The following is a 112146-nucleotide window of genomic DNA, read 5'->3' on the forward strand; positions in this document are numbered from 1 at the left end:
CCCCAGGTCCGAGAAATCAGAACAGCCAGCGTACGCAGCAAATGAGTACCGTTCCGTGAAGGATGAGTACCTGATTCTGGTCGGTCTTTGCACCCACCTCGGGTGTTCACCCAAATACATGCCTGAAGTTAAACCGATGGAATTTGACCCTGAATGGAAAGGTGGTTACCACTGCCCATGTCATGGTTCGAAGTTCGATCTGGCTGGTCGTGTATTCAAGGGAGTGCCTGCGCCCACCAATCTGGAAGTGCCTCCTTATACCTTTGAGAGCGACACAGTCATCATTGTCGGCCAAGATGAGGAGAATGCGTAATGGGCAACTTCATGGATTGGCTTAATGCCAGGCTACCTGTCACCCAGGTCTGGGAAGATCATCTCAGTAAATACTACGCACCAAAGAATTTTAACTTCTGGTATTTCTTCGGCTCTCTGGCGCTGCTGGTTCTGGTTAACCAGTTGCTGACCGGTATCTGGCTGACCATGAGTTACGTGCCCAGTGCAGAGCAGGCTTTTGCTTCTGTTGAATACATCATGCGTGATGTGGAATACGGCTGGCTGATTCGCTACATGCACTCTACCGGCGCATCTTTCTTCTTTATCGTTGTCTACCTCCACATGTTCCGTGGTCTGATCTACGGCTCTTACCGAGCTCCAAGGGAGTTGGTGTGGATCTTTGGTATGGCCATTTATCTGGCGCTGATGGCTGAAGCCTTTATGGGCTACCTGCTGCCATGGGGTCAGATGTCATACTGGGGTGCCCAGGTTATCATTTCCCTGTTCGGTGCTATCCCTGTTATTGGTCCAGACCTGCAGCAGTGGATCCGGGGTGACTTCCTGATCTCGGGTATTACTCTGAACCGTTTCTTTGCTCTGCACGTTGTGGCTCTGCCTATCGTTATTCTGGGTTTGGTGGTCTTGCATATCATTGCCCTGCACGAAGTGGGTTCCAACAACCCTGACGGTGTTGATATCAAGAAGCTGAAAGACAAGGACGGCGTACCTCTGGATGGTATTCCATTTCACCCATACTACACCGTGAAAGACCTGGTAGGGGTTGCAGTCTTCCTGTTTGTGTTCTGTAGTGTCATGTTCTTCTTCCCTGAAATGGGTGGCTTCTTCCTTGAGTACGCTAACTTTGAGCAGGCCGATGCACTGAAGACTCCAGCGCATATTGCACCGGTATGGTACTTCGGAGCCTTCTACTCCATCCTGCGTGCGATCACCTTTGACATAGGTCCGATCGACTCCAAGCTCGGTGGTGTTATCATGATGGGGGCAGCGATTGCTATTTTGTTTGTCCTGCCATGGCTGGATCGCAGCCGGGTCAGATCCTGGCGCTACAAGGGTATTATCAGCAAGGTTGGGATCTTCCTGTTTGCCATTGTCTTTGCGGTGCTGACCTGGTTAGGAACTCAGCCGGCGACAGTAACCTACACACTGATTGCACAGCTTTGCACCCTGTATTACTTCGCATTCTTCCTGTTGATGCCGTTTTATACACGATGGGAAAAAACCAAACCTGTACCGGAGAGGGTGACCGGATAATGAAAAAAACAATAATTACCCTGTTGTTTTCGCTGGTCCCAGTGCTTGGATTTGCGGCGGGTGGTTCAGGTTATCCTCTGGATCCGATTGAGACTGATCACTCTGACAAGGCATCGCTGCAGCGTGGTGCCATGTATTATCAGAACTTTTGTGCGGGCTGTCATGCGACTCAGTTCCAGCGCTACGAGCGTGTAGCCGACGATATCGGTATTCCACACGATCTGATGATGGAAAATCTGGTACCAAAGTCTGCCAAGATCGGTGATCTTATGAAGAACGGTATGCGCAAGGATGAAGCCAAGGTATGGTTTGGTGCTGCGCCACCGGATCTGACCATGGTGACCCGGGTACGTGGTGAAGACTGGGTCTATACCTATCTGCGTACTTTTTATGAAGATCCAAAGCGTCCGTGGGGTGTGAATAACAAGGTATTCCCTGACGTGGGTATGCCTCATGTGCTGATGGAGCTTCAAGGTGTTCAGATTGACAGCTGTCAGGGTGCAAGCCCGACCGAGCGTGATCCTCTGACCGGTGAGAAGATTTGTGGTCTGGTTGTGGATCCTGAGCGCAAAGGCTCCCTGACTCCGGCTGAATACGATCAGGCGATGTATGACTTGACCAACTTCCTGTCATACTCTGCTGAGCCTGTGAAGCAGAAGCGTCAGCAGCTGGGTATCTATGTCTTGTTGTTCCTGGTTCTGCTCTTCATCGTAGCTCTGCTGCTCAAGCGCGAATACTGGAAAGATATTCACTGATTGACAGTCTGTTAGCGTAAAAAAGCCCATGTCGGAATATCTGTCATGGGCTTTTTGTTATCTGCTGTTTTTCCCCGGGTAGTTGCGATCACTCAATCTGTTTGAAGAAGTGGTTTAACCTGCTCAATGATTTCCAGTGCCAGCGAGTCCTGACAGAGGGTTCGGCAATCGATAGTTACATCTGCGTATTTCTTGTAAAGCATCACCCGTTCTTCAAACAGATCCTCAATGGTTTGATCTTCTGCACGAGCGATACCCCGTGTATCAAAGTTATGAATGCGCTGACGAATCTGCTCAAGGTCCAGATCCAGAAAGACGATGACCGATTCTTTAGCAAGATGTTTCATGGCGGCTTCGCTGTAAACGGCTGAGCCCCCGGTGGCAATGATGTGCCGTTTAAGATTAACTTTGAGCAGTTCTGCTTCTTCAATGTCTCGAAGAGACATATAGCCTGATCCGTCAACAATATCCTGCAGGGTTTTCTGTTGGCTGATCTGGATCAGTACATCGGTATCCAGAAAGCCAAAGGCCAGATCTTTGGCCAGAATAATACCAATAGTACTTTTTCCAGCGCCTGGCATACCGATCAGTGTGATGTTGTTTTTCATTGTTAGCGTCACCCGTGACTGCTTTCCAGAGTTTAGTGGCCTATTTTCAAACACCTGAATGCTCAACTGCAAGCCCTCTGTTGAAGGCATGTGTCTTATCTACCAGAGTTCGGCTGGCTCCGAAATCACGCGGCTGCTAAGATATCACTCCTGAGATTTTATCCATCTTCGATCCATCTATTTTGAGCAATCCATGAGTAAATCATTAAGAGACCAGCTGATGGGCGCTGGTCTGGCAACCAAACAACAGGCATTGAAAGCCAAATCCAGTAATAAGAAAAAGAAGAAGCAGGCTGCCAAGACTGGTGAGCTGACCGATCAGGAAAAACGCCGTATTGAACTGGAAAAGCAGAAAGCCGACCAGATAGAACGTGATCGTGAGCTCAATCGCAAACTGGAGGAAGAACGTCAGAAAAAGGCGTTTGCTGCACAGGTTTGTCAGCTCATTGAGATGAACACTATTCCCCGGGAAGTCGGTGATGTGGGTTATAACTTTGTGGTGGATGGCAAGGTTAAAAAGATCTATGTCTCTGAAGACATGCAAAACAGACTGAGTCGGGGGCTTTATGCGATCGGTATTCTGAGTCAGGCAGACGAAGAAGAATATCGGGTGATTCCCGCAACAGTGGCCAGAAAGATTGAAGAGCGTCAACCTGCCGCTGTGGTTGTTCAGTCTGAAAGTCAGAGCGAGCTGACCCAAGAAGAGCAGGAGTGGTACGCGGATTATGAAATTCCGGACGATTTGATGTGGTGAAGTATTGGGGGCGTTCAGGCCCCCTTACTGACGCAACTGACTACTCAGTGGTGGCAATGACTTCAATTTCTACCTTCACATCTTTGGGCAGGCGAGCCACTTCTACCAAACTGCGAGCAGGGAAAGGGAAGGTAAAGTACTGCTTGTAAACTTCATTGATATCAGTGAAGTCATTCATATCTTTTACGAACACCGTCGCTTTCTTGACCTTATTCAGGCTGCTGCCTGCGGCTTCCAGAACAGACTTTAGATTTTTCAGACACTGATGAGCCTGTTCTTTGGTGTCTTCAGACATTACTCCGGTCTCAGGCTCAATGGGCAGCTGGCCGGAGGTGAAAATCAGGTTGCCAAACTGAATCCCCTGGGAGTATGGGCCAATGGCAGGTGGTGCATCCGGGGTTTCAATGACTTTGTGCATAATACTTAAGTTATCTGGGGCGGTTTACCAATTTTAGTTTGCGGATTCTAATCACCTGTCAGGGCTTTGTCATCGTAGTGAGGGGGGGTAACTGGCCGATTCAGGTACAATTACTTAACAGTAATATCCAGACCACCTTCTTTAAGGTACTTGATCACTTCTTTGTAACGCTTTTCGACGGAAGCATCTTTCAAACTTCCGAACCAGAATCTCCAGACAGTACTGCCAGCAGCATCCGCCGCCTGAGTACCATTAGTGCTAAAGAAGAGCGTGTTTCCTCGTTTAGTGGTCAGTAAGTAGGAGGCGCCTACTATTTCATCAGGCATTTCAGTGCAGGTCATCTCTTTGTCACGGAGACTGGAATTGGCAGTGTTATTAACCTCTTTTTTATAAATCTGCTGTTCCTCGGGCGAGCGTTTATCCAGACCGCCTTTGGTGTACGCCACATAAAGCTCCACAGGTGAACCTTTCTGCGCCATTCTGCGCAGGGTGAAAGTCCTGTCCTGAATGGTTTTAACCCGGTGCGGGTCATCCTGCATGGAAGCTGACATGGTTTGTCTGAGTGCTTTGCCCACAGGATTGCATAGCGGGGTGGTCGGTTTGCGGGTGTGGATAATCGCTATTGCATGACTGAGGAGGGCTTCATCAAGCATATTCATCAAGCTCTGCTCAAAGGTTTTCTGAAAACTGACAGCTATTGGGCGTGTGAACTCATCACTGCCGACAACCTGAACTTCAGGTGTGAGCATGAGGGGGCTGATGACCAGGCTTGCGATGTTGGTCTTGATACTGCTGGCAAGCTCTTCGTCACTGATTATTGTGCTGGAGATGTCCGTAAGCACAGTCATTTTCAGTTCATTGACATCCAGCTTTTCCAGCTCTGCATTGCTTATTTTCGATGCAGGCTCGGTCTCTTCAGACTCGGAGGCATTAGCTTTGGCCAACCAGAATGCCAGAATCAGAAAAACAATATTCCAGATGGTCTTGCTGGTAAAAAGCGGTTTTGAGTGTGAAGGCTTTGCCGTGAGCTGCAAAATAATATCCCTGTACGCTGTTCATCAGTAGCTCACTTAAAATAGTCAATATTCCGGTTTCTGTCAGCGAAGAGCTTTCAGTATCAGTTGAATGATCTGGCTCTGATACTTTTTCCTGTGAAGCAACAGAGAGAGGGTTCTTTTCATGGTGATTCCGGAGATTTTGACAGCAACCAGTTCGCCCAGCTCCAGTTCATGGCTGACGCAAAGCCGGGACAGGCAGCCGATGCCCTGACCGTACTGTACCAGCTTTTTGATGGCTTCTGACTGGTTTAGTTCCATCTTGATAGGCAGGTCAGTCAGCTTTTGGCTCAGATGTTGATCAAAAATATTTCGGGTGCCAGAGCCCGGTTCCCTGAGAATCCACTGCTGGTGATTGAGTTCTTCCAGTGAGATTTCCCCCCGTTTAGCTATAGGGTTGTCAGGGCTGCAGATGACCAGCAGTTCATCTTCTTTCCAGGGGATGACGTCAATATCTTCATGCTGGCAGGGACCCTCTACACAGCCAATATCCAGGTCAAAACTGGTTACCCGCTTGATGATGGTCTCGGTATTACGGATATCCATGTTAAAGCTGATCCTGGGAAAGTCTGCACTGAACCGGGCCAGAATATCGGGTAACAAATAGTTGCCAATTGTGGTACTTGCACCGATTCGAAGATGACCCGATTCGGTGTTTTGCAGATCTCTAAACAGAGTTTCTATTTCAGACGTCCGATCCAGTAACTCGGAGGCCAGAGGCATGAGTAGCTCGCCCTGGTGATTGATCAGGAGCTTGTTGCCAGTGCGGTCAAAAAGCTGGCAGCCCAGCTGATTCTCCAGCTCGGCAAGGGCCATGCTGGTAGCGGGTTGAGAAAGGTTAAGCTGTTGGGCAGCCAGGCGAACCTGTCCGAGACTTGCGACAGCCCGGAATGTCTTGAGCTGTTTCAGTGTGATGTGCATGTTGAGGTTCTGATTAGGGTAACGCTTGTATTTTAAACTGGTTGAGCACAATACTGAATTTTAAGATGTCTGATTGTCTTCACCTTTACGTCTTTGTAACCTATGGAGTTAACGGCTGATGTAAGCTCTGCACCAGTCTCCTGGTTGAGCTGTCAATTCCTCTGTGGGATGCTATTTTTCCTTGGTACCTCAGGCGCAATTGTTCTTCCTGGTCTACCCGAATCGACATAATCCTGATGTCTCATTGAATCGTTTTCAGAGGTTTTGATATGCATGAAACCGGCCTTGCTACACAGGTCCTGATACTGGCTGCTCTGCTGCTGCTTGCCACCAGCTCAGCCATATTACTAAAAAAATTGCGGTTTCCTTATACCATTGGTCTGGTAGTAATCGGCATGGCTCTGGGAATTCTGGCGCAATACACTGACGTATTGGGGCCCTTATTAAAGGTCGAACTGTCCCATGATCTGATCATGTATATCCTGCTTCCGGTGTTGATATTTGATGCGGCTATCAACATAAAGCCTCCATATCTGTTTCGTGAGATGACTTCGGTGTTGAATCTGGCCATATTTGGCGTAATCCTTTCTATGCTGGTGGTTGGGGTCATCATGAATGTGCTGACTCCTCTCAGTCTCGCTGGAGCTATGCTGTTCGGGGCGCTGATTTCTGCAACGGACCCCGTTGCCGTTATTGCCCTGTTCAAGGAAGTTGGAGCGCCGGCTCGAATGTCTATGCTGATGGATGCAGAGAGTCTGTTTAATGATGCCACAGCAATTGTTATCTTCGGGATTGTCCTGGCGGTTATTCAGGCCGGTGGCGGCCTCGGCGTCGGTGTTCTGTTCGACGGAGTCTGGTCATTTATCGAAATCTTCTTTGGCGGAATACTGGTTGGTTTGGTCATGGGTATCGGTATGGACTGGCTATTGAAGCTGGGCAGAAACGAGCCCTTTGTGCAGATTGCTCATACCACTATCCTGGCGTATAGCAGCTTTATCGTTGCTGACCACGTTCTGGGAGTATCCGGTGTTATGTCAACTATTGCTGCGGGTATCGTTACTCGATCCAATTCAGGAAAAGTATTGTCTCAACAGGTGCGCAGCTTTATTACGCCTTTTTGGGAGTTTGTGGCCTTTATTGCTAACAGCCTGATTTTCCTGCTTTTGGGGATGAAAGAAAACCTGTTATTCAGAAATCTGGACCACTTACAGTACTATTACCCTTACCTGTTGATCGCCATTGCTTCTGTTTTGATTGGTCGTTTGGTCGTCGTCTATCTGCTCCTGCCCATATCTAACCGCCTGCCGGTGGGGCGTCCGGTGGATAACAAAATCAAAGCCATTATGTTTTGGGGTGGTTTGAGAGGTGTAGTGCCTGTTGCACTGATGCTGTCGATTCCTGACAGTATTCCCGAGAAAAAACTGATTATGGACATGACTCTGGCTGTGATTTTGTTCTCTCTTCTGGTTCAGGGCACTACAGTAAACTGGCTGATGAGAAAGCTGGGTGTCAATCAACACTACATCATAGTTAGAGAAGCTATGAAAAAGCTGGGGGGATAACCCTTTTAATGATTCATCGTGAAAGCAATAATAAGCAGCAACGCTAATGAACGGATTGTTGGCCTCAAGTATTAACCGGTCGTTGATTCGTTGTCGATGCGGCCCTGCAGGGTGTAGACTAGCGGCCACTTAAAACTTTACTCATTAGTAGATCATGACTGTTCGTACTCGCGTAGCTCCCTCACCTACCGGCGATCCCCATGTGGGAACGGCCTATATTGCCCTGTTTAATATGGCTTTCGCCAAAAGTCAGGGTGGGCAGTTTCTGCTTCGCATAGAAGACACTGATCAGGCGCGAAGTACCGCTGAATCTGAACAGCAGATTCTCGACTCTTTGCGCTGGCTGGGGCTGAACTGGGATGAAGGCCCTGATGTGGGCGGTCCTCATGGCCCTTATCGTCAAAGTGAAAGACGTGAAATTTACGACGAGCACGCGCAAGCGCTGCTTGATAAAGGGCATGCTTTTCGTTGCTTCTGCAGCGCTGAGCGTCTGGATGCCCTGAGAGCAGAGCAGGCTGAAACCAAACAGGGCTCAGGTTATGATGGTCACTGTCTGCATTTGTCTGAAGAAGAAGTGCAGAGCAAGATGGCTGCAGGCGAGCCCCATGTTATTCGCATGAAGGTACCTTCTCAAGGCAGTAGCAAAGTAGAAGATATGTTGCGTGGCACCATCGAAATTGAATGGTCTCAGGTGGATATGCAGGTTCTGGTTAAAGCAGACGGTATGCCTACTTACCATCTGGCTAATGTGGTCGACGATCACCTGATGGGTATTACTCATGTCATCAGGGGTGAAGAGTGGATCAGTTCTGCACCCAAGCACCAGCTGCTTTATCAATACTTTGAGTGGGAAATGCCAAAGCTCTGCCACATGCCACTGCTGCGAAATCCGGACAAGAGCAAGCTATCCAAACGCAAGAATCCAACCAGTATTACCTATTATCGGGATGCCGGCTACCTGCCAGAAGCGCTGCTGAATTACCTGGCTCGTATGGGTTGGTCGATGCCGGATGAGCGCGAGAAGTTTAACCTGGAAGAGATGGTTGAAAACTTTGACATCCAGCGTATTTCCCTGGGTGGTCCGATTTTTGACCAGGAAAAACTGTCGTGGCTGAACGCCAGTTGGATTCGTGAGGATCTGAGCACCGAGCAGTTTGCCGATCGCCTTCATAAATGGTTGCTCAACAGCGACTACATTATGAAGTTCCTGCCTTTCGCCCAGGGGCGTGTCGAAACTCTGGCTGACTTTGCTCCCATGGCCAGCTTTATGTTCTCTGGCATGTTAGAGCTGTCAGAAGAAGACTTTATACATAAAAAGCTTGCGTTGGCTGAGGTAAAGAAAGTGCTGCAGTTCACCCTTTGGAGACTGGAGCAGCTCAGGCAGTGGAACAAAGAAAATATCTTTGCTGAAGTGAAAACCCTTGCCGGGGAGATGGGATTGAAGCTGGGAGATTTTAATCCTTCAATCTTTATCGCCATTGCCGGGACACCGAACTCCTGGTCGGTAATGGATTCTATGGCCATTCTCGGTGCCGACATGACTCGTGCCCGTCTGCGCCATGCGGTCAATGTTCTGGGTGGATTGTCCAAGAAAGAAACCAAGCGTTTTGAAAAAGAGTTCAGGGCACTGGGCGCTGGGTCTAAGTAAACCTGACTCATCCCTCCCTATAGAAAAGGCTGGATTTTTCCGGCTTTTTCTTTATCAGGGGCAGAAGCTTTGTTTAAAGCCTGAGCGGTAAAGCGTCCAGCGATAAAAAACTATATAACTATCTGCTTCAATTAAACATTTTTTCATAAGTGAGCTTGACAGGTCAGGGGGGCATCCATATCATTCGCCCTGCGTTTCGGGGCAGCCAAACATCTTTTCAGGAAGGGTAGGGTGAGCCGGAGTGTTAAGGAGTATTTTGGGGCTATAGCTCAGCTGGGAGAGCGCAACACTGGCAGTGTTGAGGTCAGCGGTTCGATCCCGCTTAGCTCCACCAAATTTTCAAAGCCAGACGTTTTGTTCGTCATAGGCGTTTGAATAAAAAATTGTGTCCCGTTCGTCTAGTGGCCTAGGACACTGCCCTTTCACGGCAGTAACAGGGGTTCGAGTCCCCTACGGGATGCCATTTTCAAAGTCGGTGAATAGTATTTTTACTGATTGTTCTGACCGGCTAAGTCATTAGACTGCGTCGCTCAGTTCATTGTTGAATGCACTGATTAAGCGGGAATAGCTCAGTTGGTAGAGCACAACCTTGCCAAGGTTGGGGTCGCCTCAGAGTTAAAGAGTGAGTCTCGTTTCCTGCTCCGGACTTTGAAGAAGTCCTAAATTATCTTCATTGCGGGAATAGCTCAGTTGGTAGAGCACAACCTTGCCAAGGTTGGGGTCGCCTCAGAGTTAAAGAGTGAGTCTCGTTTCCTGCTCCGGACTTTGAAGAAGTCCTAAATTATCTTCATTGCGGGAATAGCTCAGTTGGTAGAGCACAACCTTGCCAAGGTTGGGGTCGCGAGTTCGAGTCTCGTTTCCCGCTCCAGATTAAAGGCTGTATGCACAAGCATACAGACACAAAAGATTGTGTCCCGTTCGTCTAGTGGCCTAGGACACTGCCCTTTCACGGCAGTAACAGGGGTTCGAGTCCCCTACGGGATGCCATTTAAAATGCGGGAATAGCTCAGTTGGTAGAGCACAACCTTGCCAAGGTTGGGGTCGCGAGTTCGAGTCTCGTTTCCCGCTCCAAATTAAAGGCTGTATGTGCAAGCATATAGACATAAGAGATTGTGTCCCGTTCGTCTAGTGGCCTAGGACACTGCCCTTTCACGGCAGTAACAGGGGTTCGAGTCCCCTACGGGATGCCATTTAAAATGCGGGAATAGCTCAGTTGGTAGAGCACAACCTTGCCAAGGTTGGGGTCGCGAGTTCGAGTCTCGTTTCCCGCTCCAAATTAAAGGCTGTATGCACAAGCATATAGACACAAAAGATTATGTCCCGTTCGTCTAGTGGCCTAGGACACTGCCCTTTCACGGCAGTAACAGGGGTTCGAGTCCCCTACGGGATGCCAATTGGGGCTATAGCTCAGCTGGGAGAGCGCAACACTGGCAGTGTTGAGGTCAGCGGTTCGATCCCGCTTAGCTCCACCATAATAATGCTTCATAAAAAAACAGTCATTTGACTGTTTTTTTTTATGTCTTTATAAAGTTCGATTGAGCTCTTAATGAATTTGCTTTTTGACAAAATCGCCGTAAACCCTCCGCACGGCGGGGAGTGTCACAGACCTCGGTAGTATCTACTACTTGATCATTGAGAAAATAACTGCATAATACTCATCAGATTTTGGGGCTATAGCTCAGCTGGGAGAGCGCAACACTGGCAGTGTTGAGGTCAGCGGTTCGATCCCGCTTAGCTCCACCAATTTAACACTTTCCTGGTGTTAGCTAAATATTGTGTCCCGTTCGTCTAGTGGCCTAGGACACTGCCCTTTCACGGCAGTAACAGGGGTTCGAGTCCCCTACGGGATGCCATTTATCTTTGAAGTGATGAATAAATTGAGATGATCGAAAAGATAATTCAATCATTCGTTGCTGCAATACAATTCCTTTCCCTGGCACCGATTCCCTTCTTAATTATTAAATGTGCAGAATGCTTTTCATCAGTCTGTTTGTCCAGGTCGGTCAGCCAGAAAGTGAATTGTCTGGCTGATGCAGGCTGAATCAACCAGACAGAAATGTCAGAGCATATAAAGGCCAATTACAAAGAGAATACCGGGTACGAAGAAGCCTACCAAAGCACCAGATTCCCTGTCGCCCCAATGTTTGTCGGAAATCTCTCCCATCAGGTAGGTAGCGGCAATCCATGCCACCAGGCAGAAAGCCACGATGATCCATCCGGTGGTCGACATTTCTTCAAGAATTCGATGTAAATTGAACATTACAGCCTCTCTGTTAATTGTGCTTTTGAACACACACCCCCTTCTTAACACTAGTCCAGCTTAGACGGGCTTCGGGAAAGTGCACGGTTAGCCTTATAATTAGTTAGAGTGACTTTAGAGACATAAGTTCCCCTTGGAGTCTCTGAACTTGTATATAAACTGGCTCTGATGGTGATAATAACGGCAGTGGCTACGTACTCTGCTGCGAACTGCTACTAACTTAGGGCTGTATCAAGCTGTATCTAAATGAGTGCAAGTATGTTTAAAGTTGTTGAGATGCCGGAGGATAAAGCCAGCTTTTATCGAATATTGGTGGCTCAGGCAAAGGCATTGACTGAGGGTGAAATGGATGCACTAGCCAATCTCGCCAATGTTGCCAGCCTGCTGTTTACGACCATGGCAGAGGTAAATTGGGCCGGGTTTTATATCGTCCGGGGCAATGAGCTGGTACTGGGGCCGTTTATGGGTAATCCTGCTTGTGTTCGCATCCCGTTTGGCCGGGGCGTCTGTGGTACTGCTGCCCGGGACCAAACCACCCAGCTAGTGGCTGATGTGACTGCATTTCCTGGTCATATTGCCTGTGATTCAGCCAGTCAGAGCGAGATCGTGATTCCGTTGTCTAAAGGGGGTGAGGTGAAAGCGGTTCTGGACATCGACAGTCCGATCACTTCCCGTTTTGATGAAGAAGACCAAAAAGGTCTGGAGGCCTTGGCAGAATTGCTGGAAGAAAGGGTTCAATTCGACCAGCTTTGCTACTGAGGTCTATCCTCTTGATTAAAACCGCAACGAGCGCAACACTCGCTGTTATGGCTAAGGTTCAAGCTACCTTGTCAAACACTTAAGAAAGACATTTCTGGCACCGTTGATATCACGATCAACGGTGAAGCCCTCACCCTTAATAATTTTGGAAGAACCTAATTTTTCGTCAATGGTCCCGTTCCATGATTGAGTCTTGGATGTATAGGCTTCGTTGCAATCAACTACATGCTTCCATACTTTTTGGCGTACCACTTAAGCCGCTTTTTGAATTGGTAGTGATTGAGGTCAAGCATCTGGCGGCAGGTGTTACGGCGAATGGTGCGAACCTTCTTATCTTTGCGTGTGACCATACCTCTTGTCTCAAAGGTTGGCAAAAATACAACGTCGTAGTTCGACACCAACTCGAACGCCAGCCGGTTATGCAGATCAAGAACAATGTCATCCTTTTTGCATTTCAGCCGGTCAATTTCCCTGTTGAAATGAATAATCCGATCTCTTGCCCATTGGGGCATATCGGGGAACTCAACGCCCTTCTGAGTGTTCAGGATTTTTTGCTTTTGACTGATCAAGCTGTCCACTTGCTTCATCAGTGGGAACAGCTTTGTTTTTGCAACGTTATTACCCGCTATCAACGCCTCTTTTTCGCTGTAGCAAGTGGCAAAGGTGCGAACTCCGGGGTCAACTCCAACGCATCTAACCTTCCCTTGGATTTCGGGATTTAGCTCAATATGTTGTTGAACCTGAATGAACCAGCGACCTTTGTCGTAGGTTATGACACAAGACTTGCCAATCGCTTCTGTTGGCAGATCTTCTGTCAGGTGAATCTTGCCAAGAGCCTCTACGCAGGGATTTAATCCCTTTGGCAAACGGTCAATAGAGAATGAGTGCCTGCTACCTTTGCGGCTTTTGAAACTGATTTCTGCAAAGCCCTCTTTAGCTCCCTTGAGCTTCTTGTTGTGCTTGCAGACCGCTTTGAATGTGGTCGCTGCCGCCAGTGTTCCATTATCAGAAACAATCGAGTTATAAGCCCTGCCACTTTCTTTTTGCTCCTGCTCCACTTGAGCTTTAATGGCGGGTCGCATGTTGATGAATTTTCCGCTGGCATCTTTATAGTCATCATTGCGGAAACGCTCAACAGCAAGGTTGTACGACCTGCGATAGAGTATCAGGGCATCGTGATAGGCTTGCTCATTCTCTGGGTAAAACCTGATCTTTTTTGACGCTACTATCTTTGCGTCCTTTGCGTCTTTTAGCAGATCGCTTCCCGTAGTGGCTATTGCAGAATGAGGTAATGAAACCGATAAGCTCTTGGGTGTCGAATGGCTCACAGGCGTTATCCGGGTCATCCAAAACTTCGATTTGTCCTCCCGATAATTCAACAAGCCACTTGATAAGTTCAAATCCTGATCGGGCAAGGCGATCTTTTGTGGCAACCACAATATGGGTTGGATTTCCGCACACCGCTGATTCCAGAATGGTTTGCAGTCCTTTTCGCTTAAAGTTGAAAGCACTGGCAATATCGCTGATAAATTCTGCGTCAGGATGTTTTTGGAGTAAGATATGCTTTTGCGTGTCAATGCTGGATTTTTGCTCTCCAGAACTGACTCTTGCATAGCATATCTTCCTTTACTGGCTAATGAATATGCGGAAGTGACCACCACTGGTTTGCTTCACTTTTTCGTAGTGACCGCTTTCGATCTTGCGCCTTATAGTTTGGCTGGTTACGCTTTCAATCTTGGCTAGCTTTGTAGCTGAAACCCACAAGATAAATTTACCTTTTAATGATTTATCTTGTGTCTAGCGTAATTGATTTTGCGATTGTTGCAATTTTATTTGACTGTTCCGAAACCTCATTGCTCAACACCGGGGTTTTGGAACACATGTCAAGTTTGTCGTCTACCCACATCACCAAGTCCAATGGGTAAGATGGTGTGCTTCATCTTTTTCAGGGAGGAGAAACAGTGTCTACCTGGATCTGGCTGACTTTGATGGCCGCTGTTGCTCAGGCATTTCGCACGGCATGTCAAAAAACACTTTCTGAGCGAGTCAGTGTCTGGGGGACCACATTTTCCCGATATGTTTTCTCACTTCCCCTGGTTTGGGTTTATTTGTATCTGCAACTGCACTGGCAGGATTCTGAGCTGCCTGAAATCTCTTCCACTTTCCTGCTCTACAGTTTCGGCGCCGGATTGGCTCAAATCGCTGCTACGGTTGTTATCGTCAAGCTCTTTCACCTGAGAAACTTTGCGATTGGGGTTATTTATTCCAAGTCTGAGACGGTTCTGGTGGCTGTGTTGGGTGCCATTATTTTTTCCCAGATGCTCAGCTGGGCGGGCTGGATCAGTGTTTTGTTGGGGACGGTTGGGTTGATCTTTTTGAACCCGCCCGGGCAGCAAGGATGGCGATCCCTGTTTTCGGTATCTGCTGCGTTTGGCCTCGGCGCAGGGTTCCTTCTGGCTTTGACCACCCTTTGGGTCAGACAGGCGAGTTTGTCGCTGGATGATGATCCGCTCGTGGCTTCGGCCTATACACTGACTGTCACAGTTCTTATGCAAACGGTGCTTTTGGGTGGCTTTATCTGGTTAAAAGAGCCTCAGACTCTGGGAAAGCTCATTCAGCAATGGAAGTTAAGTGGCGCTGTCGGGCTTCTCAGTCTGCTGGGGTCCATCGGCTGGTTTACAGCTTTCAGTCTGCAAAACCCGGCCCTGGTCAAAACCTTGGGGCAGGTTGAATTCTTCTTCACGCTGATTATCTCCAGTCGTCTGTTCAGGGAAAAACATTCGCCTCGTGAATATTGTGGTATGGCTCTGATTCTGAGTAGTGTCATTCTGCTACTCTGGCTTGCCTGATTTATTAAGGGATAGGGCTAAAGGTCGATAAAACGGTTATTAAGCTATCAGAGGCTTTTTTCAAATGACCGCTCTCCGATCTTCCTTTCTGATCCTGTTACTCATCCTCAGTCGTGCCTCCAGGGCAGAATTTGTTGAATTACCGAAGGTGCCGGACTTCTCTGAACTGCAAACCTATGAAGAGGCCATACACCAGCTATTTCAGGGTAAAGGTAAAAACTTTAAAGAAATCATAACCGCCGGTGGCGAGCTCGATCGGGCTTACACCGTTTTGTTTGATGGTACTGAATGGTTTGTCAAAATCTTTCGAGAAGATTGTTATGGATGTGAATTGATACGCTTTGAGTCTGAATGGCTGCTGAAAAAGAAGCTTTCGCTTTACCCCTGGTTGGTCAGGGTGAATGCTGAACTGGTACTCCCGGATCGTGCTGCTACTTTCATGCTCAATCAAAAGCAGCATTACATCCTGAGTTATCCTCTGGTTCCGGGCAGGAACTTGAGTGACATTTACAATCAACAGTATCTTGCTTCACATTATGCCTATTTCTTCCCGGAATGGCTGCAACTGTTCTATCAACAGTATCTTGCCTCAGATCATGCCCTGAATACCAAACAGAAAATTTTGCTGAGAAAAGCTTTTTACCGTTATGGGCAGGTATTGGCTCTGGCTCATTTAGATCCAAGACGGCCCGCCAAAAATATTGCCGAAATGTTGAGCCGGATGGTTCGGTTACACCTTCCGGACCGAAATGGAAATAATGAAATCTATGACCAGGAATCTGATCGAATCTACCTGGTGGACCTGGCGGAGACCATTGGCGAATTTGGTGAGCCAGCCTATGTGCATGAAGATCTTGAGGAAGTGGTGGGAAGTTTGGCTGAAATGGCCTCTGATGCTCAGACCAGGAAGGGGTTTTATTGTGGGGTTGCCTATGACTGCATAGTGAATCCGCTCAGGCAGTTTGCTCTGGGTTATGCAAGCAGTCTGCCTCTCTACAATCGCAAAATGGTAATCACCATGATAGGGGAGGCGATGGTGGGTTATCTGCAGAAAGAATGTCTTGGTGAAATGCAGGGAGACCGCTTTTGTCATGCCGTGGAAACTATTGAACAGCAGTTTCTCAGTGATCAGAGCTAAAGGTTCAGGAGTAAGCAGCCAGTAAACTGGCTGCGAAAGTATCAGTGGCCCAGCATATCAGCCTTGAGGTCAGCGTCGGCAGGTTGATCTCCCAGCCAGACACCCAGTAGAGCTTTGCTGAAGTCATCACCTTCGATGGTAGCCAGCTTTTTCCCATTCTTATAGACATTAACGCCCTTGCCGGGGGTGATAAACATTACGAAGTTATCACCCTTAACAATCTCGTCTTTGAAAACATCGATAAAGGCGGTCAGTCGATCTTCGAGAGGTGCGATCTGGCCACCGGTCGACTTCTCAAATCCTTCATTAACGGCTTCAGTGAGTTTTTCAGAAGTGATCAGCGTGGAGGTGATGAACAGCTGAATGGCTACAGGCGTTGTGCTGTTCAAGACACTGCTGGCTTCACTGGCTTTTTCCGTGGTGAAGAGCGAGCCTACGTACAGATCAACAAAAAATTTGGAGCGGACACCTGCACCATTGAGTTTCAGAGTCTGGTTTTCCAGGGTTAGCGTTTCTGGAACATTTACACCATCTAGCTCAATGGCCTGAACGTTCAGGCTCATTACAAGCGCTGAAACAAAGAGGAGTATTTTTTTCACAGATCTCTCCTGAAGGGAATGACGAAATGAAGAGCTAAATATACGCTAACCGACGAATAACTGTGAAAAAAACAAATGTATTAATTGGTAAAGAAAAGAAAATGAAAAGAGACTGATCATAACCAAAGGTTGGAAAGTTGACCTGCTGGTGTAGGTATTCACCGGGGGTTGGCAGAACAAACCTCCCCTGTATAATGCGCCTCCACTGAATGGTGCATGGCTCTCAAAGAGCACGCAAGGATCCATTGCAACAGCGTTTAAAACGGTGATTGACAATCGGATCGAACAGCGTAGAATGCACCGCCGCTGAGACAGAAACGCAACGCTCACTGAGTGAACGAATGCGGTCTTGGTAAGTTGAAAAGTGACTTAGAAAACAAGCACTTGACAACAAAAACGGTCGCGGTAAGATAGCGGCCTCGCTGAACAGCGCTGACCGCTGAATCAGCCGGTTAAAACCTTCTTGTTTTAATCCAGTTCTTTAACAAATTATCAGACAATTCGTGTGGGCGCTTGTGCGAATGGCATCGGTCAACAGAGCTTTGCTCTGAAATGATTTAAATGCTGATCAAGCAAGCGAACATACTCGTTAATTCTAACATGTACGTTTAATTGCAAAGATTGAGCAGTCAGCATGTTCTTCGGGGCAGCTGACAAAACGATTTAAACTGAAGAGTTTGATCATGGCTCAGATTGAACGCTGGCGGCAGGCCTAACACATGCAAGTCGAGCGGTAACAGAACTAGCTTGCTGGTTGCTGACGAGCGGCGGACGGGTGCGTAACACGTAGGAATCTGCCCGGTAGTGGGGGATAGCCCGGAGAAATCCGGATTAATACCGCATACGTCCTACTCTTTTTCGGAAGAGGGGGGAAAGCAGGGGACTCTTCGGAACCTTGCGCTATCGGATGAGCCTGCGTCGGATTAGCTGGTTGGTGGGGTAAAGGCCTACCAAGGCGACGATCCGTAGCTGGTCTGAGAGGATGATCAGCCACACTGGGACTGAGACACGGCCCAGACTCCTACGGGAGGCAGCAGTGGGGAATATTGCACAATGGGCGCAAGCCTGATGCAGCCATGCCGCGTGTGTGAAGAAGGCCCTAGGGTTGTAAAGCACTTTCAGCGAGGAGGAAAGGTTCAAGGTTAATACCCTTGAGCTGTGACGTTACTCGCAGAAGAAGCACCGGCTAACTCCGTGCCAGCAGCCGCGGTAATACGGAGGGTGCGAGCGTTAATCGGAATTACTGGGCGTAAAGCGTGCGTAGGCGGCTTGTTAAGTTGGATGTGAAAGCCCCGGGCTCAACCTGGGAACGGCACCCAAAACTGGCAAGCTAGAGTGCGGAAGAGGAGTGTGGAATTTCCTGTGTAGCGGTGAAATGCGTAGATATAGGAAGGAACACCAGTGGCGAAGGCGACACTCTGGTCTGACACTGACGCTGAGGTACGAAAGCGTGGGGAGCAAACAGGATTAGATACCCTGGTAGTCCACGCCGTAAACGATGTCTACTAGTCGTCGGGGATCTTGCATTTCTGGTGACGCAGCTAACGCGATAAGTAGACCGCCTGGGGAGTACGGCCGCAAGGTTAAAACTCAAATGAATTGACGGGGGCCCGCACAAGCGGTGGAGCATGTGGTTTAATTCGAAGCAACGCGAAGAACCTTACCTGGCCTTGACATCCTGCGAACTTACTAGAGATAGTTTGGTGCCTTCGGGAACGCAGTGACAGGTGCTGCATGGCTGTCGTCAGCTCGTGTCGTGAGATGTTGGGTTAAGTCCCGCAACGAGCGCAACCCTTATCCTCAGTTACCAGCACTTCGGGTGGGCACTCTGGGGAGACTGCCGGTGACAAACCGGAGGAAGGTGGGGACGACGTCAAGTCATCATGGCCCTTACGGCCAGGGCTACACACGTGCTACAATGGTGCATACAGACGGTTGCCAAGCCGCGAGGTGGAGCTAATCTGAGAAAGTGCATCGTAGTCCGGATTGGAGTCTGCAACTCGACTCCATGAAGTCGGAATCGCTAGTAATCGTGAATCAGAATGTCACGGTGAATACGTTCCCGGGCCTTGTACACACCGCCCGTCACACCATGGGAGTGGGTTGCTCCAGAAGTAGCTAGCTTAACCTTCGGGAGAGCGGTTACCACGGAGTGATTCATGACTGGGGTGAAGTCGTAACAAGGTAGCCCTAGGGGAACCTGGGGCTGGATCACCTCCTTAAACGAAGACCGACCTTCCATAAGCGTTCACACGAATTGTTTGATTATCAGTTGTCAGTTGACGGTGGTCAGTTGGCAGTTGTTAGTTTTGTTCTTTAACAATGTGGAATCCAAACTTAAATAAGCTGAGTTGATTTAAAAGACTTTGGTCTTTTAATGAAATTCTTGCTGAGACACTCTCAAGTGTAGGGCGTATCAGTGGCCGGTTGTCAGTTGACAGTTGCCGGTTACTGAAGATCGTTAAAGGTAGTTATTGCCTATAACCATCAGTTGCCACGAATCGACTGACCACTGGTCACCGACAACTGACAACTGAGATCTCGAAGAGATCGCTTTGGGTTATATGGTCAAGTGACTAAGCGTACACGGTGGATGCCTTGGCAGTCAGAGGCGATGAAGGACGTGGTAATCTGCGAAAAGTCTTGGGGAGCCGATAAACAGGCGTTGATCCAGGAATGTCCGAATGGGGAAACCCACTCACACAAGTGAGTATCCTTAACCTGAATACATAGGGTTTAGGAGGCGAACCCGGGGAACTGAAACATCTAAGTACCCGGAGGAAAAGAAATCAACCGAGATTCCCCCAGTAGCGGCGAGCGAACGGGGAGTAGCCCTTAAGCAATTTTTGGTTTAGCGGAACACTCTGGAAAGTGTGGCCATAGTGGGTGATAGCCCCGTACGCGAAAAGCCAGTTATTGTGAAATCGAGTAGGACGGCACACGTGAAATGTTGTCTGAACCGTCTTTTCGGAGACAAGGGGGGACCATCCTCCAAGGCTAAATACTCCTGACTGACCGATAGTGAACCAGTACCGTGAGGGAAAGGCGAAAAGAACCCCGTTGAGGGGAGTGAAACAGAACCTGAAACCGTGTACGTACAAGCAGTGGGAGTCAGTGGTCAGTTGTCAGTTGTCAGTTGCCAGTAGGCAAGCGACAGCAGATGACTGATTACCAGGTCGTCAAGTTGGAAAATACGGGCAGATTTGCAGAGGTGTTGAAATTGACGCTGAACAAAACTGACCACCGACAACTGACAACTGGCCACTGATGACTGCGTACCTTTTGTATAATGGGTCAGCGACTTATTTTCTGTGGCAAGGTTAACCGTATAGGGAAGCCGTAGCGAAAGCGAGTCTTAACAGGGCGTCCAGTCGCAGTGAATAGACCCGAAACCGGGCGATCTATCCATGAGCAGGTTGAAGATCAGGTAACACTGATTGGAGGACCGAACCCACTGTCGTTGAAAAGCCAGGGGATGACTTGTGGATAGGAGTGAAAGGCTAATCAAGCCCGGAGATAGCTGGTTCTCCTCGAAAGCTATTTAGGTAGCGCCTCGTGTCTCACCATCGGGGGTAGAGCACTGTTTGGGCTAGGGGGCCATCCCGGCTTACCAACCCCATGCAAACTCCGAATACCGATGAGTGCAATCACGGGAGACACACGGCGGGTGCTAACGTCCGTCGTGGAAAGGGAAACAACCCAGACCGTCAGCTAAGGTCCCAAAGTAATAGTTAAGTGGGAAACGATGTGAGAAGGCCCAGACAGCCAGGAGGTTGGCTTAGAAGCAGCCACCCTTTAAAGAAAGCGTAATAGCTCACTGGTCGAGTCGGCTCGCGCGGAAGATGTAACGGGGCTCAAACTATTCACCGAAGCTACGGGGTTCAGTTGTCAGTTTACAGTTGTCAGTTGGCAGTATGAGAAGTAAGTATGCAGCGATTTGAAGATTTAGAAGTATTTCAACGGGCCTATAAGCTTTCTTTGAAAGTTCACAAGCTCTCGCTGGAATTTCCGAGAATTGAACAAATGCATGGACTTGCTGATCAGATGTGCAGAGCCAGTAAAGGAATCTGTGCAAATATTGCTGAAGGACATGGGAAACTGATCATCTCAAAAGCAGAGTTTCGAAGGTTCATATTGATGGCTATCGGATCATCTGACGAAATGAGAGTTTGGTTAAGGTACTGCCTTGATCTCAATTACATTGACGATCAGCAATGGCAAGACCTCAAAACCGAATACAACCAAGTCAGTAAGATGTTGGTTAGTTTGCACAAGAGTTTTAAATAACTCAGTTCAAACTGACAACCGACAACTGCAAACTGACAACTGAACCGGTAGAGGAGCGTTCTGTAAGCCGTTGAAGGTTCACCGGAAGGTGGGCTGGAGGTATCAGAAGTGCGAATGCTGACATGAGTAACGATAAAGGGAGTGAGAGGCTCCCTCGCCGGAAGACCAAGGGTTCCTGCGCAACGCTAATCGGCGCAGGGTGAGTCGGCCCCTAAGGTGAGGTCGAAAGACGTAATCGATGGGAAACAGGTTAATATTCCTGTACCCCTTTTGACTGCGATGGAGTGACGGAGAAGGCTAGGCCAGCCCGGTGATGGTTATCCGGGTTTAAGGTCGTAGGCTGTGGACTCAGGCAAATCCGGGTCCACAAAGCCGAGAACTGATGACGAACCCACCAAGGTGGGGAAGTGGTTGATGCCAGGCTTCCAGGAAAAACTTCTAAGCTTCAGGTCAAAAGGGACCGTACCCGAAACCGACACAGGTGGTCAGGTAGAGAATACCAAGGCGCTTGAGAGAACCTGGGTGAAGGAACTAGGCAAAATGGCACCGTAACTTCGGGAGAAGGTGCGCCGGCTTTGGTGATCGGGCTTGCCCCGTAAGCTGAGGCTGGTCGAAGATACCAGGTGGCTGCGACTGTTTATTAAAAACACAGCACTGTGCTAACACGTAAGTGGACGTATACGGTGTGACGCCTGCCCGGTGCCGGAAGGTTAATTGATGCTGTTATCGCAAGAGAAGCGGTTGATCGAAGCCCCGGTAAACGGCGGCCGTAACTATAACGGTCCTAAGGTAGCGAAATTCCTTGTCGGGTAAGTTCCGACCTGCACGAATGGCGTAACGATGGCCACGCTGTCTCCACCCAGGACTCAGTGAAATTGAAATCGCTGTTAAGATGCAGTGTATCCGCGGCTAGACGGAAAGACCCCGTGAACCTTTACTACAGCTTCACAGTGGATCTTGATGTTGCTTGTGTAGGATAGGTGGGAGGCTTTGAAGTGTGGACGCCAGTCTGCATGGAGCCAACCTTGAAATACCACCCTGGCAATATTGAGGTTCTAACCCAGGTCCTTTAGCAGGATCGGGGACATTGTGTGGTGGGTAGTTTGACTGGGGCGGTCTCCTCCCAAAGAGTAACGGAGGAGCACGAAGGTTGGCTAAGCACGGTCGGACATCGTGCGGTTAGTGTAATGGTACAAGCCAGCTTGACTGCGAGAGGTACATCTCGAGCAGGTACGAAAGTAGGTCATAGTGATCCGGTGGTTCTGAATGGAAGGGCCATCGCTCAACGGATAAAAGGTACTCCGGGGATAACAGGCTGATACCGCCCAAGAGTTCACATCGACGGCGGTGTTTGGCACCTCGATGTCGGCTCATCACATCCTGGGGCTGAAGCCGGTCCCAAGGGTATGGCTGTTCGCCATTTAAAGTGGTACGCGAGCTGGGTTTAGAACGTCGTGAGACAGTTCGGTCCCTATCTGCCGTGGACGTTGGAAGTTTGAGGAGAGCTGCTCCTAGTACGAGAGGACCGGAGTGGACGAACCACTGGTGTTCGGGTTGTGTCGCCAGACGCATTGCCCGGTAGCTAAGTTCGGACGGGATAACCGCTGAAAGCATCTAAGCGGGAAGCCCCCTTCAAGATGAGACTTCCCTGGCCGCAAGGCCCATAAGAGACGTTAAAGACTATGACGTTGATAGGCGGGGTGTGTAAGCGTTGTGAGGCGTTGAGCTAACCCGTACTAATGACTCGAGAGGCTTGACCATATAACGCCAAAGCGATTTGCGCAGCGAAGCTGCCAGCAAAAGCTGGAAGCTGGAAGCTTGAAGCCGTACACAGTGAACGAGAGTGTTGAGCAAGAATAGACGACACAGCTTAAAAGAGATTTGGATTCCAGAGCCTTAGTTTTCGAGAAACAGCTTCAAGCCTCCAGCTTAAAGCTTCCAGCTCGAGAGCCAACGGCTCGACCAGTTTTGCCTGGTGACCATAGAGTGTTGGAACCACCCGATCCCATCCCGAACTCGGAAGTGAAACGACACATCGCCGATGGTAGTGTGGGGCTTCCCCATGTGAGAGTAGGTCATCGCCAGGCATTGAATAAAGCAGAACCCCGGTTGAGAGATTGACCGGGGTTTTTGTTATTACTACTCATCGCACCCGGTCTCCCTGACCTTTCCCCGTCGCAGTCATCAAAATATATTTAAAATAATCCCGAAGAGTTAAGGATCGGATCATCTGGCTGTCTGTTCTGGCAAGCAGTTCAGGGGTGGACATATCAATCTGTCTGACTTGCGCAAGTCCGGTAAGGCCAGGCAACACATTATACACCCCGAGTTGTTCACGGGCTTCAATCAACTCTTGCTGATTAAAAAGATTAGGCCGTGGACCTACCAGACTCATATCGCCAACCAGAACATTCCATAGCTGTGGCAGTTCATCCAGCTTGGTTTTACGCAGGAATCGACCCAGTGGCGTAATGGATGAGGAAGGGACAAGATGACTGGCAACAGAGAAAGTATCCACTTGCATGGTACGGAACTTCACAAGCACAAACGGCTTTTTATAACGGCCAACCCGTTCCTGGCTGAACAGGGGAGAGCCGGTATCAAGAAGACCCATAATATAAATTACCAGAAGTAAAGGCGAGCTGAGAATTAGACCGAGTAGAGCCAGCAGGCAATCGAGGAAACGATACACTTCATTTTTTACCTGGAGAATAGGCCAAAACGGTAGCCCGAATACCCTGTTCGACAGGATAGGGCGGTTGCCAGCCTAAAAGGTGGATTGCCTTTGCAGGATCGACCCTGTAAATCACCAATCAGCTTGTCTGCATTTAAATCTGTAGACGATATGAGCTATTGTCTCGCAATATAATGTTTATTTTCTCATTCAGGATCGAATCATGAGTAAGGACGATTATTTAGATTATGGCCAACTTTCCAAGCTTGGTGAGGGTCACTGATAATAGAGAGTTGTGAAATCAAGTCGTGAGCATTCATGCTGAGGCCTTATCCTGATGTGTAGATATAAGACCATAGACGCATTAAAAAGAAAGCAAATATAAGCTACAGGCCAATAATTGAAGGGGCTTTCATGATTTTTCCATGGATGGGTAATAAACACCGCTTACCTATTGAGTCGGAACGTGAACAGGTGCTCAACGCGCTGCTAAGTATTACCCAGTGGGTTGAGATCTATTATCTCTGGCGGCCAAAATTACCAGACGAAGCTGATAATCACCTGGTAGAGCTGGCGATGGCTGGCGGTGCCAGCCATATCATCACGTGTGCCGAGCATGTCACACAGCTTGGGGGTGAAAGTCCCCTGTCCAGCCAGATGAGGGCGAAGGACTAGTGAAGCACAAGGTTTGTATCGTGAGGTGCAGGCTGAAGGCAGTGTGGAGCAAAACCGCGAGCCGACGAACAGAAATCAGATATGAGGCTGTTTGCGTGAGGACGAGTCAGCGTATGATGACGAAGTCCATACTCATCCGGACATTCAGGCAGTAGATCTGGCGGTTGTGCGGCGAAGGCGGTGTGACTTACCTCGGGAGGTCTGTGTGGTGTCTGATATTTCGGACTGAGGCCATCGTAAGGTGACTTGACCGCCACACAGAAGTCAGCAGATGGCATAGTAGCTGGCGTATGTCAGTGAAGGCCTGAACGGTACAGAGTGGTGAGTAGTTTCTGTTATTCGATACACTGGACGCAGACAAATCCAGCAAACACTGGAACTCATGCCAAGTGGTCACGGCGGAACCGGAGGCTGCAAGGCTATGAGGGCTGAGGTCGTGTCGGTATCACAGGATTACGAAAGCCCGGCGGGTGGTACGAGCCTGATGGAACGTATCGCCAACCCCAATAATTTAACAAGAGCCTTTCAGCGAGTTAAACGCAATAAAGGCGCAGCAGGCATCGACCGCATGACAGTGGAAGGGTTGTACACCCATCTACAAGAACATGGTCATGAACTGCGGCAATGTCTTTTGCAGGGAGAATGGCGTCCTGCTCCCGTAAGGCGAGTACTGATTCCCAAACCGGACGGAGGAGAAAGGCAGTTGGGTATACCAATCGCCTTAGACCGAATGGTGCAGCAAGCGATACAGCAAGTATTGCAGGCCGAGTGGGAACCAAGGTTCTCAGCCTTCAGTTACGGATTCAGGCCGAACCGGTCAGCACATCAGGCGATTAATCAGGCTCAGTCGTATATCCGAGAAGGATATAGCTGGGTTGTGGACATTGACCTGTCGAAATTCTTCGATCGGGTTAACCATGATCGACTGATGGCAAAGCTGGCAGTTCACACAGATGACAAGGATGTATTACGTTTAATTCGACGATTCCTACAGTCCGGAGTGATGGAGAACGGGCTGGTAAAACCGCAGACCGAAGGAGTGCCTCAGGGAGGGCCGCTCTCACCTGTGTTGTCTAACATCGTACTGGATGAACTCGATAAAGAGTTAGAAAAGCGTGATTTACGGTTTGTACGTTACGCTGACGACTGTCGGGTGTTTGTGCGAAGCCAGAAAGCAGGCGAGAGAGTGATGGCAAGTTTGACTCGTTACATCGAAAGCAAGCTGAAGCTAAAAGTCAACGTTGCGAAAAGTGCAGTTGACAAGGTATGGAGGCGGGCGTTCCTGGGATACAGCTTTACCAGAGATGGCAGGAAGAAGCTGGCAGATAAAACCTGCAAGCGGTTCAGGGACAAGGTCAAACAACTAACCCGCAAAGGCGGGCGGTCACTGGAGCAGAGATTGGAGTTTCTGAATCGCTACTTACGGGGCTGGAAGAACTACTTTCGAGAAGTTGAAACCCGTTCGGAGTTTGAAAACTTTGACTGCTGGATCAGGCGACGATTGAGAAGTTTGCTCTGGTATCAATGGAAGAAAAGCCCGAAGCGATATGCGGAGCTAAGAAGGCGAGGAGTCAGTGATGAGCTGACGAGGCAGACAGTAGGGTCGAGCAAAGGGTACTGGCGGATAAGCCGGAGTCCTGCGCTGCACTTAGCATTGCCGAATAGTTGGTTCGATGAATTAGGTTTGATTAGATTATTGGCTGCTTAACTGACCGAAACGCCCAGTACGGACCCGTATGCTGGGTGTTGGTGTGTCATGAGAACAGAGTCGGTCTGTTCGTAACTGTAATTGAGATGGAGGCAGGCCCTCCGGTGGCGGCTTCTGGAAGCGACCACCAAACCACTGTGAGCTGCGCTGATTAAGAGTCAGGGTGGTGAGCGTCACAGAAAAGACGCAACAAGATTGCGTCAGGTATGACTTCGGGAGATGAACGCAAGTGAACCATTGATGACGTGTCGTAAGCGTATACGTTGGCATCAAAAGTGAGGGGCACCACTACCTCATGATAAGTTCAGGAGTTATCCAGTTACTGCCTGAGCGGTGTCCGGCACAAAGATGGCATGAACCGATTTCAGGCTCTTTTATGGAACATGAGAACCTGTCGCTCTGGTGTTAAGGGAGCCAGCCAAGCTGTCAAACAGCAAGGCTCTGAGTACCAATACAGGGCACAGGGGCGGATCAGCTCGTAGTAGCGATGAAGTACCTGTAATGGGTATGGAGCGAAGGGGCTGACTTATCCAGCGGAAGGAGTAGATCAACCAACTTTATGGGATGAATCTATGACTGATGCAAAACCGTTCACAATTTCGAAAAGGCTTGTCTGGCAAGCCTGGCAGAAGGTGAAAGCCAACAAGGGAGCCGCAGGCATTGATGGTCAGTCGCTGGCTGACTTTGAAGCCAACCTGAGCGGCAACCTGTACAAACTATGGAACAGGATGTCATCGGGAAGTTACTTTCCTCCCCCCGTCATGCGTGTAGACATCGACAAGAAAGGTGGAGGCACGAGACCGCTGGGAGTACCGACAGTAGCGGATCGCATAGCCCAAACGGTGGTCAAGTTGATCGTGGAGCCATTAGTGGAACCTGTCTTTCATGAAAACTCCTATGGCTACCGGCCTAACCGAAATGCTCATCAGGCACTGGCGGTTGCGCGAAAGCGTTGCTGGCGGCGCGACTGGGTGATTGATCTCGATATAAAGGGATTCTTTGACAATCTGGATCATGAACTCATGATGAAAGCGGCGAGGCGCCACATTCAGGAACCTTGGGTACTGCTATATATAAAACGTTGGCTGGAAGCTCCTGTAGATGATGGCAGGGAGCAAGTTAAACGGATGAAGGGGACGCCGCAAGGGGGCGTGATTAGCCCACTGCTGGCGAACCTGTTTATGCATTATGCTTTTGATCTATGGCTCGAACGCAATATACGGCATGTCTGGTTTGAGAGATATGCTGATGATGCGCTGATCCATTGTCGTACCAAACAGGAAGCGGAGTCAGTACTGGAGCAGGTCAGGCAGAGGTTGAAAGACTGCGGCCTGACATTGCATCCGGAAAAGACGAAGCTGGTCTACTGCATGGATGAAGACCGACCGGAAAAGCATGAAAACACGGCGTTTGACTTTTTGAGCTATACCTTTCGCCCACGGATGGCCAGAAACCGGTACGGGAAGTTCTTTGTCAGCTTTCTCCCGGCGATAAGCAAGGCTTCGGCTCAGCATATCCGGGACACTATCAGGGAGCTGGCAGTTCCCACCAAACGATCACTTTACTCGCTTGATGAGTTGGCAAAGTTGATCAATCCCTATGTACAGGGCTGGATCAATTACTATGGGAAATTCTACCCGTCGGAATTGAAGAAAGTTCTGAACTATGTGGAAGAAACACTGGTTCGCTGGGCTATGGGCAAATACAAGAAATTGAGGGGGCGAAAGAAGCGAGCTGCCCATTGTTTAGGGAGAGTCGCCAAGAAAGCCCCGTGGTTAATGGCACACTGGCGTATTGGTTGTGTGTCAGCGGCTGGATAAGAAGAGCCGTATGAGCTGAGAGGTTCAAGTACGGTTCCGTGAGCAGCTGAGGGGGAGGTTCCCTTGGTTGACTCGACTGGGAGGAGCGTAGCTGTGAGGCTAGGCCCTATCCCGATCAAGAACATTAAAGATGTTGGTCGCGGTGAACTGAGGTTTGACCACCTAACCATTTGTAATCCAGAAGACTTTATTAGGGAGATCAGGCAATGAGCGTACTTACCATTCGAATGACCGAAGAAAAACATGAACGCTTGAAGCAATTGGCCAAGTCCAGAAATATCAGTCTGAACAAATTGATGGATGAATTATCGACCATCGCCTTGGCAGAGTTTGATACCTATAACCGTTACCTGGTCAGAGCAGAATCAGGTAATCCAAAGGAAGCTCTGAAGGTTCTGGACAGGCTGGACAGTGAGTCACGGTAAAATCATGAAAGTACGTGCCTGGCCAGGACTGCAGCCGGATAGCATGTGCTCATAACAGCTTTCCTTTGCTTTCCCTTCAGGCCTGCTTTGAACGTTTTCGAACTGTTTAGTAGAGTGACTGTCTAAAGTCTGCCAAAATTTCTGCCCCGGCATTACTTCGAATTCGACACTCATCTTCTCTCATCGCACCATCAAGCTTCCTTTTTCACTTTTCTTAAAACATACCCTCGTTTTCCAGGTGTCAATAGCTTCCCCTCACTACAGAACTAAGCTATCGTTGATGAACCATTGATACAGGGAGCATGGATATGTTTCAGACATACAAAGCCACTGTAGACAGTAAGGGCAACCTCAAACTGCCAGATAATCTGGTATTGCCTTCAGGGTCTAACGTATTGATAACCATACTTGAGGAGTCACCCGGCCAGCGGGTTAATGATGAAGTGCTGTTAAGTGAACCGTCACTCGCAGCAGACTGGAATAAGCCAGATGAGGATGAAGCATGGGAATGCCTTCAGCAGGAACGATAGTCACTATCAATTTCCCGTTCTCCGACTTGTCGTCAACTAAACGCCGCCCGGCTCTTACACTTGCCAGCGTCGGAAAAGGTGATGTTATTCTCTGTCAGATCACCAGTAAAGCATACTCTGATCCGACAGCAATTGTTATCACTCCGAACGATTTCAACCAAGGAATCCTAGACCGTGAGAGCTTTGCGCGCCCGGGAAAGTTATTCACGGCACACCAAAGCATTATCTGCCAAGAAATCGCGACCATAAAAGCAGAGAAATTCAATGAAATTATTCATCGTTTACATCAAATTATTTCACGAAAAGTGCAATAACCCTTGAACTGAAAGTATCTGCCCAAGGAATAATCATGAAAGTGCCTGCCCAGCATGGACTTCAGCCAGATAGCGTGTACTCATCCATAGCGGCTTTCTTTTGTTTCCTCTTCAGACCTGCTTTGAAGGTTTTCGTGTTGTTCAGCAGATTGACTGCAATATGTCTAAAGCCTGCTAGAACTTCTGCTCCGACATTTCTTCGGATGCGATACTCGTCTTCTCTCATCGCAACATCAAGTTTCCAGTGAAGCTTATTCTCAGTCTTCTGCGCTGCAATGACAGCACAGATCGTCAGAAAAAGGATGTCTGTTAGCTTATGGTCAACCTTCCAAGCTTGGTGAGGGTCACTGATAATAGAGAGTTGTGAAATCAAGTCGTGAGCATTCATGCTGAGGCCTTATCCTGATGTGTAGATATAAGACCATAGCCGTATTAAAAAGAAAGCAAATGTAAGCTACAGGTCAATGATTTCAGCAGTTTTCATGATTTTTCCATGGCATTGAGCCCAATGGCTTCGGGTGCTTGCATGACTTTTTCCTAAGATAAGCTTATTAATTATTAGCGGGAGTTATCAATTTCAGGGTGGGAAAATAGCTTGAGAACTTACCATTATCCCGCGTTATTAGTTGAAAATTTGAGATCAACGCATGGGCTCCAATAAAGAAATCAGGCAATGGTGATATTCTTTTGCCTTTGTTCTTTCAATATTGAAGATAAACTTTACCTGCCAAGAACAATGCTTCTCGAGGGATTTCCAAAACTTTGATACCCATTTTAGTCAATGTTTCATCGACTTCTTCTGTTGTTTTAAAACCAATGGATATCTCTGTGTATACTACTGAGTTTATGAACAAGCTATTACTTTGACTGTATTGCTCGAGAATTTTCTCTGACCGATCAGCCCAATTTTTATCGTTAGTCAACAAGTCGAGAAGAACACAGGAATCAATCAGAATGCCATTCACGGCTCGCCTCTCGTAAGTCCCATAATTTCTTCAGTGCTCATTTGGGCTGATGCGATTCCCCTGAACCGGGCAAATCTTTTCTTTGTTTTTGGTTGATCTCTTTTTTCCAGATAGAATCTGCCATTTTCCTCAATAAATTCTATTTCACTACCCGGCAAAATCCCGAGTACCTCTCTTACTTCCCGAGGGATGCTAACTTGTCCTTTTGTAGATGCTCTCATGGTTTTCTATCTCCACCTTAAGGCAATACTAATATAGTCTTACCTTAAGGTGTGTACAACAGGAAAACCAGATTAAGTCCAACAACCTGTGATCAGGGATTTCTCACAAAGTAATTTTCACATTTCTGAATATCAAAACCACGGCAAAATCATGAAAGTGCCTGCCCAGCAAGGACTTCAGCCAGATAGCGTGTACTCATAGCTGCTTTCTTTTGTTTTTTCTTCATGCCTGCGTTGCACTTGCATGGTACGGAACTTCAAAAGAACAAACGGCTTTTTATAGCGGAGTTAACAGCGCCCAACTCGCTCTTGGCTGAACAAAGGAGAGCCATTATCGAAAAGACCCATAATATAAATCACCAGAAGCAGAGGTGATCCAACAATCAGACCTATTGACGCCAGCAGACAATCGAAAAAACGGTACACTTTATTCTTGACATTGCGAGTAGGCGGCGACGGTAGCTACCCATTAGAAAACACCGGCTGACCAGAATACGCAATCCCGCAGGCTTACTATTCAGCATGGAAAAATCAGGTAGTTATATGTCAACATTGTCAGTTTGAATTCGTATCGATTGATTATGAAAATTGCAGCTTCCACCAATCAATTGTTTCTTTTATCCTTTGTTGAAACGTTTCGGAAGGTTGCCATCCTAGTTCATCGTTAAGTCTGCGTGTATCGGCTACAAGAAGGGGTGGCTCTGTCGGTGAATTTGGCACTTTTCCAAACTGAATTAAATCTAGGCGGTCTAAAGAAGTACCTATATTGATGACCATTTCCCTAACTGATATTCCTCTTCCAGATGCAATATTGATAGGGCCTTGTAGATCAGATGTTATTAGAGTGACAAGAGCTGAGGCTACGTCTGCGACATGTAAAAAATCACGCACCTGGTTACCCTGGCTACATGCGGCAATTTGACCTCTTAATAGTGAAAGTGTAACTGATGAGATAAGCCTTGCCGGATGCTCGTGGGGCCCAAAAATGAAAAAAATACGCCCCCAAGCAGTACTTATCGCTGTCTCATGGCTGTAAGAACTCAATATATCTTGTAATGCATTCTTACACGTTCCGTAGAGGGTGCCTGGATTTAGTGGTGTAATATCTTCTGAGCACCAACCAAAACGCCAGTCGTATTCGGCGCAGGTACCCGTTATTACTACACGATGGCCACCATGTTCAGCAAAAGCCTGCAAAAGCTCAAGACTGGCACTAAGCCATTGTAGGTTCTCGGGTGTGGACCAAAACACATTTGGTTCTGCATTCCAAGCGAGGTGTAAAAGATAACTTGGTCGTACCAAACGAATGAGCCTTACTGCAGACCCTTTCTCAAGCAAATTGCACTTATGCCAAAAAATTTCATTATCTTCTCGTTCTTGACGTGTAGCAGCATGTATTTCAAAACCAGAGTCCTTTAGCAGTTTCAGACAGTAGCGACCTATGAAACCTGTAGCACCTGTTATGAGTATTTTCTTGCTCATTACTTTTTAGTGGCGATAGCTGTGAACTCTGGGCCATGGATATGATTTTCGCTACCAGACAAAATCTCTAACGTAAAGCCCAAAGAATCGAAGAGGCTGAACCAGCTCTCTAAATCCATCCAATAGGTATATGTGTTACCACCTCCGCAAAAACGAGGTATGTTGAGTGCCTTTGAATAGTTGTGTTTGTAGACAGTGCCTGTATAACCCTTGTAATTCATTATCTCCGCAACGTAAGAGAATCTATCACCATAAATAGACCTCACCTCACTCTCTTTAAAATAGTGAGACCATATACCAATTTTTTGTGTTTTATTAGATATTTTTACTATTGTTTCAATGGGATTCTTACAGTGATATATGACACCACATGCTAGAATCAAGTCATACATATTACAGTCATTTAAGTATTGGTCAAAATCCCCTAACATGTAAGACACGTTGTTCATTCCGAGTATTTCTTTGATAATTAAACATTTAAGATAAGCTCTGCTGTTTGCCTCAATTGCAGTAACACTTCTTGCTTTTAACTTTTTTGTTAGCATGTAAGAGTGCCCACCTTCCAATGGTCCTAATTCCAGAATATTGGCATTATTTAAACCGCCTACTTTGTTACAAATAAGATCAATTCTAACATCGTTAAAAAGATCAGCGGTGCCATGACTTTTTATATCTCCAGGAATAATACTTGACCATTCCCCATAAAATATATCTATCGCATTTTGTGATTTAGGATATGTCATGAAATACTCATCAAGTATTGTCATGTTAATTACCTTAGCTAGTAAATTGTTAGTCGTGGCATAGCTTTGACAACCCGAAGGCACCAGTCAACCAAATAAGTGAGTCGGCTGTCTATTTATGGTAAACTCAAAAGAAAGTACATGTACCCTAAAAATCACTTTCAACCACTAATCAGAACACAGACCTGTGGTTGATCTTGAACAGTAACACACAAACAATGATTCTCTAGAAACCATAAAATTCATTTTTCAATAATTGCAGTAAATTCAAATCTATTTTTCACTTGACCGCTAACATAAATATTTGAGAAACCAATAAAATCAAGATCAATCAGACTTTTTATAATATTGAAAAAACTTATTGGAGTAAATTGCCATGCATGAACATCAATATAATCTCCATTGCTTTTTTCATATTTATCTATCGCATCTTTAATACGTATACTATCAACCCATTGATAATCAGTGGTTTTCTGGACTCCTCTCCAATGCTCTACTGGATCATTGTGGGTTGTCATTGCCAAATGTTCTATAACCGAACCTACCGTATGGATTTTTCTCTTTTCATAATTAAGCATTAAAGATTTCTGATATTTTCGTTGGAGGCAGTGTAGCATCAAAACAAAAACTGCAATGAGGAACAACTAAATAATATCTTCCTTTATCTGAAAGAAGATTGTACACCTCTTGTAAGTGAGAAATTAAGTCAGGTTGATGTTCAATATTATGAGATGAGAAAACACATTCAAACCTTGTTGCTATTTTGCTTAATGACAAATTATCTATTACATAATCAATTATTGGTATATCTTGAGTACTAAAACCAATGTCTCTTGCCCGTTTGATCAAGTCATCTGTATTTAAAACGTCTGCATATGAAACTGTATCTCCCTTTAACTGAGGTGTCGTAAAAGGGCCTATTTCCAATACTCTTTTATCATTACACAACACTGTAAGTTTCTCTCTCAAGCAATAAGGATTACATTCCCTGCCCTCGTAATATCCATATTGTGAGTAGTGCCGAGCTAACTTTCGATCATTAAAATGATTCAAATCATCATATTTTTTTCTATAAAAACCCACATCAAGATCAATGCAATCTATCATTGAAAATACCTCAGCAAGTTTTGTGACTCTTATTGGTGAACTCGTTGACTTAAAAAGAGAGTTATTTTTCCGTTGGGCTTCACTGATACTAATTCTATTGAGATTACCTTATTTTTAACGAACTTATTCGCAAGTTTCTCATCGTTACCATTATTTTTTAATTGCCGAAATGTGTGTTTGAGAAATCCACCTAAAATATATCTATCATACTTTTTTATTCTGGATACGCCATGAAAGACTTATCAATATCGCCATATTACATTTCTTTTCTAATAAATTGTTAATTGTGGTATGGCTGTAACAAATTGACAGCCCCAGTTATGCACATAAGAGAGTTGGTGCATTATTTCTGAGCGTAGATTCCAAGGCAGTATAATGATGTAATCAGGCTTAACATGATTTAATACATCTTCCTCAACTATTGGTATGCGACTACCTGGCATGTATTTTTGCTGTTTATTGGGGTTGCGATCGACAACGAATGGCAATAAGTCCTTTCGAACGCCAGCATAATTTAACAGTGTATTTCCCTTAGCTGCTGCACCATATGCCGCAACCGATTTTTTTTCACTCTTCGCCTTGATTAGAAATGATAAAAATTCATGTTTCACTCGGTCTGTTGTTTTTTGAAAATCTTGATAGAATTTCTTGTTATTTATCCCATGTTCATTTTCTATTGTCAGCAAGGAATTAACATTGTCAGAAATTGATTCACCACCTGTGTCTGAGCGTTGTGAGAATACCCTCAGGCTACCGCCATGAGTAGATAATTCTTCAACATCAAAAATAGTAAGGCCTGATCGTGTAAATATTTTTCTTACTGTGGTTAGGGTCAAGTATGAAAAGTGTTCATGATAAATAGTATCAAACTGGTTCTGATTAACCAGTTTTAAAAAGTGAGGAAACTCAAATGTAGCCACACCTTTAGGCTTGAGTAAAGATGTAAAACCTGCAATGAAATCGTTAATATCCGGTACATGAGCAAGAACATTGTTTGCTACGGTTAAATCTGCTTGTATACCCTTTTGAACAAGTTCATTTGCCAGCCTGATACCAAAGAATTTTTCAATAACTGGAATACCTCTTTTTCTAGCAGCACAGGCGGTGCTCGCTGTCGGCTCTATTCCGGTACAGGGTATCCCAGCCTCTTTAACATACTGCAACAGATAACCATCATTGGCTGCCACCTCAACAACATGGCTATTGCTATTTAGACGGAAGCGATCAATCATGTCATGCACATACTGCTTTGAATGCACTAACCAGCTGTCAGAAAAACTACTGAAATAAGCATATTCTGTGTCAAACAAGTCCTCAGCATCTGTAAAGTCCTCTGTCTGTACAAGCCAACATTTTTCGCATACTAAAACACGCAACGGAAACCATTTTTCAGGACCCTCCATGCTTACATTCGTCAAATAGGCGTTTGAGGGAGGTGAGCTACCCAAATCAACCAGTGATAAGACAAGGTCAGAGTTGCAATGCCGACATTTCAAATTTTTACACCTTTAAATTGACTAAGATCCAGCATGGGATGGCCTGAATCTTTGGCAGACATAGACTCTACATTATACGGCCAGTCAATAGCCAGTTTTTTGTCCAGTGGATTGAGACCATCCTCTGATTTTGGTTGATACAATGCTGTGTGAAGATAAAGCAATTCGCAATTTTCTGATAATGTTTGAAATCCGTGGGCAAATCCATCAGGGATGACAAGTGATTTCAGATTTCTCTCACTCAAAACTTCCCCATGCCATTTCAGAAATGTAGGAGAACCCATTCGAACATCGACAGCAACATCAAAAACCTCACCCCGAATACAACTAATAAATTTTGTTTCAGCGTTTGGTGGGTATTGAAAGTGCATCCCACGCACGGTGTATCTGGATTTCGTTAGAGTATGATTTATTTGCACGATGAATTTACCAGCTAGCACTGTCTTTAATTCCTCAGAGCAGAAAAACCTCTCAAAATAGCCTCTTCCATCCTCTAACAGTTTCCTTTGCAGAACTTTCAAGCCATCAATTTCGACAGAATGTATTTCAAAACGCGGCATCATCATGGCGTGACAAACTGGCTTCGTAGGTTTGAATCTGCTGCAAGCTTGCCCTATGCATGTTTTGGTTATTCTTCCAGGCAAGGTACCAATCAGAGGTCATATCAAGGGCTTGTGTCAAATTCCAACGTGGGTACCACTTAAGCTTTGATTTCGCCTTGGAAGTATCAAGTTTGAGCACTGCTGCTTCATGGGGTTGAAGAGTAGTGTCGTAAACCCAGCTGGTATCCGGATATTTGCGACCTAAATAATCAACTATCCAGGATACAGACCGTGCGTCGTCTTCATCAGGCCCAAAGTTCCAGCCTTCAGCCATATCCTGACAAGTATTATAAAGGGCTTCGGCAAGTAAGATGTAGCCACAAAGGGGTTCAAGCACGTGCTGCCAGGGTCGTATTGAGTTTGGCGAACGGACAGTCAATCTATGTCCAGCCTCAAAGGCTCTAAAAAAGTCAGGAATCAGCCTGTCAATTGCCCAATCTCCACCACCAATCACGTTGCCGGCCCTTGCACTTGCGACTTGAATACCTTGTTGTTGAAAAAAAGATCGCCGATAAGCTGCGGTCAAAAGTTCAGAACAAGCTTTGCTACTGGAATAGGGATCAAAACCACCCATAGGCTCATTTTCTCTGTAGGGCCAGACCCACTCCCTGTTTTCGTAACACTTATCTGAAGTAACATTGACAATCGCTCTCACACTCCCGGCCTTGCGAACTGCTTGAAATAAATTGACAGTGCCAAGAACATTCACGCTATATGTTTCTACCGGATCAATGTAAGACTGTCGAACAATAGGCTGTGCTGCCAGATGAAAAATTATTTCTGGTTTTATACTGCAAACCTTTGCTGTCAATTTTTCTGCATTACGCAAATCACCAATTTCATGACCAGTCAAGTAATTTTCTAATTTTGTTACGTAGAAAAAGTTTGGTTCCGTAGGCGGTTTTAGAGCATAGCCGTATATTTTTGCACCCATTTTCGACAACCAAAGAGTTAACCACCCACCTTTAAACCCTGTATGTCCTGTTAAGAAGACTCTTTTACCAGACCAGAATGACCTGTTCACTTCCATACCTTCCAGGGTGCTTTGCCTGTAACCCAGAGATCCTCTAGCAGTTTTTTTTCGCGGAGGGTATCCATTGGCTGCCAAAAACCTGAGTGAACATATGACATGAGCTCACCGTCAGCAGCCAAAGTCTTCAAAGGCTCTTCTTCCCATGTTGTTTGATCGCCATGAATGTAATCAAGGCATTTGGGGGACAAAATGAAAAAACCACCATTTATTGTGCAACCATCACCTCTAGGTTTTTCTGAAAAGCCGCATACACAAGAACCTTCCGTTTGAAGAGCTCCAAAACGACCGGGCGGCTGCACTGCCGCAACTGTTGCCAATTTACCATGGGATTGATGAAATGAAATTTCCTTGGCTATATCAATATCTGAAAGTCCATCGCCGTAAGTAAAACAAAAACTCTCCTCTCTCATAACATGTTCTTCTATTCGCTTTAATCTACCCCCGGTTAGTGTTTTTTCTCCAGTATCTACAAGAGTTACCAGCCAAGATTCTGCATTTTGCCTGTGTACTTTCATCTGATTAGATTTCATGTCGAAAGTAACGTCTGACATATGAAGAAAATAGTTGGCAAAATACTCCTTGATTAAATACCCTTTATAGCCACAGCAAATCACGAACTCATTAACACCATGCGCAGAATATATTTTCATTATGTGCCATAAGATAGGTTTTCCACCAATTCTGATCATTGGTTTTGGTTTTAAATTGGTTTCTTCGGAAATACGCGTACCAAAACCACCGGCAAGTATCACGGCTTTCATATGAAATCACACATATGGTTGCATTTGATTCAAGGATGGATTGTAATAAGGATCAAATTTAAATTCTTCACCCCAATCTTCTAAAAAAGTTAAGATTTCTGAATTTTTAACTGAACGCCCACCCTCCTTGGATACTCCTTCATAGTGGTAAAGTTCAACATTTGCCAGATAAACAGATCTATAGCCTAGCTTAGAAGCTCTCAAACAGTAATCCACATCATTGTAATTTAATGGGTAGCGATTACTGTAACCGCCTAAAATATTGAAAAGCTTTTTTGGAGTAATTGAACAGGCACCTGTGACAGCTGAATAATTTCGATTTACTGCAGCACCTAAAGCGTAACCTTGTGAATTTACAGGCCATTTATAATAAGCATGACCGGGCAACCCACCTAACAAAACTACCCCAGCATGTTGAATTGTATTGTCAGGGAACAATAATTTAGGACCAACAACCCCAACTCCATCTCGTTGCACCATGCCTAGCATTAAGGTTAACCAATTAGAAGAGATGACTCTTATATCATCATTCATAATGACCAGATATTCACCATCAGCAGCAGCAGATCCTTGATTAATTTTTTGAGCTAAACTAAATTGCTCTGATTGATAATGCGATAGCTTTATGTTTCTAAAGCTTTTAAGCCAAACTAGCTGTGAACTATCAAGATTACCGTTATGCACAACAATTATTTCATAATTTTTATATTCTGTAAGCCTAAAGATACTTTTGCAAACAGCATTTATGTGTTTTTCATAGCAACCATTTATTTTTATCTCTCCATTAGCTGTCGGAATTATAATTGAAACCAGTGACTCTTCTTTTGGGTAGAAGTCAATATTAAAATGACCTTTAAACTCGGAATCATTTATACTAAAGTTCTCTTTTTTTTCATCTAAATGATTTTCGATTGCTTTTCTTGCTCTACCAATGCTTTCTGGTTTGGCATCAATTGTTTCAGCAGTTGAGTTTTCCCAAACTCTCCAATGATAGAGTACCATTGGGATGTGCACTATGTTCATACTTTGGTTTATAACACGTAATACTAACTCATAGTCTTGTGCTCCATCGAACTCAGAATTATAACCTCCAAGATTTTTTACTAGTGATGTTCTAAACATACTCATATGACAGGTATACATCATTGATAGAATGTATTCAGGCGACCAGTCAGGCTTGAAAAAAGGCCCATAAATTTTTTCCCCATTTCTTGTTATTTTATCTTCATCCGAATAAATGTAATCAACATTAGGATTACGATTTATAGAAATTACAGCATGATAAAGAGCATCAGGGTGTAAAGTATCATCGTGATCTAGGATTGTGAAAAATTGTCCTGAAACATGTTTAAGCCCTGTGTTATTAGCAGCTGAAATATTTCCATTCTCGGAACGTATGATAACTTTTATTCTTGAGTCATTCTTTTGAAAATGTCTAATCATTTTAGTGATTTTCTTGTTTTCTGAACAGTCGTCTACAAGTATTAGCTCCCAGTTTTTATAAGACTGATTTAAGATGGAATCTATTGATTGTTTTAGCATTTTTAGTGGCGTTTTGTAAATACAGATAATCACTGATATTAACACATTGCATTTAACATCCTGATTATGGTGCTTATATAATAAGCCTGCAATGTCTTCATGCGTTTTTTGAAACGGTTCGCGTAAAGCACCCGTCGTTGAATAAAGTGATTTTATGTTGTTCGCTCGATAAATTATTCCATCAAGACCCGCATCACAATAGGTTACGTATATTTTCTCCATCAAATTAGTAATACCATATGTGGTTATCAGAGATCGAAGAAAACTAATTTTTTTAAAATATGACCTGACGATTCTTCCAAAAAATCTATATGGCTTAGTAACTTTCCAACTTGATGAATTAGCATATTCATTGATTTTAGCGTCCCCTTGGTAGATCTCTTCCTGCAATTCTGCGATTCTAGTATTACCCTGATAGTTCTCTTGCTGTAATTTTTCGATTCTAGCATTGCTTTGATAGATCTCTTCCTGCAATTCTGCGATTCTAGTACTACTCCTGTTGATATCTTCCTGTAGTGACGCAATCTGAGCATCTGTTGTTATATTCCACTTGTTTTTTGATTGACATGGAGGATCAATGAAATTCCCGTCTAAGAAAAAATGACCTTTTTTTACAATTTCAATCTTACCTGCAACTCGCTGTTTACCAAGTACATTTCTATTTTTTTGGCGTTTTTTTATAATGCACATCGAATTAACAAATTCAATAGAATGTAAATAAGAAAGACTATGTTCTGGAATTTCACAATTATATTCATTAAGAATATTATCAAGAGCTTTTGTGGGTTTGGAAACGAACCCCCAATGTTCAAAATTTATTACATCGGCTAAAGCTTTGAAAAAGGAAATGGACGAATATGGATGAAATAACCCCCCCCCGTACTCTTTCCAGTAACTACAATGAAGATCCTCAACCACATAGATACCATTGTTAGCTACATTTCTGAAGTAGTTGACGAACGATTTTATAATATCATTTGAGTTATGGCTTCCATCATCAATTATAATATTGAATTTTTGGCATATATCTGAAATCGCATAGATTGTATTCTTATCGGTTGCATCGCCAATTACTATTTGAATTTTTCCACTATTGTATCTAAGTGATGAACAAGTTTTGTCGATATCACAACCGATTATCTTTACAGCATTCGTAAAGTACTTGGCCCATATTTCTAATGAACCACCATTTTGTACTCCTATTTCTAAGAGATTTAACCTTTTGGTTCGATAAGGTTTGAAAATCTCTTCATATTTTTCTAAATATAAAGACCACTTATCTGAAGCAAAGCCTTTATGATTTTCAAATATCTTAGTATATTTAGCAACCATACAATAATGTAATCCTGAAACAATGATGAATGCAGCTTTAGTTTAATTTATATATTCGAATTTAAATCAAAAGATATTAGATTTAATATCTGAAATACGCCATCAAAATTTCTTACAATAGTAAGGAATAAATCTTTTAAATTTATAAGAAACTACTCATCATGCATTCTAAATGTTGTAACCAAGTCATTCATTGATTTTATAACACTCCTCAACATAGCCTTCACGTAACCAGCTTTTTAATCTGTAAAGGGCATGTAGATTTTGGATTTTCTTTGCAAAGTTGTGGACAGTTCGAGGTGAAAAAACCTCATGATTAATACTGAGAAAATAGTTTTTCGTTATCCGCTTTGTTTCTTCAAGATAGCCAAATACGAGATTATCAGATATTTCAGGAAGTGTGTCTTGACTGATAGTGACAGCCACGCTTTTCGATGGAGCATTGTAAAATTCCCAATAAGGTAAAACTCTGACACCCTTACCTGAATAAGGCTCACCATACAGTGTCACCTTGTCTTCACCCAAGGCATGAATAAGGTAGTGACCAATGAAAGTACACGTGATTGGAAGGTCAAATATAGTATATGACTTACATCCGAAGCGGTACGCATACATTGCAGTCAGACCAAGTCCTCCACCTATTTCTGCTACGGCATCTTTTGACGGATTTATGCTATTCATTCGCATTGCCATGTATAGTGCATTTAAATGCCGATAATGAAAGATACCTTTCCGTGTCGAAATGCCGTCGGTATGTATGATGCCCAGAGGTGGAGCTATATTTATTCTCAATTCCAGCTCAATTTCGTTAATCATTGTATCAATATCAGTAGACAAATTCTCACCCCAAGGACCTGACTCTGGATTCTCCAGGCTCAACACACCAATAGATTCAGCTAAGCAAACCAGTTTGTCCAGATACGTTAGAGCTATTTGATCTGGATTTAAATTGCAGTTATATCCGTCAATAGATGTGGATATTCCGCCAAACCATGAATAATTTTTCCCAAAATCCATTAAGTGGTAGGCGACACTCTCAGCACTTCCTTTTTCCATTATTTTGATCGTTTCAGACAACTCTGATCTGAGCAAACCAGTCCAAAGATCTTCGTCTTCACTTTTCACTGGAGCGTTTGCTTCATCGTTCTGTGCCAAGTGGTAGGCAGCCGATAAACGCTCTGCTACACGTACCCTGTTCTCTTTCATTTCGGGTCTGTGCGAGACTAACTTAACAGAGAAATTTGAGGATTTAACGGGATGAGCCATTAAACGCTCGGTAGCAAAATCATTTTCTTGAGTAAAGAGTCCAGGTGAACGAGAACGAGCTATTAAAACCTGCAGATCATTCAATTCATTAACTTTATCTCTAAGGTTTTTCCGAAGCATTCTAACATTTTCAACATAACTTTTAATCTTCGGGATTTTTAATAACAGTGTTTTTGACACCTCAACCATTTTTCCGTTCCATAATGATTTGCTTGAACGGAATGCCAACAAGTCCCCACCTCACTTCACTCGATGAAACAGTCACGATCAGAGCATCATTGATCCAATGATGTTGTATATGGTCATATAGAGTACCATCTGCAAAAGCAGCATTAACAGAGTACTCACCGTTTGGTAGCATTGGTAAAATAAAATCAAATTGAGCTGTAACGCAATCTCCTGCCTGCAAATTCATCGGGCTGGTTGTAGTTGTTGGTAGAGTGTTTTCACCAAACAGTTCCTGACCTAGCCGATCCCGCCAAATAAATCCAATTATAGGCTTATCAATTGGCTTGTTAGCAACAGCTATTATATTTAATCTGATTTTCTCTCCTCCCATGAATAGATTTGATCGTTCATTCTTAGTGTTTAAGTTCTCTATAAATACTTCGATAATTTTTCCATTACCGGTTTGCCAGCCGCTTGCTGTATCTATTTGATTTTTTACCTGATTTTTTGTTTTATAATCACATGCAAACAATAATTCGTCATCTTGACTTAATTGACTCCTTTGATCCTGAAATTTATTTTTTCTTATTTTGTTAAGTTTAAATTTATCCCCATAACTTCCTTGAAGCGTATGATGTAGATAATCTTCTGAAACAGATTTTGATGTATCCAAAGCCTTAATTTCTCCACTTGATAACCAGATTGCTTTTTCACATAAATTTTGAATAGTTGCTGTGTCATGGCTAACAAAAATCAATGTCCCTTCTTTTTGAAATCTTCTAATAAATCGCATACATTTCTGAGTAAATTGAGCGTCACCTACGGCTAAAGCCTCATCTATTACTAAAATTTCGGCGTCTACGTGGGCAATAACAGCAAAAGCCAAACGTACATACATGCCACTGGAGTATATTTTCACCTGTTGGTCAATAAAGTTGCCAATCTCAGCAAAACTCTCAATTTCACCAAAACGCTCATCAATTTCTTTTTTTGTCAATCCCAGGATTGAACCATTCATGTAAACATTTTCTCGCCCGGTGAACTCAGGATTAAAGCCTGAGCCTAATTCCAATAATGCTGCAACTCGTCCACATGTTTCTACTGATCCAAATGATGGACTCAAGGTGCCACAGATAATTTGTAGTAATGTTGATTTACCTGCCCCATTGCTGCCAATAATTCCAATGGTTTTTCCCTTTTCTACTTCGAAAGATACATCTTTTAATGCCCAGAATTCATTATGATATTTCTTAGGTTGTAGGCCAATCCTTCTTTGAAGTCGCGGTATAACAGATTGCTTCAGGCGGTCCTCAGGGCGATCATATATATGATAAACTTTACTTAGGTTCGAGACTCGAATAGCAACACCATCATGTTGTAATTGGCTATTTGTATTAGATAACATCGGCAAACCCCTTCCGTGTTTTTTGAAAACACCAAAAGCCTAGCCAGCAGAGTACAATGCTAATCAAAATGTAGATAGCTTGCCCAATCCAATTCGGTGACTTGCCAAAAATGATAACGTCTCTGGTTTGCTCAATCGGAAAAGTCAGCGGATTAAGATGCATGAACAACTGGTAAGACTCAGGTAGCGCTGTTATCGGATAAAACACAGGGGTAAGAAATAGGAGCATGGTAGTGACAATTCCGATTATTTGCCCAATATCACGAAGATAAACTCCAAGTGAAGCTACAATCCAGCTTATGCCAAGTGTTATTGGCAATAGAGGGAACAAAGTGATCGGTGCGTAGAAAGTCGTCAGAGTTGGTATTCCATTCAACACAGCCAATGCTACGAGTAAAACGACAATACTGATCAATGCATGGAATAACGAAGCACCAAGGCTGACGATTGACAGTATCTCAAGAGGGAAAACGACTTTTTTTACGTAATTTGCATTACTTAAAATAAGAGACGGTGACCGATTAAGAACTTCAGCAAACAGTGAGTGGATTATTAACCCAACGAATAGAATTAGCGCAAAATTAGCTTTATTGTCAGTTGCCTCAATACCCCAGCGCGCCTTGAAAACAACTGAAAAAACAAAGGTATAAACAGCAAGCATCATCAGCGGATTGAAAAAAGACCAGGCTAAGCCAAAGATTGACCCTCTATAGCGCCCAATGACTTCTCGGATAACCATTTCCTTAATCAAGTACCGATGTTGCCAGAGTGTTCTGGTAAGGAAAAACAGTGAAGTAGGAAGCGCTTTGTGAGGGTTCATAATTCTACCAATCTAGGTTTTGATCAGTAGCCCTTGACCCGTTGGGAGTGTAGCAACATAAAATCCTTTTTCTACAGAAAAATTATCGATAGCACATTTTTGATGGCGGTAACCATAATAAGCGTAATCATCAAGCAATACCAAGGCACCTGTAACCAGCTTATTCCATAAATAATCCAATGCCTCTACCTCGGGATGGGCACAATTTAAGTCAATATGGGCAAAAGCAATTTTATTGGTCGTAATTTTAGTTAGAGTATCAGGTATTGATCCCTCAATGATGTGAACATTTTCCCACTCAGAAAAATTTTCTTTTACTAACTTGGAAGAAGTAACATAAAAGCCATCTTTTATCAGTTTTTTATTCTTATCAAGAATACCATCCTTTAACTCAGCTTCTGATACGTATCTTTCGTCTAGTCCATTGAATGTATCCAATAGGTAAAAAATTTTATTATGCTGATCCCATTCTAAGTCGTGCATAATAGATGAACTAAGAAAACCTGCATTTACACCACACTCTACAAAATCTCCATCCAGTTTTATTGCAGACCTAGCAGCCCACAAGCCTATATGAACACGCCAATGCCAACAGTAATCTTGACCGGCTGCGGCGATCCCTCTCTCATAAGCATTTATAAATGAGGGATCCTCTAAGAAATCGCAATTATGAATACTTTTTAATCCATCTTGTTCATACATTTAAATTTAATTCTCTTTCAGGTAACTTCGATGCTGAATTCGGTAGATGATGCAAGGGAGGGTCATTCAAATATTTTTTTAGTATCTTTCAATTGGTTTGCTTTAAGATCTTTTTTCGATACGATTGGTGACAGATATGGCCACTCAATACTGATTGAAACATCATTCCAGCGAATAGAATGCTCATATTCCGGTGCGTAGACATCCGTCGTTTTATAAAGGAACTCAGCCACCTCTGAGAGCGTTAAAAACCCATGGGCAAAACCTGCCGGAATCCAAAGCTGTTTTTTATTTTCAGCTGATAATGTCTCGCCAACCCATTGCCCAAATGTGGGTGATGACTGGCGTATATCAACGGCAACATCAAACACTTCGCCCTGGACGACACGAACCAGCTTTCCCTGTGCTTTGGGTGGTAACTGGTAATGCAGCCCTCGCAATACACCCTGGGTGGATTTTGAGTGGTTGTCTTGCACAAAGGATACGCTGCAACCAACCGAATCTTCAAAACGCTGCTGATTAAAACTTTCGAAGAAAAAGCCGCGCTCATCCTCAAATACTCTCGGTTCGATGACCTTAACTTCTGGCAATCGGGTATCAGTTACTCTCATCGTCAACCTCCCGAATGACTTGCATCAAATATTTACCGTAGCCATTTTTCAGCATGGGTTGGGCAAGCGCTTCCAATTGTTTCTGGTCTATCCAGTTGTGGCGAAAGGCGATCTCTTCAGGACAGGCTATTTTTAATTCCTGCCGATGTTCAATGGTTTGCACAAATTGATGGGCTTCAATCAGGCTTTCGTGGGTGCCTGCGTCAAGCCAGGCAAATCCCCGGCTCATGCGTTCCAGCGAAAGCTGACCTTTCTCAAGGTAGATGTTATTTAGGTCGGTAATCTCAAGCTCACCACGATCAGATGGCCTGATCTTTTTGGCATAGTCGGGAGCATTCTCGTCGTAGAAATACAACCCGGTAACTGCATAGTTTGATTTAGGGTTTACTGGCTTTTCTTCCAGGCTTATGACCTTGCCAGCCTTATCAAATTCAGCGACACCGTATCGCTCAGGATCATTGACATGGTACGCAAAAACGGTTGCACCAATCTCGCGCTGATCGGCCGATGCCAGCTTTTCATCCATTGAATGGCCATAGAAAATATTATCGCCAAGAATCAATACCGATGGTGCGCCATCAAGAAATGCCTCACCAATAATCATTGCCTGGGCTATACCATCGGGTGATGGCTGTAGGGCATACTCAATATTTATTCCCCATTGGCTGCCATCACCTAACAGCTCCCTGAAACGAGGTGCATCCTGTGGTGTCGAAATGACAAGCACTTCTCGGATATCTGCGAGCATCAACGTTGATAGCGGGTAGTAGATCATGGGTTTATCAAACACCGGCAATAGTTGTTTGGAAATCACCTGTGTGACCGGGTAAAGGCGTGTGCCATTGCCCCCAGCGAGAATAATGCCTTTTCGCCTCATGCTCTTTTGTAGCTCTTGATGATGTCTTCTGCAGCCACAAAAAAGTCATTCTGCCAGTGCGGTAAAGTAAACGGTAGGTGTCGCTCAAGTTTGCTGGTATCCAGCCGTGAATTGGCAGGACGCTTTGCGGGTGTGGGGTAATCGGTGGTTTTAATGGGCTCTAGACTGCTTTCACCAGCGGTCAGTGAGAGCTGTGCCTCTTCGGCAAACTGAAGCAGTGTTTTTGCTATACCGTACCATGTTGTCTTTCCATGGGGAGTAAGGTGGTATAACCCCACCGGCCAATGCCTGGTAGTTGCTATCGCTTCGATTGCACTCATGGTTACCCGGGCGATTAATGCTGGTGAGGTTGGCACGCCAAACTGATCATTAATGATACTCAAAGAGTCTTTCTCGGTGGCCAGACGAAGAATGGTTTTGGCAAAGTTATTGCCATCCTTCCCGATCACCCAGGTGGTGCGAAAGATAAGGTGATAACAGCCACTGCCAGCAATGATCTGTTCGCCTGCCAGCTTTGATTCACCATAGATATTAATAGGCCCTGGCGAATCCGCTTCTGTATAGGGCAGGGGTTTACAGCCATCGAAGACATAATCGGTTGAATAATGGATCAGCCAGATATCATGCTTGGCCGCTTCCTTCGCCAGAATGCCAGTAGCCTCCGCATTGACCTTGAAGGCTATATTGCGATCACTTTCTGCCTCATCGACAGCAGTATAGGCAGCGGCATTAACGATTACATGAGGCTTGAAGTTGCGAATGACCCCTATCACCGAATACTGGTCGGTGATGTCCAATTTGGCGTGGCTACACGCCATGACTTCTCCCAAGGCAGGTAAGGTGCGGCTCAGTTCAAGTCCCAATTGGCCATTGGCACCAAGAAGTAATATTTTCATGCGTACTGCCTCTCAATCCATTGGTGATAGTCACCGCTGATAACGTGTTCAACCCATTTTTGATTATCCAGGTACCACTCAACGGTTTTTTGAATGCTCGTCGTAAAGGACCTGGCAGGTCGCCAACCGAGTTCAGTTACGATCTTGCTTGCATCAATAGCGTAGCGCCTGTCGTGACCTGGGCGATCTTCCACGAAGGTGATTAAGTCATGATAGCTGGTGATAGTTGCGTTCCCGCTAACAGGATGCAGCTCATTGAGGATGTCACAAAGCAAGCGAACTACTTCAATATTGGCTTTTTCATTTAGGCCGCCAATGTTGTAGACCTCGCCACAGCTGCCTTCATCCAATACCAACCGGATAGCTCTGCAGTGGTCACCCACATAGAGCCAGTCACGGATTTGCAAGCCATCGCCGTAGATTGGTAATGGCTTATGTGCCATGGCATTATGAATAACCAGTGGTATCAATTTTTCGGGAAATTGATAGGGGCCATAGTTATTAGAGCAGTTAGTTGTCAGTGCTGGTAAATCGTAGGTGTGATAATAAGCACGTACCAAATGATCGGAAGAGGCTTTGCTGGCACTGTATGGGTTATTTGGTTGGAAACTTTCCGTCTCTGCAGACGCAGGTGAGTCTGCGTCTAATGAACCATACACTTCATCAGTTGAGACATGTAGAAAGCGAAAGTTACGTTTATCTTTTTCGCTAAGTTCGCTGTAGAACCGCCGCGAGGATTCCAGCAGTCTGAAAGTACCGATAACGTTGGTTTGCAGGAACGCTTCTGGCTCGTGAATGGACCTATCCACGTGAGACTCTGCCGCAAAATTGACCACCGCCCGAGGTTTGTAGATGCGCAGTAACCTATCGATCAGAATGCTGTCGCCAATATCGCCATTCACAAAAATATGTCGTTCATCTTCTTCAACTTCGGAGAGGTTATTAAGATTGCCGGCGTAGGTCAGCTTATCAAGACTGATGACGGTTTCATCCATTTCCGAAAGCCAATCAATGACAAAATTGGCACCAATAAAGCCAGCACTGCCTGTTACCAGTATCGTCATAGCTTAGACCTTGTTAACAATGATACCCAAGAGCAGGCCGAGGTTTCCGAACAGTGTCTGTCGGTGAATGCCTGAGCGACAAGACAGGAAGAAACGTTTAATAAAATTTGAGCGGCGAGCCGTTACAAAATTGTCCAGATAATTTTGATTCTCCTGTGTGAGTAGCGATCTGTGTTTAACGAGTGCAGAAAGATTAATGTCATTCCAGCTGCGGAACCTTCCTTGTAACAAACCGAGGATTCTAATGAATCGAGCTTTCCAGCCCTTGTTTGCGCCAATCAGGTTATTTGTGTGTTGGCGGTATCTCAGGCAAGGCTTCTGGTCGTAGACAACGACGCCACCAGCACCTGAAACGATCTGGTAACACCACCAGTCGTGGGAAACAACTTCTGTGTTTGATGATGATTCAACGATAAGATCCCGCGCCGCCTTATTGAATACCATCGTATTGCCACCGCCAATAGACTGCACAAGGGCATTAGTAAAAGACGGCGGTTTACTAAATAACGGCGAAATACCTTTGATAACGTTACAGGTTTCGTCGGTTACAAGGGTGCGTGCACAATAGAGTGCTGGTTGATCTTCGGGGTACTGTTCCAGGCTATCCAGAGCCTTTTCAAGTTTGTCAGAGTGCCAGACATCATCCTGATCACTAAAAGCAAAATACCTGAACGGCTCATCGACGTAGCTTAGAGCATTTAAGAAATTATTTGCGAACCCGATATTTGCCGCCCTGACCCCGATGCTGACTTTCTCTGAATAATGCCGATGATACCCAAGTGATTCCGAGCACAGTTCGGTGTCAGAACCGTCATCAGAAATGAAAATGTGAGAAGGGCGATGAGTCTGGTTAAAGATCGAATGTAGCTGCTCCCAAAGGTATGACTCACCGTTGTAGTAACCGAGAATTACGGCTAGCTGTCTGCCGCCAATGTTCTTCCGATCAGCTCCACTGCATTGATGCTCGGAAGCGTACGCAACGCCACGCTGAAAAAACTGTTTTGGTACAGTGTGGTAATCGTCACAGTTAGCATCGCGCCAAAAAATCTGAGTAGCATGGGGAGTTGTTGAAAACATAGCCTTACCATTCCATCGCTATCGCTAGATCTGGTGTAGTGCGTTGAAATTCTTAATGCCCAACATTTTCAAACCAGTCACTATCATTAAATCCTAAAGACAACGATGATGACTAACTACGAGAATTGCTCCGAAAATTAAATTATAATCGACTTTCCATTTCCGAAGTGTGTCACAAATGACAGATAGCCTGTTCATTAAATCATATGCATTCATTTCCAGAACAACCAAATCTTTTTTGTATAAGACAATGGATTTGTAGTAGGCGGATATGCTTATAACCATCAAGTGCAGCGGCTTCGGAGGCTCTCATGATTTTTCACTACGGCTCATTGCCTAGGGCGAACAAATAGACCGGTAGATTTAAAGTAAGGCTACCGCCCGTCCAATTTTTTCCGAAATTTTCAGCTGATTATCTATTGGCACAGAACACCATTTCCTCTCGCACAGGGAGAAAATACACGACAAACAACATAAAATTATAGAAAACGTCTTTTTTTGGCAACAGACAAATCACATAACTTGAATCAGAAAAGTTTATGTTCAAGCATGCAGAATTATAAAAACGCTAAACCCTATAAGCCCTAACGATATAGAGTGGTCAGCTTTCTGCACTGTCGCTAACCCGCTTGGAATGAAAGTCTAGCAAAGCTTTTTAAATTTACATGGAAGGTGTCGAATTTTTTTACTCTTTGATTTCATGATTTGCTAAATGAGGTCCCCAGTCTTTTATCTCTGATGCCCGGGTAAATGCTATCTTGCCAATGGCAACTGGCTCGCGCTTGGAGGTATAAATTGCACAATCACTCTGCTGTCTTGGTCATTGTTGATAGCGACTAAAGAAAAGTATTGGTATATATCAGCGATATTTCCGACACGCCCAGATTCAACGGCACTTTTAATTGCAGACAAGTGTCGTGCGAAATTGTGGCTTACAACTAGCTTTACTTGCATTAGTTTGATCGCGATTGCACCAAATAACCACGGTCTGCTATCAGGGATGTGATTGTAGCTTGACCAATATCGATTTCGCACCAGACCGGGATAAATTTTTCCTTACTGGTCGGTTTGTCACTATCGTCACTTCATTGAAGTAAAGTTATATATTCTGATATTGCGGAGAAAATCCATGCCCAAAACAGCCGTAATCATCGGTGCCACAGGTTTGGTAGGTAGCACATTGCTGAACCAGCTTCTGAAGTCATCAGACATCGAAAAGGTGGTAGCACTGACACGAAAAAGCTTGCAACAAAAGTCCGATAAACTAGAGAGTCATGTCATTGATTTTGAAGATCTGGCTCAGCACAGTGAGCTCATTAAAGGCGACTTGTTCTTTTCTTGCCTCGGAACGACAAGAAAGCAGGCAGGTTCTCTCGCTGCTCAGAGACACATAGATTTTGACTATCAGTTGGAAGCTGCAAAGCTGGCTGCCGGGAATAAGATACCTCACTATCTGCTGGTCAGTTCTAGCGGAGCGAATGCACAAAGTGTATCGCCCTATTTGAAGATGAAAGGTGAGTTGGAACAGGCAGTACAACGGCTCCCTTTCCAGAGAGTCAGTATTTTCCAGCCATCATTGTTGTTGGGGCAGAGAAGAGAAAGCCGCTTTGGTGAAGGGCTTGCCGCAAAGATCCTGCCCTTTCTCTGTATACTGCCTGGTTTGCAAAAGTTCAGGCCTGTTCACGATTGGGAAGTGGTAGAGAAAATGTTGAAAGTCACCGAAGAGACTGGTGAAGGCGTTTCCATTTACACTCTGGATAAGATTTTTCATTAATCTATCTGTTGGCTGGTGTCGGTGATGTGCCCATCAACAACCCGCTGCCGCAAAGGACAGTGCCCCAGCTGGTAAGCCAGTTCATTAGGATGATCAATATCCCACAGACAAAAGTCTGCCACTTTACCTTCTTCAAGGCTGCCATAGTGGTCGGCAATACCCAGAGCACGAGCAGCATTAACAGTGACCCCTGCCAGAGCTTCTGCGGGTGTGAGTTCAAAAAAGATACATCCCATATTCATCATCATTCTTATTGAGGCCAGTGGCGACGTCCCTGGGTTGGTATCTGTGGCAAGAGCGATCGGGACTTGATATTGCCTTAGCAGTTCCACGGGGGGGACAGTCTGAGAACGCATGAAGTAGTAAGACCCGGGAAGCAGTACCGCAATAGATCCGGATTCGGCCATATCGGCAATACCCTGCTCAGAGATATGTTGCAGGTGATCGCAGGAGAGTGCATTCATTTGTGCTGCCAGAGAAGCTCCCCCATTTTCTTTGAACTGTTCGGTATGGCATTTTGTCGGCAGGCCGTGGTCTATAGCTGCCTGAAAAATTCTGGCTCTGTGGGTCATGGTGAAGGCAACATTTTCACAATTTACATCCACGGCTTCTGCGAGTTTTTTTTCAGCTAATTCCGGGATGAGTTGTTGGCAGATCATGTCGACGTATTCATCGGTTCTGCCCGCATACTCCGGAGGCAATGCATTGGCAACCAGCAAGGTATTGATAATTTTTACAGAATGGCGATTGCGCAGCTCTTTGGCCACTTCCAGCATCTTGATTTCATCTGTCAGGTTCAGGCCATAGCCTGATTTGATCTCGATCAGTGTAACGCCTTCAGTGGTTAATGCCTTGATGCGGGGCAGAGCCGATTTGATCAGTTGCTCTTTGGAGCGCACCCGGGTGGCCCTGGCAGTGGCAAGAATGCCACCGCCCTGGGCGGCAATCTGCTCATAGGGCACGCCTTTCAGTCTCAGTTCAAATTCCTGAGCTCTATGGCCGCCGAAAACCAGGTGCGTATGGCAGTCTATGAGGCCGGGTGTCAGCCAGCCATTATGACCATCGATCACGTCATAGGGCAGCCGCGTAGCGGTAACCTCGGACATGGATTCGATGCGTGCGATTTTTCCACTGTGAATACCCAGGGCACAATGGTGTTTCAAGCCATAAGGATCTGATACGGCAGGATCAAAAGTCGCCAGATTGACGTTAATCCAGACTCGGTCGCAGTCTTTAAGTTGGATCATGGGGTGCATTGCCATGGGTTGAACTCAGGACAGTTGGCTCCAGACAGAAGCCAGTATCAAGATGCCGGCAGTTCATAAAGACTGGATATGGGAGATAAGGATAGCCAGATAATCTTAATTCGAAAGGAAATCTGAGTTAAGTAGGTGGTTAAGGTTGGTGAGTTGGGAAAAATAGTCGATTAATCCATCTGACTATAAAAAATGTCTGAATATTACCGAAGATTCATAAATGAACTACCTTGATTAAAAAAAAACACCAACAACAATCATGGAATTAATTATGCCCGAAGGAAACCTGCAGATAATCCTGACCTTTCTGGTTTATTTTACCGTGATGCTGGGGGTCGGCTACATCGCCTGGCAGAGAACGCTCAGTTCGGCAGATTATTTTCTTGGGGGCCGCTCGCTGGGTCCATGGTCTGCAGCCCTCAGCGCGGGGGCGTCGGATATGAGTGGCTGGTTGTTGCTGGGATTGCCGGGCTATGCTTTTGCCGCAGGTCTGGAAGCGTTTTGGTTGGCTGCGGGGTTGTTGGGGGGGACCTGGCTGAACTGGTTGATTGTTGCCCGACGCTTGAGAGTATACAGCGTAGTTGCCGATGACTCACTGACCTTACCGGAATATTTCGCCAGTCGTTTTGAAGATCGTAAAGGGTTTCTGCAACCTGTATCGGCAGCCTTCATCCTTGTTTTCTTCCTGTTTTATACCAGCTCTGGTCTGGTGGCCGGGGGCAAGCTTTTTGAATCTGTTTTTGGCATTGATTATGAGTGGGCAGTAGTCATTGGAATGTTGTCGGTGATCTCTTACACCCTGTTTGGAGGTTTTCTGGCGGTTTGCTGGACGGATCTGATTCAGGGTTTGCTCATGGCAGCCGCTTTGCTGATTGTGCCCATTGCAGCATTGGAGGTCAGTGGCGGGGTGGATCAGGTGTTTGTGGAAATCGGTGCGCTGAATCCGGAGCTTCTGAACCTTTTTACAACCAGTGAAGGTCAGGCGCTTTCACTCATTACCATTGTTTCTTTACTGGGTTGGGGGTTGGGTTATTTTGGTCAACCTCATATCCTGGCCCGATTTAAGGCGGTGCAATCTTCAGATCAGCTGCCTTTGGCCAGAAGAATTGCTGTGAGCTGGACCGGCATCTGTATGTTGGGCGCTTTAATGGTAGGTCTGGCGGGAATTGTTTATACCCAGCGATCCGGTATTCAGCTGGATGATCCGGAAGCCATCTTTATGTTGATGGTGAATACACTTTTTCATCCGGTGATTGCTGGCATCTTACTGGCGGCCATTCTGGCGGCCATCATGAGCACTGCCGATTCTCAGTTGCTGGTTTGTTCTACGGCTTTTGCTGAAGACTTTTATCGGGATCTTTTCAAAGTTGACGCCAATGCCCGGGAAGTTTTGCTGGTGGGTCGACTGGCGGTCGTTGGCATTGCGGTGATCGCCACTTGGTTGGCGATGAATCCCGACAGCAGTGTTCTTGCAATGGTGTCTTATGCCTGGGCTGGCCTGGGGGCGGCTTTCGGTCCGGCCCTGCTTCTGTCGCTTTACTGGAAAAGAATGACCGGGCTGGGAGCCATGGCGGGCATCGTTACTGGTGCTGTCACCGTGCTGATATGGAAACAGTTAACCGGTGGCCTGTTCGATCTTTATGAGATAATACCAGGGTTCGTGATTTCTATGGTGGCTTGTGTTTTATTCAGCTTTTTGGGACGCCAGCCCTCGAGGAATATGTTAGATCGTTTTGAAAAAGTGGCGAGCAGGACTTGTACTGTTTCCCGTGTTGATGATGAAGAGCCTTCGTTGTCATAATTGCTTTGCATTACGCAGAATTGATCCATCGGGTATAGAGTAAGAGGTGTCTTTTTCCATTAATAAATCCTGAGTTCACAGTGGGAGGATGCCATGAAGCAATTGCAAGTGGCTGTCAAAAAGCGTCATCAGGAGAATGATGAGATTGATCCTCATGATGCCGAGTTGAAACAAACCCTGGAGCGACTGAAGAAGAAAGGGTTGAACCCCATGCAGATGTGTCACAAGTTGATTGAGCATGAAGAACCTGCTCCCAAAGATCGGGTCTGGAGTTATGATCTGGTGGTAGCGGAGTGCAAGCGGCTGAAAGTTTCATACTGAGCGTTGGATTGAAAAAATGCCAGGGCTTTCAGCGTGGCACCAAAAGAGATCAGTGCGGTGCCACAGTCTTGTGTAAGGTGTTTTTTAACTTCGGCAGCTGTGATAACAGAGGTTGTGAAGGTCTGAGCGTTAAACTTTCCCGGTTTTCAGCAACTGCTGAAACTTCAACTTTTTCTCTTGGGCGCTGAGTTGAGGGGTTGGAAGGTCGGATTGAGGAACCAGCGGGCCCAAGTCCAGGCTGGCAGATTCACTTTCTGGTGCAGGTGTGTCACCTTCTTGCTGAAGCAGATGATTATCCATCACATCCAGAGCTTCCAGAAGACCGGGATAGGCCTCGTCGGATTCATCGAGATCCTGTAGTTTGTTTGAGATGTTATCTCGAATTTGTCGTATACGTTCAACAGAAACCTTATCCTGATTTTCTTCCAGCCATCTTTTGGCAGATTCGCCATTGGTTGCCATACTCGATCCAGTTCCAGAGTATTTATGTCGGGTTCTATAATATCATTTTCATTCGGCTTTTGGTTATGCTTTTGTTGAGGCTTTCGATGGAGGTATGCATTCCCACGCAGAGTGAGGGTCTCGTAAAACTCCAACAGATCGTTCCCATGCTCTGAGGTCGTCATTCCCGCGAAGGAGACTGTCGCAAAACTCTGGTTCCCATGCTCCAGCGTGGGAACGAGTTGTTAAGGAAGTCGTCATTCCCGCGAAAGCGGGAATCCAGCCCCAACAGTGGGACTCCGCCTTCTCAGGGATGACAAGGCCAGGGGGGCACCGGGCAGGATGGTTCTGGTGGTGAGTCAGTGTGGATTCCCGCCTTCGCGGGAATGACGAGAATGAAGTCGGGAATGACGAGAATGAAGTCGGGAATGACGAGAATGAAGTCGGGAATGACGAGAATGAAGTCGGGAATGACGGGAGTCAACTCGTTCCCTCGCTGGAGAGGGTTTTGCGACACCCGCCTTCGCGGGAATGACGAGAGCATGATACTTCGGTAAATACCATCCTGAAGGGATTGATTCTGATACGTACAATTAACATCCGAATTTGGCCTTAGCGCCTGGGAGTAGGGTGTTGATAGAAGAAGTTCGAAGTCAGGTAGCAGAGCTGACTGAGAGGCTGAGGCAGCTTCGGCTGTCGGGTGCACCGGAGCAGACTCTGGTACGGATAGAACAGCCCCTTCCCATGATTAATTTATTCAACTGGCTGTCAGGTCAGACACTACCGGGAAAAAGCTACTGGCAGGATCGCGAAAGTGACTACAAGGTAGCGGGTCTTGGCAAAGCCTGGCGGTTTAAAGTCAAAGATCAGGCTGAGGTGAACACTTGCTTTCAACAGGTGAACGCAATGTTGGATAAAACAACGCGTTGCCTCGGATACCTGTCTTTTTCGGACAGTCAGAAGATGATCTGGCCTGAATTTGGGTATGGCGAATTCTTTTTTCCGGTGATCGAAGTGGTTCAGACCCGAAAAGGCTGTTCTTTGGCCTGTCATCTGCCGGGGCATGATGAGCTGTTATGGGGCACCAGTATTGAGAGGGTCCTGGACTATCTGGCGCAAGTCAACTGGGCACTTGAAGAAGTAGGTACTCACTATTTATTGGGAGACCCGAAATTCATACCCGATCAGGCACACTGGACTTCTTTGATTGGGCATGCCCTTAAGGGTTTCGAGTCAGGAGCCTTGCAAAAAGTGGTGCTTTCCAGAGAGGCACAATTGCGCCTTCTGGAAGGTCAGCTGAACCCCTGGATGCTGCTCTATCACTGGCAATTGGCGAACCCGAGATCTTACGTTTTTGCTTTTGAATCCGATCAGGGTTCACTTTTCTTTGGTTGCTCTCCGGAGCGTTTGTTTCGCCGGGTTGATCGCGTTGTTCAGACTGAAGCCCTGGCAGGGACGACCCGGCGGGGCAGCAGTCGCCATGAAGATTTCAAACTTGAGTTGTGTCTGCTCAATGACTCTAAGAACGTTCATGAGAATCGTCTCGTGCTGGATGATATCCGCAGGCGTCTGGAATCCATCTGCTGTGATCTGGAATTTGACCGCAGTCATTCTGTGGTCAAACTAAAAACGATTCAGCATCTAAGGCAAGTAATAAGGGGCGTGCTCAAAGACGAAGTCAGTGACAGTCAGCTTCTTTCTCTCTTGCATCCTACGCCTGCGGTGGGAGGTGAACCCAGGGAGGTGGCAAGACACTTCATTGAAGAACGTGAAGTCTACAGCAGAGGACTCTACGCCGGAGCTTGTGGTTTGCTCGGTAAAAAGCGCAGTGAGTTCACGGTATCGATTCGCAGTGCTTTGCTGGAAGAGAAACAGCTCAGGGTTTTTTCAGGTGCCGGGATAGTCAATGGCTCAGATGCTCAGGATGAGTGGCACGAGCTGGATAGCAAGATCGGAACCCTTCTGTCACTGCTGGACCCTGAAGCCCCTGTGCTGGATGCATCTAACCAAATTGGAAGATCTAATGACCTTTCCCACCAGACATCCTAGCCTGAATTTTCTCTGGTCAGCACTGATTCTGGAAGAGCTGAGCCGGTTGGGTGTAGAGCATGTTTGTATTGCCCCGGGCTCCCGCTCTGCGCCACTGACGCTGGTGGCAGCAGAATACAGTCAGTTTGAAAAGCATGTCCATTTTGACGAACGCGGTTTGGGTTTCTTTGCTCTGGGACTGGCTAAAAGTACGCGGAAACCCGTTGCAGTGATCACAACTTCCGGGACAGCGGTTGCAAACCTTTATCCAGCCATCATAGAAGCCAGGCAGTCTGGTGTTCCTCTGGTTATAGTCACGGCTGATCGACCTCCCGAGCTTATTGACTGCGGTGCCAATCAGGCCATTGAGCAGCAGGATATTTATGCCGGTTATCCCGGAGCTGCTCTTAAGTTGCCAACACCTGATGATAATATTCCCCCCAGCTGGCTATTAACCAGTATTGACCAGGCCTTTGCCCGCTCCTGCCAGCAGGGGCTTCCCATGCATATCAACTGCATGTTTCGGGAGCCTTTGTATCCGGAAGGCAAGGCCCATGATTTTTCAGGTTATCTGAGTCGACTGTCGTTCTGGTGCTCAGCCAGAACGCCTCACACTGTCTACGACACTGGGATGAATATATCACTCAACAAAAGTCCTGTTGCCTGGTCAGATTTTTCGACGGGTAAAGGTTTGATCGTAGCGGGCCGTATTAATGAGCAAGAGTCTGCCGAAACGGTTGCAGAGTTGGCCCGGGCATTGGGCTGGCCTCTTCTGGCCGACATTCAATCTCAGCTTTATGGCCATTCGTTGGCTGTTTCCCATCCTGATCTGCTTCTGGCCAGCAAAGCCGGAAAAGCGCTGTTGAGTCAGGCTGATCGTATTCTTCAGGTGGGTGCTCATCTGGTTTCAAAGAGACTGGATAAGTTCATTTCTTCCGGTGACTGGCAGCATTTCTGGATGGTTGGCCAGGCATTTCGCCGAATGGATACCGGTCACTGCCAGACCTATCGACTGGTCGGGCCTGTTGCAGACTGCTGTCGTATGTTGACTGAACTTTCTGATACCCAGGGCTCTGATCCATTATGGGGAGGTCAGATCGAACAGTTATCGCAATCGGTTCATACTCTGGTAGCCAGGCTGGACTCGGCCCCGGGGTCATTGACTGAACGTTGGCTGGGGGCGTATCTGACCAAACTGTTGTCTGACGACAGCTGTCTTTTTGTTGGAAGCAGTTTGCCCATTCGACTATTGGATATGTTCTCCCTTGCTCCGGCCGGGCAGGTATATGCTAACCGTGGTGCCAGTGGTATTGATGGATTGGTGGCAACGGCAGCAGGTTGTGCTGCGGGCGAAAAGAAATTTATGGTGGCTGTCGTCGGTGATCTATCATTTCTCCACGATTTAAATTCCCTGCAATTACTGAGGCAGTTGAATTCACCCTTTGCTCTGTTGGTCATCAATAATGATGGCGGTGGTATTTTCAACCTGTTGCCGGTTGAGGATCGACCCGAAGCCGCGCAGAAATATTTTGTCAGCCCTCATGGCTTGAATGCCCGTCAGGCCGCGGAAATGTTTGGATTGCCCTACCATCAGCCGGACAGTCGAGAGACGCTGGCAGCTTTGCTGAAACAAGTGAGGCAAAAGCCGGGTGCATCAGTCATTGAAGTGATGACGCGACCCGGTCAGGCTGCTGAGCAGATAAAGCAGGCGCTGAGCCAGCTGGAGATGTTGTCATGAACGCAACCAACCTTGCTTATCGAACCTGGGGTATCCGTGAAGGTGTGCCGCTGGTTTTGTTGCATGGTTTTCTCGGAGACTCCGGGGACTGGGAGGAGTTCGCCAGACACCTGGAAACTGATCTGTATCTGATAGCCGTTGATTTACCCGGGCATGGCAAAAGTCGTGATGTCAAAGTCAGTCAGGATAATGCTTTTGAAGCGTTCAGCGATCTGCTGCTGGGAACGCTTTATCAATTGGGACTCGATCATTACAGTGTGTTGGGCTATTCACTGGGCGGGCGACTGGCCATGAGCCACCTTGCTCAGGCAGGAGAGGCTATTGACCGGCTGCTGCTGGAGTCGTCCCATCCTGGTTTGGAAGACAACGCTGAGCGTCAGGCTCGCTGGAAGAATGATCAGGATTGGGCGGAGCAGTTTCGCAATGAGCCACTCAATGAAGTTTTGCAGCGCTGGTATCACCAGCCAGTCTTTGCGGACCTGAACAGTCGCGAGCGGGAGCGACTAATGCGGCATCGTTGTTCAAGTCATCAAATTGAAGGCTTATCTCCCGACAAAGCCGGTACGAATGGGGAATCTCTGGCATGGGCACTGGAAGCGTTCAGCCTGTCCCGGCAGCCAGATTTCTGCGGGGTACTCAATCGCTCTTCACAAGCGTCACATTATTTTTGTGGCGAACGTGACCTGAAATTTCAGAACATCGCACACCGTTTACTTGAGATGGGGTGTGTTCATAGTGTTCATGAGATCAAAGCAGCAGGCCATAATATCCACCGGGAGCAGCCAGAAGCTATGGCAGCGATTATAAGGCAGCTACTTTTGTGATCTGAGTACATTATGACATCTGCTCTCTTTCAGTCCTGCAACCTATATCGATATCGACAACCCCTGAGCAAGCCTCTTTCGTTAAAAACGATGACACTGACAATCCGTGAAGGTCTCATTCTTGAGATGGTCGATCAGAATGGGCAGGTGCATTACGGCGAAGCTTCGCCACTACCAGGTTTTAGCCGGGAAACTGTCTTTGAAGCTCAGGAGCAGCTGAAAGAAGCGGCAGAATACTATTGTTCCCGGGGGGTGATTGATCAGAGTCTTCTATATCCGTCGGTTGCTTTTGCCATCGAGAGCATTCAGTTCAGTCTCGGCAAAGAGCATTGGAGTCAAGAGAGGGTCTCTGAATCACCCTTGCTTATGGGAGCCGATGCATTGACGCTCAAACGTCTGGATGACTGGTCCGGGAACTGGCCCGATGAGTTCAAGTTAAAGGTCGGGCGCAATAGCATTGGGCAGGATGTTGATGCGGTTAATCAAATTCTTGATCGAATTCCGGACGATGTAAAACTGAGGTTGGATGCGAATCAACGGTGGTCTTTCGATGAGGCTTTAGAGTTTGCCGGGCAGGTGCCAGCCAGCAGAGTCAGCTACATCGAAGAACCTACACAGTATTATGAAGAATTTCCGCAATTATTCCGAAAAACCGGTGTCGGGTACGCGCTGGACGAAACATTGCAGGAGTCGGCACTCGGCACGATGCTGCCGGAAATGAATAGACTCAGAGCTGAAGACGGACTCAGGGCTGTCGTATTAAAACCAACCCTGGTGGGTGGTGTGTCCAGATGTTTGACTCTGGCTGACTGGGCCAGGGAAAAAAAGGCCAGAGTCGTTTTCAGCTCATCCTTCGAAAGTACTTTGGGGTTGAGTCTGATCGAGCAACTCAGCCTGCAGTGTGACCCGATGGAAAGTCCTGGCCTTGATACGCTCTCTGCTTTTCAGAACCCCGGATTTTGCCGGTTGCCTGAGTACGGTCGACGAATGTCTTTAGATTTACTCAATGCCATGGAGAAAGTATGGAGTTATCGTTCTGCCCTCTGAGAGACTGGACACTCAAAGATCCTCAAAGGGTCACTGCCAGAGTGAATGGTCAGCCTGTATCCCGGGCTGAGCTGGACGCAAAGGCGGAAACACTCCTTGATGCATTTTATAGTCAGGGTGTCAGGAGAGGCGATCGGATTCTGGTACCGATAACCAGTGCATGGGATGCGGTCATAATGATCATAGCCTGCCTGAGAGGCCGGTGGGTCTTTTGCCCGGTCAATCCGCAAATGCCGGACGTGCAGAAGAGGCAGTATTGCCAGAAGATCGGTGCCCAGTGGACCCTTCATGAAGGGTTTGGAGCAATAACGGGCCTGGAATGGCCCAGCTTCTCTGACCAGCCTGAAGCAGCGGATTCCCGTTTAGTCATCGAGCCAGAAGCTCTGTTTGATCTGATTGCTACGTCAGGCACTACCGGTGTGCCCAAAGCCGTCAGTCATACTTTCTCCAATCATGTTTACAGTGCCAAAGGCTCTCAATCCTGTACGCCTCTGACAGAGTATGACGGCTGGCTGTTGTCTCTGCCACTGTTCCATGTTGGCGGCTTTGGCATTGTGGTTCGTTGCCTGCTCGCAGGTGCCGAGATAGTGATAGATACGCAAAAAATGTCATTAGAGCAATTGCTGTTGGAATACAGAATCACCCATGTATCTCTGGTCAATACCCAGTTGCGCAGACTGTTGGTAAGAGGAGCCGATCTGCTGGATAACAGTAAGCTGAAATACATTCTTTTGGGTGGAGGGTTTGCGTCTCCTGAACTGGTATCTCAGGTTCAGGAGAAAGGTATTAATATTCTAACCACTTATGGTATGACAGAGATGAGTGCCCAGGTTTGTACCGGAACCCCGAAATTTACCCGCTCGGGAGTAACCTCAGGTGAGCCTCTACCTTATCGGGAGCTGCAAATCGTTGCTTCCGGAGAGATTCTGGTCAGAGGCAAAACCTTATCTGCGGGCTATTTTGACGACGGCAGAATTATTCCGATTGTCGATGAGCGAGGTTGGTATCACACAGGCGACATTGGTCGCTATTCCGGTGATCAAATAATGGTTATTGGTCGTATAGATAATATGTTGATTTCTGGCGGGGAGAACATCCATCCGGAGGAAATTGAAAAGGCCTTGCTCAGCATTGACGACATCATTATGGCGGTTGTGGTGTCTGTAAGCGATGATGATTATGGGCAGAGGCCTTTTGCATTTGTGCAAACCGAGTCGGGCTCTCTGAATGAGGTATTTACAAAACAAAAGCTTGCAGGCATCATTAGCCGATTCAAGATTCCTGATATGATTCGCTTGCTCCCGGCTGAGCAGATACCCACCGGTCTCAAGCCCAATCGTCAAACCCTGAAAGCATTAGCTGACAGGCTAGCAAATCCTTAATCGTATTTTAACTGATTATCGTCGCTATCTGACCCGGACCAAGGCATAATGCTGGCAAATAGCGGTGATAATTGAAGTGTCTGATGAAAACAAAAGATCAAAAAAACATCCGTGCATTCATCGCTGTCAGGATTCCGCTGGAGCTTGCAGCGATACTGCACAAAAAAGCGCGCCACCGCGCCGGTGATGTGCTTCAGCACAAACTTCGCTGGATGGTGCCTCAGCAGCAGCACATAACACTGCGCTTTCTGGGTGAATGTGGCGAACAGAGTCTTGAGCAGTTTTCCAGTTATATCGAAGATGCCCTGGCAAATGTGCACGGATTCGACTGTATGACCGGGTGTTTCGAATTTTTCCCTGATGCACACAGACCCCGGGCACTGGCCTTGAATATACATTCAGGCCAGCAGTTGAATGCGTTGTCCCGAATTTGCGAAGAAGGCGCTCTTATGTGCGGAATGCGTCGTGAAATGCGCAACTTCCGACCCCATGTCACACTGGCTCGTTTCAAGCAGCATCATCATGTGACTCACAGCCATTTTTTCAATATGCCCAGTTACCGCATGACGGTTAATGAAGCGGTATTGATGAAGAGCGAAACCACGGCTGAAGGTACTCAATACTCGGTACTGAAAGAATTCCCTCTATTGCCCCTGGCTAAGTCAGCCTGACACTGAACTCCACAAGTCCAAAGGAAATTGAAACCCTGCACTTTCGTTGAAAGGTGGGGTTTTTTGCTATCTGGTCCAGTCTCGCTGTATGCCTTGATTAAAAACTCACCAGAAATTTGAAATTCGATTAAGAAGTTAATTTTTTCGTTAGTAAGACTTTTGGTTCTGATGGGCCAGGTTGGCTTATTATTTTGTTAAATGATTTATTAACCAAAATATATCTTGTTTTTATATAATAAAACAAAGTTTTTCACTGTTGTAAATTGTTCTTGTCAGGTATAAATTATGCCGCGTCAAACAGGTGTCTTAACCGCTCGAAACCAAGCGGCCTGTGTCTGACAACCTATTAATTTTTTTCAGACTTTTTCTGATGTGACTTACGTCAGAGGTTTTCTATTGTCTGCATTCAGGGGGAGTGATATGTCAATTAAACGCGAAACACTGGCAGATACATTTGCCCTGATCAGTTTTGGATTGGTTGTTGGATTACTGGTTGAGATTCTGGTGGCCGGGCTGACTATTGAACAATCCCTGCAGTCTCGTTTGATGAGTATTCCGGTTAATATGCTGGTTGCCCGTCCTTACGGAATCTATCGTGACTGGATAATGAGTTACAGCCATATCTTCAAATCAAGAAAAGTTGGAGATACTGTTCTTGATATAGTGGCGTTTGTCTCTTTCCAGATTCCGGTTTATGTTGTTCTGGTTGCTGCCACAGGTGCAACAATGGAACAGATTATTACTGCCTGTCTGGGTCAGACCGGTGCTTTAATGCTGATGGCTCGTCCTTACGGTGTTTACATGCAGATTTGTCGTAACAGATTTGTATCAGGGGGTATGAGAACCGCTTAATAATATTTTTCATATTAGTACTTAGCTATATAAGTAATCACCGAAATTATGCCGTTTTAATAGCTGTCATTAATTAATGAGGCTTCCTATTTTCTAACTATCTGGTTATAGTCCCCTCCAGTTTACCCGAATGTGTTGTATGGGTTTGCCTGTTTTAACTCCGCCAATAGCGGAGTTGGACAGTCTCGGTTGCCTCTTTATTATACAATTGCAGCGTCGTCCGGTGGACCCCGGATTCGCACAATTTCCGCCTTGGTCGTTGCGCGACTGTATAAATAGAGTGTTTGCCAAAAGGCGAATGTGCACCTTTCAGGTCGCGAAGCTTTGATTGGATCTTTCTTGTTTCTATGGCCGTAAGTCCGTTTAATTCAAGAGTGAAAGGATTGGCAAAGCACGAATAAGAATTAGATGAAAAAACAGTCATCAATAAAAGAATCCGCTGATAAACGATTAGCAGGACAATAGCTTTTAAAAGTTTTTCGTTTATCGGAACGGTTATCAAGAAGCGACTGTGTTTTCACATTGAATTTGAGGGGGGGAGCATGTCCTTATTGGAGGTCAATGACCTGCGTATTGAATTTCCTTCACGTCACGGTGTTGCAGTGGCTGTAAAGGGAATGTCTTTTACAGTTGCCAAAGGTGAGATTCTGGGCCTCGTGGGGGAGTCTGGAGCCGGTAAGTCCACGGTTGGTAATGCCATTATTGATTTGCTCAGTGCTCCCGGTCGCGTCGCGGGTGGTGAAATCAGGTTGAATGGTGAAATCATTTCAGGTCTCTCTGGTGAAGCCATTCGTAAAGTGCGTGGCAAAAGAATTGGATTTATTTTTCAAGATCCAATGACTTCATTAAACCCGCTTCTGACGATTGAAACCCAGTTAGTCGAAACCATTATCGAAAATCTCGGATTAAATCCGGCTGAAGCTTTCATTAAAGCAATCGATTTGCTGAAGGCCGTGGGTATTCCCGAGCCGGAAATCAGAATCAAACAATATCCCCATCAATTTTCCGGTGGTATGCGTCAACGGGTAGTTATTGCAATTGCTTTGGCCGGCGAGCCCGAATTGATTATTGCTGATGAACCCACTACTGCCCTGGATGTTTCCATTCAAAACCAGATTCTTGATTTGATTCGTGAACTCTGTAAAGAGCGGGAAGTCGGATGTGTATTGGTAACCCATGATATGGGTGTCATTGCAAACGTTACAGACCGCGTTGCCGTAATGTATATGGGAGAACTGGTAGAGATTGGTGAACCTGGCAAGATTCTGAAAAATCCTGAACACCCCTATACACAGAGTCTGATCAGTGCTGTGCCAAGAACCGATGTCAAACTGCATCGTTTTCCGCGGGTTGAATACATTGAGAAAGTCGAAAGCCGCAGCATTGATGTCAAAAATCACTGGCTGGGTCAGCGTGAATCCTTTGGCTCTGTAAAAGATGAGAATCTTCTGAGCGTTGAAAATGTCATGCTCAAATTTGAAACCCAGTCAGCTTTCTTGAAAAAGAACCGTCGTTATGTGACAGCATCCAATAATGTTTCATTCAAAGTGCGTGACGGTGAAACCTTTGGTCTGGTGGGTGAATCGGGCTCGGGCAAGTCAACCATTGCCCGTGTGATTGCGGGTCTTTATCAACCTGACTCCGGGCAGGTCTTTTTCGCAGGTAATGATATTACCCGGCTGAACGAAAAGGCCCGTAAGCCTTTAAGACGACAGATTCAGATGGTATTCCAGAATCCCTATTCCAGTCTGAATGCCCGTATGAATGTTAACGATATTATTGCCGAGCCCATTCGTTTTCATGGCCTGGCTCAGTCTGAGCAGCAGATTCGACAGATCACTGCTGACTTGCTGGACCATGTTGGCCTGGGCAGTAGAGCCGGAATCAAGTTTCCTCATGAGTTTTCCGGTGGTCAGCGCCAGCGTATTTCCATTGCCAGAGCATTGGCGACCCGTCCCCGCTTCCTGATTTGTGATGAACCTACATCTGCGCTGGATGTATCGGTTCAGGCGCAGATTCTCAATTTGCTGAAAGATCTGCAGGAAGAGCTGGGCCTGACCATGCTGTTCATCAGTCACGATCTGACGGTGATCCGCCAGATGTGCGACCGGGTTGGGGTTATGAAGCATGGAACGCTGGTGGAAGTGGATGAGACCGAAAAGCTGTTCAAATCGCCCGAGCACGAATATACCCGGAATCTGATTGATTTGATGCCGAAAATGGATCATCTCTCCCATCGGGGTCTGAAGGAATTACAACAGGCACCCGTTGCACTGGCGTGATGTCTGATTGGCCAGCGCGTTAAAGCCCGTGTTCTTTGCCATGAGCGCAGAATCAGTTTTATTTTTTGTTCCAGAAAAAGTTGTTTCATACAAAAGTATAAAAACGTTTGTTGACCTGCCCAGAGGGTAAAATAATGAAAAAAATGATCAAGTCACTGGCTGGAGTTGCTCTGGCTTCTACATTGGCCATGAGTGTACAGGCCGCTTCGTTGAAGGTTGCTTACGACGCTGACCCTGTATCTCTGGACCCTTATGAGCAGCTGTCGGGCGGTACCCTGCAGATGGCACATATGTCCTTTGATCCACTGATTCGCTGGAATCAGGACTTGAGCTTTGAGCCTCGTCTGGCTGAGAAGTGGGAGCGTATTGATGACCTGACCATGCGCTTTACCCTGAGAAAGGGGGTTAAGTTCCATTCTGGCAACACATTGACAGCCAGGGACGTCAAGTGGACCTACGATCGTATGGTCGACAGTGCGGACTACAAAGCCATTTTCGCTCCTTTCGCCGAGCTGAAAGTGATCGACGACTACACCTTTGATCTGGTCACCAGGAAGCCTTATCCACTGGTTCTGAACTCTGCCACTTACATCTTCCCGATGGACAGCCAGTTCTATAGCGGTAAAGATGATAAAGGCCGTGATAAGGGGCTGATTGTCAAGCACGGTGATAGCTTCGCTTCCCGTCACATTTCCGGTACCGGACCTTACGTCGTCAGTGAGCGTCAGCAGGGCGTGAAGCTTGAATATGAGCGTTTTGATGGCTATTGGGACAAACAGTCTCCGGGTAACGTGGACAAGATTACACTGACGCCGATCAAGGAAAATGCGACACGTGTTGCTGCTCTGCTGTCCGGTGGTGTGGACTTTATCTATCCGGTACCACCTAATGATCATGAGCGTATCAAGCGTTCAGACGATGCTGAATTGATCACTCTGACCGGTTCCCGTCTGATCTCTTTCCAGCTGAACCAGGATCGTGTTGAAGCATTCAAGGATAAGCGAGTTCGTCAGGCCATCGTTTATGCTGTCAACAACGAAGGCATTGTTAAAAAGATTATGAAGGGCTTTGGCGAGGCTGCCGGTCAGCAGGGACCTGAAGGTTACGTTGGCTATGTTGATGAGCTGGCACCACGTTATGACCTGAAGAAAGCCAAACAACTGATGAAAGAAGCAGGCTATGAAGATGGCTTCTCTGTCACCATGATGGCGCCAAATAACCGTTACATCAACGATGCCAAGATTGCCCAGACCGTGGCCAGCATGTTGGAGCGTATTAACATCAAGGTTGACCTGAAAACCATGCCCAAGGCGCAGTACTGGCCAGAATTTGATGAGCGTGCCGCTGACATCATGATGATCGGCTGGCACTCTGATACCGAAGATTCAGCCAACATGACTGAATATACGACTGCCTGCAAGGATGACACTACAGGCTGGGGTCAGTACAACAGTGGTAACTACTGCAACGAGTCCATCGATAAGCTGGTTAAAGCGGCAGGGACTGAAACAAACCTGGACAAGCGCGCCAAACTGCTGCAGGAAGTTGAGAAGGAGCTTTATCAGGAAGCGGCTTACGTTCCTCTGCACTGGGAGAACCTGGCCTGGGGTGCCCGTAAAGGTGTGAAAGCCGAAGAAGTGGTGAACATCATGAACTTCCCATACCTGGCTGACCTGGTCGTTAGTGAGAAGTAATCCCCACAGGGCCGGTTTATGCTGGCCCTTTTTTTATTTTTTCTGATCGATAATTTTCTCTGGTCAGTCTGTGTCGTCATCTGAGTAGAGCGGCATTTTCGCGAGTATAAAACGCTGCAGGATTTTTTATGTTGTTATTTTTATTCAGGAGACTGATGCAGGGTCTGGTGGTGATGTTTGTCATCAGCCTGATCAGTTTTTCCATCCAGGATAATCTGGGTGATCCTCTCAGGGAGATGGTGGGCCAGTCCGTATCAGAAGCTGAAAGAGAGGTGCTGCGTGATGAGCTGGGCCTGAACGATCCATTCCTGGTGCAATATGGGCGCTTTATGTCCAAAGCCGTTCAGGGAGACCTGGGAACCTCTTACTTCTTTAAAGAGCCCGCCCTGGAAGTCATTATGAATAAGTTACCAGCGACGCTTGAGCTGGTATTCAGTGCTACCCTGCTGATTATTTTGATCTCCATTCCCGCAGGTGTTTACAGTGCTATTCGCCCGAACAGTTTTTTGTCCAGATTGATTCTCGGAGTCAGTATTCTGGGTATTTCTGTCCCTGTTTTCCTGACCGCTATATTTAGTATTTATCTGTTTTCCATAGAGCTGGGGTGGCTGCCTTCCTATGGACGGGGTGATTTAACCCACGTTTTCGGCAGTTGGGAAACTGGCTTCCTGACCAAAAGTGGCTGGCTACATCTGATTCTGCCGTCTATTTCTCTGGCCAGCATCATGCTGCCGCTCTTTATTCGTTTGATTCGTTCCGAGATGGTGGAAACCCTGCACAGTGAGTATGTGAAGTTTGCTAAGGCGAAAGGTCTGCAGAAAGCGCGTGTTTACTTCCTGCACGCTTTGAAGAACACCATGTTGCCTGTTATTACGGTAGGGGGGGTCCAGATTGGAACCATGGTCGCCTATACAATTCTGACGGAGACCGTCTTCCAGTGGCCCGGCATGGGCTTCATGTTTCTGGAAGCGGTAAACCGTGTCGATACACCCTTGATTGTTGCTTATCTGATCGTTGTTGGCGGCATCTTTGTGGTGGTGAATACCCTGGTCGATCTGATCTATGGCCTTATTAACCCAACTGTAAAACTGGCAGGAGGCAGCCAATGAGTGAGTTGCCCATGAATGAAGCAGAGGCACAAAAGGTGCCTTCTATCTGGCAGAAGATTCGTCAGTCCAATGTCTGGTACAGTTTTGTCAATGATCGTCTGGCCATGGTGGCTGCTTTTATATTGGCTGTTATGGTTGCCGCCGCCCTGCTGGCACCGGTTATCGCTCCGACGAATCCCTATGATCTTTCGACCATTGATATTATGGACTCCGAGATGGCGCCGTCCTGGAGTGAAGACGGCGATGAGCGATTCCTTCTGGGAACAGACTCTCAGGGCCGGGATATGCTGAGTACCATTCTGTATGGTGCCAGAATCTCCATTACCATCGGTTTCTTTGCAGTGATACTGCAGGCGCTGCTGGGCATTGTGATTGGCTTGACAGCCGGCTATGTCGGGGGGCGGGTTGACAACTTCCTGATGCGGATGGCGGATATTCAGTTGTCCTTCTCAACCATGATGGTGGCCATTGTCGTGTTGGCTGTTTTCCAGGCATCCTTTGGGTCAGAGTTATACAGCAAGCTGGCGATGTGGATGTTGATTCTGGTGATTGGTATTGCCGAATGGCCACAGTACGCACGTACGATACGTGCGTCGGTTCTGGCTGAGAAAAAGAAGGAGTATGTCGAGGCTGCCAGGGTCATGGGCTTTGGCTCCGGACGCATTATGTTCCGTCATATTCTGCCAAACTGCCTGTCTCCTATTTTGGTGATCTCAACCGTTCAGATTGCCAACGCCATTATCAGTGAAGCTGCTCTCTCTTTCCTGGGACTGGGGATGCCAGTGTCAGAGCCTTCATTGGGCTCACTGATCTCCAGCGGCTTTGAGTATATTTTTTCTGGCAGCTGGTGGATTACGGTCATCCCCGGTGTGATCCTGGTCACTCTGGTTCTGGTGATTAACCTGTTGGGTGACTGGCTGAGGGACGTGCTTAATCCCAAACTTTATAAAGGTTAAATCAAATTTTCTTCAGGAAAAAGGCCGTTTAGCGGCCTTTTCCTTTTTTGAACTCAGGGGGCAAAAACCCTTTTTCTGCTCAATTGCCAGATCAGAACGCCGGCGAAAACGGCAGCCATTAAAGGGTTGAACCAGCTGGTGGTATCTGTGACCAGCGTTCTTGAAATATCAAATGCTAACAGTACACCCAGGGCGATTAAGCCGATTATCCATGTCAGTGCTTTATCTCTCCATTGAAAGGCGGCAGCAGTAAACCAGAAGGCCAGAACGGAACCAAGAATAATATAATCGGTATTGACGCTTCTGGGGTTGAACATAACGTGATAGCAGGCTGCAAAACTCAATAAATAGATCAGGCCATTTCTGGTGCCATGACGGACAATGGCATAAAAACAAACGGCCCAGGTGGTGGCAGCCAGAATGATTTTTATTATGTTCTGCAAGGCTTCGGGTACTGAGTAGTTGAAAAGCTGCATGGGAATGTTAAAGAAACTGGCCCAGTTAGGTGTTGTTACTCCACGGTCAACTGCAGACTCGGCCATCTCAAGAAAGTTGTTGTACTGTTCAAGTCCGTAATCGAGCCCGCCAAATATCAGAGGCAGTGCAAGAAATGCCAGCAGCATCAGTGGCACTCTTAGCCAGAAAGGTCTGAACAAAGTGGTCACCAGCAGGAAAAAGACAATAAAGGTGGGTTTCAGACTCATGATCAGGGCCAGAACCAGGGCTGCCGAATTCCAGCGCTTCTCTATGATCTGGCTGATCACCAGCATCATGGCCGCAATAAGGATCACATTCACCTGGCCATTTCGAAAACCTGAAAAAGCAATGGGAACGGCAATCAGGCTGAATAATCCAAATCGGTTAAAGAGTGTCTCCTGTGAGTATTCCTGAAAGTGTCTCAGCAGTCTCAGGCTGGCCCAGGCATAGAGACCCATGATAAATAAACGCCAGAGCAGGTCAGCGAGAAAAACAGGCAGTTTGGTGACAGGAACAAACATTAGGGCAAAAGTAGGTGTATAAATGAATCCTCCCGGTCCCGAATAGAGCTTTACCCGGTCGATCCATCGGTCAGCGCCCAGCAGGTAGCTGTCCAGCACTGTGTGCTGACCCGGTTCCAGCGCGACTTTGGCAAAGATCAGGGCCACGGCCAGCCCCCATAGAAACATTCCGAAAAGGGCAGCAGGATGATTTTTAAGGAGGGCTATGTCCTTCATCAGTACTCTTTCTTTTTTGAGTTATGACAAAAAATGGATAACTCCCAAATTGGCCGAAAGTCATCTGTTTTTTCCGAGGCTGATTACAACATACGATGAGAATGTCTTTTCTGCCAGTGGTCTGTATGAATTCCTCTCTGAAATTTCCTGTCCATTGGTGGGTGCAGCGTATTTGAAAGGGGCTTGTTTTCCGCTGTTTTTTGACTCTGTTTGCATCCAGGGAAGGTCAGACACAGAAAATCATCGAAAGGATGCGCTCCATAGTGAGTCATGCCGGTCACGGCGTGGATTTGGTTGATCTTGAAGGGCTGACAACCGGGATTCGTTTGCAGCAGTACGATGCCTTGATGCTTGGCAGTTCTATCCGATATGGCCACCATCATGCTGATTTTTTTCGTTTTGAGATCATGAGTTTACAGACTGGAGTCGTGTAACACAGTTTGCTGAACGACTCGTTCAGCAACTGGCAAGCGAATTAAATGGACATAAGCACCCTGACGATCAGGTTTCAGGTTCAAAAGCCAGGGACATTAGTAAAGCAAAACCGTAAACGGTGGGGAGAAAAAGCGACAGAGCCAGAATAATGTAATCCATGTTCATGGAAGGGTACCTGCTGTTATTCTTTTTATATCGAAAATCTCATATCCTGTTTTGCAGTTACTTTGTCGGGTAATGCAGGCTGGATGAGATCTCCTGAGCCGGATAGCCTTATATCAATCTACCAGTTTGCTGTAACGTTTGAAAAGTGGTGGCGATAAAATAGTGATGCTTATAAGACATGGAGTCCATATGCGTTTAATTCTGTTACTGTTTTCCTTTTGGGTGTTGCCACTGGCCATGGCCCAGGATGTCGTTTCCCTTAAGTCCAAACTGATTCAGGGGGGCTTTTATGTAGGGCAGGTGAAGCCGGGAACTGAAGTCATCTATAAAGACAGGTCCGTCAGAGTGTCGGAACGGGGCCAATTTATCATCGGGTTTGGACGGGATGCCCGGCTTCTGCAAACAGTACGGCTGGTCGCTCCGGGTGGTAAAAAAGAGCAACTGAAACTCAGGTTGTCAAAGCGAGACTATAAAATTCAGCGAATTAATGGTATTGCCCGCAAATACGTCAGCCCGGCGGAAAAAGTGTTGGGTCGAATATCCGATGAAAACCAGCAGGTTAAATCAGCCAGACAGTTTGATTCCGTCCAGAAAGATTTTTTTGCAGGCTTTACACGTCCGGCAGAGGGGCCTGTCAGTGGTGTCTATGGCAGTCAGAGAGTGTTTAACGGTGAGCCGAGGCGACCGCATTTTGGACTCGATATTGCCGGTCCCGAGGGGGCTCCGGTCATGGCGCCAGCCAATGGTATTGTCCGGCTGGCCGAGTCCGATTTGTACTTTTCCGGTGGCACAATCGTTATCGACCATGGTTACGGCATCACTACCAGCTACCTGCACCTGAGCCAGTTAAAGGTGGTTGACGGGCAGAAGGTAAAGAGGGGAGATGTGATTGGTGCTATTGGTGCAACGGGCAGAGTGACAGGTGCTCACCTTGACTGGCGGGCAAACTGGTTCGATGTCCGGCTTGATCCTGCTCTGATGATGCTTCAGTGATGGGTCTGCATGCTCTGATTCATGGCGTTATTGAGTTTCTGATAGGGTCGCCTGGTTAGTCTGACTAATACCTAATGAATAGTTTCAAACTCTGTTATTAGCCGTCTTCGCTTTGAGTGCTGCCTGCTTGATTAAGAATTTCAATAAATTCCTGTTTTTGTTCGCCCAGATGTTCTAACAGAGCTTTAAACCTGAAAGTGCCAAAGCCGGGAATGCTGGCATCAGCTTTGGCCCCTCTGGCAATAAGTTTTTGAACCGCTTCTTTATCTTTTGCCAAAAGTGCGAAAAAAAGAAGCGTTTCTCTAGTAGAACAAACTGGCAGATTGACATCGGCAAAGGCAGCCATGCCAGCCGGAAGCAATTCCTTGAGCAACTCCAGAGAAAGAGGGTCGTCCGAAATTGCATCAAAAGCGGAATGCCCCGCATTAGTAAAAAGGTCAATTCTGGCTCCTGCCGAAAGGAGTATCCTGGCAAGTTCAGGCGCATTTTCCTTCAAAACTTCCTTATTGTAGTAGCGAGAATCATAAGTTGCACAGAAAAGAGGTGTGCATCCATCCAGATCAACCGCATTAACATCTGCGTGTTTGGCTATCAGTTTTTTCAGTGCCCGCTCATGCCCTGATTGTGCAGCTGCGTGCATGACATTTTTGCCATCTGTAGCTGTTTTATCGAAGGAGGCGCCATTATCGATTAAGGTGTCAAATAAATCAGGGTTTTCAGGATCCTCGGCAGCCATGTGAAGAGCTGTATCACCATCTTTGTTCTGGAGATTCATATCTGCTTTGAGGTCCAGAATTATCTTTAATGTCTGAATATTGCTGTTACATACAGCATGGTGTAGAGGCGTCATCCCTTTTTCATCTTGCAGATTAATATGTGCCCCAGAGTTTAGCAGTGAACGGATCAATTCCGGGTTACCGTTTTTTGCGGCAATATGAATAGCTGCCATGCCCGCCTCTGAATGAAGAACGTTTGGGTCGACACCATCGGCGATCAGTTCGAGTGCTTGTTCTTCCCGGCCGACCTCGACGGCATGGGCAACGGGCGAGAAAGAGATGTCTTGGTCAATAGGGGCAGGTGTGCGACAGGAAGGACATCTAATGTCCAATACAGGAGAAGATGAACGGTAATCACGCAGACACTTATTATGGAAGAAATGCCTGCCAGGTCTTTCGGAACAGTGGTAATAACGATTATTTTTATGCAGCATCGTAACAGTATGTTGGCCGAATAAACTTTGCAGGCATATTCCGCAGAGGGGATTATCATCTTCTTGGGCAGTTACATTGGAAGTAGTTCCATCTGATACAAGTCCGCCCTGAAGAGAAATCATTTCATTCATTCGAGACTGATTAAAACAGTCAGGAGTTTCAGGTGTTAAATTCATGAGTATTACCTCTTTCAGGTTGTTAAGATTAAGCTTCAAAAATTGCTATTCCCGGTAACAGTATGACGTAATAGTGCTTTCATTTTGTTTTCCGCGAAAATTTCAAGTTTCTGATTCAGTGAAAAACAAGCGACAATGCCGGTCATAAGTACTTTGACTAATAGTGCTGGAATAAGTTCCCTCTGTATGGAGGGTGTCGCAAAACTCTCTCCAGCGTGGGAACGAGTTGACTCCCGTCATTCTCGTCATTCCCGCGAAGGCGGGAATCCACACTGACTCACCACCAGAACCGTACTGCCCGGTGCTCCCCTGGCCTTGTCATCCCCGAGAAGGCAGAGACCCACCGTTGGCGCTGGATTCCCGCCTTCGCGGGAATGACGACCTCAGAGCATGGGAACGAGCTGTTGGAGTTTTGCGACACCCTCTATGAGTAAGGGAAGGTGCGAATAAGCCCCCGGCCATGAGATAATATTCCTGTCGTTTCCACCTTAAGTTCCCGTCTATGAGTCTGCTCAGTTTCGGGGCAGTGGGCAGAGTGACAGGTGCTCATGCTGGCGGGCGAACTGCTGCGATGTACAGTTTGATCCGGCTCTGAGGGTGCTCGAGTAAGGTTGGTTCTGCGAACTTTGCTCCACGGCAGTATTGATTTTCAGATCTGAGGCTCCATAAAGCCATTATGATTGTCAGGAATTGGAGGGATTAGAATGCTGTTTGAAAAACATCAACTGCCCAGTGAGGAAAGCGCTTTGAAAGGGCGTGATCGCGCGATTGAAGTGCCTGCAGAGCACTTTGTAAATGGTCATGCTATTGTTCCCCCATTTCCCGGTGCTCTGGAGGTGATTTATGTCGGTATGGGCTGTTTCTGGGGGGCTGAAAGGCTGTTCTGGAAGCAGGAAGGTGTCTGGTCAACGGCAGTAGGGTATGCGGGAGGTTATACCCCTAACCCGACTTATGAAGAAGTGTGCACTGGTGGCACAGGCCATGCGGAGGTGGTCATGATTGCTTTCGATCCGGGCGTTATCAGTCTGGACGCTTTGCTGAAACTGTTTTGGGAGTCTCATGATCCTACCCAGGGTATGCGGCAGGGCAATGATCGGGGCACTCAGTACCGCTCTGTGATTTATACCACTACCGATGAGCAGGGTGAGAAAGCTCGTGAATCCATGGCCCAATACCAGACAGCGTTGAATGAAAGTGGTAGAGGTAGTATTACTGCGGAAATTGTTGATGCTCCGGCCTTTTACTATGCCGAGCCTTACCATCAGCAATATCTGGCCAAGAACCCTCAGGGATACTGTGGTATCGGGGGGACTGGAATCTGCATGCCTCCCTCATTGCATGGATAAAGTGAATTGCGTTTCCTTTGTGGTAGTGAATAGTTACAAGGCAAAAGTTACTGGGCAAAAAAAACCGGACAGTCTCACAGAGGGGAGAGCTGTCCGGACGCAACTGTATGAATGATTACTTCAAGGTGTTGTTAACACCTGTGGTCGAATGATAGATGTGCTTTTGTTGCTTCGCCCTGAGTAGATGTCCTTTTGATGATTCGCTATACCGATGCTTGCTATCGGATATTACTTGTTTAAAACAATGGCTCGAATCTTCAGTGCAATAGGGAGTTAGAAAGCACGATTGGTATTAAATCTGATTTCGACTCATTGCCCTTACCAGAAACCGGGTTGGGTTCAAATGTTCCAGAAGATCAGAAGCGACAGGTGAGCACTCTCCATTCATCTGTGCAGCCAATAATTCTCCCGACAGAGGTGCTGTAATCAATCCTCTGGAGCCATGACCGGCATTGATATACAGACCATTCAGGTATTCAGGAGGATGAGTGAATGGGTGCTTCATGTTTTTGCGCAGCATGGCAAACTCATTCAGAAAGTCTTCCTGATCAACAATCCCACCCACAGCAGGCATATAATCAGGCGTCGTGCAACGAAAGCTGGCTCTGCCTCCTGAAATGTTGGCCTGTTCTCCTCCCAATGCCCGGAAGAGTGCGGGCGCACATTTCTTTTGCATGGCCAGGTTTTTCTCATGATCTTCTTGTAACACCTCAGCCGAGTCACTGTGAAAGTCGAAAGTGGCTCCAATGGTATGACGACCATGGACGGCAGGAGCTGCATAGCCTTCGCCGCAGACGGTTGTTTTTAGCAGGGCACTGTCGTCAGTACAGCTTATCTCGGTGATTTGCCCTCTGATGTTCTTTAGTGGAATAAAGTTCAGGGCGGGCAATTGGCTGGACGCTCTGGCACAGGCAATGATGACATTACGGGACTTCATTATCCGGGAAGTGCCGTCAGCCTGAAGGGTTAAACTCCAGCCATCAGATCCATATTCAAGAGACTCTAGTCTCCTGTCAGAAAATAGTTTGATATTGTCGTGGTTCGCCAGAGTCTGGCAGAAAAGGGCAGGGTTTACCCATCCTGCACTCGGGAAGTAAAGGCCATCATGATCCAGCGGCAGGCCAGCGATCCCGGATAGCTCCTGGCTGGAGAGGGCCCTGAGAAAGTCAGTGGGAAAGAGTTGTGCCAGGTCTTGTTGACGTTTTCGAACTTTCTCATTGATAGCCAGCTGTACGACACCGGATTGTTGCCAGAGCTCCGGTTGGACACTGGCAAAAGTGTTCAATAAATGAATGGAGTAGAGGTAGCCCTGGGTGATAAATCGACTGAGAGGCGTTTTACTGGCCGAGAGCTTGGTGTAAAGAATACCCTGAGGATTGCCGGATGCTTCCATGGCCAGAGCCTGATGTTGCTCGATCAGAGTGACCTGCCATCCTCTTTCAGCCAATGCTCTTGCTGTGCTGCAGCCAGCGAGTCCTCCGCCAACGACGATGGCACTCTGAACTGGTCCATCAGTATTACGCTGGTCGGGATTCACAAACCATATCGGCCTGGTCTTCTGATCTTTGGCTGTTTGTTTCAGCCTGCCTTTGATCATATCCCGTTTGTGCCCGAAGCCCTCGCTTTTTTCGACACTGAAGCCCGCCTGACTGAGTCCGTCTCTGACGGCTCTGGCGGCCGTAAAGGTTGCGTAGGTGGTGCCTGCATGGCTTTTAGCTGCCATAACTGTGAACAGTTCTGGCTGCCACATCAGAGGGTTTTTCGCGGGGCTGAAGCCATCAAGAAACCAGGCATCAACCCGACCTTCCAGCTCAGGCAGTGTGTTTAGCACATCGCCGATGCAGAGTGTCAGTTTGACTCTTCCATCAGCAAAGCTGAAATGCTGATGCCCTTCTATGGCGGGCATGTAGCATTCAATCAGTGGTGTCGTGTACTTTTCCAGTTCTGGCCACAGGGAGAGTGCTTTATGAAGATCTTTACGGGACAGGGGATACTTTTCGGTTGATACAAAATGAAGTCTTGCCGACTGAGGCGCTTCTTCATCGAAACAGGCCCAGGCACAGAGAAAGTTGAGGCCTGTCCCAAAACCGGTTTCTCCAAGCGTAAAACTTTTGTTCTGGTGCAAAGCGGCGAAGCGCTTTGGCAGATCATTGCCCTCAATAAATACGTGCCGGGTTTCCCTGAGGCCCGAAGCGGTAGAAAAATAAATGTCATCAAATGCAGTGGATGCAGGCTGACCGTTTTCTTTCCATTCCAGGTCTGCATGGGTGACAGGCAGGATTGCAGAATCAGATTTACGGCTCATTTGGCTTCCCTGATAATATGGGAGAGGGTTTGCAGGCAGGTTTCCCGCTTCACTTTTTCAAACAGTTCACGGGCGTTGTCAGAGCTTTTACTCATTATGCTTAACCACTGCTTAAGCCTGCCATCCAGATAGCGTCTGGGATTGTTGATGAAATAAGGGTGCTCCTGCTCTGGATTATCAGGGGCAGAAACCACTTTTTCGGTAAACCTCTGGATCAGTGAAAGAGTGCGAGTCCAGCGTTCTTCAAGATCCTGGCTATGCTGGCTGGCGACAATGGCAGCAGGCAGATCAGGATCGCGAAGGATACCCCGGCCAATCATAATGTCCTGACAGCCGGATATTTCCCGACACCGTTGGGCATCCTCAACGTTAAAAATATCGCCATTGGCTACCAGGGGAATGGATAGGGCCTCTCGTAGTTGGACCAGCTCCTGCCAGTGAGCAGGAGGCTTATAACCCTGAAGTTTGGTTCTGGCATGAACCACCAGAGAGTTGGCACCGGCACTTTCTATGGCCAGGGCATTGTCCAGGGCAAGGTCACCATCCAGATAGCCCAGTCTCATTTTGGCAGTGACGGGCACCTCATCAGGAACCTCTTTACGAACTCTTGCGACAATCTCATGAATAAGCTCAGGTTCCTTCAGAAGAACTGCGCCACCCTTGTGGCGATTTACCGTTTTGGCAGGACAGCCGAAGTTGATGTCGACCCCTAGTGCGCCTAGTCGGGCAGCCTTGGCCGCGTTGTGGGCCATCATTTCCGGATTGTTGCCAAGAAACTGAATGTGTACAGGTGTTCCGCTTCGTGTACGACAGCCGTGCCTGAGCTCCGGACAGATCCGGTGAAACGTTTGTGTCGGCAGCCGGGTGTCGGTGATACGGATAAATTCTGTTACACACAGATCAATGCCACCGGCCTCGGTCAGCAGCTCCCGTAGCAGATAGTCGACGACACCTTCCATGGGGGCCAGGGTTATAGTGCTCATGAATGATTAGGGTATAGCTCTGGGCAAACGCGACAATCTAACAGAAATTTCTGCACCTACAAGTGCTATCTTCTGAAGGCGATCAATAATAACGTATGTCTTTTTATAAGACTCTGTTCCCTCCATTTCTGTCTGTTCTTTGCCCTAATCCTGACTTTTTCGATCACATGCAAGGATATTGTTTGACAGCAATAGTGTCAGCAGTTAAATACTTCAGTCATCTTTCTTTCAGGGTTGGAATATTCTCGATGGAATATAAAACACATGTCGTGCCAGCAAAAAAGAACATTGCACTGGTAGCTCACGATAAAAAGAAGGAAGAGCTGGTAGAATGGGCCCTGCGTCATCGTGATGAGCTGATCAATCATCAGTTATTTGCTACGGGCACAACCGGCAGTCTTCTGGAAAAGACGCTGTCTCTGCCCATCAGGAAGCTCATCAGTGGTCCGCTGGGAGGCGATCAGCAGATCGGTGCATTGATCTCCGAAAGTAAACTGGATCTGTTGGTGTTCTTCTGGGATCCTTTCGAGTCGCAACCCCATGATCCGGATGTGAAAGCGTTGCTGAGAATTGCAGCAGTCTGGAATATTCCAGTGGCCTGTAATCAGGGCTCTGCTGAGTTTATGTTTTCTTCAAAAATGATGAGTCAGAGTCACGAAAGAAAGATTCCCGATTATGAGCATTATCTGAAGTCCAGACCCTTTTGATGAATTTATGAAAATTTATCAGATTTAGAGTGATACTAAACAATAATTCGAAACAACAGCCAACAGAAAAATTGCCCGCAAAATATTACAGGCAATTTGATTGCAATGTAACTCCGGGTAGCTGGAAGTCTTTACTAAGCCAGCCGAATCCAAGCTTTAATTGCCAATAGCTGATTCATAGTGACGACGTTTTTTATAGGTCACTTTCGGAGAGCAAGCCGACTTCTGCTCTTCAACGAAACTTTGACATTCAACAGGTTTTTGAGGCGTGGTTGTGAGTGAATAGTTTTGATGTCGGTACGGTTGATTCAAAGGTTGTCTGCCTGACTCTTGCTGAAAATCAAGCTCATCATCGCGGATATGATTGCAGTCGCCGGACGTTGACTCCTGAATATTGTCTTCCGATTCCTGCATATTTAAGCGCATTCTGTACGGATGACCATAGCCCCTTCTTCTACGAGGTTTATGCGATTTTGGCTCGGGCGGTTTTAAGCCGGTAAATTGCTCATAAACAGTGGCGTAAATATATTTGCTCATTACTGTCTCCAGAGGAGATTCGTCCCGGAAAGATTAATTTGTCTATTTATAACTTGATGATATTAAAACTCCACAAACCCATGTATAGGTAACAATACCTAAATAAAAAAGTCATTACCTAGGAACCGGGAACGGAGAGTTGGGTCGTTTTGTTAACGATGCATTAGTAACTTATGGACATGCTCGTGGCCAATGTTGATATGGAATCATTACTATGGCGCGTCGATGTTAGGAGGGAAGAATAGCAGTCGGTGGTTTTTAAGGTTGTTTATTTAAATAATATTTTTGCATTTTGAAAAAATGTTAATAACTAATTAATTAAATGGGTTCAAATTAACGGCTATTTCCAAAAAATAACTGCTTTAAAGTTGATTTGATTATATGGTTCCAAAGCCTATATATGGATAAATTTTGAAAGAATCTTGTGTGGGTGATTTTGTTTTTCTTTGCATTCTGTTGTTATATTTTGGTCGATTTACTCTATGCAGGGTTGTGCTACCTTGTCAGTCATCAAGTTGTTTGCAGTCGTATAGTTGGTCGTGTAAGTCGTAAGTCGAGTAAATGGTTATCTTGGAGGTTAAAGTTCGATAGCTGTCCTGATAGGTATTGGACACGATAGTAGAAAGTAATTAGTTAATATATTTTGTAACTCAATGAGCGACAGTTTTATCGAACAGAAGGGCAGTCATACTGCACTGCTTTGTAAGATGGTTGTCATTATACCGAGAGATCGTGAGTGGCTTCTGGTATTGCTCGACACAGGTATGCATTTCCTTTCTGTTTGGCCAGACTGATATTTTTTCTGTGAAGATGCGCTCTGTAAGTGCGACAGGATGTTCTTCACGGATATTCAAACACGAGGAGCTGCTATCAATGAGCACTCAAGCCAAAGACCTACCAGCAGGATGGGCAGGGTTTGCCCGGGGTGAATGGACCGAAAACGTCAATGTCCGGGATTTCATCCAGAAGAACTATACCCCTTATGAAGGGGGTGATGATTTCCTCGCCGACGCCACTGAAGCTACCAGGCGTCTCTGGGGTGATGTCATGGAAGGGATCAAGGAAGAAAACCGTACACATGCCCCAATCGATTTCGATCATGATCTGCCTTCAACAATTACCTCGCACGAAGCCGGTTATATTCAGAAAGGTCTGGAGAAGATCGTTGGTCTGCAGACTGACAAGCCTCTGAAGAGGGGTATGATTGCCAATGGTGGTATCCGCATGGTGGAAACTTCCTGTGAAGTGTACGGGAAGGTTCTGGACCCCATGGTGAAAAAGATCTTCACTGAATACCGAAAAACCCACAATGCCGGTGTATTTGATGTGTACACGCCTTCTATTCGCAATTGTCGCAAGTCCGGTGTTATCACCGGTCTGCCAGATGCCTATGGTCGTGGACGAATTATAGGAGATTATCGTCGTATAGCTCTGTACGGTATTGATCGTCTGGTTGCAGACAAGAAAGTACAGCATGGAGAACTGGATTCCGTGCTGGAATCGGGAGAGAATCTTGAGCAAACCATTCAACTGCGTGAAGAAATTATGGAGCAGATCCGTGCCTTGATGCAGATAAAAGAGATGGCTGCCAGTTATGATTGCGATATCAGTCAACCAGCAGTAACGGCTCAGCAGGCAGTTCAGTGGACCTACTTCGGTTATCTTGCGGCGGTGAAATCCCAGAATGGTGCGGCCATGTCTCTGGGTCGCACAGCGACTTTCCTGGACGTTTATATCCAGCGTGACCTGGAGGCAGGCAGGATCAATGAAGTTGATGCCCAGGAATTGATCGACCACTTTGTAATGAAGCTTCGTATGGTTCGTTTCCTGCGTACGCCAGAGTACGATGAGCTTTTCTCCGGCGATCCAATCTGGGCGACAGAGTCTATTGGTGGTATGGGCCTTGATGGTCGCACACTGGTTACCAAAAACAGCTTCCGTTTCTTGCATACTCTTTACACCATGGGCCCATCACCCGAGCCTAACATCACGGTGCTCTGGTCCGAGGGCTTGCCTCAGGGCTTCAAGGAATTCTGTGCCAGGGTGTCCATTGATACCAGCTCCATTCAGTACGAGAATGATGACCTGATGCGTCCGGATATGGACAGTGATGATTACGCCATTGCCTGCTGTGTATCGCCAATGGTTGTAGGCAAGCAGATGCAGTTTTTTGGTGCTCGTGCCAACCTGGCCAAAACATTGCTGTACGCCATCAATGGTGGTGTGGATGAAAAACTGAAGGTTCAGATTGGTCCCAAGGTAGCTCCAATTACCGACGACGTTCTGGATTATGACGCTGTTTACGCCAGCATGGATCATCTGATGGATTGGCTGGCAACCCAGTACGTGACGGCTCTGAATGCCATACACTATATGCATGACAAGTATTCCTATGAAGCCTCTCAAATGGCTCTTCATGACCGTGATGTTGTGCGTACGATGGCCACAGGTATTGCCGGTTTGTCTGTTGCTGCCGACTCTCTGTCTGCGATCAAGTATGCCAGGGTCAGGCCTGTTCGTGATGAAGACGGTCTGGCGGTAGACTTCGAGATCGAAGGCGATTATCCCAAGTTTGGTAACAACGAAGAGCATGTTGATACGATTGCCTGTGAGTTGGTAGAAACCTTCATGAAGAAGGTGGCTGCACACAAAACTTATCGTAATGCCATTCCAACCCAGTCAATCCTGACCATTACTTCCAATGTTGTGTATGGCAAGAAGACCGGTAATACACCAGACGGTCGTCGTGCAGGCCAGCCCTTTGGCCCAGGTGCCAACCCAATGCATGGCCGTGACACAACTGGTGCGATAGCGTCTCTGAGTTCCGTCGCTAAACTGCCATTCTCTTATGCTAAAGACGGTATTTCTTACACCTTTTCAATAGTGCCAAAAGCACTGGGTAAAGATGAAGACGGTCGTCGTCGTAACCTGGTCGGTCTGATGGACGGTTATTTCCATCATGAAGTTGATCGGGAGGGAGGTCAGCACCTGAATGTGAACGTTCTGAATCGTGAAATGTTGGAGGATGCTGTGGTCAATCCAGACAAGTACCCTTCGCTAACGATTCGCGTGTCTGGCTATGCTGTTCGTTTCAACTCTCTGACTCCTGAGCAACAGAGAGATATTATTGCCAGGACCTTTACATCAACCCTGTAAACTTTTTGGGTGCTGAGTGAAAGAGGTCGGCTCTGTGTCGGCCTTCTTTTTACGGCTTTTTATTCTTAAAATCCGTTATCCGGGATGACTTGCTGCAGGTCTGCATTTTCGCTATTTGTCATCTTTGAGATGAGGTCAGTTATGGCAATTGGGCGTGTTCACTCTATGGATTCATTTGGAACCGTAGATGGCCCGGGTATTCGTTATGTGGTCTTTATGCAGGGTTGTCTGATGCGATGCCGCTATTGCCACAACCGGGACACCTGGGATCTTCGTGAAGGCGGGGAGCTGAAAAGCCACCAAGAGGTATTTCGGGAAATCAAAAAAGTTAAAAGCTTTCTTTCAGGGGGCCTGACCGTCACCGGCGGTGAGCCTGTTTTACAGGCTGAATTTGTTGCTGACCTGTTTGAAGCCTGCCGTCAGGAAGGGATTCATACCTGTCTGGATACCAATGGCTTTGCCAAGCACATTAACGATGATGTTACTCGTCTGTTAAATAATACCGACCTGGTGTTGTTGGATATTAAGCACATGGATGAAGAGATGCATCATAAGCTGACCTATGTCACCGGCAGTCATACCCGGCACTTTGCTGAATATCTGGCAGAGATTAAAAAGCCTGTCTGGATTCGTTATGTCGTAGTCGATGGTTACACAGTCGACCCTCAGTACGCTGCTATGCTGGCTGAGTTTATCGAGCCCATGAAAAACATTGAGAAGGTTGAAATACTGCCTTATCACAGTCTTGGGGTCCATAAATGGAATTTGTTGAACGACACTTATGAATTGGAAAAGGTGACTCCACCTACTAAAGAGCAGCTTGATCTGATCCGGGATGAGTTTACTTCGAGGGGGATCGTGGCGGCCTACTAAACCTTTCCCGGCAAGCAATTGGATCGGGGTTGTAGAAGGAGCATAAGGTGGGGGTGGCCTTGCCCGAAAGGGGGAAGGCCATAGAAGTCTAGCAGCCTGTCGGACTTAAGCGTCCGTAGCGAGGATTGCAAGAAATTGAGGATAAAAATCTCTGTTTCTGAGGAGAATAGCGAGCTATTTGACGAAGAAACAGAGATTTTTAGACCAATTTATTGCAACCGCAGTAGGACAGTCTTAAGTCCGACAGGCTGCTAGTTAAAGACTCTGTTTTCCTGTTCCTGAACGCGAATAAAGGTGGTTCGCTTGGTCAGTTCTTTCAGGGTGGCTGCGCCTACGTAAGTACATGTTGAGCGAACGCCACCCAGGATGTCCTGGACAGTATTTTCAACGGGGCCACGGTAAGGCACCTTAACGGTTTTACCTTCAGAGGCGCGATAGTTGGCAACGCCGCCAGAGTGCTTGTCCATGGCAGTCTCGGAACTCATTCCGTAGAACAGTTTGAATTTCTCGCCATCTACTTCCACCTCTTCACCAGCGGACTCGTCGTGACCAGCAAACATGCCGCCAATCATGACAAAGTCAGCGCCACCGCCGAAGGCTTTGGAAACGTCGCCTGCACAGGCACAACCACCGTCGGAGATAATCTGACCACCAACACCGTGAGCTGCATCAGCGCATTCTATCGTTGCAGACAGTTGTGGGTAGCCCACGCCAGTTTTGACACGGGTAGTGCATACAGAGCCTGGTCCGATGCCTACCTTGACAATGTCTGCACCCTTGAGAATCAGCTCTTCGACCATTTCACCGGTGACTACGTTACCGGCAATGATGACCTTATCAGGGTGCTGGTTACGAACCTTGGAAACATATTGAACAAAGTGTTCGGAGTAGCCATTGGCAACATCAATACAGATAAAACGAAGATTGTCGTTCAGCGCCAGGATATCGTTGAGTTTGGTGAAGTCGGCATCGGATGTGCCACTGCTTACCATGATATGGTTTTCAATACCTGCGGGTGCATTGTCCAGAAATGCACCCCATTCTTCAATGGTGTAATGCTTGTGCACTGCAGTCAGCATCTTGTGTTCGGCCAGAGCGAGGGCAATGGAGAAAGTGCCCACTGTGTCCATATTGGCAGCAATGACAGGGACACCAGTCCATTCCCGGGTGGTGTGAACAAATTTGAAGGTGCGTTCCAGGCTTACCTGGGAGCGGCTCTTCAGGGTTGAACGCTTGGGTCTGAACAGAACATCTTTAAAACCCAGCTTGATATCAGCTTCAACACGCATAACTTTCCCGTTAGACCTTTTTACAGGTTAAAGACTAATTTACGGTTAAGGATTTAGTCTTCGACAGATTGATGACAAGGGAGAGTGTACAAGCGGCAGGATTTTGGAGGCTACCTATGAGGAGATACCGGTGACCCGGAAAGCGCGCGCACTTTCTACGCCTATACCGGTCGATTATACAAAAACAGGTACTCAGGTCAAAGGTTGAATTTGCGAAACGTTTTTTTTCGCTCATGGCTGGTTTACCGCCTGGACGGTCTCGCCCACGAGTGTCGGCAGAAGGGCTATGCCCTGCCTGAAATCAGGATCTGACTTATAAAATAGCAGACCTGAAAACAGAGTGTAGACAGGCATGAATTAATCAATCAGATCCTGAATCTTGGTTTTGATAAGGTCAATGGCAATTCTGTTCTTGCCACCGTGGGGAATGATCAGGTCAGCATGCTGGCGGGCAGGCTCAATGAATTGCAGGAACATCGGGCGAACCGTTTCCAGATATTGTCTGATGACCGAATCAACATCACGGCCCCGTTCGAGAATATCTCGCTTCAGTCGTCTTATCAGACAGATGTCCAGTGGCGTGTCCATGTAGAAACGAAGATCAAAGGTTTCACGGATATCCGGACGGGTAAACAACAGAATGCCTTCAATCAGAACCACCCGGGCAGGAGGGACTGTGCGGGTTTCCTTTTTACGGTTGTGCTCTGTGTAATCGTATAGCGGCACATCCACTGTCTGACCTTCTATTAGTAGCTTCATATGCTCCAGCATCAAGTCATGGTCCATGGACTCGGGATGGTCATAGTTAGTCTGAACCCTCTGCTTCATGGCCATGTGCGTCTGATCCTTGTAGTAAGAATCTTCGGAGATGACACAAACGTGCTGAGACTGTAGTTCTTCGACCAGAGTGCTGGCCAGCAGACTTTTACCGGAAGCAGAGGCACCGGCAACGCCGACCAGAATGGTTTTTTGTTTTAGCATTTATATTCCGTTATTTTTCTCTATCCACAGGTTGAGGGCGACCCTGTTCATCAATGGCTACAAAAGTAAAGACGCCTTCCGTCACCTTGATGCGTTGCTGATGAAAAGGCATATTCGTGATCCAGACCTCCAGCTTGATCCGCATAGAAGTGGTGCCAACGTGAATGACCTCAGCATAACAACAGACTACATCACCGACATTGACCGGATGGTGAAATGACATAGATTCAACGGCTACAGTAGAAATTCGGCTGTGACTTCTCTGATTGGCAGCGATACCACCGGCAATATCCATTTGTGACATTAGCCAGCCACCGAAAATGTCGCCGTTGGGGTTGGTGTCTGCAGGCATGGCGAGGGTTCTGAGCATAAGCTCTCCCTGTGGCTCGGGCATTAGGGGTCTCCAGTGAGCACAAAAAAATCTGGCTCAAATGCTAAAAGCCACAGAAGATCATGTAAATCGGTAGTTTCAGAAAATGTACTTGCACAAGTCAATCAAGTCTGGAAAGCCAGCCTCTTGGCCAGTTGATGGCCCATCAATAAGTCATAGTTTTTATGACGTTTTCTCATTAATAGAATATTATTCTGTGCTGTGATTTTATTTGCTTGATTGAAGGATGCTATGAACGCTCGAGTTCTCTCTAACCCAAGCCAGTTGGTGGTTCGTAACAGTGAATGGCTGAGCTGCGATAAGATGCTCGTGCTGGGTATGCCTGCTGATGGTCTGGGAAGAGAAATTCTTCAGGAAGGCATTGCAGAAGAAGTTTACGGGCTGGCTCGAGACTTTTCAGTCTACAGGGCCGTTAAAGAGGACTGGTCTGCAAGCAGTCAGATGACTCTTCACTATGGCTCTGTGGTCGAATCGACAGCAGGCCACTTTGATGGCGTGCTGATTTTTCTGCAGAAAAGCAAACCTCTGATGGATTTCTGGCTGGCGATGATTGCACCTTTGTTAAAAGAAGACGCTGTCGTCTGGCTGACGGGCGAAAACAGTGAAGGCATAAAATCCTGGCGCAAGCGACTCAGGCAGAACTTTTCTGAAGTCAAAAACATGGATAATGCCCGTCATTGCAGTTTAATTGAAGCTTCAGGCTATCTGCACAATGGCGTTGAATTCTCCAGGCCGGATTATTACAGTGCCTATGAACTTAAAGTTCGTGATACATTTATGCCGTTATTCTCTCTACCTGGTGTATTCAGTCATGGACGTGTTGATGTGGGTACTGCAGCACTTCTGGATACCTTTGATCACTGCGCGGCCGAACGTGTTCTCGATTTTGGCTGTGGTGCCGGAGTGGTAGCCGGCTTTCTGGGGCAATTGAACCCCGACGGACATTATACTCTGGTAGACTCCGATGCTCTGGCTCTGGAAAGTTCAACCCGTACCCTGCAGGAAAATAACGTAAGGCACTTTAACGTGATCGCCAGCGACGGTTTATCTGAAATCACTGGTGAGTTTGACCTGATCGTTTCCAATCCTCCATTTCATCAGGGTGTCAAGACTCATTATGCAGTAACGGAACAGTTTCTTGCCCGGTCTGTTGACCTGCTAAAGAAAGGAGGGGAGCTGAGAATTGTGGCGAACAGCTTCCTCCGCTATGAGCCGATCATCAAACAGGCTTTCGGAGATTGTAAAACACTTGTCGTAAAAAAGGGTTTCTCAATCTATCAGGCTTTCAAGCGCTGATCGCAAAAATATTTATATAACATTTTCACATAAAAACTGATGAAAATGTTATTTCAGTTATAATTGGTGACGCTGATAATCTGCGCTCCTGATTATGGGCAAGCAGCCTTCAGGACCACATTTCATTAGATTAAATGAGTGGTTGAGCACATTGCCCACAGCTGTTCTTAGGGAGACACTCATGTTCGGTCTTACATTTAAAAAAGCTATAACCACCGTCACTCTGGCTATGTCTGTGGTGCTGGCTGGCTGCTCTGATGATCAGTCTGCACAGACACAGGCAGGCAATGATGAAGTTAAGTCTTCTGTCGTTAAAGTCGGTATGTCTGGCACCTATTACCCGTTCACTTTTATGGAGCAGGGTGAACTGAAAGGCTTTGAAGTTGATCTCTGGAAGGAGATCGCTAGTCGCCTGAATAAAGATGTTGAGTTTGTTACGGCACCATTCTCTGGTCTGTTTGGCATGCTGGAAGCAGGTCAGCTGGACACTATTTCCAACCAGATTACGCTGACTGAAGCCCGCGCCGAACGTTATGCTTTCTCCGAGCCTTATGTTTACGACGGTGCCCAGATAGTAGTCCACGAAGACAACAATGATATTAAGTCAGTTGATGATCTGGCAGGCAAGAGAGTTGCTGTGAATCTGGGCTCTAACTTTGAAGCGATCCTGCGTCAGAATGATCCAGAGAACAAAATCAATGTGGTAACCTACGATACCGGCATTGAGCAAGATGTTGTGCTTAAACGTTCTGATGCTTTTGTTATGGATCGTGTCAGCGTAATGGCCCTGATTGATAAGTCTGATTTGCCTCTGAAGTTAGCCGGTGAGCCGATTGAGATCCTGAAAAATGCTATGCCCTTCGTCAATGATCAAGAGGGTCTGGCTCTGAGGGATCAAGTGAACTCTGCTCTGGCTGTCATGGCTGAAGACGGAACTCTGGCTTCTATTTCCGGTAAATGGTTCGGTGGAGACATTACTGTTAAACCTGCAGGGTAAACCTTTCATCCATTACTGTTCTCTGGAATACTGGCCCGTTTGTTCCGAAGTCAGCTACAGGCATTTGAATGATGGATTTTGAATACACTGTCGGAATGCTTCCGACAGTTGCCGTGAATCTGGATACGACGTTTTTTATGACACTGGGTGGTCTGGTGTTATCTCTGTCTCTGGGTCTTGTTCTGGCTCTGGTAAAAATTGCCCGGCCCTTTTATCTTCACCATCTGGCTGACCTGTATATCTCTTTTTTCAGGGGATCGCCGCTGCTGGTTCAGCTCTTCCTGTTCTACTATGGCCTGCCACAGTTGGTACCTGCTCTTGCAGGTATGCCTGCCATAGTGGCTGTGATCATCGGTCTGGGTCTGCATTTTGCTGCCTATATGTCAGAAAGCATGAGGGCAGCGATTATTAGTGTCCATGCGGGGCAGATGGAAGCTGCTTTGAGTGTCGGTATGACCCGGGCCGAGGGCATGAGAAGAATTGTTATTCCTCAGGCGGCAAGGGTGGCTTTTCCCGGATTGATGAACAATGGGATTGATCTGCTCAAGAGCACATCACTTGCCTTTACTCTGGGGGTTGTTGAGATCATGGCCCGTGCCCAGATGGAGGCCGCCAGTAGCTTCCGCTTTTTCGAAAGTTACCTCAGTGTTGCGCTGATTTACTGGGGAGTGGTGTTAGTATGCACCTGGCTCCAGAAGTGGGCTGAAGCAAGACTCAATCGAGCATACATTTAGTTGTTCTGTTTTGCGGATGCCGAATCTACGGCACCCGCCTCTCTTCTGCGGTGATTCTGAATTTATAATGTTGTTATTCTGACTTCTACTAATATCGGCGTTATTCATTCTAATTTTTTCCTATACTAACGAAAAGTTATGACCGCGTTTGACCATGGAGAGGTCAGGATGAGTTTAAGAACACGTATAGAGTCCTTGGTACCCCGGCTTGCACATTTCAAGAGTGAAGTGTCACAGCAAGTCAAGGCATTGCACCCTAAAAAAGTGCTGGTTAAAAACTGGGGCCGTTTCGTTCAGGGAATGAAAATAGCGGCCTTCCATGCCAAACGTCTTGCCCACGGTATCTCAGATCGTATCCCCAGAGTTCGTATTACTGCCAGAAGGGTTGTCCAGATCAGGGCTGAGGAAGCCTTGATGGGGAACCGTATCAAGGCAAAGAGTCAAGAAGGTATTCCTCTAAGCCCTGATCAGTCAGAATTTCTCAAGAAGCAAGCTGGCTTTGAGGTGAAGTCTCGAGAGGTTGGCTCTGAAGGTAGCAAAACGACTGTTGATTTCCTGGTTAAGGTTGAATCAAACGCACTAAAAGAAGCTGATAAACAGTTTGAAATCGATCTTGAAGCCTTTGCCAAGGCAAGAGTTGCGCTTAATGACAAAATGCTGAGACGCCCTACCGAGGTGACTGAGGAAGAGAGTACTGAAGTCAAACAACTGAAGGAAAATCTGGATAAATCGCAATCCCGTCTGGCTTACCTCAGGCATATGGCTACAGAGCTCAAGTATAAGGAGCTGGGTGGCCAGTTTGATACTGAGGCTGCCCTTCGCGATGCCATCAGGGTTCACGTGAAAACTCAGGGCTTACAGAAAAGTAATGCCTTCAATCTTGTTCAGGGTGTCACCAATAATATCGCCAGTGTGACTCAGGATCGTCTGGATATTGATTCCCGGATCAGAGAGATCAGTGATAAGTACAGAAACAGAGTTTACAAAGACATTATTGCCTTTGTTGATAATCCTGATGAGCATTCAGAACACAATACCCTGGTCAGAGCCCAGCGTAACAGACAGATGATCTGGGGTACTGACAAGCTTCAATTTGCCACAGCAGAAGCGGGTTACTCCAAGCGTTTACCAGGGTTGGATTATTATATGTGTGCAGCCAAAGAAAACTGGCCACAGGGTGAGCCCGTCTATAAAGACCGCCTGGTACTGGAAGCTGTTCGACTCATGCACAATGACTGGTCTCTGTTTGCCGGTGACGTTCAGTCTGAGATTGATAAAATCAGGGTTGATATCGATAAAGAAAATGGCGTTGGCAGTTTTGATTCAGAAAAAATGTGGGAATATCACCACCTGAGAAGTTTCCAGGAAACACTGTCAAAACTGAGAAGGTTTGCAACCAAGGATGCTGACAGCACAAGCCGGGTGGTCGATTTCCTCTCCAGTTATGGTGAAGAGTTGGGACTGGGTGAACACCCGGGCTACAACCTGGATGTGTTGACGAAAGAGGCCCAGGCCAGATACGGTGTCAATAGCTTTAAGCAACTGGAAGAATCAGTGACCAGAACAGAAAAAGGTACGGCTGAGCACCCGGAGTATATGCCCATTCCTCCTTTTGGTCAGACTCCTCCCCTTATACAACCGGCAGTGAATAACCGTTTTACGGGAGTCGCTTCAATACCATCTACTGACCCATTTCTTTCGGATTTACAAGAACAACAGGCTCCTTCAGCGGTGTTTAAATTGGCTCCGTGGCCGACTGATACGGGATCACCTGTATCCAGTCCAGTGCCACCGCCACCAGGCTTTGGTAATAAATGGGAAGCCTTTGGAGAGCCAGATACGAGTGAATCAGAGGATCCATCCCAGAGCTCTGAAAAAGATTCCCAAAACAATAGAAATACTTTCTAGCCCTGTTCAAAGAACAAACAAAAAAAACGGCACCTGACCTATAGGTGTCGTTTTTTTCAGGATTGCTTATCCATTTTCTGATAAGCGACAATGTCGTCTACATCGATATTTAAAGCCTCTGATAGCTTCCTTATAGTTTTTATAGACCCGGTTTTTTGTCCACTCTCGATCTGACTGATCATGGAAGCCGATACGCCTGACTTTTCATGTAGCCCTTTCTGGCTAAGCTCTCTGTACTCCCTCCAGACGGTAACGGGGTTGTCACCGTTCATGAGCCTGTTTGTGACCTGATCAGGCAAAATCTCATCCTCTCCGTTGAGGAGATCTGCTTTCGCCTCTCTGAAGGCTTCAGAGTCTTCGATGTCTTTCATCCCTTCTAACATCGCCAGATATTCATTGTAAGGCATAACAACGAAAGCTGGTTTTCCTTCGTGATTCAATATTTCAGCCATTTCAAAACTCCGGAGGGACGAAGCCCTTCTCTCTAGGAGCCTGACAGAGAATAGCGCCCGTAGCGAGGACGGCAGAAAATTGAGGATGGAAATTCGGTTTTGTGAGGATTGCGCCTTGCAAGCGCGTAAAATCTTGTGACCTGAAATGGTCATCGCGGTAAAGCTGTGGTCGGCAGCCGTGTACCGAGTCTTGCGTGGTAGAAGGTAACGACTACTGCGAAGCGTAGACAGGGTGATAACAGGCCGTAACGTCTGCTAAGGGATAATTAGCCCCGAAATTGAACGTGGTTGAAGTAGCTGACCTTCTTTCTCAATGGGGAAAGCGGAAGTCGGGAGCTCCGCTAATGACAAGGCATCCCGACTGCTTCCGGGGTTCGTACCCACGGCATGTTATCGAATGATTTTACGTGAACAAGGGAGATCCTGAACGTTCAGGCGGAGCCTGTAGGGTCCGACGAGCCTGTAAAGCAAGAACGACTTGATGACGTTCAGGAAGTCAGACCAGCTGATAGTACTCCGAGGCGGGGAGAGCCCGTCACATGGGGAAGCGGCTGGCGGTATTTGAGCCTTTCCAGGGAAACATGGGCTCCACATCTGAGGGAGTTACGGTCTTTTACGCAGTGAGAAGGTAAACCAGCCATGGCAACGGGACTGGAGAGGGTAGCAGCGAAAGCCCGGAGTTATCCGAAACTTCGCTTTACAAGTCTGGCACATCATATTACCCCGGCGAGCCTGTGTATGAATCTGAACAAGATTCCACACAACACATCGCCCGGAGTCGATGGGCTGACTGTCGAAGAGACAAAGAAAGACTTTAAGCGGTGGTTGGAACAGACACTGACGTCTATCCATCGGCAAGGCTACAAGGCACCGCCGGTCAAAAGGGCATGGATACCCAAGCCGGGAAAAAAGGAAAAGCGCCCTCTGGGTGTTCCCTGCATCAATGACCGGGCTTTGCAGCGAAGTGTTGCTGATGTGCTGAATGCTATTTATGAGCAGGACTTTTTGCCCTGTTCCATGGGTGGCAGGCCACGACTGGGAGCGCACCATGCCCTGTCCACTTTTAACGAGGTGGTTTCAGGCCGAAAGGTCAGCTGGGTGCTGGAAGCGGACTTGAAGAACTTCTTTGGGAGTCTTGACCATGGATGGCTGCTTCGTTTTGTGGAACACCGGGTCGGTGATCCCAGAATCCTGAACCTTATACGGCGCTGGTTGAAAGCCGGGGTGATGGAGGCCGGGGAGTTGCAAGAGTGTGAAGAAGGTACGCCTCAGGGTGGGCCGATCAGCGTAGTTCTGAGCAACCTGTACCTGCATTATGTACTTGACCTCTGGTTCGAGTGCATGGTCAAGCCTCGGCTAAAAGGCGAGGCATGGCTGATCAGGTACATTGATGACTTTGTGGTGTGTTTTCAGTATCGCAGTGATGCGGAGCGGTTCATGAATGTGCTGCCACAGCGACTGGAGAAGTTTGCGTTGAAACTGGAGCGGGATAAAACCCGGTTAGTCAGGTTCGGACGTTTTGCCAGTCGTGGGGGAAGACGACCGGAAACGGTTTACTTCCTTGGCTTTACGCACTACTGCACAAGGAATCTGAAAGGAAACTTCATGGTGGGAAGGAGAACGGAAAAATCCCGCCTAAGACGCAGCATAGCCAAACTGAAGGAACTGCTGAGACGAATACGCCATGAACCGCTGCACGAACAAGTGACAGCGATCAATCGACGGTTGAGAGGGCATTATGCGTATTACGGTCTGGGAGGAAACTTCCGAAGTATGGAGAAGCTTTACCGGTTTGTTGACCGCTACTGGTACAAGATGCTGTGTAGCCGATGCCGGAAAGGCAAGATTCCATGGGAAAAGTACCATAACCTCAAGCAGCTTCTGCCGCTACAGAAACCGAGGATAATGCTGCCTTTTATGGCAATGAAATCCATGGCTGTGCTGTGAGTCAAATATCGAAGAGCCCGGTGCGGGAAATCCGCACGCCGGGATCTGAGGGGGTTGGAGCTACAATTGGTAGCTCCTTCTACCCGGTGAATAGCGAGCTATTTGACGAACAAAAGCGGATTTTCAGACCAATTTGCTGCCGCCGCAGTAGGGCAGTCTATTCTCTGTCAGGCTCCTAGTGTTTGTATATTGTTGCAGACGCGACAGGAAGTAAGCAGTTAAAGCTTTAAATAATAGGGCCTGAGAAGATCTATAGTCTCAGTTGTGTACGCTGGGTGCTCGCTGTATATCGTCATCTGCTCAAGCTTATGTCTTGATCCGGAATGCCCCAGAACCAGCAGGTGACGATGATTTTTATGGGTGTCAGAAGAGCGAATAGCCAGGGTTCGCTCCAGCTTCAAGTTTGTGGCTTGGTGGAGCGCTTCCAAAAACACTGGGCTGGATTCAACCGGCAACAGAATCCAGGCTTTGCCATCCTCAGACATCAGTCTGTCAATATTTTCAGCCAGTTCCAGAAAACTCAAACTGTCTGTGTGACGTGCCAGTGATCGCCTGTTGCAGGGGGCTTTAAAGGCATTCTCAAAAAAGGGAGGGTTGCTGAGTATACAGTCATAGCGTTTTTCAGGCATAAACGATTGAATGGCGCAATGATGTAACTTCAGACGACTCTTCCATGGGCTGGCTGAGAAATTTTCCCGGGACTGAATAGCCGCCTGATCGTCCAGTTCAACCGCATCAATGCAGGCTGTGGATCTTTGGGCTGCCATTAAGCTGAGCAGGCCGGTTCCGGCACCAATATCAAGAATGGATTGACTGTTTTCCACCTCTGCTCTGGCGCCAAGAATGCAGGCGTCGGTGGTAATCTTCATGGCAGTCTGGCCCTGTTCTACCCTGAATTGTTTGAATTGAAAATAACTGTTTCTGGCCATCAATGGTTGCTCGCTACAGGAGCTTCTGAAGGCTTTTCAGACGCTGGTTTTCTTTGTTGAAATACAACGGCTGAAACAATCATCAGCAGCCCCACATAGGTGGAAATATGAATGCTCTCATCCAGAACATTGGCGATGAATATCAGTGAAAGGAAAGGGCTGAGATAGCTGATGTTGCTGATGACTGAGGTGTTTTTTGCCAGCTTGAGGGCTTTGAGCCAGAAAATATAGGCAAATCCCATCTCGACCAGTCCTATATACAAAGCCCCGCTGAGACCTTCCACAGGAATAGGCCAGACACTGGACTGCCAGAAAACAGCCACCGTGATCCAGGGTAATCCGAACAGAAAGCACAACAGCAGGCCAACCTGTGAGTCACCCTTATTTCTGGCGTTTAAAATCCAGTACAAGGCCCAGATCAGGGTGCTGGAAAGCATCAGAATAACGCCCTGTGGGCTACCAAAGTTGAGATTTTCCAGCTCACCCCGGGTACTGATAATTAATACGCCAAGATAGGCTAAGAGACAACAGATGCCATCCTTGAAACTCAGCTTGTTACCCAGCAGCGGCACAGCCAGCAATGTGAGCGCCAGAGGCCAGCTGTAATTCAGTGCCTGAGCCTGCTGGGCGGGCAACAGGTCATAGCCGCCAAACAGGACGATGTGGTAGAGGAAAGGGTTAAGAAAACCTAGCAGGATGTAAAGTCCAAAGTGCTCTCTGCCCTGTTGGATCAGTTGGGGCCACTTGCCCTGGGCAATGACAAAACCACCCAGAAGCAGGGTCGAAGTTAACACCGACCAGAATACCATTTGCCATGGATCAAGATGGTCGAGAGTGAGCTTGAAGGCGGTAGCAACGGTGGACCACATCAGGGCAGTGGCCAGAGCATAAAGGCAGGCTTTTATTTGTGAAGACATAGGGTGTCAAGTCGCTTTAGTGGATGCTGGCTCAGGCGGCTGAAACGCGTCTTATATCACGGCAATCTGCTTTACGCCATGAAGATTTAACAGCGTCAGCTCACGCCGTTCATCTTAAGGAAGTTTTCCAGAACCGCTTCCTGCATCCTCAGGTAGTGAAAGGCAGTTGTCGTGTCGGCCTCGGGGTTTGCCAGTAGAGTTTCCATGGCACTGTTGATGCGCTGACGGGAGTCATTGATGAGATGCGTGTCATTTTCCGAGAAGACTTTACTCGGTAGTGAGGTACCAATGGCATATTGATAGCACTGGCGTGTGAAGCTATTCATTGTTTCCTTGAACCGATCCAGAACTTCTTTGCTTGCAAATCCCGGAGTATTCAGAAGAGCCTGATCGATTTGTCTGACATCCTCCGTTTCACAATGAACGACATGCATTGTAAAGGCTGTTTCATCAAGCTCAGGCTTTTTCATAAAGTCTGAGTCTATTCGTGCTCCCCTGCTGTTTCTCAATACCAGTGTCGGCAGAGGATAGGTGGGGATATTGAACACCTGCTCCGGTGTATCCAGCTCATGGTTGGCTCTTACATCGGCTAATTGCTGCTCAAATACCCAATGATGTAACCGGGCTTTTTCAAGTGGCGTCACAGAATGGTTTTGAAGTTTTCCGGAAGGTTGAACCTGATATTGGGTCGCACTTTGCAAAACAGGATGTTGCTCAGCTGCAGATGTCAACATAGGGTTTGGTTGTCGGTCGGGTAAATCCCCGACACCGTGTTGGGCATAAAGTCTCATGACTTCTGCCTGCATCTGATCATGGTTGAATTTCGTTGCTGTTTTTTCGGGTTCGGGAGCAACACCCTCAATTTTATCGATGAAAATCTCCAGTTCCGCTTTCAGTCTCTCGGTCAATGCTTCCATGCTACTGAGTTCCAGACTTTCAACCAGCCCCTGATGGCGGTGCCCTAGTCGGTCCTGCCAACCCATCAGTTTTCCCTGAAACTGTTTGAGGTCGTGCAGGTTCAGGACCGAGTCCGGATCTACGTTTCGCCGCAGACAGTGAGCTCTGAAGCCATCCTGGCCTGGTAAGAATCGCTTAGCCAGTTGCTGCCTTTTTTCCAGTGTCTTGAGCTGAGCAGCCTGTCCCAGATCTGAAAGCACAAACATGTATTCGGTCACCGCCAGTTTGATAAGATGAGGCAGTGAGTCTGCTTTTTCCATGACGCTTATGACAGTGTCGCAGAAGAATTTTATGTCTTGATAATCTGGAGTGGCGCCATTACCTGTTAGAAAATCTGTGAGCTTGGCTGCCTGATGATCAAAGTCGCGAATTGAGACATCCATCCCGGTTTCTCTTCTAATGGTTTGCAGACCCTTACGCAACCTTCGGATTTGCAACCTTTTGGCTTGCTTGAAAGATATGTTTGAGTCTTCTGGCACTGCGTTATTGCCCGGCATAAGGGCTGTCAGGATTCTTCTGGCTCGTGACGAAGGTTCAGGAAAAGTTTGGTTTTCTTTCGGTGTTTCAACGTATGGAAAGCGGGGAGGGAGTTCAACACCGGAGACCATGTGGGCAGACAGTGACTGATCGGAAAGCTTTTTGGCCAGAAGGTAGCCTTTACTGATAACAGGGCGTTGCCGGTAATCAGAGCCACTGGTTTTTTTTCCGGTCATTTTACGAACAGGATGTTTGACTACTTCGGTCTTTTTTCCCCGGAAACGGGAAACCACATTATCCTTGACGGTTCGGGCAAATCCGGTCAATCCATTATAAACGCTGCTTAAAATGTGCATTCTGCCTTCCCTGGCAATTCCAATCTTTCAGCTACCCGATATTAAAGGCCTGAGCCCGGCGTTTGGCGATTTTCTCAGTATATGTATCGACACTTGAGCTACCGGTATAACCCAAAGCTTTCAGTTTCTTGTCCAGGCCGGTTTTGTCGAATTGGAAGAGTAGAAGGTTGATTTTTTCGTGCATCTCTGGAAAACGATACTGCCTCGTTTTCCAGAGTATTTCGCGTTGTCAAACCTGCGGCAGGTACTTATTTGCCTGGTAGAGGGGATCGGAGGTGTAGCCATTACAGGCCAGAGGTTCCTGATTGCTGTTTGATTGGAGGGAGATAAGGTATTCCGGATAACGGATGTCGTCTATTTCGCCACCAGGGTGGGTAGCGTCCTCAAATAACCGTTTGTTGTCGAGTCCTGGATTATACATGATCGTCTTCCTTTACGATGCTGTTTTTTAAGACTTTAAAACGGGAAAGATTTAAAGCGGTAAATTGTTTAATCAGTTGTCGATGAACGCAGTATTTTTATTTTCTCCGATCTGAAAGTATTCCTGTTAAGCCTTAAAGCTATTGAGATTTGCAGCCCTGAAACATTCTGTCTGTGTTCTTCAGCTGTAAAGACTAAGGTATCGGATTTCTTTTCGACTGTCACTCTTTTGACGTGTGGTATTTTTTTGACGGCATCATCTGGATGCAGGCTCTCGCGGTTAACGCTGACAAATTCAGTTGAAAATGGGGATGCTCTGGAATGAGCGGGGCAAATTACTTATGCGGGTGATGCTATCCCACAGTCGATAGTGAGTGATCTTTACTGCCGAAATGGGCTTTCTGTTATATCATTATCCGTTCTCTAATTTTGAAAATCATTATGCCAGTGACTCAGCCCAAACCCCTGGACCGTAAGTTTTCCGTTGCCCCCATGATGGCATTAACGGACAGACATTGCCGTTACTTTCACCGTTTGCTGTCGGAGCACTCTCTGCTTTATACCGAAATGGTGACCACCGGGGCTCTGGTATTTGGCGATAAAGACCGTTTTCTCAGGCACAATCCTGAAGAGTATCCACTGGCCCTTCAGGTGGGTGGTCATGACCCTCAACATCTTGCCCGGTCAGCCCAGTACGCAGAACAGTCCGGATACCAGGAGATCAACCTGAACGTGGGTTGTCCCAGTGACAGGGTTCAGAATGGTCGCATTGGTGCCTGCCTCATGGCAGAACCCGAGACAGTTGCGGAAGGGGTCAAAGCCATGAAACAGGCGGTGGATATTCCGGTAACAGTGAAGCACAGGGTTGGCATAAACGGTCGTGATTCTTACGAGGAGCTGGTGGATTTTGTCGGAAAAGTGGCTGAAGCCGGTTGCGAAACATTTATTGTGCACGCGCGTATCGCAATTCTTGAGGGTCTGTCTCCCAAGGAAAATCGTGATATTCCTCCTCTAAAGCCTGAGTTGGTTTATCAGCTGAAAAAAGATTTCCCGCAACTGGAAATTACCATCAATGGCGGCATAGGAACCTTTGCCGAGATTGAACAGCATATGGAGCATGTGGATGGTGTTATGTTGGGCAGGGAGGCTTATCATAATCCCTATCTGATGGCTGAAGTCGATAATCGTCTATATGGTACCGGCAAACCGGTGATCGAGCGTCATCAGGTTGTTGAGAGAATGCTGCCTTACATTGAATCCGAGCTGGCAAAGGGCGCATTCCTGAGTCACATAACCCGTCATATGCTGGGTCTTTACCAGGGGCAGCCTGGAGCTCGTAAGTTCCGTCGTTATATCAGCGAAAATGCTCATAAAAATGGCGCGGGGCCAGAGGTGCTGCTTGAAGCAGTCAAGCAGGTTGAAAGTCTGAGGGAAAGAGCACAGGATGCGGCCTGAGATAGTAAAAAAGTCCCAGTGGTAAGCGACGTTGAGCTGAAACCTTCTCTTTGGAATTGATCTTCAGCTCCTGTTTTTGTCTTCCTGTTCATCTTCATCATCTTGATTTTTGTTTTTATCTCGATGTTTATTTTCGTCTTGATTTTTGTCTTCATCAGGGCCATTGGTTTGAATCTGCTCAAGCTGCTTCACCAGTCCACTGAAGGTTTCCCGGTTTTCTTCGCTCAGACTCATTAATACCTTATGGGCGTCCAGAACTTTCCTGGCCTGACTGGACTGCTCCAGATTTCCATCGCAGGCAATGTCATGCATGTTCAGATTCAGGTTCAGTTTTTCATAGCCTTCCAGCTCCCTGACTATCACAAACACTCTGTCAAACCCCATACTCAGGAGAATTCGGGTGATGTCATCTTTAGTAGAAATAATAACTGGCACCAGCCCCAGATTTTTTTTGGTTTGAATCGACAATTTGGCCAGGAGGCCCAGAGAGGTGCTGTCGATGGTGTCAGTGTCGGTCAGGTCAATAATGACAGAGGTGAAATCAGGCTTGCTAAGCATCTTTTCAAGAGAAGCACAGAGGGTTAGCCGTACTTCTCCCACCAGTTTCAGAATATAAGTGCCATCGCTTTTTGCGAACAGTATCTTTCCAGTAGTCATTCAGTCTCGAGCCAGGATCAGCAGGGCAACGTCATCTGGAATGGCTTTCATGGTTTCTAGCCCCAGCTTTTCTGTCAGCGCCGATACGGTGACGGCTCCCTCTTTAATAACAGACAACAAGTAGTCTTCCTTCTCCTGAAGTGTCTGCTGTGGCAGTACCTCCAGAATACCGTCGGACAGGATAGTCAAGGTAAATTGCTCGGGCAAGTCAATGGTGACATCTTCAAAAGTAGCGTCTTCAAATAGCCCTACGGGCAACCCCCGGCCTTCAATACAGCGGGTCTCTTCCGGCGTGGAAAGAATGGGCAGAGGGTAGTGACCGCCAAAGGCATAAGTCAGCTTTTTATCACGGGTGTCGACAACACCGCCAAAGACCGCAACATGTTTACCCAGGCCGGTTTCGAGAAGGCTACGGTTGAGGAAGTTGAGCACATGGGAAGGTTTGACCCTGACCCGTCCACCATGAGACTGATATTCCTTGAGCAGGTTCATGGACATGTGTTTCAGTAATACCGTGATAAAGGCCGAAGAAGCACCATGGCCGGAGACATCAGCCAGGTAGAAGGCAAAACTGTGCTCGTTCAGGACGAAGTAGTCAACAAAGTCGCCACTGAGGTAGAGAGACGGGATGATCCGGTGGTCGACCTTGAAATTTTCAAAAATCAGGGGTTCCTGAGGCAGCATCTTCATCTGAACCTGGCGACCGGCCTTCTGGTCCTCCTGCAGCAGGTGCAGGTTGTTTTCCAGTGAGTGAATGGCCTCTTCAAGGCTTTCACGGTAGCGGCGGTTTTCAAGTATCAGCTGAGCATTTTCAAGAGCACGGTTAATGGCGTACTCAAGAACTTCCAGATCGACGATAGGCTTGATGATGTAATCACTGGCACCCAGGCGTAATGCCTGAACGACATCGGTCATGACACCGGCACCGGAAACCACAATAAAGGGTGTATCCGGAGACATCTCCCGGACGTTTCGAAGCACTGCCAGTCCATCCATCTTCGGCATCCGAAGGTCACAGAGAATCAGATCCGGGGAGGTCTCTTTGAATACAGCCAGCCCCTGCTCACCATTTTCTGCCTGAAGAATATTGAATCCGCTGTCTTCGAGATAGGCTACGATGCTTTCTCTGACAATTGTGTCATCATCAATGACCAGGATGGTCCTGCTGGTCATATTTATAATCCTGCCTGCTGGAGAGATCTGTCCAAACCTTTGTCAGGAAAATCTACGTCAAGGAAAACAGAGTGCATCTGACCTTAAACCATTATTGATTTGTCTGTGATGAAACATACTCTCAACCCGGCCTTGCTGCAAGCTGAGGGAAGGTAAAGCAAGGAAATCTATCCGGAGCTGAGGTTCCGTTTTTTCTGGTCTGATCGTCGGATTATATCGAGGCAGAATTGGCCAATTATGCCTCGAATCAGTGGGTTAGGAGCCTGATTCAAGGCATTTGAAGAGGTACTACCTGTCAGAAGTCGTCTTCTGGCAGCTGACCTGTAATCAGGTATTCACGGCGTTGCAGATAGGCATCCCGAACAAAGGTATAGCTATCACCCACAATCAAATCTTCAGCGCTGAGCAGGGAGGAACGGGTGCTGACAATGTCCACTCCTCTTACAACCCATTGATTCCGTTCTGGCTCAAATTGTCCCTGAAGGTTCAACATGGAGTCTGGCAATAAGCCGATACCGGATCTGAGTGTTCTGGGCCCGAGAAACGGCAGTACAATATAAGGGCCCGACGGACTGCCCCAGTGAGCAAGCGTCAGGCCAAAGTCTTCATATTGCTGTTCAATCCCCAGTGGGGTGGCGACATCAACCAGTCCCAGCATACCTATCGTAGAGTTAATGCCGAAGCGACCAACTGAAGCCAATGCCTCACCGCCTTTAAACTGTAACAAAGCATTGGCAGCATTACGGATCTCGCCGAGGTTTGAGAAGAAGTTAGTGACCAGCTGCTGAATAGGTTTGGGAGTCACTGCATCATACCCTCTGGCCACTGGCCTCAGGGTATAGTCGTCCAGCGTATGATTGAATGAAAAGATTGCACGATTCGCTCGCTCCCAAGGGTCGTCGTAGGAGACAACAGCAGCACCGGCAGTCGAGATATACCCTGCCAGTAGCAGAGTGGGTATTAATTTAACCATATTTTTTAGAGTATTTTTCAGGTTTGCAGCCAGTGCGCGTCTCACGTTCCTGTCCTCGCTTTCCTTGTTGTTAGAAACTAGCCCAAATCATTGTGTGTAGAGTTATAGTTTGAATCATTTCACAGATGAGTGAAATAATTCATACGGATATTGATCTTTTAAGGATTCAAAAATCTGAAAAATGTATAAAAATCTTTCAATCTTCCTGTGAATCTGCCAAAACCGCGAGCCTGCACCTATTTTACGGTGTCCGTTAAGGATATTTTCTGACCATGCCAGCTAAGGAGTATACGTTTGGACAACCTGGCAATTATTCTCGTACTCGTTTCATCTTTCATGCACGCCGGCTGGAATTGTCTTGGCAAAAAAGTCAGGCCTTCAGGAGCCAGCTTTACCCTGTCCGTAATAATGGGGATGCTGGCTTTTGTGCCTCTGTTGCTTTTCTATATCGACTGGTTGGGAGAAATTTCCCGGGAAATTTGGCATTTGTTGATTCTGAGTGGTCTGTTTCAGGCCATCTACTACCTGGGTTTGGGCCAATCATACCGTTTTGGTGATATGTCGTTGATGTATCCGGTCTCCCGAGCCCTGCCTGTTCTTCTGGTTCCACCGGTTATCGGTTTATTAGGTTGGGGAGCGGAGTTCTCATCGGATAAATGGCTGGCATTCAGCCTGATTGTTTCAGGCTGTATCATCCTGCCATTGTGGCACTGGAGTGATATAAGCTGGTCTCATTACCTCAATTCTGCAACGGCCTTTGCAGTAATGGCTGCTGTAGGTATTACAGGATATTCTGTGGTCGACAGTCAGGCTCTTATGTTGATGAGAGTACTGTGGCCCGTCGAAGGGGTGGCCTTCAAAAGTGCTCTGCTCTATTTGATTCTTCAGGCCATCACAACCTGCCTCTGGCTGGTGCTTTTCACATTTCCTTTTCAGAAGCAGCGAAGGGAAATCGCACAGTTGTTTGCATCTCATCGGGGCACTCTGTTTTTTACAGGAGTGGCGATGTTCTCTACTTACAGCATTGTACTGGCCGCCATGGCATTTGCTGACAATGTCAGTCTGATTGTGGCTTTGCGACAAACCAGCATTCCTGTAGGTGTTTTGATGGGTGTTTTTCTGCTAGGAGAGAGGGGGTCGACACAAAAATGGTGGGGCACCGGATTCATCGTTTTCGGCTTGATTCTGGTAAGTATCTGACGATGCATAAGTAAATGAATCTGGCATGAAACCTGAATGGTAAAAAAGCCATGTTTTGGCACTGGAAGCTGAAAATATCTTGTGAGACTATCAGGTGCTTAGCAATCAGGAGGAATCATGGACGATAGCCGAAAGAACGAAACCGAGACTCGCAGCAGTTTACCCAATTGTCGTAATGAGGCACGGTTACTGGCTCTGAGAAAAGCTTACCTTGCGGGTGAGCTAAGGGTGGACAGTGCCAGAGTGGCAGATAAACTGCTCGCTTTCGAGAGTAAACTTGAATCAGCACTGAGTGACCAGAGTCATCTGAACGACAAAAGCAACTGACTGATTTCGCCGACAGGGATTTATCTTAAGACAGTGCTCAGAACGACTTTAATTCTTGGAAAAATTTCATCGATTCGTTAAAATGAAAGTCAGCCAGCCGGAACGATCTGCCCGCTGGCTTTTCTATGCTCCCTTGGCACAGCTGGATAGCGCGGCCCCCTCCTAAGGGGCAGGTCGGAGGTTCGAATCCTCCAGGGAGCGCCAGATAGAGTAAAGGCTCCAGATTTTGAGCCTTTTTTATCCTTGTGATGGGTCGTCAATAGGTCGGATGCATTACACATTGTCAGAATATTGCTGAGCCAGACTTTCATAGCTTTTTTGATTGTTCAACCAGTTGTCCAGATCTTCTACCCGATACCTGACTAATTTTTTGCCCACCCTGAAAAATTTTGGGGGAGCTTCCCCGCAAAGTTCTCCCGAAATCCTTGCTTTATCCAATTCAGATTTTGACAGGCCGATGTACTTTGTTGCTTGTGCTGTATTCAGGACGGCAGGTGAGAGTTCTTTAACGGTATGGTGGTTCATTGAGTTCACCTTTATTGAACAGGTTTATATTTTCAGGTAGCAAACTGTCACTCCAGACTTCATTGGTGATTCTGGTTTTCTGGTACTCGCTTTTATTGATCCAGCCTTGTTGATAGGCAACATCAACAATACGTTCCGTCAGGGCAGTCAAAGATGTGGAGCCTTGTCGTATAAGAACGATGTTGTCGGGAGGCTGCATAAGAAACAGGGCAGGGTATGTGGCAATGTTCAGAGATGCAGGTGGCGACCTTTCTATTCGACTGTTTGGGAATGCTGGTATCAACTGTCCATCGGTAGAGATGGTGATCAGTTCAAAGTCGTATTCCATGCTCAGGAGCTGCACTGTCCTGGCCTGAATATGGCAGAGTCTGCAGCTGCCCTGGTAGTAGAAAACCAGGCCGGCTATCCGGGCAACTTTTCTCAAAATAATTTCCCTGGCCTTATGAGCCATATCATCTTTGATTTTTGCCGCTGCCGGAGAGATTGGTCGACGGGACATTTTCATCCAGCATGGGGTCGCTTTCGATGATTTGTTTACCAACATAGGCAAACCGTTCTGCTTTTTCTTTTATCAGCCTGTCGAGATAGAGGTAGTTACTCACGTTTTCTTTGCTCGGAAGGTCGATGGCTTTGTCCAGGTATAGACCGATGTTATTTCTGATCCATGCGGTTGTGAGTGGCTGGTGTCTTTCGTTTGGATCGTTGGCTTCATTTTCGTCGGTTTCTGGCTCGGCAATCTGCTCATACCAGAACCAGCCTTCAGAGTGGCGGCTAAACCATTGTTGTTCGGCTGAAACAGTCACTGAACATATTCCGACTAATAGCAGAACGAAGGGCATCAGGCTTTCTTCTGCCAGTTGGCTGTCCACCATCCCAGAAAAAGCAAGCCAGAGCAATATCAGGCCAAGCCCGAAACACCAGATTGCGAATGGACTGGCTTGTTTTTGAGATGTTGTCATAAGAAAGATGGAATCGGATGTTCAGGATTTTGGCGAGCAAAGAATCGGGATTCTGCCTTTCAATAAACGTCCGCCGCCCAATCGTGCAACGTATTCCAGATTGGGCAGTTCACCAAGCAGTTGCAGCGGAAACAAGTCTCCGGTTTCTTCTAATTGGGCAAAAGCCTGAAATGGCGCATTATCACCACCGGAAGGCATCAATCCAGAAATCCGGCTAGCCAGCTCGCTGGAACGGTTGAAATTCTGTAGCAGGTTGATACGAATGGAATTTGCAGGAAAGCCCGGATGGAACTTCATAAACCGATATTGATTGCCTGAAAGCTCGCAACTTCTGAGGGTATGGCTAGCAAGATCATGGCCGCCTTTTGGGTCGACGATAATAACGGGCTCATTGCGTAATACGGCTTGTGTCACCAACAAATCAAAGAGTCGGGTTTTACCGCTGCCCGGGACACCGATCACCATGGTATGCATCTGAGCCTGCTCAAGAGGTTGATATAACGGCTTCTCATGTTCTTCCATACCGTGAATCCAGCCTGCTCCCATGTTTTTTTCTGATTTGGCTGGCAGGTTATCACTTCGTAATAGGTCCCAGGCTCTTTGCCCGTGGTGTCGTTGCCATTCAAAGCCCCAGCCTAACCAGACGCCTTGCTCCTGATTCTTTGTTTGCAATGAATGGCATTTTTTTTCCGTTAGTTTTAACAGAGCCAGCTTTTTCCCCTTAAGCCGCCGATGCTGTTGCCATCTTGGCAAAGCCTGTCTCAGCCGAATGAACATCATGACTCCGCAGGAAGCAGAGGTCAGGACAAAACCAATCAGTGGCAGTGAACTGAAAAACGACAAGGTATAGGCTGTAATCATGGCGGAGAACCATACGGCAGAAGAACTCAACTCATAAATGGGTCGCCAGTTTTGCAGATATGGGCGATCACTGATCATGCTGTGTCCCCGTGATGTTTTTTGTTGGCAACCATTGTTTGCACTGTTCGGAAATGACAGGTTGCAGAGCAATGACCAGTCGGCCATTACGTCGAAAAATAATCTGATTGCCAACAGGTCTGATCCAACCTCTCTGGTTCCATTGTTTGAGCAGGATATCTGGTTCTGGAGTTTCCCTGGATTTGACTGCATCAGGCCAAGGCAGCAGAAGGCTGTCTTTCGCCCATTTGATATCCTCTGCGTGGAGGTTACCTATAACCAGCTCAAGCCAACCGAGTTCATTATCCTTTTCCTCTGTTGGCTGATCCTCAGTTTTGGACGGTTTTGTGATCTGGTTAAGCGCCTCCCCATTTTCGAAATGCAATTTGATGCTTTTCAGACGTGCCAGCTCAACGGCATCGATGATTTGCGATACGCCATGGCCGCTTTTTTGTCCGGTAAGCGCACCGATAAAAGTCTGCCAGAGAGCACCATTACTGTTGTCGGGTTGCAGGGCATTGCGGAATGCCTGAGGAGTCAGCAGCGGCAAAAGTAACAGATTGATGGCCGTATATTCTGGTCCTAATGGTTTCCTGGGATCGGTATCACACTGTTTCCAATGGGGTGAGTAATGGCTAATGCGGTGTTGTTGCAACCAGCTTCCAAGAGGTTGCTGGAACGCTGGCCATTGCTCTGCTGATTGCTCTGCGGATGATGTTTGAACAACAAGACAAGAGGTCATTCTCCCACTGTCATATAAAAGTCCGGCGATCCCTGCCATTAACCGCCATAGCGGTTCCCTCGCTCTGCGTTGATCTGGATACAAGTCGTGGTCTCTGTGTATCTGCTGCATAGCTGTGACGGACCAGAAGGCCGTTTCCAGAGCATGGCGTATCGCACCTGCTGGTTCACAGTGGTGCTGAGGGTGAGCAGGTAAGAGATGGAGCCAGTGGGTGAGATTATCCAGTGTCTGGTCAAACAAGCGCTGAAGGCCTGCTGGCAAATTCAGCTGTTCGTTTACCTGTTCCACAAGCTGTTGTTGCTGATGCAGGATAGTTCCTGTGCCTACCTGATACCCAGCGCAACCTGAACCTGGTTGTATAGGCTGATCAGCTTCTGGAAGATTGATTGGTAATAGGATTTTTTCATCAGCGTGATGCGGGTGTAACCAGTGATTGATAATGGCTAAAGCCTTTGAGGTGAACATGGTTAAAGCCCGAAAATGGAATTAATAATGGTGGGAGTGACCTGCAATCCGACAGCGGCCCCCACACCGGTAGCAAAACCGATTAATGAGTTTCGAGCCATGCCGTAGGCCAGTCCGATCAGGACAAAAGAGATAGATAGTGTTCGCCCCAGGTCTCCCTTGATCCAACCCACCAAACGACCATAAATTTCCGCAAAGTCAGTGGAACCTGTCACATTGACAGGATTGGCTGCCTGCAGCTCCTGTGGCAGTAGAGAAAGAATGATCAGAGGTGCCAGCGACACCATCAGTTTCTGCAGCTTCATAACAAGTTGTGGTCTATCAGCAAGCAGTAGATACATATTCAGTGACTCCATTAATCATTAGACGGTAAATAGACGGGAATGGCAGACTGCCAGTCTCTTGGTGCGATATCGGTCATCACAACTCCGCCGCTGTGCCAGTTGCCCTGCTTGTCAACCCAGGGTGCAATCCAGATTTTCAGGATTTGAGCGGGTGTGCGGTTGGGTATGGCTTCGGGCGTTACAAAACGAAGATCGGGTTCTGAATAGTTTTTGGGAGCTGAAGAAAACAGGTTTTCAGCAGACGTTGAACCGGTATCCTGATAGACCTGTCTTGCCGATTTACATACGCCTTTGCCGGGTTCCGGGCAGGCATACTCAGCTTCACCAACACCAAACAGTGAGCAGCCCTGAATAACAGGTACCAGCGAAACCATCAGAAGCAATGCTCTGGTATCGTGTTTACACATAGAAAAAGCCTCGAAAGATTAGTTCTTAAGACCACGGGTGAGAATCAGGTCCACCTTACGTTCGGCGCTGATTTCAATGACGGGCACCATCTGGTCAGCCAGCTGCAGGTAAAAATCTGCCAGCTTTTCCAATGCTTTGTTACTGCCCTTAATCAAAGAGCTTTGCAGAGCTTGGCTGCCCTTTAAGCCAGACTGAAAAGGAGACTGAATCTGGCCGTTCTGGTTGGGGATTACAGACAAGACTGGGACGGGTTTGGTATCAAAGGCCTCACTGATACCGCTGAGAAAGCCTGCCATAGCCGCCTTGGCCATAACCTGCCCCTGTTTACTGACCAGCCTGCCACGTAATCCGGCTTTGCCATCTTCTCCGGCGATATAACCTTCTAGAGGTCGTTCAATCACTTCTTCCTTATCGTTGTATTTGAGGATGCACGACAGGGTTTCACTGCGAAGATAAGCCCGCTCGGAACTCAGGTCGCCGTAGCCCGATGCCAGAACAAAGCATTCCCTGACGTTAGTGCGATAGCGATTGGGCAAAATGGCAGAAGCTTTGATGCGGATTAGGACAGGATAAGGTTCACGTCTTGCCCCTTGTCCTGTTGGAACATCCAGCCCGGTAATTAACTGGCCGGATAGCAGGCTTCCGGCCGGTAAGCGTAAAAGCTTTGGTTTATCCTCTGGTTTTGAATTTAGGGTGACTGCCTGAGGGTTCGTAGTTCCTAATACCCGGATAGGTCTGGGTGGTTGAGGAGGTGTGTCATAGTAATCTGTTTCGTTGTATTGGGTTGTTGGTGATTGACTGTACTGATTCCACTGCAATATTCACCAGCGCAGCAAGCACTTCCGTGATAGCCTGCTGATAGTCCGAGGCTTCTTCGAATCGTTTTGCTAATGCCTTGTTATGGTTGATTTTTTGCTGCCATGGTTTTGATAGTGACAGCTGAATTTCTTTAGGAGGCACATCCAGTGGCGTTACCAGCAAAGAAAGGGCATGAGTCTCATTGTCATGAGGGGTGATGTACACGACAAAAGGTTCTTCTTGTTGCGAAGAGAGATAGATCACTGAACCTTCAATCCGAATATCAGCCTGATCAATGGTTCGAATCTGGGGAGCCGCAAAAGGCGTGACAATTCGATTCAGGTGTAGACGACTCAGGGTTACGGGTTGCTGTTGACCCGGTGATACCTGCAACTTGACTGGTGCAGCTGCCAGAGTCAATGAACAGTAAAAACAGACAGCAACAAAAAGCGTTTTGTTCATCGAGGAATCTCTGAATAAAGGAAGGGTTACTTGAGATCAGATTCAATCTGAATAACAGCAAGCACAGGGCGATAACGGGTCAGACTGAACTGAAAGGTAAAGGTTTTCTGCCCAGACAGGCGTTGATGGCCCGATGAGAGAACACTGTTCCCCGTCACTCTGACCTCATGAGTGTTTTCATCAAAGTCAAGCTGCAATGGCTCAAAGCTCAGGGAAACATTGTCTTCCCGTAACTGGTGGAACTGCCGATTCAATATTTCATGGACTTGCCGGTGCAGATTGGGTGAAAGCAGACTTTGCAGCCTGGACTCAACAAACGACAGATTCTGCGGATTGAGATTGCCCAGCAATTCAGCCAGAGACAGCCCCCACCATTCGTAATAGACCCGTGATGCTCCACCAGACTGAATTCCAACCTGTCCATCCATAAACGGCAAGCTCAACTCAACAGCCGGTTTGCGACTCAGGCAGTGGATCAGCAGCAGTGCATTCGTCAGCACCAGTACCAGCAACATCAGCCTGTCCATACAGAGCTGCTGACGCCATTGCTTCAGACGACGCAGATAGTTTTGAATGGTCATTTTCGGGAAGGGTAAAAGACCCGAACATAAGGGTTGGGCAAGGTTCTGGCTTTTACAAAATAAAAGCCCAGCCAGTAAAGCCGATGGCTCAGGTGGCCGTCAGGGTGATGGTCCCGAAATCGTCGATAGACACGAATCGCCATCCAGCCCAGGAGCATGCCCAGAAGCAGCTGGTCAAACCAGATACCCCAGATGAGACCCACGGCTACGGGGTAGATTTCATCCAGAGACCAGAACAGGAACTGGATGGGGTCGTTTATGGTGCGGGGGATTTCCATGATGTCTCTCAGAATGTTCGGGTTTGTTCGAATATTTCGTTTATTGCTATTTCGTTTGTTTCGATTAAACTGCAGTTAAGGAAAAAACTTAGTAAATATTCGATCAGGGAATACCTATGACTACAAAAGACAAACTGACTCTGCCTACTGCTGAAGAGATTGCGATTGCACAAGAGTGCAGCCGGGAAATTTCAGCCTTTCTTGAGACGGGTGCTAAATCTCAGCAAATTGATATCAGCTCTAAGGATGGGGAAAAGCATGCGTTGTCGATTCCAACCAGAGCGTTGAGCCTGCTGGTTGATATTCTGGCGCAACTTGGACAGGGCAATGCGGTAAAAATCATCCCGATCCATGCGGAACTGACCACTCAGGAAGCCGCTGATATTCTCAATGTTTCCCGGCCTTATCTGGTCAGAATGCTGGATGAGGGGGAAATCCCTCACCACAAGGTTGGTCGGCATCGCAGAGTCCGGTATCAGGATTTAATGGATTACAAAGCAGCTATAGATGCTAAACGACTCTCAGCTTTGGATGAGTTGTCATCCCTCTCCCAGATGAACGATCCGGAGTATTAATGGCTTCTCAATTTACTGCTGTTTTTGATGCCTGTGTTCTTTATCCTTCGGTGTTAAGAGACGTGTTGTTAAGGTTGGCGATAACAGACACTTTTCGCGCCAAGTGGACAGACAAAATTCATGATGAGTGGACTCGCAATCTGAAAGCCAATCGTCCAGACATTGATGAGAATTACCTCAATAAAACCCGACAGCTGATGAACGCTCATGTCCGGGATGCAGTGGTTGAAGGTTTTGAGCACTTGATTGATTCAGTTCAACTACCAGATCAGGATGACCGGCATGTTGTTGCAGCGGCAATTGTCGCTAATGCCGATGTCATAGTGACTTATAACCTGAAAGACTTTCCTGATGAAGCCCTTACCCCATATGAACTTCAGGCTATTCATCCTGACAGCTTTATTCATGATCTGATTGATCTGCATCCGGCAGAAGTCATTGGCGTGATCCGCTCAGCGAGAGTTGCTTTAAAAAAACCATCATTGACGGTTGATGAATATCTGAGCAGGCCAAGAAAGCAAAGGTTGTCGGAAACGGTCACTTGGCTAGAGTCAATGAAGCTCGTTTTGTAAGAGGAAAACAGTAAACTCACAAGATTACTGATGGAGCCAGCACTGTGGGAGTGATCAGTACATTGGAGCCAGATGGGTTTATAGCTTTCACATAACCCAAAGGTTTTGACAATCACTGTTCTGCGTAGAAAAGTTTATCTGCTTTGAAATTTCAAGACAGCTTGCATCATCTCAGGCGTGTGAAAGTGTCGTGCATTCAGACTACGAGTCAGGATATGTCGTTCGGGTTTTGAACAGCTACTTTCTGAAAACCAGAGACCTTCAGAGTTGGCATCAGTATGCACACTGGTTTGACAGATAATGTTTCCATCATCATGCCGGGTACCCAGACGACAGTCACCGCAGTGGATAACCTGAGCCTTTAGCTTTGCTGTTCCCTTTGGGACAAGCAGAATAAGATAGCTGGCAATATTCAACAGATATTTTTTGCGCAACTCTTTTTGCAGGGCTCTGAGCAGAGTAATGACAGTCTGGCTATGTGGCATTGAGGGTGAATCAATTTCAACTATTCCTGCGACCATGTGATTCAGGATGAACTGGGTAAATGCATTACCCGGTTGTCCTTTTTGAGCGCCCAGCAATTCAGCCAGAGACAGCCCCCACCACTCGTAATAAACCCGAGAAGCTGCTCTGGACTAAATTCCAACCTGTCCATCCATAAACGGCAAGCTCAACTCAACAGCCGGTTTGCGACTCAGGCAGTGGATCAGCAGCAGTGCATTCGTCAGCACCAGTACCAGCAACATCAGCCTGTCCACACAGAGCTGCTGACGGCATTGCTTCAAACGACCCAGATAGTCTTGAATGGTCATTTTCGGGAAGGGTAAAAGACCCGAACATAAGGGTTGGGCAAGGTTCTGGCTTTCACAAAATAAAAGCCCAGCCAGTAAAGCCGGTGGCTCAGGTGGCCGTCAGGGTGACGGTCCCGGAAC

General features: G+C 46.9%; 108 protein-coding genes, 14 tRNA genes, 3 rRNA genes and 3 pseudogenes (2 of these 128 running past the window's edge). 63 read left to right on the forward strand and 65 right to left on the reverse strand.

What is annotated here, in order from left to right:
* The 3 genes in view from petA to ACOJUN_RS16355 are tightly spaced (each overlapping or abutting the next) and all read left to right on the forward strand, a layout consistent with a single transcriptional unit that may run on beyond the window.
* Positions 1–313, forward strand: partial view of a ubiquinol-cytochrome c reductase iron-sulfur subunit gene (gene petA / locus ACOJUN_RS16345; protein ID WP_422132998.1) — the 3' portion only. It extends 281 nt beyond the left edge of the window; 313 of the gene's 594 nt are visible here — the last part of the coding sequence; its start codon lies beyond the left edge, outside the window; it ends in the stop codon at positions 311–313.
* Entirely contained in the window at positions 313–1545 is a 1233-nt protein-coding gene (locus ACOJUN_RS16350) for a cytochrome b (RefSeq protein ID WP_317142580.1), read from the forward strand. Before petA ends, ACOJUN_RS16350 begins: the two co-directional genes overlap by 1 nt.
* A complete protein-coding gene (locus ACOJUN_RS16355) occupies positions 1545–2300 on the forward strand; it encodes a cytochrome c1 (protein ID WP_422132999.1) in 756 nt (251 codons plus the stop codon). The genes ACOJUN_RS16350 and ACOJUN_RS16355 overlap by 1 nt, the downstream gene beginning before the upstream one ends.
* Positions 2301–2392: 92 nt before the next feature.
* Here the strand turns inward: ACOJUN_RS16355 and ACOJUN_RS16360 are convergent, their stop codons facing one another.
* Positions 2393–2908 carry a shikimate kinase gene (locus tag ACOJUN_RS16360; RefSeq protein WP_422133000.1) on the reverse strand — a complete coding sequence of 172 codons (516 nt, stop codon included), beginning with the start codon at positions 2906–2908 and terminating at the stop codon, positions 2393–2395.
* A 193-nt stretch (positions 2909–3101) separates the two neighbouring features.
* Here ACOJUN_RS16360 and ACOJUN_RS16365 point away from each other — a divergent pair, with 193 nt between their 5' ends.
* Complete coding sequence (locus ACOJUN_RS16365) at positions 3102–3662, forward strand: DUF2058 domain-containing protein (protein ID WP_422133001.1); 561 nt, start codon at positions 3102–3104, stop codon at positions 3660–3662.
* 40 nt (positions 3663–3702) lie between these two features.
* Here ACOJUN_RS16365 and ACOJUN_RS16370 read toward each other — a convergent pair whose 3' ends face one another.
* From ACOJUN_RS16370 to ACOJUN_RS16380, 3 genes are all read right to left on the reverse strand, one after another.
* Positions 3703–4080 carry a RidA family protein gene (locus ACOJUN_RS16370; RefSeq protein ID WP_422133002.1) on the reverse strand — a complete coding sequence of 126 codons (378 nt, stop codon included), beginning with the start codon at positions 4078–4080 and terminating at the stop codon, positions 3703–3705.
* Positions 4081–4190: 110 nt separating this feature from the next.
* Positions 4191–5114: a hypothetical protein gene (locus ACOJUN_RS16375; protein ID WP_422133003.1), complete on the reverse strand. Its 924-nt coding sequence runs from the start codon at positions 5112–5114 to the stop codon at positions 4191–4193.
* Positions 5115–5177: 63 nt separating this feature from the next.
* Complete coding sequence (locus ACOJUN_RS16380; RefSeq protein ID WP_422133004.1) at positions 5178–6056, reverse strand: LysR family transcriptional regulator; 879 nt, start codon at positions 6054–6056, stop codon at positions 5178–5180.
* Between the two features lie 269 nt (positions 6057–6325).
* Between ACOJUN_RS16380 and ACOJUN_RS16385 the strand changes: the two genes are divergently transcribed.
* The 15 genes from ACOJUN_RS16385 to ACOJUN_RS16455 all read left to right on the forward strand — a co-directional run bounded on the left by ACOJUN_RS16385 (position 6326) and on the right by ACOJUN_RS16455 (position 11119).
* Complete coding sequence (locus ACOJUN_RS16385; protein ID WP_422133005.1) at positions 6326–7618, forward strand: cation:proton antiporter; 1293 nt, start codon at positions 6326–6328, stop codon at positions 7616–7618.
* A 154-nt stretch (positions 7619–7772) separates the two neighbouring features.
* The gene (gltX, locus tag ACOJUN_RS16390; RefSeq protein WP_422133006.1) at positions 7773–9266 is read left to right on the forward strand and encodes a glutamate--tRNA ligase; all 1494 of its coding nucleotides are present in this window, start codon (positions 7773–7775) and stop codon (positions 9264–9266) included.
* Positions 9267–9524: 258 nt separating this feature from the next.
* Positions 9525–9600 (forward strand) — tRNA-Ala (locus ACOJUN_RS16395).
* A 53-nt stretch (positions 9601–9653) separates the two neighbouring features.
* Positions 9654–9729: transfer RNA gene (locus ACOJUN_RS16400), tRNA-Glu, on the forward strand.
* Positions 9730–9824: 95 nt separating this feature from the next.
* Positions 9825–9907 (forward strand) — tRNA-Gly (locus tag ACOJUN_RS16405).
* Positions 9908–9941: 34 nt separating this feature from the next.
* Positions 9942–10024 (forward strand) — tRNA-Gly (locus tag ACOJUN_RS16410).
* Positions 10025–10058: 34 nt separating this feature from the next.
* Positions 10059–10134 (forward strand) — tRNA-Gly (locus ACOJUN_RS16415).
* A 43-nt stretch (positions 10135–10177) separates the two neighbouring features.
* Positions 10178–10253 (forward strand) — tRNA-Glu (locus ACOJUN_RS16420).
* 8 nt (positions 10254–10261) lie between these two features.
* Positions 10262–10337 (forward strand) — tRNA-Gly (locus tag ACOJUN_RS16425).
* 43 nt (positions 10338–10380) lie between these two features.
* Positions 10381–10456, forward strand: a tRNA-Glu gene (locus ACOJUN_RS16430).
* A gap of 8 nt (positions 10457–10464) precedes the next feature.
* Positions 10465–10540, forward strand: a tRNA-Gly gene (locus ACOJUN_RS16435).
* Positions 10541–10583: 43 nt separating this feature from the next.
* Positions 10584–10659: transfer RNA gene (locus tag ACOJUN_RS16440), tRNA-Glu, on the forward strand.
* 3 nt (positions 10660–10662) lie between these two features.
* A tRNA-Ala gene (locus ACOJUN_RS16445) sits at positions 10663–10738 on the forward strand.
* 195 nt (positions 10739–10933) lie between these two features.
* Positions 10934–11009, forward strand: a tRNA-Ala gene (locus tag ACOJUN_RS16450).
* 34 nt (positions 11010–11043) lie between these two features.
* Positions 11044–11119: transfer RNA gene (locus tag ACOJUN_RS16455), tRNA-Glu, on the forward strand.
* A 206-nt stretch (positions 11120–11325) separates the two neighbouring features.
* On the opposite strand, the gene ACOJUN_RS16460 is transcribed toward ACOJUN_RS16455, so the two are convergent.
* A complete protein-coding gene (locus tag ACOJUN_RS16460; protein ID WP_422133007.1) occupies positions 11326–11526 on the reverse strand; it encodes a hypothetical protein in 201 nt (66 codons plus the stop codon).
* 258 nt (positions 11527–11784) lie between these two features.
* On the opposite strand from ACOJUN_RS16460, the gene ACOJUN_RS16465 reads away from it, so the two are divergent.
* On the forward strand, positions 11785–12285 hold the full coding sequence (locus ACOJUN_RS16465; RefSeq protein WP_422133008.1) for a GAF domain-containing protein: 501 nt from the start codon (positions 11785–11787) through the stop codon (positions 12283–12285).
* A gap of 63 nt (positions 12286–12348) precedes the next feature.
* On the opposite strand, the gene ACOJUN_RS16470 is transcribed toward ACOJUN_RS16465, so the two are convergent.
* Complete coding sequence (locus tag ACOJUN_RS16470) at positions 12349–12537, reverse strand: zinc ribbon domain-containing protein (RefSeq protein WP_422133009.1); 189 nt, start codon at positions 12535–12537, stop codon at positions 12349–12351.
* 936 nt (positions 12538–13473) lie between these two features.
* Complete coding sequence (locus ACOJUN_RS16475; protein WP_422137084.1) at positions 13474–13905, reverse strand: IS607 family transposase; 432 nt, start codon at positions 13903–13905, stop codon at positions 13474–13476.
* A gap of 341 nt (positions 13906–14246) precedes the next feature.
* Between ACOJUN_RS16475 and ACOJUN_RS16480 the strand changes: the two genes are divergently transcribed.
* Positions 14247–15134: a DMT family transporter gene (locus ACOJUN_RS16480; RefSeq protein WP_422133010.1), complete on the forward strand. Its 888-nt coding sequence runs from the start codon at positions 14247–14249 to the stop codon at positions 15132–15134.
* Positions 15135–15198: 64 nt separating this feature from the next.
* Positions 15199–16272 carry a hypothetical protein gene (locus ACOJUN_RS16485; RefSeq protein WP_422133011.1) on the forward strand — a complete coding sequence of 358 codons (1074 nt, stop codon included), beginning with the start codon at positions 15199–15201 and terminating at the stop codon, positions 16270–16272.
* A gap of 41 nt (positions 16273–16313) precedes the next feature.
* Here the strand turns inward: ACOJUN_RS16485 and ACOJUN_RS16490 are convergent, their stop codons facing one another.
* Positions 16314–16871, reverse strand: coding sequence for a chalcone isomerase family protein (locus ACOJUN_RS16490; protein ID WP_422133012.1), 558 nt, complete (start codon positions 16869–16871; stop codon positions 16314–16316).
* Positions 16872–17536: 665 nt separating this feature from the next.
* On the opposite strand from ACOJUN_RS16490, the gene ACOJUN_RS16495 reads away from it, so the two are divergent.
* From ACOJUN_RS16495 to rrf, 3 genes are all read left to right on the forward strand, one after another.
* A 16S ribosomal RNA gene (locus ACOJUN_RS16495) occupies positions 17537–19093 on the forward strand.
* A 344-nt stretch (positions 19094–19437) separates the two neighbouring features.
* Positions 19438–22919, forward strand: a 23S ribosomal RNA gene (locus ACOJUN_RS16500).
* A 210-nt stretch (positions 22920–23129) separates the two neighbouring features.
* Positions 23130–23245 (forward strand): 5S ribosomal RNA (gene rrf / locus ACOJUN_RS16505).
* Together the 16S, 23S and 5S rRNA genes form the textbook arrangement of a ribosomal RNA operon.
* A gap of 56 nt (positions 23246–23301) precedes the next feature.
* Here rrf and ACOJUN_RS16510 read toward each other — a convergent pair.
* Positions 23302–23850 (reverse strand): sugar transferase, encoded by a 549-nt coding sequence (locus tag ACOJUN_RS16510; protein WP_422133013.1) that lies wholly within the window; start codon positions 23848–23850, stop codon positions 23302–23304.
* A 396-nt stretch (positions 23851–24246) separates the two neighbouring features.
* Here ACOJUN_RS16510 and ACOJUN_RS16515 point away from each other — a divergent pair, with 396 nt between their 5' ends.
* The 6 genes from ACOJUN_RS16515 (at position 24247) to ACOJUN_RS16540 (ending at position 29304) form a co-directional block, all read left to right on the forward strand.
* On the forward strand, positions 24247–24507 hold the full coding sequence (locus tag ACOJUN_RS16515) for a PIN domain-containing protein (RefSeq protein ID WP_422133014.1): 261 nt from the start codon (positions 24247–24249) through the stop codon (positions 24505–24507).
* Between the two features lie 382 nt (positions 24508–24889).
* Entirely contained in the window at positions 24890–26215 is a 1326-nt protein-coding gene (gene ltrA, locus ACOJUN_RS16520) for a group II intron reverse transcriptase/maturase (RefSeq protein WP_422133015.1), read from the forward strand.
* A 572-nt stretch (positions 26216–26787) separates the two neighbouring features.
* A complete protein-coding gene (gene ltrA, locus ACOJUN_RS16525; protein WP_422133016.1) occupies positions 26788–28035 on the forward strand; it encodes a group II intron reverse transcriptase/maturase in 1248 nt (415 codons plus the stop codon).
* Positions 28036–28241: 206 nt separating this feature from the next.
* Positions 28242–28460, forward strand: a complete 219-nt coding sequence (locus ACOJUN_RS16530; protein ID WP_422133017.1) for a toxin-antitoxin system HicB family antitoxin — start codon at positions 28242–28244, stop codon at positions 28458–28460.
* A 308-nt stretch (positions 28461–28768) separates the two neighbouring features.
* Positions 28769–28990 carry a hypothetical protein gene (locus ACOJUN_RS16535; RefSeq protein WP_422133018.1) on the forward strand — a complete coding sequence of 74 codons (222 nt, stop codon included), beginning with the start codon at positions 28769–28771 and terminating at the stop codon, positions 28988–28990.
* Positions 28963–29304 (forward strand): type II toxin-antitoxin system PemK/MazF family toxin, encoded by a 342-nt coding sequence (locus ACOJUN_RS16540; protein WP_422133019.1) that lies wholly within the window; start codon positions 28963–28965, stop codon positions 29302–29304. The genes ACOJUN_RS16535 and ACOJUN_RS16540 overlap by 28 nt, the downstream gene beginning before the upstream one ends.
* Positions 29305–29337: 33 nt before the next feature.
* Here the strand turns inward: ACOJUN_RS16540 and ACOJUN_RS16545 are convergent.
* From ACOJUN_RS16545 to ACOJUN_RS16655, 23 genes and pseudogenes are all read right to left on the reverse strand, one after another.
* Positions 29338–29563 (reverse strand): annotated as a pseudogene (locus ACOJUN_RS16545) (transposase); the annotation flags it as partial.
* Positions 29564–29575: 12 nt separating this feature from the next.
* A pseudogene (locus ACOJUN_RS16550) lies at positions 29576–29692 on the reverse strand (transposase family protein); the annotation flags it as partial.
* A gap of 313 nt (positions 29693–30005) precedes the next feature.
* Complete coding sequence (locus ACOJUN_RS16555; protein ID WP_422133020.1) at positions 30006–30269, reverse strand: PIN domain-containing protein; 264 nt, start codon at positions 30267–30269, stop codon at positions 30006–30008.
* The gene (locus tag ACOJUN_RS16560) at positions 30266–30490 is read right to left on the reverse strand and encodes an AbrB/MazE/SpoVT family DNA-binding domain-containing protein (protein ID WP_422133021.1); all 225 of its coding nucleotides are present in this window, start codon (positions 30488–30490) and stop codon (positions 30266–30268) included. Before ACOJUN_RS16560 ends, ACOJUN_RS16555 begins: the two co-directional genes overlap by 4 nt.
* Positions 30491–30778: 288 nt before the next feature.
* Positions 30779–30916, reverse strand: coding sequence for a sugar transferase (locus ACOJUN_RS16565; protein WP_422133022.1), 138 nt, complete (start codon positions 30914–30916; stop codon positions 30779–30781).
* A 153-nt stretch (positions 30917–31069) separates the two neighbouring features.
* On the reverse strand, positions 31070–31972 hold the full coding sequence (locus ACOJUN_RS16570; RefSeq protein WP_422133023.1) for an NAD-dependent epimerase/dehydratase family protein: 903 nt from the start codon (positions 31970–31972) through the stop codon (positions 31070–31072).
* Positions 31972–32739: a DUF1698 domain-containing protein gene (locus tag ACOJUN_RS16575; RefSeq protein WP_422133024.1), complete on the reverse strand. Its 768-nt coding sequence runs from the start codon at positions 32737–32739 to the stop codon at positions 31972–31974. The genes ACOJUN_RS16570 and ACOJUN_RS16575 overlap by 1 nt, the downstream gene beginning before the upstream one ends.
* 218 nt (positions 32740–32957) lie before the next feature.
* Positions 32958–33293, reverse strand: a complete 336-nt coding sequence (locus tag ACOJUN_RS16580) for a hypothetical protein (RefSeq protein ID WP_422133025.1) — start codon at positions 33291–33293, stop codon at positions 32958–32960.
* The gene (locus tag ACOJUN_RS16585) at positions 33286–33822 is read right to left on the reverse strand and encodes a hypothetical protein (RefSeq protein ID WP_422133026.1); all 537 of its coding nucleotides are present in this window, start codon (positions 33820–33822) and stop codon (positions 33286–33288) included. Before ACOJUN_RS16585 ends, ACOJUN_RS16580 begins: the two co-directional genes overlap by 8 nt.
* A gap of 269 nt (positions 33823–34091) precedes the next feature.
* Positions 34092–35318, reverse strand: coding sequence for a methyltransferase domain-containing protein (locus ACOJUN_RS16590; protein WP_422133027.1), 1227 nt, complete (start codon positions 35316–35318; stop codon positions 34092–34094).
* On the reverse strand, positions 35315–35884 hold the full coding sequence (locus ACOJUN_RS16595) for a dTDP-4-dehydrorhamnose 3,5-epimerase family protein (protein ID WP_422133028.1): 570 nt from the start codon (positions 35882–35884) through the stop codon (positions 35315–35317). Before ACOJUN_RS16595 ends, ACOJUN_RS16590 begins: the two co-directional genes overlap by 4 nt.
* Entirely contained in the window at positions 35865–36944 is a 1080-nt protein-coding gene (rfbG, locus tag ACOJUN_RS16600; protein WP_422133029.1) for a CDP-glucose 4,6-dehydratase, read from the reverse strand. The genes ACOJUN_RS16595 and rfbG overlap by 20 nt, the downstream gene beginning before the upstream one ends.
* The gene (rfbF, locus tag ACOJUN_RS16605; protein WP_422133030.1) at positions 36941–37714 is read right to left on the reverse strand and encodes a glucose-1-phosphate cytidylyltransferase; all 774 of its coding nucleotides are present in this window, start codon (positions 37712–37714) and stop codon (positions 36941–36943) included. Before rfbF ends, rfbG begins: the two co-directional genes overlap by 4 nt.
* A gap of 6 nt (positions 37715–37720) precedes the next feature.
* The gene (locus ACOJUN_RS16610) at positions 37721–40588 is read right to left on the reverse strand and encodes a glycosyltransferase (RefSeq protein WP_422133031.1); all 2868 of its coding nucleotides are present in this window, start codon (positions 40586–40588) and stop codon (positions 37721–37723) included.
* Between the two features lie 186 nt (positions 40589–40774).
* Positions 40775–42082, reverse strand: coding sequence for a hypothetical protein (locus tag ACOJUN_RS16615; protein WP_422133032.1), 1308 nt, complete (start codon positions 42080–42082; stop codon positions 40775–40777).
* Entirely contained in the window at positions 42036–43427 is a 1392-nt protein-coding gene (locus tag ACOJUN_RS16620) for an ABC transporter ATP-binding protein (protein ID WP_422133033.1), read from the reverse strand. Before ACOJUN_RS16620 ends, ACOJUN_RS16615 begins: the two co-directional genes overlap by 47 nt.
* Positions 43417–44247 (reverse strand): ABC transporter permease, encoded by an 831-nt coding sequence (locus tag ACOJUN_RS16625; RefSeq protein ID WP_422133034.1) that lies wholly within the window; start codon positions 44245–44247, stop codon positions 43417–43419. The genes ACOJUN_RS16620 and ACOJUN_RS16625 overlap by 11 nt, the downstream gene beginning before the upstream one ends.
* Before the next feature lie 12 nt (positions 44248–44259).
* On the reverse strand, positions 44260–44949 hold the full coding sequence (locus ACOJUN_RS16630) for a TylF/MycF/NovP-related O-methyltransferase (RefSeq protein WP_422133035.1): 690 nt from the start codon (positions 44947–44949) through the stop codon (positions 44260–44262).
* Between the two features lie 62 nt (positions 44950–45011).
* Positions 45012–45560, reverse strand: coding sequence for a dTDP-4-dehydrorhamnose 3,5-epimerase (gene rfbC, locus ACOJUN_RS16635; protein ID WP_422133036.1), 549 nt, complete (start codon positions 45558–45560; stop codon positions 45012–45014).
* Entirely contained in the window at positions 45547–46437 is an 891-nt protein-coding gene (rfbA, locus tag ACOJUN_RS16640; RefSeq protein WP_422133037.1) for a glucose-1-phosphate thymidylyltransferase RfbA, read from the reverse strand. Before rfbA ends, rfbC begins: the two co-directional genes overlap by 14 nt.
* Positions 46434–47333: a dTDP-4-dehydrorhamnose reductase gene (gene rfbD / locus ACOJUN_RS16645; RefSeq protein ID WP_422133038.1), complete on the reverse strand. Its 900-nt coding sequence runs from the start codon at positions 47331–47333 to the stop codon at positions 46434–46436. The genes rfbA and rfbD overlap by 4 nt, the downstream gene beginning before the upstream one ends.
* Positions 47330–48397 carry a dTDP-glucose 4,6-dehydratase gene (gene rfbB / locus ACOJUN_RS16650; RefSeq protein WP_422133039.1) on the reverse strand — a complete coding sequence of 356 codons (1068 nt, stop codon included), beginning with the start codon at positions 48395–48397 and terminating at the stop codon, positions 47330–47332. Before rfbB ends, rfbD begins: the two co-directional genes overlap by 4 nt.
* A 3-nt stretch (positions 48398–48400) precedes the next feature.
* The gene (locus ACOJUN_RS16655) at positions 48401–49474 is read right to left on the reverse strand and encodes a glycosyltransferase (RefSeq protein ID WP_422133040.1); all 1074 of its coding nucleotides are present in this window, start codon (positions 49472–49474) and stop codon (positions 48401–48403) included.
* Positions 49475–50603: 1129 nt separating this feature from the next.
* Here ACOJUN_RS16655 and ACOJUN_RS16660 point away from each other — a divergent pair.
* On the forward strand, positions 50604–51248 hold the full coding sequence (locus ACOJUN_RS16660; RefSeq protein ID WP_422133041.1) for an NAD(P)H-binding protein: 645 nt from the start codon (positions 50604–50606) through the stop codon (positions 51246–51248).
* Here the strand turns inward: ACOJUN_RS16660 and hutI are convergent.
* On the reverse strand, positions 51245–52495 hold the full coding sequence (hutI, locus tag ACOJUN_RS16665; protein WP_422133042.1) for an imidazolonepropionase: 1251 nt from the start codon (positions 52493–52495) through the stop codon (positions 51245–51247). The genes ACOJUN_RS16660 and hutI overlap by 4 nt on opposite strands.
* A gap of 280 nt (positions 52496–52775) precedes the next feature.
* Between hutI and putP the strand changes: the two genes are divergently transcribed.
* Together putP and ACOJUN_RS16675 are read left to right on the forward strand one after the other, a co-directional pair.
* Positions 52776–54305, forward strand: a complete 1530-nt coding sequence (gene putP / locus ACOJUN_RS16670; RefSeq protein WP_422133043.1) for a sodium/proline symporter PutP — start codon at positions 52776–52778, stop codon at positions 54303–54305.
* Positions 54306–54398: 93 nt separating this feature from the next.
* Positions 54399–54626: a hypothetical protein gene (locus tag ACOJUN_RS16675; RefSeq protein ID WP_422133044.1), complete on the forward strand. Its 228-nt coding sequence runs from the start codon at positions 54399–54401 to the stop codon at positions 54624–54626.
* Between the two features lie 129 nt (positions 54627–54755).
* Here the strand turns inward: ACOJUN_RS16675 and ACOJUN_RS16680 are convergent, their stop codons facing one another.
* Both ACOJUN_RS16680 and ACOJUN_RS16685 read right to left on the reverse strand, forming a co-directional pair.
* Entirely contained in the window at positions 54756–55088 is a 333-nt protein-coding gene (locus ACOJUN_RS16680) for a hypothetical protein (protein WP_422133045.1), read from the reverse strand.
* A 286-nt stretch (positions 55089–55374) separates the two neighbouring features.
* The gene (locus ACOJUN_RS16685) at positions 55375–55551 is read right to left on the reverse strand and encodes a hypothetical protein (RefSeq protein ID WP_422133046.1); all 177 of its coding nucleotides are present in this window, start codon (positions 55549–55551) and stop codon (positions 55375–55377) included.
* Positions 55552–55700: 149 nt separating this feature from the next.
* On the opposite strand from ACOJUN_RS16685, the gene ACOJUN_RS16690 reads away from it, so the two are divergent.
* From ACOJUN_RS16690 to ACOJUN_RS16740, 11 genes are all read left to right on the forward strand, one after another.
* On the forward strand, positions 55701–57116 hold the full coding sequence (locus ACOJUN_RS16690; protein ID WP_422133047.1) for an isochorismate synthase: 1416 nt from the start codon (positions 55701–55703) through the stop codon (positions 57114–57116).
* Entirely contained in the window at positions 57091–58833 is a 1743-nt protein-coding gene (gene menD / locus ACOJUN_RS16695) for a 2-succinyl-5-enolpyruvyl-6-hydroxy-3-cyclohexene-1-carboxylic-acid synthase (protein WP_422133048.1), read from the forward strand. The genes ACOJUN_RS16690 and menD overlap by 26 nt, the downstream gene beginning before the upstream one ends.
* Positions 58830–59657, forward strand: coding sequence for a 2-succinyl-6-hydroxy-2,4-cyclohexadiene-1-carboxylate synthase (menH, locus tag ACOJUN_RS16700; protein ID WP_422133049.1), 828 nt, complete (start codon positions 58830–58832; stop codon positions 59655–59657). The genes menD and menH overlap by 4 nt, the downstream gene beginning before the upstream one ends.
* A gap of 12 nt (positions 59658–59669) precedes the next feature.
* The gene (gene menC, locus ACOJUN_RS16705) at positions 59670–60704 is read left to right on the forward strand and encodes an o-succinylbenzoate synthase (protein WP_422133050.1); all 1035 of its coding nucleotides are present in this window, start codon (positions 59670–59672) and stop codon (positions 60702–60704) included.
* Positions 60680–62086: an o-succinylbenzoate--CoA ligase gene (gene menE, locus ACOJUN_RS16710; RefSeq protein ID WP_422133051.1), complete on the forward strand. Its 1407-nt coding sequence runs from the start codon at positions 60680–60682 to the stop codon at positions 62084–62086. Before menC ends, menE begins: the two co-directional genes overlap by 25 nt.
* Positions 62087–62169: 83 nt before the next feature.
* Complete coding sequence (thpR, locus tag ACOJUN_RS16715; protein WP_422133052.1) at positions 62170–62757, forward strand: RNA 2',3'-cyclic phosphodiesterase; 588 nt, start codon at positions 62170–62172, stop codon at positions 62755–62757.
* A gap of 420 nt (positions 62758–63177) precedes the next feature.
* Positions 63178–63609: an L-alanine exporter AlaE gene (alaE, locus tag ACOJUN_RS16720; protein WP_422133053.1), complete on the forward strand. Its 432-nt coding sequence runs from the start codon at positions 63178–63180 to the stop codon at positions 63607–63609.
* 542 nt (positions 63610–64151) lie between these two features.
* Positions 64152–65891 (forward strand): dipeptide ABC transporter ATP-binding protein, encoded by a 1740-nt coding sequence (locus ACOJUN_RS16725; protein WP_422133054.1) that lies wholly within the window; start codon positions 64152–64154, stop codon positions 65889–65891.
* A gap of 134 nt (positions 65892–66025) precedes the next feature.
* On the forward strand, positions 66026–67585 hold the full coding sequence (locus tag ACOJUN_RS16730; RefSeq protein WP_422133055.1) for an ABC transporter substrate-binding protein: 1560 nt from the start codon (positions 66026–66028) through the stop codon (positions 67583–67585).
* Between the two features lie 128 nt (positions 67586–67713).
* On the forward strand, positions 67714–68694 hold the full coding sequence (locus ACOJUN_RS16735) for an ABC transporter permease (protein ID WP_422133056.1): 981 nt from the start codon (positions 67714–67716) through the stop codon (positions 68692–68694).
* Entirely contained in the window at positions 68691–69650 is a 960-nt protein-coding gene (locus tag ACOJUN_RS16740; protein ID WP_422133057.1) for an ABC transporter permease, read from the forward strand. The genes ACOJUN_RS16735 and ACOJUN_RS16740 overlap by 4 nt, the downstream gene beginning before the upstream one ends.
* A 53-nt stretch (positions 69651–69703) precedes the next feature.
* On the opposite strand, the gene ACOJUN_RS16745 is transcribed toward ACOJUN_RS16740, so the two are convergent.
* Positions 69704–70864: a glycosyltransferase family 87 protein gene (locus ACOJUN_RS16745; RefSeq protein WP_422133058.1), complete on the reverse strand. Its 1161-nt coding sequence runs from the start codon at positions 70862–70864 to the stop codon at positions 69704–69706.
* 200 nt (positions 70865–71064) lie between these two features.
* On the opposite strand from ACOJUN_RS16745, the gene ACOJUN_RS16750 reads away from it, so the two are divergent.
* On the forward strand, positions 71065–71298 hold the full coding sequence (locus ACOJUN_RS16750; protein ID WP_422133059.1) for a flavodoxin domain-containing protein: 234 nt from the start codon (positions 71065–71067) through the stop codon (positions 71296–71298).
* A gap of 355 nt (positions 71299–71653) precedes the next feature.
* Positions 71654–72457 (forward strand): M23 family metallopeptidase, encoded by an 804-nt coding sequence (locus tag ACOJUN_RS16755; protein WP_422133060.1) that lies wholly within the window; start codon positions 71654–71656, stop codon positions 72455–72457.
* A gap of 97 nt (positions 72458–72554) precedes the next feature.
* Here ACOJUN_RS16755 and ACOJUN_RS16760 read toward each other — a convergent pair whose 3' ends face one another.
* Positions 72555–73844 carry an ankyrin repeat domain-containing protein gene (locus ACOJUN_RS16760; protein WP_422133061.1) on the reverse strand — a complete coding sequence of 430 codons (1290 nt, stop codon included), beginning with the start codon at positions 73842–73844 and terminating at the stop codon, positions 72555–72557.
* A gap of 226 nt (positions 73845–74070) precedes the next feature.
* Between ACOJUN_RS16760 and ACOJUN_RS16765 the strand changes: the two genes are divergently transcribed.
* On the forward strand, positions 74071–74274 hold the full coding sequence (locus ACOJUN_RS16765; protein WP_422133062.1) for a hypothetical protein: 204 nt from the start codon (positions 74071–74073) through the stop codon (positions 74272–74274).
* Between the two features lie 274 nt (positions 74275–74548).
* Positions 74549–75190, forward strand: a complete 642-nt coding sequence (gene msrA, locus ACOJUN_RS16770) for a peptide-methionine (S)-S-oxide reductase MsrA (RefSeq protein WP_422133063.1) — start codon at positions 74549–74551, stop codon at positions 75188–75190.
* A gap of 292 nt (positions 75191–75482) precedes the next feature.
* Here the strand turns inward: msrA and mnmC are convergent, their stop codons facing one another.
* Both mnmC and ACOJUN_RS16780 read right to left on the reverse strand, forming a co-directional pair.
* Complete coding sequence (mnmC, locus tag ACOJUN_RS16775) at positions 75483–77495, reverse strand: bifunctional tRNA (5-methylaminomethyl-2-thiouridine)(34)-methyltransferase MnmD/FAD-dependent 5-carboxymethylaminomethyl-2-thiouridine(34) oxidoreductase MnmC (RefSeq protein WP_422133064.1); 2013 nt, start codon at positions 77493–77495, stop codon at positions 75483–75485.
* Entirely contained in the window at positions 77492–78478 is a 987-nt protein-coding gene (locus tag ACOJUN_RS16780; protein ID WP_422133065.1) for a tRNA dihydrouridine synthase, read from the reverse strand. Before ACOJUN_RS16780 ends, mnmC begins: the two co-directional genes overlap by 4 nt.
* A gap of 248 nt (positions 78479–78726) precedes the next feature.
* On the opposite strand from ACOJUN_RS16780, the gene ACOJUN_RS16785 reads away from it, so the two are divergent.
* Positions 78727–79185, forward strand: a complete 459-nt coding sequence (locus tag ACOJUN_RS16785; protein WP_422133066.1) for a methylglyoxal synthase — start codon at positions 78727–78729, stop codon at positions 79183–79185.
* A 156-nt stretch (positions 79186–79341) separates the two neighbouring features.
* Here ACOJUN_RS16785 and ACOJUN_RS16790 read toward each other — a convergent pair whose 3' ends face one another.
* Positions 79342–79722, reverse strand: a complete 381-nt coding sequence (locus ACOJUN_RS16790) for a hypothetical protein (protein WP_422133067.1) — start codon at positions 79720–79722, stop codon at positions 79342–79344.
* Between the two features lie 873 nt (positions 79723–80595).
* Between ACOJUN_RS16790 and pflB the strand changes: the two genes are divergently transcribed.
* Positions 80596–82878 (forward strand): formate C-acetyltransferase, encoded by a 2283-nt coding sequence (gene pflB, locus ACOJUN_RS16795; protein ID WP_422133068.1) that lies wholly within the window; start codon positions 80596–80598, stop codon positions 82876–82878.
* 141 nt (positions 82879–83019) lie between these two features.
* Complete coding sequence (pflA, locus tag ACOJUN_RS16800) at positions 83020–83751, forward strand: pyruvate formate-lyase-activating protein (RefSeq protein ID WP_422133069.1); 732 nt, start codon at positions 83020–83022, stop codon at positions 83749–83751.
* A gap of 251 nt (positions 83752–84002) precedes the next feature.
* Here pflA and ACOJUN_RS16805 read toward each other — a convergent pair whose 3' ends face one another.
* The 3 genes from ACOJUN_RS16805 to yciA form a co-directional block, all read right to left on the reverse strand.
* Positions 84003–85040, reverse strand: coding sequence for a GMP reductase (locus ACOJUN_RS16805; RefSeq protein ID WP_422133070.1), 1038 nt, complete (start codon positions 85038–85040; stop codon positions 84003–84005).
* Positions 85041–85397: 357 nt separating this feature from the next.
* On the reverse strand, positions 85398–86021 hold the full coding sequence (gene udk / locus ACOJUN_RS16810) for a uridine kinase (RefSeq protein ID WP_422133071.1): 624 nt from the start codon (positions 86019–86021) through the stop codon (positions 85398–85400).
* A gap of 10 nt (positions 86022–86031) precedes the next feature.
* Entirely contained in the window at positions 86032–86415 is a 384-nt protein-coding gene (gene yciA / locus ACOJUN_RS16815) for an acyl-CoA thioester hydrolase YciA (RefSeq protein ID WP_422133072.1), read from the reverse strand.
* A gap of 228 nt (positions 86416–86643) precedes the next feature.
* Between yciA and ACOJUN_RS16820 the strand changes: the two genes are divergently transcribed.
* From ACOJUN_RS16820 to ACOJUN_RS16835, 4 genes are all read left to right on the forward strand, one after another.
* Positions 86644–87708 carry a methyltransferase gene (locus tag ACOJUN_RS16820; protein ID WP_422133073.1) on the forward strand — a complete coding sequence of 355 codons (1065 nt, stop codon included), beginning with the start codon at positions 86644–86646 and terminating at the stop codon, positions 87706–87708.
* A 181-nt stretch (positions 87709–87889) separates the two neighbouring features.
* On the forward strand, positions 87890–88705 hold the full coding sequence (locus ACOJUN_RS16825) for an amino acid ABC transporter substrate-binding protein (RefSeq protein WP_422133074.1): 816 nt from the start codon (positions 87890–87892) through the stop codon (positions 88703–88705).
* A gap of 68 nt (positions 88706–88773) precedes the next feature.
* A complete protein-coding gene (locus tag ACOJUN_RS16830) occupies positions 88774–89439 on the forward strand; it encodes an amino acid ABC transporter permease (protein WP_422133075.1) in 666 nt (221 codons plus the stop codon).
* A gap of 168 nt (positions 89440–89607) precedes the next feature.
* Positions 89608–91347: a hypothetical protein gene (locus ACOJUN_RS16835; protein WP_422133076.1), complete on the forward strand. Its 1740-nt coding sequence runs from the start codon at positions 89608–89610 to the stop codon at positions 91345–91347.
* A gap of 56 nt (positions 91348–91403) precedes the next feature.
* On the opposite strand, the gene ACOJUN_RS16840 is transcribed toward ACOJUN_RS16835, so the two are convergent.
* On the reverse strand, positions 91404–91799 hold the full coding sequence (locus tag ACOJUN_RS16840) for a helix-turn-helix domain-containing protein (protein ID WP_422133077.1): 396 nt from the start codon (positions 91797–91799) through the stop codon (positions 91404–91406).
* Positions 91800–92438: 639 nt separating this feature from the next.
* On the opposite strand from ACOJUN_RS16840, the gene ltrA (ACOJUN_RS16845) reads away from it, so the two are divergent.
* Positions 92439–93746, forward strand: coding sequence for a group II intron reverse transcriptase/maturase (gene ltrA, locus ACOJUN_RS16845; RefSeq protein WP_422132384.1), 1308 nt, complete (start codon positions 92439–92441; stop codon positions 93744–93746).
* A gap of 218 nt (positions 93747–93964) precedes the next feature.
* On the opposite strand, the gene ACOJUN_RS16850 is transcribed toward ltrA (ACOJUN_RS16845), so the two are convergent.
* The 4 genes from ACOJUN_RS16850 to ACOJUN_RS16865 form a co-directional block, all read right to left on the reverse strand.
* The gene (locus tag ACOJUN_RS16850) at positions 93965–94675 is read right to left on the reverse strand and encodes a tRNA1(Val) (adenine(37)-N6)-methyltransferase (RefSeq protein ID WP_422133078.1); all 711 of its coding nucleotides are present in this window, start codon (positions 94673–94675) and stop codon (positions 93965–93967) included.
* Positions 94675–95592, reverse strand: coding sequence for a DMT family transporter (locus tag ACOJUN_RS16855; protein WP_422133079.1), 918 nt, complete (start codon positions 95590–95592; stop codon positions 94675–94677). Before ACOJUN_RS16855 ends, ACOJUN_RS16850 begins: the two co-directional genes overlap by 1 nt.
* 95 nt (positions 95593–95687) lie before the next feature.
* Positions 95688–97382, reverse strand: a complete 1695-nt coding sequence (locus ACOJUN_RS16860) for a hypothetical protein (RefSeq protein WP_422133080.1) — start codon at positions 97380–97382, stop codon at positions 95688–95690.
* 229 nt (positions 97383–97611) lie between these two features.
* A complete protein-coding gene (locus ACOJUN_RS16865) occupies positions 97612–97803 on the reverse strand; it encodes a hypothetical protein (protein WP_422133081.1) in 192 nt (63 codons plus the stop codon).
* Positions 97804–98243: 440 nt separating this feature from the next.
* On the opposite strand from ACOJUN_RS16865, the gene dusA reads away from it, so the two are divergent.
* Positions 98244–99257, forward strand: coding sequence for a tRNA dihydrouridine(20/20a) synthase DusA (gene dusA / locus ACOJUN_RS16870; protein ID WP_422133082.1), 1014 nt, complete (start codon positions 98244–98246; stop codon positions 99255–99257).
* 63 nt (positions 99258–99320) lie between these two features.
* Here dusA and ACOJUN_RS16875 read toward each other — a convergent pair whose 3' ends face one another.
* The 3 genes from ACOJUN_RS16875 to ACOJUN_RS16885 form a co-directional block, all read right to left on the reverse strand.
* A complete protein-coding gene (locus ACOJUN_RS16875) occupies positions 99321–99914 on the reverse strand; it encodes an STAS domain-containing protein (RefSeq protein ID WP_422133083.1) in 594 nt (197 codons plus the stop codon).
* Positions 99915–101087, reverse strand: coding sequence for a response regulator (locus tag ACOJUN_RS16880; protein WP_422133084.1), 1173 nt, complete (start codon positions 101085–101087; stop codon positions 99915–99917).
* 295 nt (positions 101088–101382) lie between these two features.
* On the reverse strand, positions 101383–102105 hold the full coding sequence (locus ACOJUN_RS16885; RefSeq protein ID WP_422133085.1) for an MlaA family lipoprotein: 723 nt from the start codon (positions 102103–102105) through the stop codon (positions 101383–101385).
* A gap of 249 nt (positions 102106–102354) precedes the next feature.
* Between ACOJUN_RS16885 and ACOJUN_RS16890 the strand changes: the two genes are divergently transcribed.
* The 3 genes from ACOJUN_RS16890 to ACOJUN_RS16900 all read left to right on the forward strand — a co-directional run bounded on the left by ACOJUN_RS16890 (position 102355) and on the right by ACOJUN_RS16900 (position 103791).
* The gene (locus ACOJUN_RS16890; protein ID WP_422133086.1) at positions 102355–103260 is read left to right on the forward strand and encodes a multidrug DMT transporter permease; all 906 of its coding nucleotides are present in this window, start codon (positions 102355–102357) and stop codon (positions 103258–103260) included.
* Between the two features lie 117 nt (positions 103261–103377).
* The gene (locus tag ACOJUN_RS16895) at positions 103378–103587 is read left to right on the forward strand and encodes a hypothetical protein (RefSeq protein WP_422133087.1); all 210 of its coding nucleotides are present in this window, start codon (positions 103378–103380) and stop codon (positions 103585–103587) included.
* A 127-nt stretch (positions 103588–103714) separates the two neighbouring features.
* Positions 103715–103791, forward strand: a tRNA-Arg gene (locus tag ACOJUN_RS16900).
* A 69-nt stretch (positions 103792–103860) separates the two neighbouring features.
* Here the strand turns inward: ACOJUN_RS16900 and ACOJUN_RS16905 are convergent.
* The 11 genes and pseudogenes from ACOJUN_RS16905 to traL (ACOJUN_RS16955) form a co-directional block, all read right to left on the reverse strand.
* Positions 103861–104112, reverse strand: a complete 252-nt coding sequence (locus ACOJUN_RS16905) for a helix-turn-helix transcriptional regulator (protein ID WP_422133088.1) — start codon at positions 104110–104112, stop codon at positions 103861–103863.
* Positions 104093–104611 carry a conjugal transfer protein TraF gene (gene traF, locus ACOJUN_RS16910; RefSeq protein WP_422133089.1) on the reverse strand — a complete coding sequence of 173 codons (519 nt, stop codon included), beginning with the start codon at positions 104609–104611 and terminating at the stop codon, positions 104093–104095. Before traF (ACOJUN_RS16910) ends, ACOJUN_RS16905 begins: the two co-directional genes overlap by 20 nt.
* On the reverse strand, positions 104565–105008 hold the full coding sequence (gene traF, locus ACOJUN_RS16915) for a conjugal transfer protein TraF (RefSeq protein ID WP_422133090.1): 444 nt from the start codon (positions 105006–105008) through the stop codon (positions 104565–104567). Before traF (ACOJUN_RS16915) ends, traF (ACOJUN_RS16910) begins: the two co-directional genes overlap by 47 nt.
* Before the next feature lie 84 nt (positions 105009–105092).
* Positions 105093–106010, reverse strand: coding sequence for a type IV secretion system DNA-binding domain-containing protein (locus ACOJUN_RS16920; protein WP_422133091.1), 918 nt, complete (start codon positions 106008–106010; stop codon positions 105093–105095).
* Positions 106000–107196 (reverse strand): TraI domain-containing protein, encoded by a 1197-nt coding sequence (locus ACOJUN_RS16925; RefSeq protein ID WP_422133092.1) that lies wholly within the window; start codon positions 107194–107196, stop codon positions 106000–106002. The genes ACOJUN_RS16920 and ACOJUN_RS16925 overlap by 11 nt, the downstream gene beginning before the upstream one ends.
* Positions 107197–107198: 2 nt before the next feature.
* A complete protein-coding gene (traA, locus tag ACOJUN_RS16930; RefSeq protein WP_422133093.1) occupies positions 107199–107537 on the reverse strand; it encodes a TraA family conjugative transfer protein in 339 nt (112 codons plus the stop codon).
* Between the two features lie 14 nt (positions 107538–107551).
* On the reverse strand, positions 107552–107947 hold the full coding sequence (locus ACOJUN_RS16935) for a TraV family lipoprotein (RefSeq protein ID WP_422133094.1): 396 nt from the start codon (positions 107945–107947) through the stop codon (positions 107552–107554).
* A gap of 18 nt (positions 107948–107965) precedes the next feature.
* Positions 107966–108607 (reverse strand): annotated as a pseudogene (locus ACOJUN_RS16940) (TraB/VirB10 family protein); the annotation flags it as partial.
* Positions 108608–108704: 97 nt separating this feature from the next.
* Positions 108705–109208 (reverse strand): hypothetical protein, encoded by a 504-nt coding sequence (locus tag ACOJUN_RS16945; protein ID WP_422133095.1) that lies wholly within the window; start codon positions 109206–109208, stop codon positions 108705–108707.
* Between the two features lie 26 nt (positions 109209–109234).
* Positions 109235–109789 carry a TraE/TraK family type IV conjugative transfer system protein gene (locus tag ACOJUN_RS16950; RefSeq protein WP_422133096.1) on the reverse strand — a complete coding sequence of 185 codons (555 nt, stop codon included), beginning with the start codon at positions 109787–109789 and terminating at the stop codon, positions 109235–109237.
* Positions 109786–110067 carry a type IV conjugative transfer system protein TraL gene (gene traL, locus ACOJUN_RS16955; protein ID WP_422133097.1) on the reverse strand — a complete coding sequence of 94 codons (282 nt, stop codon included), beginning with the start codon at positions 110065–110067 and terminating at the stop codon, positions 109786–109788. Before traL (ACOJUN_RS16955) ends, ACOJUN_RS16950 begins: the two co-directional genes overlap by 4 nt.
* 116 nt (positions 110068–110183) lie before the next feature.
* On the opposite strand from traL (ACOJUN_RS16955), the gene ACOJUN_RS16960 reads away from it, so the two are divergent.
* Both ACOJUN_RS16960 and ACOJUN_RS16965 read left to right on the forward strand, forming a co-directional pair.
* Positions 110184–110642 (forward strand): helix-turn-helix domain-containing protein, encoded by a 459-nt coding sequence (locus tag ACOJUN_RS16960; protein ID WP_257279627.1) that lies wholly within the window; start codon positions 110184–110186, stop codon positions 110640–110642.
* On the forward strand, positions 110642–111214 hold the full coding sequence (locus ACOJUN_RS16965) for a PIN domain-containing protein (protein ID WP_422133098.1): 573 nt from the start codon (positions 110642–110644) through the stop codon (positions 111212–111214). Before ACOJUN_RS16960 ends, ACOJUN_RS16965 begins: the two co-directional genes overlap by 1 nt.
* Positions 111215–111348: 134 nt before the next feature.
* On the opposite strand, the gene ACOJUN_RS16970 is transcribed toward ACOJUN_RS16965, so the two are convergent.
* The 3 genes in view from ACOJUN_RS16970 to traL (ACOJUN_RS16980) are tightly spaced (at most 54 nt apart) and all read right to left on the reverse strand, a layout consistent with a single transcriptional unit that may run on beyond the window.
* Positions 111349–111795, reverse strand: a complete 447-nt coding sequence (locus ACOJUN_RS16970) for a hypothetical protein (protein ID WP_422133099.1) — start codon at positions 111793–111795, stop codon at positions 111349–111351.
* A gap of 54 nt (positions 111796–111849) precedes the next feature.
* Complete coding sequence (locus ACOJUN_RS16975; protein ID WP_422133100.1) at positions 111850–112026, reverse strand: hypothetical protein; 177 nt, start codon at positions 112024–112026, stop codon at positions 111850–111852.
* On the reverse strand, positions 112023–112146 hold the end of the coding sequence (traL, locus tag ACOJUN_RS16980) for a type IV conjugative transfer system protein TraL (protein ID WP_422133101.1). It continues 158 nt past the right edge of the window; only the last 124 of its 282 coding nucleotides appear in the window; the start codon falls outside the window, past its right edge; its stop codon occupies positions 112023–112025. The genes ACOJUN_RS16975 and traL (ACOJUN_RS16980) overlap by 4 nt, the downstream gene beginning before the upstream one ends.

It is taken from the genome of Endozoicomonas sp. ALD040 (genome assembly GCF_049275945.1).
In the GTDB taxonomy this organism is placed as follows: domain Bacteria; phylum Pseudomonadota; class Gammaproteobacteria; order Pseudomonadales; family Endozoicomonadaceae; genus Endozoicomonas_A.

What these genes read in the sequence shown, in the direction of transcription:
- ACOJUN_RS16975 (WP_422133100.1), bottom strand. Translation starts at nt 112,026, where the DNA reads ATGACCATTCAAGACTATCTGGGTCGTTTGAAGCAATGCCGTCAGCAG.
- ACOJUN_RS16895 (WP_422133087.1), top strand. Translation starts at nt 103,378, where the DNA reads ATGGACGATAGCCGAAAGAACGAAACCGAGACTCGCAGCAGTTTACCC.
- ACOJUN_RS16660 (WP_422133041.1), top strand. Translation starts at nt 50,604, where the DNA reads ATGCCCAAAACAGCCGTAATCATCGGTGCCACAGGTTTGGTAGGTAGC.
- ACOJUN_RS16875 (WP_422133083.1), bottom strand. Translation starts at nt 99,914, where the DNA reads ATGACTACTGGAAAGATACTGTTCGCAAAAAGCGATGGCACTTATATT.
- ACOJUN_RS16965 (WP_422133098.1), top strand. Translation starts at nt 110,642, where the DNA reads ATGGCTTCTCAATTTACTGCTGTTTTTGATGCCTGTGTTCTTTATCCT.
- thpR (WP_422133052.1), top strand. Translation starts at nt 62,170, where the DNA reads ATGAAAACAAAAGATCAAAAAAACATCCGTGCATTCATCGCTGTCAGG.
- ACOJUN_RS16620 (WP_422133033.1), bottom strand. Translation starts at nt 43,427, where the DNA reads ATGTTATCTAATACAAATAGCCAATTACAACATGATGGTGTTGCTATT.
- hutI (WP_422133042.1), bottom strand. Translation starts at nt 52,495, where the DNA reads ATGATCCAACTTAAAGACTGCGACCGAGTCTGGATTAACGTCAATCTG.
- dusA (WP_422133082.1), top strand. Translation starts at nt 98,244, where the DNA reads ATGCCAGTGACTCAGCCCAAACCCCTGGACCGTAAGTTTTCCGTTGCC.
- rfbC (WP_422133036.1), bottom strand. Translation starts at nt 45,560, where the DNA reads ATGAGAGTAACTGATACCCGATTGCCAGAAGTTAAGGTCATCGAACCG.
- rfbB (WP_422133039.1), bottom strand. Translation starts at nt 48,397, where the DNA reads ATGACGATACTGGTAACAGGCAGTGCTGGCTTTATTGGTGCCAATTTT.
- ACOJUN_RS16625 (WP_422133034.1), bottom strand. Translation starts at nt 44,247, where the DNA reads ATGAACCCTCACAAAGCGCTTCCTACTTCACTGTTTTTCCTTACCAGA.
- ACOJUN_RS16730 (WP_422133055.1), top strand. Translation starts at nt 66,026, where the DNA reads ATGAAAAAAATGATCAAGTCACTGGCTGGAGTTGCTCTGGCTTCTACA.
- ACOJUN_RS16825 (WP_422133074.1), top strand. Translation starts at nt 87,890, where the DNA reads ATGTTCGGTCTTACATTTAAAAAAGCTATAACCACCGTCACTCTGGCT.
- menH (WP_422133049.1), top strand. Translation starts at nt 58,830, where the DNA reads ATGAACGCAACCAACCTTGCTTATCGAACCTGGGGTATCCGTGAAGGT.
- ACOJUN_RS16355 (WP_422132999.1), top strand. Translation starts at nt 1,545, where the DNA reads ATGAAAAAAACAATAATTACCCTGTTGTTTTCGCTGGTCCCAGTGCTT.
- ltrA (WP_422132384.1), top strand. Translation starts at nt 92,439, where the DNA reads ATGGCAACGGGACTGGAGAGGGTAGCAGCGAAAGCCCGGAGTTATCCG.
- ACOJUN_RS16950 (WP_422133096.1), bottom strand. Translation starts at nt 109,789, where the DNA reads ATGACCATTCAAAACTATCTGCGTCGTCTGAAGCAATGGCGTCAGCAG.
- ACOJUN_RS16370 (WP_422133002.1), bottom strand. Translation starts at nt 4,080, where the DNA reads ATGCACAAAGTCATTGAAACCCCGGATGCACCACCTGCCATTGGCCCA.
- ACOJUN_RS16595 (WP_422133028.1), bottom strand. Translation starts at nt 35,884, where the DNA reads ATGATGATGCCGCGTTTTGAAATACATTCTGTCGAAATTGATGGCTTG.
- ACOJUN_RS16745 (WP_422133058.1), bottom strand. Translation starts at nt 70,864, where the DNA reads ATGAAGGACATAGCCCTCCTTAAAAATCATCCTGCTGCCCTTTTCGGA.
- mnmC (WP_422133064.1), bottom strand. Translation starts at nt 77,495, where the DNA reads ATGAGCCGTAAATCTGATTCTGCAATCCTGCCTGTCACCCATGCAGAC.
- ACOJUN_RS16575 (WP_422133024.1), bottom strand. Translation starts at nt 32,739, where the DNA reads ATGACAATACTTGATGAGTATTTCATGACATATCCTAAATCACAAAAT.
- ACOJUN_RS16760 (WP_422133061.1), bottom strand. Translation starts at nt 73,844, where the DNA reads ATGAATTTAACACCTGAAACTCCTGACTGTTTTAATCAGTCTCGAATG.
- menE (WP_422133051.1), top strand. Translation starts at nt 60,680, where the DNA reads ATGGAGTTATCGTTCTGCCCTCTGAGAGACTGGACACTCAAAGATCCT.
- ltrA (WP_422133015.1), top strand. Translation starts at nt 24,890, where the DNA reads ATGCCAAGTGGTCACGGCGGAACCGGAGGCTGCAAGGCTATGAGGGCT.
- udk (WP_422133071.1), bottom strand. Translation starts at nt 86,021, where the DNA reads ATGCTAAAACAAAAAACCATTCTGGTCGGCGTTGCCGGTGCCTCTGCT.
- ACOJUN_RS16905 (WP_422133088.1), bottom strand. Translation starts at nt 104,112, where the DNA reads ATGAACCACCATACCGTTAAAGAACTCTCACCTGCCGTCCTGAATACA.
- ACOJUN_RS16460 (WP_422133007.1), bottom strand. Translation starts at nt 11,526, where the DNA reads ATGTTCAATTTACATCGAATTCTTGAAGAAATGTCGACCACCGGATGG.
- ACOJUN_RS16630 (WP_422133035.1), bottom strand. Translation starts at nt 44,949, where the DNA reads ATGTATGAACAAGATGGATTAAAAAGTATTCATAATTGCGATTTCTTA.
- ACOJUN_RS16485 (WP_422133011.1), top strand. Translation starts at nt 15,199, where the DNA reads ATGACCGCTCTCCGATCTTCCTTTCTGATCCTGTTACTCATCCTCAGT.
- ACOJUN_RS16925 (WP_422133092.1), bottom strand. Translation starts at nt 107,196, where the DNA reads ATGTTCACCTCAAAGGCTTTAGCCATTATCAATCACTGGTTACACCCG.
- menC (WP_422133050.1), top strand. Translation starts at nt 59,670, where the DNA reads ATGACATCTGCTCTCTTTCAGTCCTGCAACCTATATCGATATCGACAA.
- ACOJUN_RS16850 (WP_422133078.1), bottom strand. Translation starts at nt 94,675, where the DNA reads ATGGCCAGAAACAGTTATTTTCAATTCAAACAATTCAGGGTAGAACAG.
- ACOJUN_RS16755 (WP_422133060.1), top strand. Translation starts at nt 71,654, where the DNA reads ATGCGTTTAATTCTGTTACTGTTTTCCTTTTGGGTGTTGCCACTGGCC.
- ACOJUN_RS16805 (WP_422133070.1), bottom strand. Translation starts at nt 85,040, where the DNA reads ATGCGTGTTGAAGCTGATATCAAGCTGGGTTTTAAAGATGTTCTGTTC.
- ACOJUN_RS16725 (WP_422133054.1), top strand. Translation starts at nt 64,152, where the DNA reads ATGTCCTTATTGGAGGTCAATGACCTGCGTATTGAATTTCCTTCACGT.
- gltX (WP_422133006.1), top strand. Translation starts at nt 7,773, where the DNA reads ATGACTGTTCGTACTCGCGTAGCTCCCTCACCTACCGGCGATCCCCAT.
- ACOJUN_RS16680 (WP_422133045.1), bottom strand. Translation starts at nt 55,088, where the DNA reads ATGGCAACCAATGGCGAATCTGCCAAAAGATGGCTGGAAGAAAATCAG.
- ACOJUN_RS16865 (WP_422133081.1), bottom strand. Translation starts at nt 97,803, where the DNA reads ATGTATAATCCAGGACTCGACAACAAACGGTTATTTGAGGACGCTACC.
- rfbD (WP_422133038.1), bottom strand. Translation starts at nt 47,333, where the DNA reads ATGAAAATATTACTTCTTGGTGCCAATGGCCAATTGGGACTTGAACTG.
- ACOJUN_RS16830 (WP_422133075.1), top strand. Translation starts at nt 88,774, where the DNA reads ATGATGGATTTTGAATACACTGTCGGAATGCTTCCGACAGTTGCCGTG.
- ACOJUN_RS16530 (WP_422133017.1), top strand. Translation starts at nt 28,242, where the DNA reads ATGAGCGTACTTACCATTCGAATGACCGAAGAAAAACATGAACGCTTG.
- putP (WP_422133043.1), top strand. Translation starts at nt 52,776, where the DNA reads ATGCCCGAAGGAAACCTGCAGATAATCCTGACCTTTCTGGTTTATTTT.
- ACOJUN_RS16385 (WP_422133005.1), top strand. Translation starts at nt 6,326, where the DNA reads ATGCATGAAACCGGCCTTGCTACACAGGTCCTGATACTGGCTGCTCTG.
- ACOJUN_RS16380 (WP_422133004.1), bottom strand. Translation starts at nt 6,056, where the DNA reads ATGCACATCACACTGAAACAGCTCAAGACATTCCGGGCTGTCGCAAGT.
- ACOJUN_RS16740 (WP_422133057.1), top strand. Translation starts at nt 68,691, where the DNA reads ATGAGTGAGTTGCCCATGAATGAAGCAGAGGCACAAAAGGTGCCTTCT.
- traA (WP_422133093.1), bottom strand. Translation starts at nt 107,537, where the DNA reads ATGTATCTACTGCTTGCTGATAGACCACAACTTGTTATGAAGCTGCAG.
- msrA (WP_422133063.1), top strand. Translation starts at nt 74,549, where the DNA reads ATGCTGTTTGAAAAACATCAACTGCCCAGTGAGGAAAGCGCTTTGAAA.
- ACOJUN_RS16535 (WP_422133018.1), top strand. Translation starts at nt 28,769, where the DNA reads ATGTTTCAGACATACAAAGCCACTGTAGACAGTAAGGGCAACCTCAAA.
- menD (WP_422133048.1), top strand. Translation starts at nt 57,091, where the DNA reads ATGACCTTTCCCACCAGACATCCTAGCCTGAATTTTCTCTGGTCAGCA.
- ACOJUN_RS16820 (WP_422133073.1), top strand. Translation starts at nt 86,644, where the DNA reads ATGAACGCTCGAGTTCTCTCTAACCCAAGCCAGTTGGTGGTTCGTAAC.
- ACOJUN_RS16570 (WP_422133023.1), bottom strand. Translation starts at nt 31,972, where the DNA reads ATGAGCAAGAAAATACTCATAACAGGTGCTACAGGTTTCATAGGTCGC.
- ACOJUN_RS16540 (WP_422133019.1), top strand. Translation starts at nt 28,963, where the DNA reads ATGGGAATGCCTTCAGCAGGAACGATAGTCACTATCAATTTCCCGTTC.
- ACOJUN_RS16465 (WP_422133008.1), top strand. Translation starts at nt 11,785, where the DNA reads ATGTTTAAAGTTGTTGAGATGCCGGAGGATAAAGCCAGCTTTTATCGA.
- ACOJUN_RS16655 (WP_422133040.1), bottom strand. Translation starts at nt 49,474, where the DNA reads ATGTTTTCAACAACTCCCCATGCTACTCAGATTTTTTGGCGCGATGCT.
- pflA (WP_422133069.1), top strand. Translation starts at nt 83,020, where the DNA reads ATGGCAATTGGGCGTGTTCACTCTATGGATTCATTTGGAACCGTAGAT.
- ACOJUN_RS16790 (WP_422133067.1), bottom strand. Translation starts at nt 79,722, where the DNA reads ATGAGCAAATATATTTACGCCACTGTTTATGAGCAATTTACCGGCTTA.
- alaE (WP_422133053.1), top strand. Translation starts at nt 63,178, where the DNA reads ATGTCAATTAAACGCGAAACACTGGCAGATACATTTGCCCTGATCAGT.
- ACOJUN_RS16935 (WP_422133094.1), bottom strand. Translation starts at nt 107,947, where the DNA reads ATGTGTAAACACGATACCAGAGCATTGCTTCTGATGGTTTCGCTGGTA.
- ACOJUN_RS16580 (WP_422133025.1), bottom strand. Translation starts at nt 33,293, where the DNA reads ATGCTTAATTATGAAAAGAGAAAAATCCATACGGTAGGTTCGGTTATA.
- ACOJUN_RS16945 (WP_422133095.1), bottom strand. Translation starts at nt 109,208, where the DNA reads ATGAACAAAACGCTTTTTGTTGCTGTCTGTTTTTACTGTTCATTGACT.
- ACOJUN_RS16860 (WP_422133080.1), bottom strand. Translation starts at nt 97,382, where the DNA reads ATGCACATTTTAAGCAGCGTTTATAATGGATTGACCGGATTTGCCCGA.
- traF (WP_422133089.1), bottom strand. Translation starts at nt 104,611, where the DNA reads ATGTCCCGTCGACCAATCTCTCCGGCAGCGGCAAAAATCAAAGATGAT.
- ACOJUN_RS16560 (WP_422133021.1), bottom strand. Translation starts at nt 30,490, where the DNA reads ATGAGAGCATCTACAAAAGGACAAGTTAGCATCCCTCGGGAAGTAAGA.
- ACOJUN_RS16610 (WP_422133031.1), bottom strand. Translation starts at nt 40,588, where the DNA reads ATGGTTGCTAAATATACTAAGATATTTGAAAATCATAAAGGCTTTGCT.
- ACOJUN_RS16835 (WP_422133076.1), top strand. Translation starts at nt 89,608, where the DNA reads ATGAGTTTAAGAACACGTATAGAGTCCTTGGTACCCCGGCTTGCACAT.
- ACOJUN_RS16780 (WP_422133065.1), bottom strand. Translation starts at nt 78,478, where the DNA reads ATGAGCACTATAACCCTGGCCCCCATGGAAGGTGTCGTCGACTATCTG.
- ACOJUN_RS16880 (WP_422133084.1), bottom strand. Translation starts at nt 101,087, where the DNA reads ATGACCAGCAGGACCATCCTGGTCATTGATGATGACACAATTGTCAGA.
- rfbF (WP_422133030.1), bottom strand. Translation starts at nt 37,714, where the DNA reads ATGAAAGCCGTGATACTTGCCGGTGGTTTTGGTACGCGTATTTCCGAA.
- yciA (WP_422133072.1), bottom strand. Translation starts at nt 86,415, where the DNA reads ATGCCCGAGCCACAGGGAGAGCTTATGCTCAGAACCCTCGCCATGCCT.
- ACOJUN_RS16585 (WP_422133026.1), bottom strand. Translation starts at nt 33,822, where the DNA reads ATGATAGATTGCATTGATCTTGATGTGGGTTTTTATAGAAAAAAATAT.
- traL (WP_422133097.1), bottom strand. Translation starts at nt 110,067, where the DNA reads ATGGAAATCCCCCGCACCATAAACGACCCCATCCAGTTCCTGTTCTGG.
- ACOJUN_RS16840 (WP_422133077.1), bottom strand. Translation starts at nt 91,799, where the DNA reads ATGGCTGAAATATTGAATCACGAAGGAAAACCAGCTTTCGTTGTTATG.
- ltrA (WP_422133016.1), top strand. Translation starts at nt 26,788, where the DNA reads ATGACTGATGCAAAACCGTTCACAATTTCGAAAAGGCTTGTCTGGCAA.
- ACOJUN_RS16855 (WP_422133079.1), bottom strand. Translation starts at nt 95,592, where the DNA reads ATGTCTTCACAAATAAAAGCCTGCCTTTATGCTCTGGCCACTGCCCTG.
- rfbA (WP_422133037.1), bottom strand. Translation starts at nt 46,437, where the DNA reads ATGAGGCGAAAAGGCATTATTCTCGCTGGGGGCAATGGCACACGCCTT.
- ACOJUN_RS16735 (WP_422133056.1), top strand. Translation starts at nt 67,714, where the DNA reads ATGTTGTTATTTTTATTCAGGAGACTGATGCAGGGTCTGGTGGTGATG.
- ACOJUN_RS16360 (WP_422133000.1), bottom strand. Translation starts at nt 2,908, where the DNA reads ATGAAAAACAACATCACACTGATCGGTATGCCAGGCGCTGGAAAAAGT.
- ACOJUN_RS16350 (WP_317142580.1), top strand. Translation starts at nt 313, where the DNA reads ATGGGCAACTTCATGGATTGGCTTAATGCCAGGCTACCTGTCACCCAG.
- ACOJUN_RS16675 (WP_422133044.1), top strand. Translation starts at nt 54,399, where the DNA reads ATGAAGCAATTGCAAGTGGCTGTCAAAAAGCGTCATCAGGAGAATGAT.
- pflB (WP_422133068.1), top strand. Translation starts at nt 80,596, where the DNA reads ATGAGCACTCAAGCCAAAGACCTACCAGCAGGATGGGCAGGGTTTGCC.
- ACOJUN_RS16365 (WP_422133001.1), top strand. Translation starts at nt 3,102, where the DNA reads ATGAGTAAATCATTAAGAGACCAGCTGATGGGCGCTGGTCTGGCAACC.
- ACOJUN_RS16960 (WP_257279627.1), top strand. Translation starts at nt 110,184, where the DNA reads ATGACTACAAAAGACAAACTGACTCTGCCTACTGCTGAAGAGATTGCG.
- ACOJUN_RS16515 (WP_422133014.1), top strand. Translation starts at nt 24,247, where the DNA reads ATGATTTTTCCATGGATGGGTAATAAACACCGCTTACCTATTGAGTCG.
- ACOJUN_RS16920 (WP_422133091.1), bottom strand. Translation starts at nt 106,010, where the DNA reads ATGATCAGTGATCGCCCATATCTGCAAAACTGGCGACCCATTTATGAG.
- ACOJUN_RS16785 (WP_422133066.1), top strand. Translation starts at nt 78,727, where the DNA reads ATGGAATATAAAACACATGTCGTGCCAGCAAAAAAGAACATTGCACTG.